This is a genomic window from Legionella nigrisilvae, assembly GCF_977063395.2.
On sequence record NZ_CDRUGZ020000041.1, the window covers coordinates 1 to 115343 of the forward strand.

The window sequence follows — 115343 nt, forward strand, 5'->3', positions numbered from 1 at the left end:
AGCGTTCAATCTGAGCCAGGATCAAACTCTTCAGTTCAATTCCTGTGCTAGTTTAAAACCAGCTTCTTTTACTTCATTTACTTCTAAGCACTCAAAGGTTCTTCAAAGTGCCCACACAGTTTGTCTTTCATTTTTTAATGATCGCGCCCTAAAGGCATATAATTTTAGCTTTCGCTGAATAAGATTTTGCTCAGGAATTAAATACAAGAAGATATTTTTTCAAAAAAAATCTACTATTTTTATAACATTGAGCTCTAACAAATCACCGTGAGGTGTTTGCTAATCGGGAAATGAGGAAAATTTCTTAACCACGTTTCTTAATATAATATTTAATTTATAATTTGTCAAATAAAAATCAAATAGAACAATTTTAATTCATATTCATTATAATTCATTTAACAAAGATGTGAAGCTTAAACTAAACTTAAATGAATAGCAAATAACTAATCACGGATGATGGAGGGCTAATTATGAAAGCACTATGTTGGCATGGTAAGCATGATGTTAAAATCGAAACTGTCCCCGAGCCCCATATAATCAATAAGCAAGATGCCATAATTAGAATTACAACTACGGCTATCTGTGGATCGGATTTACACCTTTATAACGATATGATGCCCACTATGGAATCGGGAGATATCCTAGGTCATGAATTTATGGGAGAAGTTGTTGATGTAACTCCAGGGAACAAAAAATTAAAAGCTGGAGACAAAGTAGTCGTTCCTTTCACTATTTCTTGTGGCAAATGTACTTTTTGTAAACGAAAGTTATTTGCTCTATGCGAATGCTCAAATCCAAACAGTGAGTTAGCAAAAAAACAACTAGGACAATCACCTGCAGGATTATTTGGTTATTCTCATTTATTAGGAGGATATGCAGGAGGACAAGCTGAATTTGTTCGAGTACCTTATTCTGATATAGGTCCTATTAAAGTACCTTCCGATATTGAAGATGAAAAGGTTTTATTTTTAAGTGATATTTTACCTACTGGATATATGGCTGCGGAAAACTGTCAAATCAATCCTGGTGATATCGTGGCAATATGGGGCTGTGGCCCTGTCGGTCAGTTCGCCATTCAAAGTGCATGGATGTTAGGCGCTGAACGCGTAATAGCCATTGACTGCATACCCGAACGCTTAAAACTCGCGGAAACGTATGGAAAAGCTGAAACGATTAACTTCGAAAAGGAAGACGTTTACGACGCATTAATGATCATGACCAAAGGAAAAGGTCCTCATTCATGTATTGATGCCGTAGGATGTGAAGCTCATGTCGGCCCCTCCTACGATTCGATAATTGATCGGGTAAAACAAGCTGCCTACATGACTTCTGGACGAGCTCATGTTTTGCGAGAAGCAATAAAATGCTGTGCGAAAGGAGGAACTTTGTCTATTCCAGGTGTTTATGTAGGAAATTTAGACAATATCCCAATAGGAATGGCCATGAATAAAGGCCTAACCTTAAAAATGGGTCAGACGCATGTACCTCGATATACCAAACTTTTGTTAGATAAAATTTTAGAAGGGACAATTGATCCCTCCAAAATTATCACCCATCGTATCAAATTAAAAAATGCTCCTGATGCTTATGAAACCTTTAATGCAAGGGAAAAAGGATGCATTAAAGTGGTAATGACCCCTTAAATAGGAGAATTAGCATGGATATTTACGAATATTTAAAAATGGATCATGAGCATGTAGCTCATTTATTTGATCAATTTAAAGAATCTGAACTTCCAGCACGTAGAAAGCAGATTATGTCTTTAATTGCCCAGGAACTGCTTATACATGCCCATTCTGAGCAAGAAACTTTCTATGAAGCTTTAAAACAATATGATTTAACTAAAGAGGATGCGACTCATGGAAAGAAAGAACATAAAGAAATTGAAAATCAAATTAAGCTGATTCTTCATTCAAAAGAATATGGTGCCCCATGGGTAAATCAAGTGAATAAATTAAAGAAAATTGTCGAACACCATGTAGATGAAGAAGAAGGAACTATTTTTGAAAATGCACGAAAAGTCTTATCCAAGGAAGAGGCTTATGAGATAAAAGAGCGGATGCATTATGTAAAACAACACTTATTGCTTTCTTTGCAAGAAAAAGAACGCCCTAAAAAACATACAACCATTAAAAAAACGGATAAAAATAAGAAAATGCATTATAAAAAAGTAGCGAAAAAAGATGAATCTCGAGCTAGAATACATTAATAAAGGTAATCAGGTATAAGGGAGTTTTTCATATGATTTTTATTGAAAAACCCTCTTTTATCCTGATTTTTTAGTTTTCACAGGTTTCTTTTTCATACTTTCTTTTAAAAGTGATACAAAATCTACTACTGAATCGTGGCTTTTTACAGCTTTAGTAACTTTTTTACCTGATTTTAAAAGGGCTTCTGTTTGTTTATCGAGCCATTTTTGTAACACTTCCCTGTATTCATTATGATATTTTTCAGGTTCCCACTTATTGGACATGTCCTTTATTAAATCCATTGCCATCTTAATTTCTTTTTCAGAAATTTTATATGTTGTGATTTCTTCTTTAGGAACATTTAACTCTTCTTCTGAGCGTATTTCATCTTGAAAATGAATTAAATACAGCAATATACTGTTTTTATGTGGAAGAATTAAACTTAAATATTCTTTTGTGCGTAATATAGTTTTAGCTACCCCTACTTTGTTGGTTTTTTTTAATGCTTCACGAAGAAGAACGTAGGCCTTCTTATTTTTACCTTCAGGGATTAAATAATAGGGTTTAGTAAAATAGAGACTATCAATTTCATCTAAATCTACAAATTCTTCGATGTCTATTGTTTTGTATAATTCGGGGCTTGCTTTTTCAAATGCTTCTTCATTTACGATAAGGTAATTACCCTTATCATATTCATATCCTTTAACAATATCCTCCCACGCGACTTCTTTTCCTGTATTCTCATCCACTCTTTGATATTTTATTCGCGACTTAGTTTTTGAGTTCAATAAATGAAAATGAATTTCATTATTTTCTTCAGTAGAAATCAAAGAAATAGGAATAGATACAAGCCCAAAAGAAATATCGCCTTTCCAAATTGATCGTGCCATTCTCTTACTCCTAATAACCAATCATTCAAAATAAGATGGACCACGAAAAGCCTACAATATTTAGTTTAGCTCTAACTCTATAAGCTACCTACCCCTTCTCATTTTTAAGTATGAACTATTTATTAGCCCTAAAACTTCGTGGATCATTTCCATGACTATCTTTTCTAAAATTCCATTTATTAAGTATGATTCTCAACCGTTTATTCAATGGTACTTGCCTTTGATGTGGCTCTCCTTCACTACGCCACTTTTGGTTTGGATCACTATGATGTCTCTATTTATATCATTATTCTCCAATCCATTATTTCATAAATTATAGTATAATTTTACAGTTGGAGATTAATTATCACTCTTAATAAAAAGGCACTGCTCTCCAGTGCCTTTTTATTTTTCTCAATTGTTATCTTAATGAATTATAGTAAGTATCTATTGTTTTTGGCCATGTTGCCATATCAGGCCAGTGATCCTTGTCAAATCCATATTCTTTTTTCAATTTTGATTGATTTATATTTAAAATAAAACATTCTTCATCAGCATTGTAACTGATACTTTTCCAGGGAAAGGCGAAATATTTTTCTCCTAAGCCTAAAAAGCCACCAAAGGATAAAACCACATATCTGGCTTCTCCAGTGAATTTATCCAATACAATTTCTTCAATTTCGCCCAAGGATTCTAATTCAGGTGATTTTACTTCTTTTCCCTTTACATCCTCTGTTCTTACAATATTAAAATTATCCATAATTTCTCTCCTTTTGTTTTTCATTAGACATTATAGGACATAAAAAAGAGAGCAGGATGAAAAATGTATAATTTTTGTCAATTAAAGAAAAAAGGGCCAAAAGGCCCTTTTGTTAACCCCCACGTGCTAGCAAAACTATAATTAAAATAAGAAGTATTAATCCAACGCCACCACTGGGGTAATAGCCCCATCCAGAACTATAGGGCCATGTGGGTAAAAGTCCTATAAGAATAACAATTAATATTATAAATAGAAGTAAATTCATATCAGTTCCTTTTAAAATGAATTTGATACATCCTTTATAATTTTAGATCAATTTTGAACCATCGCAATTAAGTTTATCCTTAATAATTAATCTTTTAACACAAATGAAATATGACCGGTTCTTTCTAAATATGCAGCACTAACATTTTTATAAGAGGAACGGTTTATCTGTTGCCGCATCTGTTCTGTTACATCTTTTTTAGTAATATTGAGTTGATTTAATGTTTTGTGCTGAAGAACACCATCTTTAATAAGCAGGTAGCGTTTTCCTTTAAAAAAATGCTCAAGTAATGCGTATTTTCGACAAAGAATAGCTAGAGTTTTATGGACCACTGCGATGCCAGCCACTCCTACTAATGTAGAAACTAAAGTAGCTGAGCCCGTTATTCCCCTACTGATTATCCCCCCTGAAATTACAATAGCTAATAGATCAAAGGAGTTATTTAATTTAAAGCGTCTATTTCCAAATCGTATAATAAGCGTACAAAAGACTAATAATAAAATGGCTCGAATAAAAATATAGATTAAATCATGATCTTGGTTTATCGAATAAATATAAGAAAGCATATAATTTCTCCATTGCATTAAAGGTAATTCTTCTTAATTTCCTCCCATTCTAGGATCCTTTAAAATTTAATATTTTCTATATTCTCTTCTAACCACTTAAGTAATAAACGATCTTTATTTTCTTTTATTCTAGAATGCTTTTTGATCCAAACTCCTAGATTATTTTTTTCCCATTGATGAATTATCTCGGGCAAAATATAACATTTTTTACAAATAGTGGGTGTATGACCTAATAAGTCTGCAACTTCTAATATAATATTTTTTAATTGTTCTGCATCAAAGTTAATTTTAGATAACCGATAAAGCACTTCCCTACAAGCCGCCCAAGTACGAAACTCCTTTGCTGTAAAGTTAAATTGGGTTAGGTTTTGCAAAAATAAGTTAACGTCTTGTGAGCTAATTTCTATAGGATTATTATTTTCATCTAGATATTTAAATAACCTATAACCGGGAATAGACTCACATTTTTTTAAAATTCTAAGGAGCTTTTTATCTTTTAAAACCACATGCCAGGGATGAGAATTTTTCCCTTTAAAATTTAAAATAGCCTGGGTAGATCTTAATTCGAGATGCTTTTTTCTTAAGGTGGTTATTCCATAAGAATTATTTAATTTTTCATGAATTTTATTCCCAATTCTTATAAAATAATTATCCAAAAGATATATTATTGCACATATAGTCTGGGTTTTATTCATAGATACTGGCTTATTTAATTCGCTTTCGACTTTCTTACGAATGATGGGTAACATTCTCCCAAAAGGAATTAGGGATTTGAATTTATTTTCATCCCTAATAACTCGCCACAGGGGATGATAACAATATTGTTTTTTTCCTTTTATATCTCGTCCGGTGGCCTGAATGTGACTATTTTCACAAGGAGAAATCCACACATTAGTATAGGCAGGTGGAATAGATAAAGAAGCTATTCTCTGTAATGTTTTTTTATTGGTTATTTTCGTACCGTCAGGATTAAAATAGAGAAAGGAATTCCCTTTTTTTAGACGAGATATCCCCGGAACTGAATCATCCCCATAAAAAATAGAACTAGAATCTAATTTATCATCCATAATAAACGTCATATTTGAATTTAAAGTAATAACAAATATACTTTGTTAATGATGCATTTAATGAGTCGAAAAGCCTTTTTCCATATTATAGTAAAAGGAAATTAAAATGATGCTTAAAGATTTTAAATGAAAATATCCACTCGCTTTAAAAAATTAGCAACTGGAAAAAAAAAAGGAAATTACCTTTAGAGAATTATTAAATAAATTTCATCAAAAAGATAATTTTTTTATAATCATATTATTAGCAATTCCTCCCGCTACTCCTTTATCTTTTATTCCAGGATTTTCCGCCCTTTTCGGATTTATGATTGCTGTGATTAGTCTGCAGTTATTAGCGAGTCGCAAAAAAATTTGGTTACCTTCCAAATTAAGCGAAAAAAAAGTCCCGCCCCAAATCAATGAGGGGATTTTAAAATTAATTCCATATATTGAATTTCTAGAAAAATACATTAAAAACAGAGCGAAATTTCTCACGTCACGATTCATTAGACCTCTTTTTGTGGTATTCATATTTATATTAAGCCTTTTACTCATGTTACCCATTCCTTACGTGGACTTTTTTTCTTCTTCGGCTATCATTATGATATCAATGGGGATTATTCAAAAAGATGGATTGCTTATCATAGTTGCTTTTATTTTAAGCTTAATATATCTCTTAATACTTTTTTACCTATTACGTGCAGCCCTTTTCTTAATCTATAAAGCCTATAATTATTTAAAATCTCTTTTTTAATTTTTAAAAATTGACGTCATGGAAGCGAAACTATGAAGCCGATTATAAAGAAAAACTTAAAAGAACGAATAATTTGGCGCTCTGTTAAATGGCCCCTCATTCTTTTATTTTTAAGTTTAATTTTTTTATTCACTAGCTACCTGAGCTTTTATCCCTCATTTCAGAGCTGGTCCCTGGTTTTAATTATTAGTGAGAAAGCAGCTAATTTACTTATCATTACCGCAATTCTTCTAGCATTATATAATTTACTCATGTTTACTTGTACGTATTACTCCCAAAAATTGAATGCTTCTGACTCTTCCTTAGCATTAATATTACAAAATATAAAAAGCAGTGCAAAAATTATTTTTATTTTAGTATGGCTCAATATTGTACTTTCCATGCTCCTTCCATTAAAACAACTGGTATATACCAATAAGATTTTTACAATCACTCTTATTTTGGCAATTAGTTGGATTGGAATACAGGTTTTAAACACCCTAGAGGATATCTATGCACAAAAGATGAGCACATTATCATTAGAAACTCGTATCCAGATAACCGAAATATATACAAAAATACATTTATTGAAAAATATAGGATTTATTGTTATTGGTCTTATTGCAGTTGCCGCTATTTTAATGAGTTTTAGTAATGTACGTAATATGGGAGTAAGTCTTTTAGCTTCTGCTGGATTTTTAACTGCCATTATCGGTTTCGCAGGTCAAAAAACATTAAGTGCTATCTTTTCAGGATTTTGGATTATTTTAAATGGTTCACTTAAAATCGGCGATACTTTATTTATTGATAAACATTGGGCCATTATCGAAGAAATTACTTTAACCAATGTTCTTTTACGTATGAAAGATAATCATCGTTTGATTATTCCGATCAGTTACTTTTTGGAAAATAAGGTAGAAAGTTTGGGACGTAAAGGAAATAGCTTAATAACCAGCGTTTATTTTTATATTGATTATTTGCTACCTATTTCAGTTTTACGGAAAGAATTGGATGAATTTTTAAATGAATCATTGTATTGGGATAAAAATATTAAACGAATACTCATTAATAAATTAGAGCAGAACTCAGTTCAAATTCGCGTTCAGGTGAGCACTACTGAGGGGGATAAAATCTCCGAGTTTCGAGCTGAAATTAGAGAAAAGTTTTTTAATATACTCCAAGAAAAATATTCGAAATATCTTCCTAAAACTAGACAAATTGGCATTGAGAATCAGGAAGAGAAAAAAGAATAAAACATCAGCATGACAGAAAAAAACATCATCAAAAACGTCATCCACCCTAGGGTGTTAGAGAGCCATCCATTCTTATACTTACCCATGATTTTTTTATTATTACAAATGAGAATAATAACAAAAATAAGCGGCAAGGCCACGATGCAATTTATTACCGCAGCAATTATTAACCCTTGGATTAAATTTACATGCAGGAAATTCATTATTAATCCTATTATAAAGGATAAAATAATGATCCCATAAAAACATTTTGCATTCTCGAAGTCATGAAAAAGCCCATTTTTCCAGTTCAATAAGCCTGAAATTGCATAAGAAGAGGAAGTAGCTAATATTGGAATACTTAGCATTCCTAGTCCAATTATTCCTAGAGAAAAAATTAACTTAGCAACATACCCAGCATGAGGAAAACTATGTACTACTGGCTCTAGTGCTTTGGCAGCATCAGCTGCTGTTTCAATATTTTCAATTCCATTAGCATGTAAGGTGATTCCAATAACCGCAATTATTGCCCAAGTACAAATTTGTGATAGAAACATACCAAAAAAATTATCTTTTCTTAATGAATCCATTCTCACAGCAGAAATTCGCACCAAACCATTGGATTTAGAAATTTTCCTCTTCTTATTTTCCTCAACCTCTTGTGACGATTCCCAAAAAAACATATATGGAGAAATACTAGTGCCAAATAAAGCAGTTAACATAAAAAAATAATCACTTGAGAATGTAAAATGGGGTATTAAGGTATTATTTAGAAGTTCGATCCAAGGAGTTTCTACTATAAACAGTGAAATAGGATAAACCAGTATAAAAAGACATAGCCACTTTAAAATTTTCACATACATTGTATATTTGAAATAAATAACTGCAAAAACAATAATCACGGTAAAAAAAACTAATGCAATGTAATTATTGATTGGAATAAGCAATCCAAGAGCCGCACTCATTGCTCCTAAATCAGCGGCTAAATTTATTGTATTGGCCATGAATAAACAGAAAACTAAAGGAATTAGTAATTTATTCCCATAATATTTTTGAATGGTAGAAGCTATCCCTTTATTTTTAGCCGCCCCGATGCGAGCACACATTTCTTGAATAGCGGTCATCAATGGCAGCATAAGGAGAACAGACCATAACTGTCCAAACCCGAATTTCGCTCCTGATTGAGCGCAAGTTGCAATTCCAGAAGGATCATTATCCGAAATGCCAGTGATTAGACCAGGACCTAATCGATTAAAAAATCGTTGCACTTTCTTAAGATATTCTTTCATGACATATCCTTTATATGTTTATTAAAATAAAAAGGTATTTTTCCTAAAGCATATAAGGAAGCTAATTTTTGCTTTTTCGGTTTTGATCCCGAAAATATGACAGTTTCTGAAAATATCCTCTTTTTATTCCCCTGATTTATTAACCAGGCAAAACAAATTGTTCCAGGGGTTATTCCATCAATGGGTTTAGAACCCGCAATACCAGTTGTTGATACAGCAATATTTCCACAAGACAACTGCAGAGCGCCCTCCACCATTTCTCGTGCAACCTCCTCACTGGTCAGATTGAACTTATCAATAGTTTGCTTTTTTACGCCTAGAATTTTTAATTTAGCTTCTTCCGAATACACAACAAAACCGGTATCCAAAACCTGACCGCTCTTTGGGATTTTACTTAATAAATGTATGATACAACCCGCTGTACAAGACTCAGCTGTACTTAATTTGAGATTATGTAATTTCAAAAAAGAAATAAGCTCCGTTAATTCTTCTCGAGTCATTTCAGTCCTTTGATTTTTTTATAAATCATACCTAAAGAGTAAAATATAGCAATTCATTGTTTTTAAGTATTTAATTAAATTCTATTATTTTTTAAAAAAAATAAAATTATGGGATATCCCTAGTCTAAAATATAAGAAAACGATCAAAAGGACATGAATATATTAGGGAGAAGCAAATGGGACTAGGACAATATCAGAAGAAAAGGGATTTTTCTAAAACTCCTGAACCGAAGGGTATAGTAAATCCTAAAGATTCTCATCTATTTATTATTCAAAAACATGCTGCCAGCCATTTACATTATGATTTTCGTCTAGAACTTCATGGGGTTTTAAAAAGTTGGGCTGTACCTAAAGGGCCCAGCCTAGATCCTAAAGTGAAACGATTGGCTATGCACGTGGAAGATCATCCTATCGAATATGGCAATTTCGAAGGTATTATTCCCAAAGGGCAATATGGAGGAGGTACTGTAATGCTGTGGGATAAAGGGAGTTGGGAGCCTTTAGATCCCGATCCTTACTCAGCTTATGAAAAAGGACATTTGCGATTTGAATTACATGCTGAAAAATTAAAAGGACGATGGGATTTAATACGCTTTAAGGATGAGAAACATTGGTTTTTAATCAAATATGACGACGAATTCGCTAAAGATCAATCGGACTATGAAATAACTGAAAAATTAAGTAAAAGTATTAAAACCAATCAAACGATGGAACAGATCGCTAAAAATTCAGAGGATGTTTGGGAGAGTGGCGGTTCAAAAAAAAGAAAAACCACACACACTAAACTTAAATCACAAACACCTGTCATTGTACTACCTGAGGGTCTTCATAAGGTAACTTTTCCTGACTTCATCCCTCCGCAACTCGCAACTTTAGTCGATACACCACCGAGTGGAGAAAACTGGCTTCACGAGGTTAAATTTGATGGTTATAGAATTTTAGCATTTAAAAATGGGGATGAAGTTGTATTAAAATCACGAAACAATAAAGATTGGACCCAGGACTTGCTTCCTATAGCCGAAGCAATCAAAGAACTACCCTATAAAAATATTATTTTGGATGGAGAGGTTGTTCTCTTAGATAAAGAAGGAAAATCAGATTTTCAATTACTACAAAACTCAATAAAAAATAAAAAATATAGCAATTTCGTATATTTCTTGTTTGATATTCTTTATTTTGATCAATATGACTTAAGAAATCTCCCTTTGATTGAACGAAAATCTATTCTAAAAAATATTTTAAATTTTAAATCCTCAACGTTGACCTTTAGTGATCATATTGTCAACGAAGGCCAATTAATGTTTGAACACTCCTGTGAATATGGTTTAGAAGGAATCATTTCAAAACGAATTGAGAGTACTTACACATCAAAGCGTTCTAAAGATTGGTTAAAAATCAAATGCTTAAAGCGTCAGGAATTTGTAATTGGAGGCTACACTCCTCCTAAAGGTGGACGCCAATTTTTCGGTTCTCTCTTTTTAGGAGTTTTTAATGATATAGGCGAACTCGAATATGCAGGTAACGTAGGAACTGGATTTACCGAATCTAGTTTGAAAACGATTCACAACCAACTCGTCGAACATAAAGCACAAAAAAATCCATTTACATCATATCCACCGGGGCATACCACCGCAACGTGGGTTAAGCCAACTTTAGTAGCTGAAATTGAGTTTACTGAATGGACTCAAGATGGGCATTTACGTCATCCCAGTTTTAAAGGAATGCGTGTTGATAAAAAAGCAAATAAAGTCACTAGAGAGCGGGAAATACCTGTAGAAGATATAAAAAAAGAAGAGAAAAAAGAAGTATCTTCAAAAGCGTCAAACAAAAGTATAGTTAAATTAACTCACCCTTCTAAAATTCTCTATCCCGAGGATAATATCACAAAACAAGATCTTTACGATTACTATGAAGCGGTAAGTGATTATATGCTTCCTTACCTCACTTTAAGGCCTTTAACCCTAGTGCGGTGTCCTGATGATTATGGAACCTGTTTTTATCAGCGTCATTATAATAAGGGAACTCCAAAATTTCTTCATCCGGTAGAGATGAAAAATGAAGATGAAATAGAAAAATATATTTATTTGAATGATACGCAAGGCCTTTTAAGTCTTATACAGATGGGAGTTTTAGAAATCCACCCGTGGGGAAGTACGATCTCCCATTTGGATCAACCGGACATAATTATTTTTGATTTAGATCCTGCTCCAGATGTTCCTTGGAGAAAAGTAGTAGAAGGAGCGCGGGAAGTCCGAAAATACTTAGAAGAATATAATCTTCAGTCTTTTGTAAAAAGTACTGGTGGAAAAGGTCTACATGTGGTGATTCCTATAAAACCAGAATATGATTGGGAAGAAATAAAGAACTTTACGAAGGTGTTTGTCCAATTCCTAGAACAAATAAAACCTCAAAATTATATTAGTAAAATGACAAAATCGAAACGCTCAGGAAAAATATTTGTTGATTATTTACGTAATCAAAAAACTGCAACAGCTATAGGACCTTATTCTACGCGAGCTCGTCTTCACGCCCCTATAGCTACTCCTCTTTCTTGGGATGAACTCAGTGATCGAATGGAGGATAATACGTTTAATATGAGAGCCCTCTTACTTCGTTTAAAAAATTTAAAAGAAGATCCCTGGAAAAATTTTTGGGATGTAAAACAATCATTGGGTCTAGATAAATTGTAATTCCTAAATCTAGCGATTCGAATGAGGTCTTAAAATAATTTAAGACCTCATTCGGAACTTATTTTTTCTTACCGCCCCCATCTTGTTTATTTACCGTACGCCAAGCTCGCTCTTCAGCTTCCTTTTTAGAAACTCCTTTTTTCTCGTAAGAGTTTTCGATATGCTCAGCTTGACGTTTTTGTTTGTCGGTATAACTTGATTTATCTCCTTTACTCATAGCAACCTCCTTTTCGTCAGTTAAGCTCACTATTAAAACAATACCTTTATTATAGTTCTAAATTTCGCCTCTTTCGGTATGTCTCAATATTAAAAGGGTTTTCCTTATATCGGTTGACAAAGAAATATAGCAGGCTAGTCTTTATATAGTGCAATGCAATATTTAAAATGATTGGAGAATAAACATGGATATGAACAAAAGGACTAGTGAAATGAAAAATAAAGTGAATGAATTCAGCGCTAACGCTCAAGAAAAGGCTGAATCAATAACTGAACAAGTGAAAGACTCAATGTCAGATATGTATGAAGAGAGTAAGAAACAATTTAATAACATGGAAGAATATGTAGAAGAGTATGCAGACGAATTACTGCAAAAAGTAAAAGAAAATCCCCTAACCTCTTTGCTTATTGCGGGTGGAATCGGATTTCTAATTTCTAGACTCTTAAAAAAATAATCCTTTATCTAAGATAGCCACTAAGCGGTGGCTATCTTATCAGAATACCTACTTATCTTTCGTTATAGACCTTCCTACAATTTGATACCCTCGCTAGGGGAAGAGATATGGGTATTGTATTGATTTTCTAGGTTATATAATTGTATCGCATTTTGCATAATTTCAACTGCCTCATAAAATTGACTTCGAGGAGTCTCAGGAAGTTGTTTTAGGTAGGCAACTGTATCGATGTTATTGGGTGCAAAAAGATCACTTGAAAGATAACTGGGATTTCGTAAAACTTCTTTCATCTCATTTTCAAGCGATAAATATTCCTCAACCATCTCTTTAACCGACCAGCCTGGAATATTATTTGAATTTTTTAATATGACAGGTAATAAATTGTTAACCATCAATAAATAAAATGTTAAAAGCATAGATAATGTACGACCAACACCATCAGGAAATGGGTGGTGTAAAACCATGTATTTTATAAATTTGAATATGGCGGTCAATTTTTCACGTTTTGAATTTGACTCCGAAATCTCTTTCTTATAAGTCATTAAGTGGGAATGGCAAACTTCATTAAGGTATCGCTCCACATCAACAATTTTTTCATCCATTTCAGAGCAACGGATATTGATTACCTGATCTTGCTTGAGCATATCCCAAATTAATACTGCTTTTTCTCTAGGATCAAAATCCTTATCCCTGGTACTAGCAATAACTTTTCCACTCTTATCAATAAAGGAGAGTCCTTTACACTCAGGTGTCTGCATGTAGAGTAAAATTTCAAAAATGCCATCAAAGGTATTTTGTTTCGAGTCCAATGCCCATCCAACTAACGAATTTTTCCTGAACTCACCTTCTCTTACAATTGTAAATAGATTCTTGACACCCGCTGTACATGAAGCATGAAGCGACTTTATAAATTCTATATCAAGAGCATCTGCCTGATGTAAATTTTTTAAAATAAAGGCAAAGCCATGTGCCATACCAAGCATGTAACCAGGCTCTGATTGCTCAAAACCAGTCCATGCTCTACGCATTTCGATATAATCTTTAAGTAATTGTTGGTCTTGTTCCTCAAACTTGAAAAAATGTATAATTAAATTCAGTAAACTTAAATTAAATATTGAGAATCCTCGAGTTGCCAGCTGATATAGTTCATTTAGTTTAACCGTTTCTAAATATTCCATAATTTCCTCTCTTTTGAGGATTCTGTAAGCTCCATGAAAATTAATTTTTATATCTTCCAGGGACTTAATAAGCAAATCGTATGAAAATTGTCTGTCATCATACCTCGAGCGCTCAACAAAAAAACGCCAAAGTTCGATACATGGGAAGTTTTGCAAGAAATAATGCGCTTTATTTTTTTCTTTGTTAGGTTCTGAGAAAAAAAATTTTTTCATTCTAAATACCTCTGTATTTTCTATTCTTTTGTTTAGATAAATTGACCCACACGTAAATGTTCATTCGAGAAAAGGTAGATATGTATCAACAAAACTATGGAGTAATTTTCGGGAGGATTTATAAATAAAAACAGTCTATTGACCTCATACGGAGCATGGATAATGTAAATTTTTATGCTTAAAAATACATAAAGCGATTAATGATATATGTGGACTGATTAACTTAAATATCTTCCTCAACAAAGACTACTGCTCATGCTTCATAGTTTATTGATTAGGAATAACTAAGTTTACCTGTCCCCCATCCATCCTTAACATTCGTCTGCTAATTGGATGAATCATTAATATTCAGGTGAAATTATATTTGGATTTTATTAAGAGATTATTAAGGATCTTAAAAAATGTAGCGTCGAATGCTTTCAAGTTAATAGTTACCAAACCGCGTCAAGGTTGAGTAATCATCAGAGGCTTAGTTTCGCCCCGCACTCGATTTCATGACTATCGGATCCCATGGCGGGAATTTCAATTCGGATGGATTCACATATAATTCTTCTTTAAAACATAAGTCGGTAGACTAAGATTTTTTAAAAATCATAGTCTACCTTTTTAGTTATTTTTGTTCACAGGTGATTTTAGTACAATCTCTACAGTTTTTTGCTGCAAAAGCAAAAGAATCTGCCGCAGAACCTTGTTTATTCGCCATTCGATCATCAGCAGCCTTATCTGCTGCTACATCGCTACTGCTAGCATTAGTAGTACAATTCCATTTTGAGTTCATATCGGTGGCAGAAAAACCTACATTGGATGATAAAATAAGAATAGCTAAAATTAATTTTTTCATGTTAATCCCTTATTTAAATTGATCTTGGAAATCTTTTACCGCTTTATTGACCTCATCTTTTGAGTAACCATAATGTTTTTGTAATTTTCCATAAATTTCCTGATGAGACCCTTCAATTTCTTTAAAGTCATCGTCAGTTAATTTACCCCAAGTTTTTTTCATTTTTCCTTTTATTTCTTCCCATTTTCCTTGAAATATATCTTTATTCACAATGTTCTCCTGATGAAAGGTCTAAAATACTCAATTAAAGAAGAGCGAATTTGTCGACTTAAAGAAGGGTCACCTCTCTTATTTTCCCACTGAATGTTTTGCAGCTTCGGAAGAATGATGCTGAGCATGTTCATGGTGACCGCGAGCTAAATGTGCATGGTGATGGCCTTGTTCATGATCTCCAGATTGATGGTATTTCGCAGCTTCATTGTGATGTTCAGAAGCTTTTTTATGGTGTTCTGCTGCAAGTGTATGGTGTTGTTTTAATTTATCTTTATCCATATGATTGTTCATTTTACGTTCCTTATTGTTTAATACAGCTTTTAGGATAGTTGCTGAATTCATAATCCCAGTCAATTTAAGGAAAATGCCTAGTATTAATTAAGGATTTTTATAAGATCTAATTTAAATTATCGACTATATTTAGATATATTATCTAAGGGAGATACACATGGACGAATACAACCAAAAAGGATCATTTACAGCTAAAGAACATTTAGAGAAAGCTTCTTGTCAAATGTTAGAAGAAGGTTTCAATAAAGTTTGCGAATTTGAACAAACTATAGAAAAACATATAAACGACCTTTCCTGGAAAATAAAGAATAAACCGATGACCTCCGTCTTAATTGCAGCAGGTATTGGATATATTTGGGCGAAATTGACCAAATAAATCTTAATCTTTATCAATAGAAATAATTCTTCTTATATTTGCTTAAGAAATGAATTCTAAATGACTTAATAAAGTTAAATATAAAGGGATTTTATTATGAACAAAAATAAGCTTCAAAGACCCCCTCAACATCAAAATAAGCAACCGGGAGTAGAAAAAAAAATGCATCCCGACCCCATTTATCTCATTCCAAACTATCAGGGAAGTAATAAACTAAAGGGAAAAAAAGTTTTAATTACAGGAGGAGATAGTGGCATTGGTAAGGCTGTAGCCTGCTTATTTGCACAAGAAGGAGCTGATATTTTTATTCATTATTTGGATGAACATGAGGATGCGAAGCAGACTAAAAAAAATATAGAAGAAATAGGACAAAAATGTTGGTTAAATCATGGCGATTTACAGGAATATTCCACTTGCGAAGAACTAGGTAAACTATGCATAAAAGAATGTGGAACGATTGATATTCTTATCAATAATATTGCGGTTCAATATCCTCAAGATAGTGTAGAAGAAATTAGCTGTGAACAAATGGAACGAACTTTTAAAACTAACTTTTTTTCTTGTTTTTATATGACAAAAGTTTTATTACCCCACTTAAAGAAGGGCTCTGGAATTATAAATACCACCTCGGTGACAGCTTATAAAGGAAACGATCACTTAATAGATTATGCTTCAACGAAAGGAGCATTAGTGGCATTTACACGGTCTCTTTCGCAAAATTTAGTTAAAAAAGGAATCCGAGTAAATGGGGTAGCACCAGGTCCTGTATGGACCCCGTTAATTCCTTCTAGTTTTGAAGCAGATGAAGTGAGTCATTTTGGAGAACAAGTGCCTATGAAACGCGCTGCTCATCCTTATGAAATTGCTCCTGCATATTTATACCTTGCCTCTGAAGATTCCTCTTATATGACAGGACAAATATTGCACCCCAATGGAGGGGTCATAGTAAATGGCTAGTAAAAATTTGTTTAATCACCATCTTTAAACTCTATATTTCTTTCGCTTAACTGGGGGAACCACTTCACTCTCGAAAATGGTTCCCAATTTGCAAAGTTTCATCTTTAATGGATATGTTTGAAACAACCTGGTAAGCAAATTGTTCTAGCTTACTCAATGGTAGATCATTTAGATGTATTAACTGTAGACCTCGCAATATTTTCTTGCTTACCCTAATTTTAAATTTAACACTCGTATGGTATTAAATTATATTATTTTAAACGGCTCACCTTATGTATAAAGGATTAAATCTTAAATTGGGCACTATGCTCCTTCTGTATTCGTTTTCTCTTTTCGCCGAGGATGATCCGTGTCGTGGTAAAAGCATGTTACTTAGCTTAATTAATAGACCTTCCTTTTCAGATAGCGCCTGTACCGTCCCTGCAAAAAAGTTACTGGTAGAAGGCGGTTTTCAAAACCAGCAAATAATGGGAGAAGGAACCCAAGTGAATTTCCCTGAATTAGGTGTTCGAATGGGTTTGTCCAAAGAATCTGAATGGGTTATCAATCCATCGAATTATATCCACCAGACAATTTATCCTTTCTCAGGAACTTCACCTACATGGTTTGGGATAAAATATCGGGTTTATTATAATAAAAATTGGGTAATTACAGGGGAAGGACTAATCTCCCCACCGAGTGGAAATGAAAATTTTGGTAGCCCGCACTTAGAAGGTACCTTTAATGGAATCCTTTATCATGAAATAAATGATCAATTATCCTGGCAAGTTCAGATGGGTATTAGTGAATTCAGTGATCCTGAAAGTTCAGGTGGACAACACTATGAAAGTTTTAATCCTGATTTTCTAATTAGTTATACGTTTAAAGAAAAAATTAATGCGTATTTAGAATTATTTGGGCAAACTAAAACAAGTTCAGAAGAATCCTTTGGGTTAATTGGAGGAGCAGGATTAATTTATCTTTTTAATTCTAAAACCACCTTCGATATAGAGTTTTATCAGCATATTAAAGGAGAGCTTTTAGGATTTGAACATTTTATAGGCGCTGGGATGACAAGGTTATTTTAATGTAGTATTAGATAAAAAAAGGGAAACTCCTAGAACTATCCTGATAATCCTTAAACTTTTAATTTTAGCTTTTATTAATACAATCAGTGGACTATGTTTAAATAATTTAAGACAGTTAAAACGAGCGTGAAATGGAATTTTTAAAACAGTTGAAAGAACTTATCAATGCAAAAATTTCTGTTTACAAAACAGCTTATTCTTTACTCTCCCTGGAGGCACAACTCGCCAGATTATCTATTGTTCCATTATTGTTAACCATATTTATGCTTTTTATTGTATTAATAACAGTATGGTTATCAATTACAGTATTAATAGGATATTCCTTTTTTTTATTTTTTAATCGCCCTATTCTTGCTTTTTTTCTTATTATATTTTTAAACATAGGATTACTACTGGGTTTAATTCGATATCTTTCCTTTAACATAAAAAACATGAGTTTTGAGAAAACACGAGCTTATTTTTTTCAAAATAAGAGCATGCAAGAGGAACTCGAGAAAATTAATAAAAACCTAGAAAATAAAAACTAATAAACCGTATTTTATTCAGCAATCTAACTCCTCCTTATTACTTGATTGAAGAATTTGAAATCCTATACTATATTAAAAGTACAAGTATTATACAGACCATCTTGCGATGGTCTTTGCTTTTTTGAGAAAAACTATGTTATACCGACTTTTATTAAATTATTTTAAAATTAGACTGTTTCAATTTCTCCTTTCTAAAATTCTAAAAAGCAAAGCCCCAGTTTCTTTAAATAAATTAAGCTTTGTTGATTATGGGATGAAGGTAATTTTATCCTTTATCGAAAGCAAAAAATTCGCAAATAAAAAATAATAGGGAAATGTTACTTTTACTACTGTTTCCCCTAGGTATATAGGGGTTACCCTCTCTTTGACTTTACTAAATAATAAACTATTATAAAATTGTGCGATGCAACAAGGAGCGTATCATGCAACAATTCAAACTGAATACATTTAATAAACTGAATCAGCCTTTACAACAAATCGCTGAATTAAATAATGAAACATTTCCAAAATTTTCTTATTTAAAACCTGAGGATTTTCAAATGAATAATCCACAAGTTTTGGTAGAAAAAAGTGTGCAAATTTTTATAGAAAATAGTCATCGAAGTCTTGATTATATGCACCAATTATTTAATATTTGGGAACATTCGTGGGAAAATATCTCTCAAGAAGCCCGTGAAAAAACCCAGGATATGATGAAACAGTCTCAATCTTATGCCTCTTCAATGGGTAAAGAACTATCTCGTTCTGCCCCATCTAGAGCATCTACTAAAAGCACTTCTAACTCAAAGAATAAGACCTCTTCGTCATATTCTAATTTAACCAAAAATGGTCAGTCCCGAAATACACCTCAACATACCGCCTCATCTGGGAAAAGGGAGGGTATGTCCCAGAAAAAAAAATAAAATTCAACTAAAATTGAATTAGGACATATTTAAACCATAAGGAGAAAACAATGGGTTATATTATTGGATGGTTATTAGGTATACCGGTGAGTATTCTTTTATTGATTTGGCTTATCTCTCATGTTTAAAAGGAAATTAACATGCACAACGAAACATTAATAAAAACGTCAGATTGCTGTAGAACTACAGTAACTCATATTAATTGGACCGGAATTATAGCAGGCGCATTTGTCGGAGTTGGCCTTGGTTTTTTACTTAATCTTTTTGGCATGGCCATTGGCTTAAGTGCTTACAGCTCTTCTCCAAATGGAGCTGCAGTAATCGCTATAGGTGGGGTTATTGGTTTGTTAATCGGGGTAATTGCTGCAATGGGAGCTGCAGGATTTGTAGCGGGATATGTAGGTCGATTTTATCATTGTTATTGTCATGGTGGAGTGCTTTATGGTTTTATCACTTGGAGCCTCGCTTTAATATTGAGTATCTTGCTGATCGGCCCTACAGCAAATTATATTTCCTCTTATGAAAATGCTCTAAGCCCCTCGTTCGCACCAGTAGAGGTTACTAATTCCGTAGTTGGGAATAAGGTTGTAGCTGGAGAAAAGAACAACAATAATCCGGGTGTATCCGTGCAAGCCAAACATCTGGCTTGGAGTGGTTGGGTTCTTTTCATTCTCTTTTTTGTCGGCGCGTTTTCTTGCTGCATTGGAGCTTGTTTGGGTATGCACTGTAAGAAAGAAGAGGTTGAGGTCAGTACGACTGTCCCTCCCCGCAACATCCCCAATGATAAAATATAATTTTATACTACCCATTTCCTTGTGAAATGGGTAGATTGCTGTCCCGCCTACCCTTCTACAAACTGCTTTATTGAGAAGGACTCTCAAGACTTAACTTAAGTTGCATCATTTTATCGGTCAAAACAAATAACAACCAAACAGGTATTTTTGACACAAAATGGGTAAAGACCAAGTCATTGTGAGTTTATGTAGAGCATGACAAATTGGATAGCTGATTTTATCCTTCAATATTTCTTGGATCGTGACCGTGGCTATCCTTGGCTTCTATCTTTCCATGTTTATCATGAATCACAAGCTCAGTGTGTTCTTTAATACTCAGCTCGCGAGCTCTATTCACAGCCTCTTCTTTAGTATTAAAGTGTAGCTTGTTTGAACTATGCGTTAAGCTGATATCCCAACCTCCCTGAGAATTAGGAACAACATGATGCTCTCTATGCATTTTCTTTCCCTCCTGGTATCTATGAATCACTTTATTGCGCTCAAATTCAACTAGAATTATTAAATTATAGCCGAATTCCCAATTAAGATTATTTGATATGTGAGCTTCACTTCATCGAATATTTCACCACAAAGAACATTAAAAAAATGAATAGTGCGATTGATTTAAGGTTTAGCGAAAGAAAAATTAATTTGTAAGAGCCATATTAAAGCACTTTAACTTTCCCGATTATTTACTAATATTAAAATATAATAGAACAGGGAGTATTAAATGAAAAAAAATGAACAGAAGGATCATCCCGAAGTTACACATATTAAAAATATCTGTGATGTTACAAAAGAAGCATCTGAAGATATTTGCAAAAAAGTTAATGATCATAAAAATGCTAAAAAAATAAGTCCCCAAAAGGCTAAGCCCAAGAGATAGAGACTTGGATTTTAACTTTGCAACGAAAAGATTTGCTAATGTTTACCTTAAATTACAAATATAAAACAGTATACTATTTCTTTATTAAATGACTTTAAGGATAAATTATCATGAACTCACTTAATGGACTTAAAGTTGCTATTTTGTTGACCGATGGTTTTGAACAAGTGGAAATGGTAGAACCTAGAAACGCATTACAAGCTCAAGGAGCACAAACCTTTCTCATTTCAAACAAATCAAGAGTTCAAGGCTGGAATCATTCGGATAAAGGGGATACTTTTGAAGTAGATATCCTCTTAGAAAATGCTAATCCCAATGATTTCGATGCATTAGTACTACCTGGAGGTGTGATGAATCCAGATACATTACGTACCTTGCCGGAGGCTGTAGAATTTACCAAAAAAATTAATCTTCAACAAAAAACCATTGCTGCTATTTGTCACGGACCCTGGCTTCTGATTAATGCTATGGCAGTAAAATACAAACGCCTTACCTCCTGGCCATCGGTGAAAATTGATTTAATTAATGCAGGTGGAATATGGGTCGATGAAGCGGTAGTTAAAGACGGTAATTTAATTACAAGTAGAAAGCCTGATGATATCCCCGAGTTTAATAAAGCTCTTATAGAGCACTTAAACAATAATAAAAAAATAAATTCTACCAAGAAGTCCCAATAAGAACTTTATAAGTTGAAAATCTTTTTTTAACTTATGTACGTTCGACATGAACTCGAAGATATTTATGTAAAATTTCTTCACATATTTTTTTATATTTTTTTCTAAAAATTTCAGTTGTTCATCACTCAATTTTTCTAAATCAAGGGTCTTATTGGGGGATGAGATTTAATTAATTCATCTAACTTTAAATTTATAATTTTATTATCACGATTTTGCGTATGCTGAATTAAAAAAACCATTAAAAAGGTAATAATAGTTGTCCCTATGTTGATCACGAGCTGCCATGTATCTGAAAATTTAAAAATAGGACCTGTAATTATCCAAATCATTATAAGCAGAAGTTACTTGGTGCACATTACTCGATGACTGATATCCCCATAAAGAGTGTAATTTGAAGATAAGCTCTTTACCCAATGCAAGCTCCTGAAAGAGCTAACATACAACACCTACCCATGGACTGCTCACAGCCGTCAAGACACACACTTGCGCAGTGCGTTAAAATTATAGTCTATAATAATCTTAATAATTGAGGATACATGGAAAAAGTCCAATTTATGATTAGTTTTTTTCAATATAATGCTACAAAAGATGCCGCTCGTTTAATTAAGCAAATCAAACCTGAGCAGATAAACTTGCTTTATAATCTGTCACCTTTTGCGATAATAGCAGAATTAATAGCAGCCGCTTTTTTATATTTTGGATTAAGTGAAGTGACTAATTCCACCTTATTAATCGCATGGCTTACATCCACTTATATTTTCTCTGATTTTTTAAAAATAGGATTATTTTATCTTTATAAAAAAAAAAATAATCTTCTTAGAAATCAAGACTTTCTAATTTTATTTAATGTAGGTGTTTTATTTTCAGGTTTGTCGTGGGGGTTTGCAAGTTCTATTTTGATACCAAGCAGTGATGCTTTGCATCAAATATTTGTCGTATTTTTAATTATTGGTGTTACGGCGGCTGCAAATTTGCTTTATTCGCCTGTATTAACCACATATCTTCTATTTCTTATTCCTGCTTTTGTCCCTTTTATTATATGGATGTTTTTGCAGGGGCAATTATATCTTATATTAGGATTTTGCGGCATTATTTACCTCGGAGTAATGGTAGTTGTTTCCTCTTTCTCCAATCAATTACTTAAATCCACTCTTATGTATCGATTTACAATTATTGACCTAAGCTCTATCAAAGCAGTATTAGAAAAGACAGTTGCTAAGCGAACTAATGAGCTTGAAAAACTATTAGCACTTACTAAGTCAACGCTCGAATCAACAGCAGATGGCATTTTAGTTGTCGATAGCTTGGGAGCTATCGAATATTATAATCAGAAATTCCTTGATATGTGGAATATATCAATACAATTCATTGCAACTCATAATGATGAGGAGGCGATTAACTATGTGTCAAATCAGCTTAACAATGCCACTGAATTTATAGAAAAAATAAAATATCTTTATGAAAAGCCTGAATTAGAAAGTTTTGATGTATTACATTTTAAGGACGGTAAAATTTATGAACGGTATTCCAAGCCTCATTGGCTAGAAGGCAAGATAATAGGTCGAGTTTGGAGCTTTAGAGATATAACCATACGAAACAAATTAGCCTATCAAGCTAATCACGATGCCTTGACAGGACTACCTAACCGCACTTCATTATATGCTCGGATTGAGCAAGCCATCACTTATGCTGCTCGGTTAAACCAGATTTTAGCTGTATTCTTCTTAGATGTTGATGACTTTAAACTAGTTAATGATAACTTAGGTCATGATTCGGGAGATAGCTTATTAAAAGTCGTTGCAAAACGTTTAAAGGAGTGTATTCGAGAGAGTGATACTGTGGCTCGCTTTGGTGGTGATGAGTTTGTGCTAGTTTTTATGGCACCTACTTTCAAAGATATTACCCTTATTGCTCAAAAAATATTAAATCAAGTTGTACAACCTATCAAATTGTCTGCGCACGAGGTGATAGTCACAACCAGTATAGGAATTAGTACTTACCCCAAAGATGGGGCTGACACAACTTCTCTGTTAAAAAATGCAGATATGGCTATGTATCTTGCTAAAAAAGAAGGCCGTAATAATTTTCAATTTTACAATAATTTTATTAACGAACAGTCTTTGAAACGTCTTGAAATTCAGACCCAAATACATAAGGCTATGGAGAATAATGAGTTTTTTATTCTTTATCAACCGATCTATAATTTAAATTCAGGCGCTCTTATGGGTGTTGAAGCGCTACTTCGTTGGCAGCATCCGGAGTTAGGCCTTATTCCCCCTCATGATTTTATCCCTATTGCAGAAGATAATGGATTAATCTGCCAGTTAGGTGAGTGGGTATTTAGAACTGCATGTAGACAAAATAAAGTGTGGCAAGATTTGGGCTTACCACCCATTTTTATAACGGTAAATGTCTCTTCTCGACAATTGAAAAAAGATAACTTTGTAAGGAGGATTGAGGCTATTTTAGAAGAAACGGGGCTTTCTCCTCAGTATTTAGAGATTGAATTTACCGAAAGTGCTTTGATAAAAAAGTCACCCGAATTGAATAATACATTACTTAGCCTCTCAAGGATGGGTATAAAGATGGCCATTGATGATTTTGGCACAGGCTATTCAAGCTTAAGCTATTTAAAAACATTTCCCGTTAGTAAACTTAAAATTGACCAATCTTTTGTTCAAGAGTGCACTCATAGTTCTAATGATGCTTCCATTGTTGAAGCAATTATTGCTATGGCTCACGGTTTAAAGCTACGTGTTATCGCTGAAGGAGTTGATACCAGTGATAAAGTTGCTTTTTTAAAAAAACTCAATTGTGATGAAGCACAAGGTTTTTTCTATAGTTTGCCTTTAGAAGTATATGAAGTTACTCAATTATTAAAAAACACTATAAACAATTTATGTGTTTTCAGACATAGGTAATCGTGACTTTGCAGCAAAAGCATTGATTCATTATTTCATCCCAACCTATTGATTTTATTAGGACTGCTAGCTAATCTTGCTGCCCTTAAGAAGAGCAGTGTTGCTAAATGACGTAAGCAAAAGAGTCATTGAAAAATCACAGGAAGAAGTTGAGCAGATCGTTGGATTGGTGCACTCATTAAACCTATCTGTGGGAACAAAAACTTTTATCATTGGGTGTATTTACCTGGCCTCTTGGATCCGCGCGCATTGGTCGAACATCAAATCACTCTATCCAATTTAAATCGGCTTATCTTTGGCAGCGGAGATAGGACCACTAAACAACAAGACAAATCTCCAAAAGCAGAACAGAATAACACTGCTGCAGAGGAATCCGAAACCAGCCCTTCAAATGATGAGAGCCATGAACCCAAAGAAGCCAAAGACATGGACGCCTTCCGCATACGGCCTACATCAATGCAACCGAACACTCTATTCCATTAGAGTCTCTGAGTGCTGGTCAATTATGCCCACATCACTGTGGTAGCAGGCTTTACTCCGTCAATCCCGGCATCCACCCAATGGCAACTTATGGAAGAACTATCCAATTGTGCGTATTGGTATTCCCAGCTTTAGAAGAGCTAGCGGCCAATGGTTCTTTAATTCACATTGTAGATACAATTCGCCACAACAGGAAAAACCCTGATAAAAACGCACCGCATGTACACTACAGATATTGGCGCGAAACAGCGCTCATAAAATAGCGCTCTTTTATAACAGCCAACGCCATTCTGGTTAAAACATGGAGCGTCTTCTTAATAAGCGCCATAAGAATAAAGAAATGGTCATCCAATTGTGTGATGCACTAGTACCTTCGGAGGGACTCGAAGATTATTTATGTAAAATTTCTTCACATATTTTTTTATATTTTTTTTCTAGAAATTTCAGCTGTTCATCACTCAATTTTTCTAAATCAAGGGTCTTATTATCGGCTGGGGGATGAGATTTAATTAACTCATCCAACTTTAAATTTATAATTTTATTATCACGATTTTGCGTATGCTGAATTAAAAAAACCATTAAAAAGGTAATAATAGTTGTCCCTGTGTTGATCACGAGCTGCCATGTATCTGAAAATTTAAAAATAGGACCCGTAGTTATCCAAATCATTATAAGCAGAATAGCAGTAATAAAAGCTCCGAAAGTTCCGGATATTTCGCTAATAAACGATGAAAATTTTTGAAACCATAATCTTAAGTTCTTCATGATTATTTCCTTGAATATGGAATAAAATTCCATTTCTTTATTTTGCAGAATTAAAAATAAATTGGGATCTAGGTTTAGTCAATACAATAAAAAAATCCTGAGTTTCGGAAAGCGTGTGTGGCTAAAGATATGTCTGTTGTTTAGCCTATAGCCTCTATGATTTTAGGAGGCAACTTAATGATAATTGGTACCCACAAACTAGAAACTGTCACTGCCTTTAGACACTGGCGAGCCTGGTCTATAATTAAATTATAACTATTTTATTTAATTTCTATCATGAGATTTAAAATTGCCAGGTTACAAACTCCAATCTTCGCATTAGTTAAGTACGCAGGCAAAATAGCATGGACTCATTGGGTAAATATACCTGGTACAGGCTATGAATATGTAGAATATGCCTCTGATATGTCAGTAAACAAAAAACCTGGGAGTGTGATAGACGCGAAAAAAAGGCAAATTGATAATCAAATGAATAAAAAAGATAATCATGGGATAAAAGTAACAGAAGCGCCCGCGAGTTATGCAGGTTTATCTGGAAAATCTCTAAGTGAAATTAATAGCTATGATTATGGAGTGGATTCTAAGCCAATTCCTTCGGGTAGCTACTTTGACAATGATGACTGGGAGGCAGCACCTGTTAATAAGGTGAGAGTTGATAGTGAAGGTAGGCTTATAGCTGTTGAAGAGGATGAAGGAAATATTGATGACTGGTATGAAGCATTGGTTAATCGGGCGAGATTTGATAGTGAAGATAGAGTTGTAGGTGATGTGGAGGATGAAGGAAATACTGATGACTGGGAGGCAGCACCTGTTAATCGGGTGAGAGCTGATAGTGAGGGTAGGCTTATAGCTGATGTGGATGATGAAGGAAATATTGATGACTGGTATGACGCATTGGTTAATCGGGCGAGGTTTAATAGTGAAGGTAGAGTTGTAGCTGATGTGGAGGATGAAGGAAATACTGATGACTGGGAGGCAGCACCTGTTAATCGGGTGAGAGCTGATAGTGAGGGTAGGCTTATAGCTGATGAGGGGGATGAAGGAAATACTGATGACTGGGAGGCAGCACCTGTTAATCGGGTGAGAGCTGATAGTGAGGGTAGGCTTATAGCTGATGTGGAGGATGAAGGAAATACTGATGACTGGGATGAAGCATTGGTTAATCGGGCGAGATTTGATAGTAAAGGTAGAGTTGTAGCTGTTGTGGAGGATGAAGGAAATACTGATGATGGGAATGCAGCGCCTGTTGTTCCAATTAAATCTGAATTAAAAATTATTAAAATTGAACTAAACAATAGACAATCTAACGTAGAAATTCTTACAAAATTACTGGATCACGAATTGTTAAAAAATCCTAGTCATAGCACAGGGAAATTAATTCAAAATCTATTAATAAGTATTAAAAATATTGATTTATCGGATCCAAAAGAAATTTATCTGGGTTTACAAGACCTTAAAGCTTATATAATCGATTGGGAAAAAAATAATTTTAATGAGGATGCAGAAAAAAATAGTCCTAACCTATTAAAACTAATGGAAGTCTTTAAAACTAATAACTCAACTTTTGAAGAGGTATTGGAATTTGCGTTAAAGCATAAGGAGCTCGCAGAGATCATCGAGGGTTTTAATATAGGACCACAAAACTCAGAATATTGAGAAATAGACCAAGTTTCACAGTAAATAAATCCAATATTAGCGTAGGTCAGGCCCTGACCCGACAATTCCTTAATTAATAAGCTATAGAAAAGTTTGAATGACAGACTTTGCATAAGTCTTGTAATTTGTTGGTATTATTTTTTCAACTCATCAATCAACATCTGATTAAGCTATATTCATAAATGGGTCATACACTGTTCCTTGTGTATTATAAAGTTGAGCTATAATTAAATTTAAGAAAAAAATTCTGATTCGGATCCACTTAATCAACTTTGATAGGAAGAATTTAAACTCTAATTCTCAATAGATGATATGGTTCATCAAATTAAACTGGCATGTTAAGAGTTTTGTTTCGGTGAAAAGGATAGCAATCATGAAACCTCAAGATCATTTAGCTATGTTGTCTCATCAATTTCCTAACGCTTGGAATCTTATAAACAAATACCGAACAATCAATTACTTTAAAGAAGAATGGCCTGCATGGTGTTTTCTGCCTTTGAATGCATGGAAAGGGATAGTAGCTCAAGAATATAATACCTCCACTCTTAATTTGGAACAAACCCGAGAGGCGATGAATTTGGCTGCCATTGGTACATGGCGTTATACTCAGGGTATTTATCGCTTTGATTCAAAATTATATAAGATACTGGCGCAAATGAATGTCAGCACAAAAGCCGATAAAACAAAATTTTATCAGCTTCCAGAATGGTCTATTTATATCGAAACTCCTGAGCTTAATTGGAATAATAATCCTTTACTAGGGTTTTGGTTTCATCTTCAGTGGGATAAAGAAAAAGACTATGATGAACTCTGTTTTTTATTAAACTCAGATAAATTTGTTTCTATTTCTTTGCCATTAAATAAATGGACAACCAATGAAATTCTTCAAAGTTCATATCCGAATTTATATATAAACAATAACAATGCCAATACCTTAAGAATTATGTCTTCTCTTGTGTATTATATCTGTACTTCCCCGAGCCCAATTTCTGATAAATTTGGGAAGAAACCAACTCTTCCCTCCAGCAAAATGTATAAAAATGAATTTAGGCTCTTTCCTCCGGGTAATGCCAATATTTGGAATGTAACTGGGGAAAGCTCAATTATTTCAGTTAATAATGAATCGTTCATCATTAACAAGGGAGATATAGGCCCCTGAGAAGTGTTTAAGAGGTAAGAACAAAAAAGATTACTTGTCTTGAAAAACAATAGCTCTAGAAATTTAAATCCCCTATTTCGGAGAGGATTTAACTTGCATATTTATAAACTGCCATGGGTCAGAATTATCTAAATCTTCGTAATATAATTTATTCCTGTTTTTTAAAGGATTCCATTGGGTGTAATATCCCTGCACTTTACCTAGATAAGGTAAGGCATTTTTTAAAATTTGATCATAGGGTAACTCCTCGGGCTCTAGTAATCCTTGGTTAGGATTCTGAATCGCCCAAATAATCCCGCTGATTAATCCAGCAACCACCTGTAAACTCGTAGCATTATTATGGGCAACGAGTTTGCGAGATTCTTCTATTGATAAGGTAGACCCATACCAATAGGCACCTTTACAATTCCCCATTAATAATACCCCAAGTTCGTCAATACCTTCTTCAATTTCCTCTACAATTAATCGATGATTTTTTTGGGGAATCCATTCATTTCCCTGAAGTTCTTGCAAAGAAAGCAATGCATCAGGACAGGGGCAATATGAATATAGAACCGTAGGTCTATATATAACTTTTTTGTCCTGTTCTAAGGTTAAATAATTCGCAATCGACGTATTTTCAGGATGGGTAATTAAATGCCCCTGGTATGCTCCAAAACTTGGAGTCCATGAACGTACTTTCATGCTACCGCTAGGACATTCTATATAGATACTAGACTTCGCTCCTTGATATTTTGCTCCCTGCGGAAGGTGTTGCTCATGAGTTCCCCACCCTATTTCAACTGGTTGTTTTATTTCTTCAATAAATCCTTTTATGGACCATGTATTTACAAACTCATCCCATTTTTTAAATGAAGATGCCACTTGAGAATCATGTTCCGCAATATGAATACTTTTGATATTGAGTGTTTTTGCAAGAGAAGCCCATTCTAATTTATTTTGTGGAGGAGAAATGTGAAGCGAATTATCTTTTGCCATATTCAATAAAGCTTGCTTGACAAAATGAGATACAAGGCCGGGGTTAGCACCATGAGTTAGTATCGTTGTTTTTTTTATTGTTTCTCTTAAATCAAGAATTTTTTCCCTCAACCAATAATTGGTCCATGTTTTAGGATTATTTAGCTCAAAAATACTTTCTCCCCATTCTTCAATAGAGGCATTTATATATAACGCATCAAGCTGATTACATAATTGAATAAGTGCGGATGACGAGATCCCTATCGAAACATCAATTACTAAATCTTCAAAATTGAGTAATGAGCCAACCAAATTCTTATAATTGGTTTTATTAATTGTGTGAACAATGACATTTACAGAGAATTTATTTGCAATGAGAATTGCAGAATCTTCATTAGTTATTATTGTGATTTGAGAAGAAGGAATATCCAATTTACCTATGAGTAAAGGTAATAATGCTTGGCCTATACAACCAAATCCTAATATTATAATTTTGTTTTCGAAAAGCGTTTTTTTCATACCCATTCCCTTGTGGTACGACGAGTTCTTTTACGTAACAAATATTTAATAAGAAATGTCACCCTATTATTTAAGCAATAGCAAAAACAACATCTTATTAAATCAAGGATTCCCTTAGTTTAGTTAAGATTTTTTAAAAAGGGAGACTCTGAGGGGATTAAACCATCTTTTTTTAAAACAATGCTGTAACTTTTTATATGTGGCATTGTTTCCCTTTTTATTTGCACTTTCTATTTCATTATTGGTATCTTTTTTATAGATCCATAATTTCTGAAAAGTAATTACAGGGTGTTTAAAGATACACCCTGTAATGTGTACAGTTATTTACGGCCCCCTTTTAAATGCGACCCTCCTTTTTTGCGATCCTCATTACTTAAATGATGACCTTTAGAGGGGGCATGTTTCTTTTCAGTACTGGGAGAACTTCCCTTCTTGGGTTCAAAATTTTTCATAATTATCTCCTTATAATGTTTAGAACAATAATTTGTTCCATCCAAATATTTAGTACAAATAATAGCCATTATCAAACAATTTATTACGAAGAGCACACTATTATTACATTTGTAAATTCCAAACAATTTAAAATATTTAGAAGCACAAATAAGGAAATACTTAAATAAAAAGGTACTTTCTTGTAGTTTCGTGTTTAAAAAATTTTTAAATTAGGACTATATTAAATCTTATTAAGACCCAAGGATTTCCTTAATAACGAAAAATTGTGGAAGAATCTAAAATAGGGGAATTGGGAATGTTCAATAGATCGATTTAATTTTGCTTGTCCGGTGCTGTTTGTAACATAACATTTAGGAAAATCTATGGACAGTATATCTTTATGGGAAAAAATTAGTAAAAGACAAGTTGATTATCCAGAATTAACCGAAGATATAGAGGTAGACGTAGCGATAATTGGAGGCGGGATTACAGGAGTAACTGCCGCAGAGCAATTAACCAAAGCAGGTAAAAAGGTAGCCCTTGTAGAAGCAGAAAAAATTGGCGGTATTACCACCAGCCTTTCTACTGGCAATTTATATATAGCCGTTCAGCCATTATACCAAACCATTGCTTCCAAGTTTGATTTTGATACAGCAAAATCTGTAGCTTTATCAAGAAAATTTGCCATAGAGTATATTGAAAAAAAAGTGAGCGACAAAAAAATTCATTGTAAATTTACTCGTCGTCCTTGGTATGCATATACGGTTAAAAATGAACAGGCTACCATTGAAAAAGAATTCGAATTGCTTAAAAAAATGGACCTTTCTGTGGAGTATACCAAAACTCTACCTTTTGATTTTAAATTTAGCAAAGCCATCGTTATGAAAGATCAGGCACGATTTAATCCCTTGCAATATGTTTTATCTATGGCTGCTGATTTATTAAAGAATGGCTGTTTAATATTTGAAAAAACACGTGTAACTAAGGTGACAGAACACAATCATTGTGTCCTCGAAACTGAAAAAGCCAAAATTAAAGCAAAGAATGTCTTTATGGCAACCCATACTCCCATTGGAATAAATCCTACCCAATTGTTTACTGCTCCTTACCGAAGCTATGTTATGGGGATTGAATTGGAAAACAAAGAATATCCGGAGGGACATGTTTGGGATTTAGACAGCCCTTTTCATTCCATATGCACCCATAGCGTTTCTCTTAAACGCCCACAGATCATGCTGGTGGCGGGAGAACATCACAAAACAGGCCAAAATCCTTCGAAAACTTCCTCTTATAAAAAATTAGAAAAATACATTAATTCGACATTCAAAGTTTCTAAAACGGTATACAAATGGTCAGCCCAACATTTTCAATCCGCCGACAGCATCCCTTATATCGGTTTAGCATCTGGAAGCTCAAAACATACATATATGGCTACGGGATATTGGGCTGATGGTCTAATTTATGGGACTTTAGCAGGAATAATAATTAGCGATTTAATATTAAAAAATTCCAATCCTTTAGAGCCTATTTACCAATCGACCCGTCACAACTTATTATCTTCTGCCGCCTTTTTATGGAAAGAAAATAGCAATGTATTGCGCCAATATTTAGAGGATTACCCTACATTGTTCTCTCAGAAGACTGAAAATATAAAAAGGGGCGAAGGTAAGGTAATTGAATACAATGATGAAAAACTTGCTGTTTCCCGCGATACTGAAAATAATTTACATGCTTTATCAGCGGTTTGCCCCCATATGAAATGTATTGTAGCTTGGAACAATGAAGAACAAACCTGGGATTGTCCATGCCATGGAAGTCGCTTTACTTGTGATGGAAAAGTTATAGAAGGTCCTGCTACCACCGATTTAGAAATAAAACAGTGGAAATAGAGTAGATTTGAACTTAAGGAAAAATCCATGTTTATCAGTACCATTTTGATTTTTTTAATAACGATATCACTTGGGGTATGGCTTTTAATGTATATCCTAAAAAATAAAAATACACCTAAAGGACTTGCTTTAACGCATGGATCTTTGGCGTTTATTGGAATTTTACTTCTAATTATTTATTCAATTTTTTATAACGCTCCCCTAGTGAGCCTACTCCTTTTTATCGCAGCGGCTATTGGCGGTTTTATTCTTATTTATAGGGATATAACTGGAAAAACGATTCCTAAATGGCTTGCCTTAGGACATGGGATCACTGCTCTTTTTGGACTAATTTGTTTATTTGCTTAAAGGGCGTAAAATAAAATCTGATTCCCTATAATGACAAAAACCACCCGAAGGTGGTTCTCGCAGTAGCCATGCTTATGGACTAATCTAAAAGCAGGTTACATTTTTAGTATAGACCCTGTTTCTATGAAAAGCAAAAAATACTGCTTCCTCTCATTAGGTTTTTGATGGTTCTCAGATGAAAACTTTCCTTTCATTTTTTTAACGAATAGCCATGATCAGGATTAAGATTTTCATCCTCTTCCCTCATCTCCTTAATAGTTTGTTTTATACTTTTAAAGTACGAAGTCGCTTTTTCTTGAGTTTTTTTATCCTTCCCTTCACTTAGAGCTAATGTCATTCGCATACTATCTTTTAAGTTATGTATTATTTCTTCATTTGATTTTGGAGGATTATCTGATTTAAGCAGATCATTTTCATACATGAGCTTGTCTATTCTTTTCTCAATATCTTCCCACTTTTTTTTCTCTTCTTTGGTTATAATCTTACCTTCTACTTTAACGGCATCCAATGATGCCATCAATTTTGCTATCTCTCGTTTATTTTGTTCAAATTTTGTTTGTCTCTCTTCTTTTTTATTACTCAAAGGACTATCCGACATGAGCAAAGCTTTTTGTTCTTCCTTTTCGGCAATGTTTTTATCCAGTTCTTCCAACACATCATCAAAGTGTTTTACTTTTTGGCTTGATGTTAAGGCGTCTTCTATCTCTTCAATGGCTTTTTCCAGTTTTCCTTTTTTTGCAAGGGAGGATAACACTTTTTTTGAGGATTCAAGTTCCTTAAGACGTAAGAGAGGAAATTTTGTGGATTGTTTCTCCTTTTTTGCTTCCTTAATATCTTTCTTACACTCTTTTATAGTTTTATCAATAGCTTTTAGATCACTCTCTAAGGAAGTTGTAGCCCGGGCCGTCGTGGTAGTAAGAGCTGTAAAATATTTACTTTCTACATGTCTTATACTTTCGAGTTCCTGAATATACTCAGAAATTGCTGCTTTTTTTTGTCTAAGTCGCCCTAGACTGCTTTGAGATGTCTTTTCGCTTGATAATTGGGTGATTTCTGCATCCATCTTGTTGTGCATAAAAAGGGTTTTATTGTAAATTTGAGTTTTATCGCTGTAATTAGCTACATTCTTAATACCATCGGATAATAAGAATTTCATTTCATCCCATTTAGTCCTGTTTAAATCCTTTTTAATATGATTTATAACATCCTGTATTATTCTATTTGCTTCACCTTGTCCTTTTTGCTCTAACTTGGCAACGATTTTCTGGTCCCCTTCATTGGTGCTCGTCTGCAGATTTTCTAACCTTTCAAAAAACTTTTCTGGGGATAAATATAAAATTCCATTATCTTCACTACCAAAAACGCTTGAAAGCAGTTTCATTTCGTCCAATGATAAAGGAAGTCTTGTTATCTTATCCGCTGCTTCCTCCGCTCGCAGCTTTTCGTTTTTAAGTTTTTCTGTGAGGCTTCCATACTCCATTGCCGTTTTTAATTTTTCCCTAAGATCCCCTGAAGGTTGATGTTTATGCTCCTCGATAATTTGAATAATCTGTTCTAATTTGGCTAATTCCCTTTGGGCTCTATCTAAATCAACGGTTAGTACTCCACCAATAACATTTCTAAGATCGCGATGTTTACTAATGAATCTAGCATAACGCTCATTTTCTCCCTTAGAAGGATTTTTTTGAGACGGGGACCACATAGAATATTCCAATTAATGTGTGTAGTTTAAATTATAGACTAATCACACAAGCGTCATTTGAGCTAAGCAGCATAATAATGAGAATGTCTCGGTATCAGGTGGTGAATAGTCTGACGTATCAACCTCCCAATATTAGAACATACGATAAGCATAGTAACATTTATATTTAGGCAAGAATCCATCCCAAAACAAAGTAAATAATTAATTTGGGATAAAGCCCGGCAATTTTAATTTTAGAAGTTATTGATTTTTATCGTCTTTAGAATGACAAAAACCACCCGAGGGTGGTTTTCGCAATAGGCATGTTAATGGACTTCTCCACAACACCTCCTATATTTTAAGTATAGACTCTACTTTCAAAAAATCAAAAAATAAATTATTTAATCTTCCATTTATTCTTTTTCTAAAGCAATCTCTCGTTGAGCAAAACAGATACATCATGTCTATAATTTACTAAAATACTTTATTTGAACCAATGCCTTATTAGAAAAGGATATTTACATGAATAATAAGAATGTGGTTGAACTGGAATATCAATTAACTGAAAGCCCACATAAATTATTACTTAGCACTTTGGGTGATTTTTTAGATCAATATGAATTAGACCTTCTGATGAAGCATAGTCAAATCGCTTCATTCGAATCAGGAGAAATCCTCCTGCATCAAGGAGAAATAATCAATAATATTTATGTTATTCTTAAAGGAACAATTCTGGTAAGCGCCCAAATAATGGGACGGGGAGTCACTAATCTTGAAACTCTTCACGGAGGCCAATTGTTAACTACCATTGGACTCAATGAGCCTTGTCCTTGTCCCACATCTTTTATAGCTACAAGCCCCGGACTATATTTAATTATTTCCAAAAGATACGTTGAATTACTTTCTCTTGATTACCCAGAAACAAAATATAAGCTGCTTCTTGTTATTGCCCAGCAAACATGCAATCGTTTAAAAATAATACATGATGTGGTGACTTCTTTTATTGCTAATTCAGATATGACAAGCTTGTCATTTTTTGAAAGAGTGATTTATTCATTAAATCAGCCCAAGAAAATTATTTTTGGTGAGAAAGGAATCGATCAAGCCCTTATTCAAAATATTCCCTCATTAAAATCATTAACCAAAGAAGAAACTCATTTGTTATGTACTCATTTTATTATTTTAGATGCTCCAAAAAATAGTACCTTAATTAGCGAAGGAGAAAAAAGCGCCTGTTGTTATTTAGTTTTATATGGCGCCATCCAGTCATGTATTATCAAGAACAGCAAGCTTGCCAAATTATCAGTAATTGGCCCAGGAACATTTCTAGCCAGCATAGGGTGTATTGAAACTAATACCTCGTTTAATTTTACATATATTACTTGCGAACATACAATTTTATGTAAGTTACCCGAAACCGCCCTGCAATTAATCAAAAATAATCATCCGCAGCTTTGGTATAAGCTATTTTATTTGATTTGTACTTCGTTTACATCATTAAAAAAATCGATTGATAAATTAGACATACGATTACACATTGAAAACTACAATAGGTAAATGTTATGTGCAGAATATTGACTTATCTTGGAAAACCGATAGTAATTGAAGAATTGCTTTATAAGCCCGATAATTCATTTATAGAGCAGAGCTATAATCCTAAATACATGTCTCATTTACTTAATTTAGCTGGATTTGGCATGGCTGCTTGGGATACTACATCACCCAATCCCAAATTTCCTTACTTATATAAAACGCCTCAATTACCCTTTTACGATAGTAATTTACGAAACCTTGCTTCTAAAATTTCTCCTTATTGCCTTTTGGCACATTTACGCGGGGTTTCTTATCATGAAGAGCAAATCGTCTCTAATCAAAATGTCCATCCTTTTATTTTTTCGAACACCAATGTCGTTCTTGCTCATAATGGATCATTAAGCAATTTTGAGGAAATGCGATATGATTTATTGGAATATATACGTCCTGAATATAAAGAAGATATCCATGGAACTACGGATAGTGAATGGATTTATTCCATATTTCTATCTCAATTACCTGAATCCAGTAATTATGAAACAGAGGAAATTATTACTGCGGTTATTGAAACATTAAAAATAGTACAGCATGTTCGTCAAAGACGAAAAATAAAAGCAAACTCCCCTGTAAATTTATTTATTACAAATGGTGAATTTATTGCTGCAACTCGATTTGTGTTTGATTATGGCTGGCCTTTACCTTCGGAATTGCCTTCTACTCATTCTTATTACCATTCATTGTGGTATACCTACGGAGAAAGCTACGGTTTTTTTGATGAGGGATATAAAATGAATGGAGGTGAGTCCAAAAAAAGCATTATTATTGCATCTGAACCTTTGACAGAGGACACGACTACCTGGCTTGAAGTTCCTGAGTATACTCTTGTGGTGGCAAAAAAATCCAATAATGATGAGATTGAAATAACTTCTCAAGACATTAACTTATAATCTAATTTATATTGATTATATTCATTTAATTTTTTTGAGCCCACATTTTACATTGCTCTGAAACCATCTTAGGCAAGGAGCCCACTTGATGAAATATTTCTAATAACAAAGAGGCGTCATTCACTTTATCTCTTACACCATCGAGTAATCGATCCACATACTCAGTATTTCCTAGTTGATCAACATATTTTTTAATTATCTCCGCAGTATTTATTATATCGTCAACAATTAAACTGCGCTCCATGGTGTACGGATTAATAAAAGTGCCCTCAAAACCATATCGGCAAGCTTCAAACCTATTTTGGTTATAAAGATTGTACACATCAGGGCAAACTTGAGTGGGTCTTTCTTCCAATAGATAAAGGGCTAAGGACTGAATATAGGCGGCAATCAATAGTGCTTTATTAATAGTTAGTGGGGCATCAAAAACTCTAATTTCAACGGTACCAAATTCAGGTTTAGGGCGGATATCCCAATAAAAATCTTTCATACTCGATATAATGTCTAAATTACGCATTTTATAATAATAATCTGAAAATTGTTTCCAATCCGTGAGATAAGGCATAACCCCACTTAATGGAAATGCATTAAAGGCTATCGAACGTGCGGAACAAAAGTGGGTATTAACGCCTTGATAAAATGGTGAAGAACCGGATATTGCAATAAGTTGAGGTACATACCGCGAAAGCGCGTGCGTAAGATAAAGGGCATCCTCTGAATTACCACAACCTATATGAATATGCTGGCCAAATTCAGTAGCCATTTTGGATAAAAACCGATATCTTCTTGAAATTTTTTTGTATCTTAATGTGGGAAATATTTTTTGCATCGCCCAGGTTTGAAATGGATGACAACCTCCACCACAAATCCCTATCTCCAAATTGGAAGCCTGTTTTAATAAATAGGCTTGCAATTCAAATAATTCCTGTAACATAGTTTGCGGGGACTGATGAATGGAAGTATTGATTTCAATCATGCTTTGGGTTATTTCAGGTTTTACTCTAATTTGATAGGATTCCGTTTTAATATTTCTAATCAGATCCTTAGCTCTAGAAATTAATGAAAAGGAGCAGGGGTCTATAAGCTGAAGTTCTAGTTCAACTCCAATTGAGGCCACTGAAGATTTTTTAAATGGCAGATTTCTTCTCATAAAATTCCTTAAAAATAAGCTCCTATGGATTAATTATAATCCAATTTGGTACCAATCTGGATAAATTGCAATGTAGAATTGCTTTGACTATTATGTAATTTATAGCTCATTGTGCCTATCAATCGGACAAACAAGGAGAGTAATGGATACTTTACAATGGCTAGAGCGGCTCATTAGTTTTAACTCCATTTCAAATAATTCGAATTTGGAAATTATTAAAACAATCGATGAGTGGTTCAAACTACATCATATTCCTTCGCAAGTTATTCCTGGCCCGGCTGAATCCAGAGTTAATTTATTTGCAACTATTCCTGCAACGAATGGGCAAACGGAAGGAGGGATTCTTTTGTCGGGTCATACTGATGTGGTACCTGTAGGTGGACAAATATGGAATACGGATCCTTTTGTAGCGACGAAATTAGATAATAAAATTTATGGGCGTGGTACATGCGATATGAAGGGTTTTCTTGCGGTGATTCTTGCTCTTACTCCTGAGTTTAAGAAATTAAAACGAGTGAAACCCATCCACTTTTCATTTACTTGTGACGAAGAAGTAGGTTGCCTGGGTATAGATTATGTAATTGATTTTTTAAAAACCAATAGGATTCAACCTGAAGGGTGTATTGTAGGTGAACCTTCTAATATGCGCCCAATAATAGGAGGAAAAGCTAGAAAACTTTATCATTGTCAAATACAGGGGAAAGCAGCCCACTCTTCTCTGGCTTTTGAGGGTTGTAATGCAATTGAATATGGGAGTCGTTTAATCAATTACATTAACTCTATTGCCCATTATATAAAAGAAAATGGGCCATTTGATAATGATTTTGATTGTCCATTCAGCACAATAACCATTAATATAGTCAGTGGTGGAATTGCAACAAATGTCATTCCTGGCACGTGTGAATTTATTCTTGAAGTTCGTTATATCAACCAATTTCCCATTGTAAATTTTCGTAGCCAAATTGAAAATTATATCAATGAAACGCTGTTACCTGAGATGAAAAAGACTTATTCAGAGGCTAGAGTTTATTTTGATGAAACTTCTGATGCACCCGGATTTCAAGCTTTGGAAAGCTCATCCATCCTTAAAGTCGTTCGTGCAGTAACCGGAATAAACGATCGATTAAAGGTTTCCTATGGAACTGAGGCGAGTGTCATTCAAAATGCCAATGTCCCCACCGTTATCTGTGGGCCTGGTGATATTAAACAAGCCCATAATCCGAATGAATTTGTAACTATAGAACAACTTAATCTGTGCGAAAAAATAATTAAAAATGTAGTTACCCTTTTTTGTACTCACCCACAAAGTAGTGACACAATTTAGAATTTTATTTATTACGAATCCGGTAAAAATAGCAATCCATCTCTAAATAACGTCCCTTTTTATAATATTTCATTCCACATTTTTGCATGACCCGGAATGAAGCAGTATTTTTTCTGTCAGCGTAGGCAATTATATAATCCGTATCAATATTATCCCTTGCCCATTTCAGAAGAGCTTTTAATATTTCGGTAGCGTACCCTTTATTCCAAAATTTTTGATGCAAAAGGTATCCTACTTTTATTTCTCCGCTGTCTAATTGGTTAAAATAAGCTTCACCAATAAATTTTTCACCAGATAGCCTAAAAATAATACAAGAAGGTAAATGCTTTTCTTTATAAAGAACTAAGGTTTCGTTAATATATTCCTTTATTTCTTTATCGCTTAAGAGGCCTTCTGGAAAAAATTCTTTGACTTTGGGATCCCTTTCTATATGTTTTAAATACTTAACATCATCTTTTCTAAGTAAGCGTAACCCCAGATGTTTGGTTTTTATCAAATAGTCGTCCATAACGTAATTTCCATATTAGGATATATATAATATACACCACTTTTTCTGCTAATTAGCCGAATCTAAAAAAAGTAATTGGATTATATTCGCTTTATAGGAGGATAGTTGTTTGAGAGGTATTTTACCCACTCCCCTTCAGAGTTCTTTTCATATTCTTTTTTGAACGAGTTCATTTAAGGCATTGAACCGAAAGTAGTTCTTTGTCTTGGAGCAACTTCAGCCAAATCGTTGATTGATCCTCATTTTCACTTACAAAAAGAACGGAGGAACTTTAATCACTAAACCTGATTATTTGGTCATGGCAACCTACCATCCTTCGGCTATTCTAAGAGCCAAAATATTTAAAAATGATAAAGCCATCTTTAATTATTTTAAACAAGACTTATTATTAGCTTATCAAAATGCGCTTTAGGGCATTACTTGTACGCCCCCTGAATTAAAAGATCAGTCTAAAGCAATAAAATCGGAAGGTCCCCTTTCAATAAACCGTTTGATTAATTGTTGCCAAAAAGGACGATACAATGCATTAAATAAAGGATGGGAATCATCAACAGGGAAACAAGGTCCATGATTCACTTCCAGTAACCAAACCTTATTACCTGCTGCCTCAACCATAAAATCAAAACCAAAGCAGGCAATTCGAGGCTGTCTGTCCTCCCAAACAGGAGCAAATCGCTTTTTCAATGCATTGACTAGCAGTTGGCAGATAAAAATTATCTCCATTTTGTAGGGTTGGACTATTGATATCTCATCACTTAAACGTTGCACTACGTTATATCGTTCGTCACTAAGATGTTCATTGGTAAGATGAGATTCCAGTTGGTTGAAATTATCTTCTTGATAAGGTTTTAAGGCGATATTCACATACCCACTCGGAAAAAGTGCTGCACCTTCGTGTGTAGATACCACCACCAATTCTCGAATAGAAAATTTATGCCCCCATTGGGGTCCCTGAATCAATTGCGGCTTAACAATATACCGTTGCAAAACTTGGGGGCCTCCCATGCGCTGATGAGAAAGAAAATGGGCTTCAATGGCGTTTAAATCATTAAATATATGGATATGTTGCCCATTATTTAACATAGATGGTTTTAATATCCAAGGAATGTTAGGAGGATGTGACTTACTGATATTAGCCAAAACAGTAGGCCAATTCTGATCATCGATATAATGGGTCTCTGGCATCAAATATTCGAGATGATTTGCCTGCAAAAAAGCCGCAAGCAGGTGCTTATACTCTAAAGTTTGACTAATCAGGGGAGAAAAATGGAGCCATTCTTCATTCACTGACGCCAGCGCAGAAAACTTACTTGACTTCCACCCCTCCGCTTTCAAAAAACGCGCTAAATTAGCATGGGTTGGTGTTTTGTTTTCTTCTAAATGAAATTTCCTCATAACATTGGTATCAATTTTTCAATTCGGTATTTATAAAACAAGTATAGCCATCATTAAATGGATCCGTGCTATAAAAATTGTAAAATTAACCGAATATGATTTTTATTTGTAGATGCACGTTTATTGCTAAAATAAACCTAAACCATTATAAGTCGAACAAAGGCAGTTGAATCATTTCCGTTGTCTTTTCTTGCTTCAATTTAATTCCTATACCCAATAATCTTATGGGCATATTTTTTCTGCAGAACCCCTCTTGGATAAGGCGCTGAAGGATAATTAAGTCAATTTTATCGTGTATGCATTCAACCGTGGTTTGCTGGAAATCATTAAATTTTAATTTAACAAACAAGCTATGAATGCCTGAAATTCCTCCTATACGCTGTATTCTTCCTTCCAGACGTCCCATTAACTCCGGTAACGCAGCAAAACATGCGTCCGCATCCGGTAAATCCTGCAAATAGGTTTCTTCGACACTAATGGATTTTCGAATACGCTCAGGATTAACTGGACGCTCGTCTATTCCACGCGCTAAATCATACAGTCTCTGCCCCATAATCCCAAACTCATTAAATAAATAATCCATTGAATGCTGTTGTACATCGCCACATGTTTTAATATTCAAAGAGTTTAATTTTTCCTCCATTTTAGGCCCTACCCCAAATAATTTGCGCACGGGTAAATCAATCATAAATGCAGCCACTTCTTCTGGCTTAATCACCTTTTGCCCATTAGGCTTATGCCAATCACTGGCAATTTTTGCCAAGCTCTTATTGGGCGCAATTCCTGCGCTCGCGGTAAGTTGCCGGGTCTGATAGATTCGCTCACGTAACTCTTGTGCCATCCAGGTAGCGCTCCCTTTACAGTTAGGAGAGTTCGTCACATCAAGATAGGCTTCATCCAAAGATAAAGGCTCAATTAGATCGGTGTATTCTTCAAATAAGGATCTGATATATTGACTTTCGTTCCGATAAACTTCCATACGTACTGGCCGTAAGATTAGGTTACGACATAACTTCATTGCTTTTCCTGTGGGCATGGCTGAGCGTACTCCATAGGCTCGTGCCGCATAATTGCACGTGGCGATAACCCCTCTTCGATCCGCCGCCCCTCCTACCGCGATGGGTTTATCGGCCAGCTCAGGAAAATCACGCATTTCGATAGCGGCATAAAAACAGTCCATATCAATATGAATGATTTTTCTTATTGGGTTCATTTCAATTTCTATTCTTTAGTTCATTCATGATAAAAACCCTTCAATCTAAACGAACTTGAGGCACCTCAGACCATCGGGTGGTATAAGCAGGTGATTTAAGCTCGGCCCGCATATCCCAAGGTTTGGAATACCCTTCAGCTGCCAGGCGAATCGTACTTCGTCCATACTTTTGATTGATTCGTTCAAATACGCTCATCAATTGTTCTGTGTGGTTTAGTTGCTCATCAGTTGGCTGATGGAACATATCCAATTGCATAGGATCTTTAGGAATCAAATCCTCAAGGCAAACCCCTGCTTTTTTATAGTAATATCCTGATTTAAAAATACGTTGCAAACATCGCTTAGCGATTTGGGTAACTAATCGCAAATCGTCGGTCGGAGTAATGAACTTAAATTCTATAGATTGAAAGTGTTGCCCCAGATCTTCTCGAAACCGATTGGTATGTACAAAAACAAACAGGCGCTGTGCTACCAATTGCTGAGTACGCATTTTCTCAACGGCTCTGGCACAATGACTACTTATAGCTTCGGCAATGGCCGAAAAGTGTGTTTGCATTTGTCCAAAACTTTTTGATGACATGATGTTTTGCTTCGGCTCGACTTCCTCCAATCCTCCACAGGCAATTCCTCGAAGCTCCATTGCGGTTCGCATTAAAACGACATTAAAACTCTTCTTCAGATGGTGAGCATTGGTCATTGCCAAATCATAGGCCGTATGTATTCCCCGTGCGATTAATTTATGTTCCCATTGTCGTCCTACCCCCCATATATCCCCTACTGAAATTTGCTGCAATAATTGCTCGCGATTCGACGTAATGTCGAAAACAGGTATCTTAAAAACCTTTTTACATAAATAATTCGCCGCTTTAGCTAATGTTTTAGTCGGTCCAATACCGATGGAAGTAGGAATTCCCGTGTGTTTTAAAATTTTCTTTTGTAATTGCTCGCAAAAAGAAGTAGGACAATCAATTGGTAAGCTACTTAAATCAAGAAATGCCTCGTCAATGGAGTAGATTTCCACATGAGGCCAGCTTTCCTCAATGGTACACATCACTCGATGGCTGATGTTTCCATAAAGCGTGTAATTCGAGGAAAAGGCTTTCACTCCATGCTTTTTGCACAAATCTTTAATTTTAAAATAAGGTTCACCCATGGTAATACCTAAGGCTTTTGCCTCATTCGAGCGCGCGATGCAACATCCATCATTATTAGAGAGAACCACAATCGGAGCATCCCTTAAGTCAGGACGAAATAGACGTTCGCAACTGGCGTAAAAATTATTACAGTCGATAAGAGCAAACATATTAGGCAAGCTCATGAAGAACTAAGGTAACCACCCCCCAAATCACCATTTCATTCTCCTCGGTAATTTCAATGGGTTTAAATTTGGGATTTGCCGGAAGCAATTGAACTATTCCCCCTTTTTTTGAAAGACGCTTCACTGTTAGCTCACCATTGACTGCAGCAATCACAATACGACCATCAGAGGGTTCTATGCTTCTATCAACTAAAAGCCAATCACCCGAAAAAATACCCGCCTCGACCATCGAATCTCCGGTGGCTTGCAAAACAAAGGTAGCTGAAGGATGTTTAATGAATTTAGTATTTAAATCGAGATATCCCTCTATATAATCATCAGCAGGTGAAGGAAATCCAGCTTGTATTTTACTGGCGAACACGGGTAATTGATAACTCTTACGATTCTTTACGTGCTCTAATTCAGCAAGCTGAGATACTGTTAAACGAACCGCTTTGGTAGGCTCACCCCTAGGACGCCCTGCTCCTATTCTTTTTCCGCCTCGTGGTGACATAATAACTCTTTTTTTGATTTACGTACAAATATCATAGACAAGGAAAAATCCGCTGTAAATCCTTTCTTAAAGGCTTAAGGCTAAAATTAATACTAAGTCATCGAGAATAATCAATTTTTTTCTTGTCAATTTTTTATTTGGACAAAGGCTGCAAAATGAGATTGACCTATTTTAACTCAATAACAATAAAACCCTTATGTGGAATATAAATGATCAACCGCTTACTGCTCTTGTATTTGGATGGAAGGCAGCTTGGTAAAAGATGAATCACCTGATTAATTACTAATTCCACAAGGAGTTTGACAGTCTATAAACAGACTTATCCACAGAAAATGTGCATAACTTAAATGAAGTTGCAGTGATTTAAAAATGATATAATTCAGACGCAGCAAGGTTTTTTTTATACATTGCTGTTTTATAATTCATATTTGGTAAAAAGATATCCACAGAAAAGGGATTAAAGAAAAAATTCAAACATAGGTATCTTATACAAATAAAAAATAAAAAAACAGTCTTGACTCCCACTATTTTTATTTTTAATTTTTGGCTCCCTACGTGATTAAACTCTTTGCTTAAAATAATAACAACAATAATCGAACCTCCATAATGTTAATAACTCAGATTGGCTTTTTTATGATAATGTTCCCAGGATATAGTGTTACTCCTGCAGTTTAATAGGGTCATTCTCGCGCAGGCGGAATCCATCCATCAAATAATTCCTAACTTTGTTTTGGAGAAAAAATTCCCGCCTACTCGGGAATGACATCAATTGTGGACGAGCATATCGGTTAGACAATTTGACCAAACAAACGATTTAAACCACAGAGTTAATTATTAATTAATAAAACCATAATGTTTTGTGGATTATAATGCCTCAAGCTGTATTTAAATTAATCAATCATGACTGTAGGCATCCTTAATAACTTAAAAGAAGTTTTTGATAATATCTGTAATCATTATCTAAAAAATCCTGTTGACGGATATATTTATGTACCATTTAGGGAGGATGAACTCTCAGAAAAAGTGAAAAAGGATATTCAAACATTCAAAAATAATAATGCAAGCAGGTTTAAAAATAAAAATTTTATCATTTTATTACACAACCAATGTGATTTATCTACTTTGCCTCCTAATACAAAAATTTATGTGCTAGGCCACGGAATTGATTGTCATCCCGATAGAAAATTATCCTCTGTCTTAGATAATCCAAATTTACCCTATGAGGAATTAAAACATCTCCCCTTTCATGATTGGCCATATTGCGTTTCGGGAGGGAAAAAAGCAGTTACAGTAGAGGATATTTCTAAACGTATGATAGCGGACGGAATAACTCAAACAGATAATATTACTATTAAATTGTGGTTTTGTGATCCAAATAATAAAGCTTACATAATGGCCAAACGATTTCTAGAAGGATTTGCTGATTATCCAACTTCTATAAGAGTTGATTATTATGAAAACAAAATTTTGTATTCCCCTTGTATACGAGAGGGTGAAATGCATAAATGGGCAAGAAATGAAACAACCACTTTAGTAGAAAGAGCAAGTTCAATAAGAGAGTCGCTATTTTTTAAACCGGATACTCTTGAAAATCAAACGGAGATTGCTGCCTGTAATGATTTAGTAGAGGAAACAAGATGTATTGTTTAGAAATAGATCTTGTTCCTTTCTTGTCTTTACCATTAATCTGATCGCTCTATCGATACAACTTAGAAGCTTTGATTGCATATGAATTCATAATCCTCCATACATTACAACCTGACTTTTATAGACATTTCTTTTGGTTAAGATTAAGGTTTGAAATTTTTGCTCTCTTCTATTGCATCATCTTTATAAGAGCTTAGTTTTTCTTTTAGCGCAACTTGTCCTTCATAACGGATATTTTCTCTAATCTCGTCTGCAGTATTCCAATCCTGTCCTTTAAACCATTGTATGAGTTTTGTAAAAAAATCACGTACTTTCGGAGGTTCTACTTCTAATGTCTTTTCGGTTAGCTGGCTAGTAAATTTTTTAATTGCACCCTGGACCATGCTTTTCGAACATTCGTTTGCTGCTGCAGCTATCTCATTTTGAAACGTTTCCCAAGCTTTCACTGCGGGGGACTGGGAGTTCGCCCCAATCGCCTTGAGCTCCATAGAAGCTAAATCAACTTTCATCTTAAATTTGTCAATTAATTGTTTATCTTTTTGCCGAACAATCAAATCGCGCAAGTCATCAATTCCTGTATTCTTTGCAGCACTGGTCTCCATAACCTTTATATCTGGAAGCTTATGTTTTTCTTTAAATTGTTGAATATCTTTCTGTGTAACCTGTTGTTTCTCACTCTCATCTGTTTTAGTAATTGCAATTATAATTTGAGAATCAGGTTTTTGTTTCCGGACTTCCATTATATAGAAGTCAGCCTCTTGTAAGGATTGTTTGTCACTTTGATCAATGCAAATCACATTGATTGGCTCTGCCCTCACCCATTGCTCCTTTTTTTGCCTATGCTTGACAGCCTCTCCATGAGTAGTTAGTGTAACGCGAACATCTCCGCTTTCGCTTTGGAATGAGTTATTTGAAATACCAATTGTAGTACCTTCGTCTGTCCTGTACCTCCTACTCGCCAAAACATTAACCAGTTGCGTTTTTCCTGAACCCCCACTCCCGAAAAAACCAACTCTCAGTTCTCTAATAGGATTTTTTGCTTGAGCCATAATACTACTCGCTTAGAAAATTCACCCTACCCTTAATTATAGCTGTATTTGACCTGTTTGCTTAAAAATGAACCACACTCCTCATTTAATGACCTAGTGCAGAAGTGTCTTTTAACCTTCAGTAATAAAGTTTTAGAAATCGAATCTGATATGCAATCAGTAGCTAAAACTAAAGTCTTTTATTTTTTGAATTATGACTATACTCAATTAAAAGAAGCGTTACCCAAAGACAAGTGCAGTTTATTTATCTCTTCAATTTTGCATGCAGCTAACAGCAAACACGGAAATTACGTAAACGGAATTTAACATGAGAATATTAAATATTAAGGTATTAAGAGGTCCCAATTATTGGAGCCAAGAGAGAAAAAAATTAATTGCTCTTAAAATAGACCTGGACGATTTAAATAATCCTGCATACATTACCGAAAACTTTTCAATGAATTTAAAAAAACTCTTACCTAGCCTCACTCATACTGCAAAAGATCATGGGAGTTTTTTTGACATATCGCAGTCGAACTACAAAACTTAGCAGTTATGCATACGAGTTTCGAAAAAGAAATCGCTACGCGTAAAAAGGGTATTTATTATATTGTTTTTTCTTATGAAATTGAAAAGGCAGCGCTTCATGCAGCAAATTAGCTGTTCCGATTAACGAATGTATCGCACTTTCCAGCAATTTGATTAGCTATGCACCGCAAATCGGGCAGGAAAATAAGAGGCAAATCACCCATTACTTGCTATTATAAGTTTCTGTTTTTCAATCTAAAGTAAATATGGCTGATATAATTTTCATTGGTGCAGGACCTATTGGTCTGTTAGGTGCAATACAATTAAAACTACAATTCCCGGAAAAAGAAATTCTCATGTTTGAAAAATATGAGGAGCCTATACGCAATCACGCGATGTATGTTGAACAAAGTTCTTTTGCGGGAATGGACAGAAGTAAGGGCTTCGGAGAAGTGCTTGATAGTATCCCTTCTAAAGTAATAATCAGTGATTTAGAAAAAAAACTAAGAGGTTTTGCCACCTCAATAGGCATTAAAATTCAATATCAGGAAATTAAGGATTTTAATGAATTAAAAAGGCAACACCCTGATACCGAGTATTTCGTAGGCAGTGGAGGTTTACGAGGTATTGTGCATCCTCAAGTTTTTAATGGAGAAGATCAGATCAATGAGCCTTTACGCTATGCGGTTGAAGTAAAATATAAAGCCTCGGGTGCAACACGACCGCTTAATAAAGTCACAGAACTGCCAGGAGTACTTGCATATACCAATCATTTAGTATCCGAGTATGTAGGCCATTTAAAAGATGATCTTACTCCTGTTTCACTCAGAATTTTTGTCGATGAACCTACTTTTAAAGCCATGAAGGACGCTACATTTAAAAATCCCTATACGCTTACTGATGAAGATAAAATTCCACAAAATCTATTTAACACCATAACTACTTATTTGAAAGCTAGGAAACACCTCGCATCTGAAAAGATCGAAGAAAACAGTTTAAAAATCTCTACCATTAGCTTATCCATTTATGCGAGCAAAGATTTTTGCAGAAAAGTGGATGGTAAAACCATCTTCCAAATTGGAGAAGAAGGATTTGCCTGTCCGTTTTATCGAAGCTTTAATGATAATGCGTTATGCATCCCTTTCTTCACTAAAGCAATGAAAGCGTTGTTCGAAAAAAAGCATGTAGAATCGAACAAATTTAACCCCAGTTCGCTTTTTAGTATTTCTTCCATTGAAGAAGATCCCCTGGAATACTATCAACATAATGTGCAAGGATTGGTAAATAGTGAAATTCGAACAATTCATTACTTAAATTTTGGCATTGAAATGCTTGAAACCTCGGTAGCTTCAACTCAATCCGCTCCCAAAATTACAGGCTCTAAATTGAACTTAAAAAGAGGAGGTAAAACCTTCTTGGATGAGATGAATAGAGCGCCTTCAAATAACATGACAGAACATACCTCATTGCCCAAATGTGTACTGATATAACTATATGAATAAGGGGTCAGACTCGCAGTTTGACCCTATTACATAAGCAAAATATTGTGGCGCGCAGATGAAATTGCTCGCCAATTTGGTAATAATATGGGGCTATGATATGTGTGATGGGCTCAGAAAATTTCTCGTGATACACGGAAAAATCATAAAGGATATCAATCATCAACAAGTGACCCCATTTAAAAACCGACCCATAGGATAATAATGTCCAATAAACTGGGACGGATATTAAGATTAAGTACCTTCATCAGATTTGCACCGTGGGTGCGAGAAGAGATTAAGTAATTCTAAAGATTAAGGGATAAGCACGAAAATGGAAATTTCTCAAAATTTTAAGGAAGATGCCAAAGCCATTTTAGAAGCAGCACCCGATTTGTACCTTATTCTATCACCACAACTAACCATTGTGGGGGCTAGTAATGCCTATCTTAAAGCGACTATGGTACAAAGAGAAGACATCTTAGGCCGACATCTTTTCGATGTGTTTCCAGATAATCCCAACGACCAATCCGCATCAGGTGTGTATAATTTACGCCACTCATTGAATCGTGTTTTAAAGGATAAGGTTTGTGACGCGATGGCCATCCAAAAATACGACATTCGCCGCCCCGCCTCTTTTGGAGGTGATTTTGAGGTACGTTATTGGAGTCCACTTAATTGTCCGGTGCTAGAAAATGGCCAAGTCAAATACATTATCCATCGAGTAGAAGATGTCACGGAATTTATTCATCTTCAGCAATCACATGATTCCCAGCTGAAAATCATCGAAACTTTGCAAAGCAGCAAAGGCAAAGCGGGGACCGAAATCTTGAAAAGAGCCAAAGATATCCAGGAGCTTAATAAAAAATTGCAAGACAGTGAACGATACAATGCCGCTTTTTTATCAGCGATTCCTGATGCGATGATATTAACCAACCAAGATGGTCTTATTGAATTTAGCAATAATCAAGTCGAAGAAATGTTCGGCTATTCCAAAGAAGAGCTATTAGGACAATCCGTTGAAATCTTAATGCCAGAACACTTCGCTAAAGCTCATCCACAACATCGTGATAGCTATTTTAAATCGCCTCGCGTGCGCCCCATGGGTCTTGGAATGGAGCTTAGTGGTAAGCGAAAAAATGGAGAAATATTTCCTCTTGAAATTAGTCTGAGCCCCTTAGATACCGCTAAAGGATTAGCTGCCATAGCCATTATTCGCGATGTCACTCGTCAAACGGAACAAAACAAATTATTACAGCAAAAAGAAAAATCACTTCGAGAAGCGTATGAGATTGTTGAAAAAGAAAAATTAGAATTGGAGTCGATTAATCAAAAAATGTTTTTGATTACTCAATTAAGTGAAACATTGCTGGCCTGTAAAAACATTGACGAAATACTTGAATCTTTTACTTCATTTGCCACTGAAATTCTTGATTTTTCTGATGGTGTCTTATATCTCATGCATAATTCACGCAATTACCTTGATAAGAAAATTACCTGGGGTAATAAGAGCAATGACTACGCCATAACTTTTTCTCCTGATGAATGCTGGGCATTAAGGAGAGGATGCATTCATCAAGTGAGTAATTCGCAACCCACTGTTATTTGTCAGCACATTAAAGAAATGCACCAGACAGAACACGCATCTTTATGTATTCCTTTAATGGCTCAATTTGAAATATTGGGCTTGTTGTTCATTGATACAAATTCAAGTTGTTCCTCTACTGAAAAACAAAGCGCTTTAATTCATGTGGTTAGCGAAACTGTTTCATTAGCTATTGCAAATATACGTCTAAAAGAATTGTTGCGTTCCCAAGCAATTCGCGATCCCCTCACAGGTTTATTGAATCGCCGTTTCCTGGATGAATATGTGGTGAAGCAAATAAGTCAGGCAAAACAAAACCAAACAAAGATTGCATTCATTATGGTTGATGTAGATAATTTCAAATGCGTTAATGACAACTTAGGCCATGATACAGGGGATCAAGCATTGGCTTTGTTAGGAAAGCTGCTTGCATCATTAACTCGTGAGGGTGATTTGGCTTGTCGTTATGGTGGAGAAGAGTTTTTATTGGTTTTACCTTACTGTACTCTAGATAATGCACAACAAATTGCAGAAACCATTCGCGACGAGGTCAGTAAAATGCCAATTACACTTAAAAGCAATGTCTTTAGTATCACCATTTCTCTGGGGGTTTCTAGTTATCCTCAGCATGGTTCTTCAATGCATGAATTAATCGAGGCGGCCGACAAAGCACTGTACGTTGCTAAAAAACAAGGTAAAAATAGAACCATCATTTTCTCTGATGAGTATTCACCCGGAAGAAAATCTTAAGCACTACACATTAAATCGATAAACTAAATTTTTCTCAGCGCATCAATCTTATGTAATGCATGAGTACAAAAATATAAAAGCTTTAGGCATCTGATACGCAAATATTGCGACAGGGAAAATATTATGATTCAAATTGAAAAAATAACGGGTGAACTCGCTAAAGCCTTGTGTCAAACCATAACAATGGAGTTGCCTGAATACTTTGGATTACCAGAAGCAAATGAGCATTACGCAATTGGGGTTACCCAACGTATAAATTTCGCCGCTAAAAGGGGTGATAACTACATTGCTCTCATTTCAATTGATTTTCCTTACCCTAATAATGCCAATATTTATTGGATGGCTGTAAGAAGGGATTTTCACCGTCAAGGTGTTGGAAAGCAATTAATAAATGGAGCTTGTCATTATGCTGTAACGCAAGGAGCTAAAACCATAACCGTTGAAACACTGAGTCCATCTAAATCAGAAGCGAATTATCTTAAAACGTATCGTTTCTATCAATCGGTGGGCTTTAAAGCTCTTTTTGATTTAAAACCCGCTGGATATGAATGGAATATGGTATATATGATGAAGCAGCTTGCGCCTTCAACAATAAACCAACAAGCTATTGTTATTAAACCCTTGGCATTGACTGATATCCCCTTGCTGGTCGATGCTTTTCAAAAAGTAAATTGGCCAAAACCTACATCATTATTTGAAACGTATTATCAAGAACAACAACAGGCTGAGCGAGTCGTATGGTTGGCTTATTTTCAAGACCAAATTGCAGGCTATGTTACGCTAAAATGGACATCGCTCTATGAACCATTCGCTCATAAACAAATCCCAGAAATTATGGACCTAAATGTATTGCCTTCTTTTCGCAGATTTGGAATAGGAAGTACTTTACTAACAGTCGCTGAAGAAAAAGCAGCAAGTCAGCATTCATACGTAGGTATTGGTGTAGGCTTATATAGCGGGCAAGATGGTGGATATGGCCAGGCGCAACGACTCTACATCAAACGGGGCTATATTCCTGATGGGCTGGGAGTCACCTATAACTATAAACCACTTGTTCCAGGAAAAATGGTTTCTTTAGATGATGATTTGATATTATGGTTTACTAAAAAAGTGAAATAACACAATGAAATTTCCCTATCAACTCATCGAATTAACCCATACTTTGGATGAAACCAGCCCTTCTTGGGAGGAAAACTGTGGTTTCTCGTCAACAATAGTATTGGATTACGCTGACTGTACCAGCGAAACTTCATTTCGCGTGCAACATCTTACTCTGCCGGCAGGGATAGGAACGCATATGGATGCGCCCTCGCATTGCTGTCCTGATGGATTGTCTATAGACCAAATTCCACTGGACCGATTAGTTGCTCCTTGTATTCTCATTGATGTCTCCCAAAAATCGCATGAACTATATAGTGTCACCCCACAAGATATCGCTGATTTTGAAAAAAAACATGGCCTAATTCAACCTGGTTCGTTTGTGATCATAAAAACCGGCTGGGCACGTTTCTGGGGTAACCCCATCCAATATCGTAACCAGTATAATTTTCCCAGTGTCTCGGCTGAAACTGCCCTCTTGCTGGTGTCACGAGACATTGTGGGTTTAGGTATAGACACCTTATCGCCTGACAGGCCCGATGATGGTTATCCAGTACATCGCATTTTGTTAAGTTCAGGACGATACATCGTGGAAAATATTGCCAATAGTGAACAATTACCCTCTAAAGGGAGTTTTGTTATGGCTTTCCCATTGAAAATAAGGCAAGCAACTGAGGCACCTACGCGTTTAATTGGACTATTGCCATGAACGATGATCTACATATCAAAATAAATTGATTTTGCATTGGACTTTGAGTTGATTAAATAGAATGAATAAAAGCATTTTTGATGACCTGGAACATTTAGAAAAAGAAGCCGCTCTTTTTGGCCTGCAATGGGAAACCAAAGCCCAAATTATGGCGCAAATTCGAAGCGAGTGCCTGGAGATTGAAGAACATCTGGAGGCAAAAGACAAAAGAGCTGCTTTGCAGGATGAAATAGGCGATTTACTGCACGCAGTATTTTCTTTATGCACTTATTGTAAGTTTGATACCGAGCTCACTCTGCGAAACAGCCTGAATAAATTTGAACAACGTTTAAATGCGATGAAGGATATTGCCAAAGAACGCGGCTTGGAAAATCTCCAAGGCAAATCGGTTATGGAGCTAATGCACTACTGGGATTTGGCAAAACAAAGAACCACGATTCCAGAAACTGCAGGTATTCGTGGCACTCCAAAAGCGCTCCACCTATGGGAAAAAGTAAAGCAGAAAGAGATAATATTAAATAATGTCTGGTGTAATCAATGCAGGAGCATAAGCAGAATTAAATCCCCGGTTGTCATGGAAGATGGTAGGACAATTAGGCTTGAAGGCGAATGTGGATCATGTGGTGCCCAAGTTGCACGCTATCTGGAAGAAGCATGAAAAATAATGATGCAGCTACCCAATGGGCTGTTAATTATCTGGAAGCTCATGATTACAAACTGGTTGCGATACAAAAAATAGTTGAACCAGCCCATTCCATCGTGAAAAAAATAAACACCTCAAAAGGCGTCTTCTATCTGAAGCAAACGCCGCCCGAACTTTATCTTGAACCCGACACTATCTCTTTGCTTCAAGCTCAAGAATGTCAGCATATCCCAACAGTCATTGCAAAAAATGATCGATACCATTGCTTTTTGACACCAGCTTGTGGTGATGTCACTTTACGCGCTCTGTTTTTAAAGGACAATGTTGATACTGACTTATTGGGACAAGGGATTAGTAATTATGTATCGATTCAAAGAAAACTAGAAAATGATATACCTCAGTTGGTTGCTTTGGGTATTCCCAATTGGCAGCTTGATCAATTTCCGTTGCTTTATAGCAAGCTTATAAAAGAAACGCAGCTGTTAATTGATGATGGCTTAACTCCCAAAGAAATCACTGCCCTTAATCAGGCTTATGGGTTCTTTGTAGAACAATGTGAACAACTGGCAGAGTATAAAATCCCTGAAACCATCAATCATTGCGATTTTCAGGATAATAATATGCTACGTTCACCAAACACAGGAGAGATAAGTATTATAGATTGGGGAGAAACAGTTATTGGTCATCCATTTTTCTCGCTTAATACTTGCTTATGGAATCTGACTTATTTTCACAATATGAAGCCGGGCGACACCCAATACCAAGTACTACAGCATATTTGCGTATCTTCCTGGTTAGGTAGTTATAAAGAAAGCGATTTAATAACAGCTTTCAATATCGCCAACAATCTCTTGGGTATTTTTGCTGCTTTAAGTTACAAACGAATATATAAGGCAACTGCAAACCAGTCAAAGACCGTCCAAGAAGAACATCCTGGCTCCATAGCGGGTTGTTTAAGAAGCTTTTTGAGCAGAAGACAATGACGCTAACCTTCGCCTCATACATTTTTAGTCACCTACCATCCAGAAGTGACGCAAAAATATTATAAAGCAAATACTGCACGGATATCCCTCTTGGCTCGTTGAAAGCAGAATGGGGTGGGATAAATATTTGTACCGTGCGTTCTATGGTACGATACCTAGTTGCTGTTGCTGTGGTTCTAACCTAATTAATATATCATTAAGTTTAGAAATAACAGTAGCAATTTCAGGACGCTTAGTCGGATCCTCTTTGGTCATTTCCTTTAAAATTTCTTTTATCTCATTACGTAGGTCAGTTTCTTCTGATGAAGGAATGATTTGAGAGTCTTGGATGTACTCAAATAAATCAAATCCCATCTTGTCCGGATCGTAACATCCATTCTTGTGTATTTCTTCAAGAGCGAAGTCAACAACCTCCTGACCACTCTGTGCATTTAGCTCATCCGTAAAGTAAGAGCTAGGATCTAAATTTGGATTTAAACACGCTATTAACAACACCCCAAGTTGAAAGATGTCTCTTGCTGGAGTTACTGGTATAGTATTTGTAGAGCTTATTTGAAATAGTTCGGGCGGTAAAAAGGCTGGGCTGCCATAAATAGTATCCTTTTCACCAACTTTTAAAGCACTATCTACATCTAAAAAATTAATCGTAGACTCCTTCCCGGATAAATAGGCACGTATGTTCTCTAGTTTAATATCCCTGTGAACAAAATTTTTATCGGAAATTTGTGTTTTATATGCTTCTAATATAGGAAGCAAGACACTTTTGACCATTGCTGCAGTATCAGGATCAGCATTACTAATAAAATCGACAATTTCTACATCTAGATCTCTACCCTTTAACTTATTCATGAGCGCATAACTTTTTGAGAATAAACCGAGTTGAGCGTGAGATTTTTTAACCTCAATAGGGGGTTGCATACCTATATGACTAAAGTTTTTAGTTTGCTCATAAGCTGAAACTGCTTCTGAGTGACTATATGGAGCTGCACCAGTATCGAGTATTTTCTTTTGGGCATACTGGGTGTTTTTTACTCTAATAGCCTTGTCCTCACTTGGCGTATAAGTAACCTTACCACTGGCTATATCAACATCAATATAACCCATAGCCCCTCTAGCTTTACTGAAAGCCCCTTTTCCAAGAAAGTCTTTACTAATAACATAGTACCTTTTAATGTTAGAATTGGTGTTTTCCTGATCAAGAATCAAGTTGTGAGTTATTTCTAGTTCGAGAGAAGGCCCTATCTTATGTTCTCCTTTCTTCTCAAGAAAAGCTAAATCATTCTTAATCAGATAATCACCTAATGCTTGTGCTTCTTGTGAGGAATTATTAATCAAAGTGGGATCAATTTTAAGTTTCATGGCGAGATACAAATTAATACAACATGTTTAAATTATAGGCCATATTTTAATTATCGGTGCTGAACCCCTTATATTGTTCCAGCAGTTATCGAAAAGCGTCTAAGACATAAAATGCCATCTGTAATGACTACGTATAATAAAAATGGATGCTGCTCCAAAGTAAGTGGGCTTTATATGCTTGGGCGATCACATCGGAAAGAATATATATATCTGACCAGGATCTTGAAAAATGTAATCAGCAAAACTATAAAAACTTTCTACTAATGTTATTTGATTCATGTTTACTTGAAGGTTATTTCCCCTTTTCAAAAATGATACAGTAATTAGATCAGGTATCCCGGATAGAACAAGAAGCTTTACATTTTCAATTCGACAAGATAAAAGGTCACTTAGAACCCATATAAAAGGCTAGTCAATGTATATTTCACAGACCATAAAATGGATCCAATCCATGGTGATCGGACTCAACTTCTGTCCTTTTGCAAAACATGAAATGGATAAAAATAGGGTAAGGATAGAAGTAAGTTCAGCTAAAAATTTTGAAGAAGGCCTTCAGGATTTATTCATGGAAATTGAACTTTTAAACGCAAATCCTGGTACGGGAACGACTTTACTCCTTTTTCCACATTTTTTAAGTGAATTTCTTGAGTATTTAGACTTTGTTGATCTTGCCAATGAAGCCATAATGCAATCTGGATACCAGGGAGTATACCAGTTAGCAACTTTTCACCCCGCATACCAGTTCTATGGAACTACCGAAGATGACGTAAGTAATTATACCAACCGCTCCCCCTACCCTATGCTGCATTTATTAAGAGAAACGATGCTTGATCAAGCAATTGCCTTTTATGGCTCCACTGAAGCAATACCAGAGAACAATATAGCGAATTTGCGAAGCCTAGGTTTAGCAAAAGTAAAACAACTTCTAACAGATTGTATGCAATAGCAAGCATGACCTTCCAGTAACCCCATACTTATCGTCATTGCACAACTTCATATGAACCACAGTTTAATGAGCAGTTCAATCTAAAGACGTTCATTTTCCAAACCAAAGAAGATGACCGCAAACAGCACAAAGCACATATAATGCACACAAAGACAATTATTGAATCACCATGAAAAATAATATAAAATTTAATTTTTTTCATCAAAGCATCAATAAGGTGATTTCATGTCTGGTAAACCGCTGCATGTTTGGAGAGCAAAATGGAACTATCTAACTCACAAAAATGATAATTTTGATGTGATAAAAAAATTATTATTTGAATATTCCGGTTCTTTTTCCCACACTCCATTAGGACAATGTTATGCCTGGGGCGGTATGTTTGGTAGATTTTTTGGAGGAAGATGGGGAACCAACCATGGAAACGAGGTCCAAAAAGCTTTAGGTGCCATTCATAATCAAACCTTGGGCGATACCTGGTGCCCTGTATCTGGTCCACAAACCGAGTCTTTTACAGAACAAAAAGATGATCTGAGTATCAAAGTGACCATACAAGATTGTTATGGGATTACCTACGAGGAGCAAAGAAAGGGTGAGGTAATTAGAACCTTTTTCTCTTCTAGAATTGAGTGTGATTTTTCTCCTTCTTTAGAGGTAAAAATAAAGGAGCTCCTGCAACAAATAAAGAAAAATTTAGGGAATAAACCCATAAAACCCGACGGAGATCTGAATCGTATATTTACTGTTATAGGCGAAAAAACGGGGATTCAATATAGCGATATCGAGTTGAAAAAAGATTATGCACGAGAAGAACGACTTGAGCGGCTACCGAAGTTGCTAGAAGCCCTTGAAAAGGAACAAAGTGCACCATCTAACCGGCCTCAAATGCGATTAACCAAATTACATCACTCTATAGACTTCTAAGGATATCCAAGCAAGAAAATTTCAATTAATTTGTAGCGACAGTTTACATCATTAAATTAATCTCGTTATAGTATGAGTAAGTATTTACAAATTAAGGATAATTAGTGAAAAAGAATATAATTTATATTATTTCGGGTCTTATTTTTGCAGGAAACTTATATTCAGGGACCATGGGAACAGATACACCAATTAGAAATTTATATATAAGAGGTGATTTAGGTTATAACTTCTTTAATGACCCCTCGGCAATGACTGCGAGTTATCTTTCAAATACTCCAATCAGTGCGCTCGATACGCATATAGAAGACAGACTGGGCTATAATGTTGGGATTGGTTATCGATTCATGCCGCAATTGAGAACCGACGTTACATTTACTTATCGCCCTTCCATTTCATTCCAAGCAACGGATGATGCACCTGAAATAGGTACTGCGAAACTCAGAAATTATACCGTTATGGCTAATGGTTATTATGACTTTGATTTAAACCTACCAGTTATGCCTTATTTAATGGCTGGTATCGGCCTGAGTTCTAATACAACCAATAGTATTTATTGGCCTTTCGTACAGCAAAATGAATTCGGTCATACCGTCAATCACTTCGCTTGGCAGGTAGGCGCCGGATTGGCTTATGCTCTCTGTGATCGTTTGTTACTTGATTTTAATTATCAATTTGTGGATCTGGGTAAATTTTCCAATACTGGACATTATGATACCGGAGGTCCTTTTAATATTGGTTTAATTGGAACACCAACAAGTTTTAATACATTATACAGTAATCAGATTCAATTGGGATTGCGATATTATATTTTATAAAAGGCCTAGTTATTTTCTTAATATTCGAGATAATTTTGCTTTGAATCAAGCTTTTCAGAAGTAAAAAAACAACAGTAACAATCTTAGCAAGATTGATGATACCAATTTATTGAAAAAATCTTCTATACTCTTTAGAGGACTTCTGAAATTAAATTGGAGAGGCAATGAATAAAACGGATCCCCCTTATAAAAAACTTTGGCGATCACGAGATAATAAAATTATTGCAGGGGTTTGTGGCGGTTTGGGAGAATATTTTAACTTCGATCCATTTTGGGTTCGTGTTTTATTTATTGTATTTTTCTTAGCCGGAGGTGCGGCTTTTCTTGCATATGTGATTATATGGCTTCTCGTCCCGTTGGAACCACTAAATAAAGAAAAGAAAATTATTAACCCGGATTTGTAAAAAAATTTTTTAAGCCTCATTTAAGGAAAAATTATCCTAGTCATACCGCAGAAAAACTGGATAAGTTTATCCTTGTGCCAGGTTTTGTTCAGGAGAATGCAGCTCATCCATTATTTCCTTTATGTTTGGATCTTGATATAAATTTTCACGTATAGCAGCAAAAGTGTTTGATGTAGGACTATTCAATATGGCTCTCAGTCCTTGAACATGGGTGTTCTCATCAGCATCAGGTTCCATTTTTGATATTTTCTTAATTTCAATTAGATTTTTTACAATATTTGATTCGTTATTATAATCAATTCGTTTAAGAATATTCTTTAATTCATTGATATAGCGAGGAGAGTTTTTCTCCTCATTGTAAAATAAGGAACTGGATAATATATTGTAAATAATATCAATATTTTCGCGTCGATCCAGAGGATCTATTTTCATTACGTCCAAATGGGTTCGTGATAAAGAAGGATTGGAGGACACTGGTCTTAAACTTTTAATGTATTTAATCCCGTCAAGAAAGGCCATATGAGTACCATCATATAGTTTCATTGATTTGTTTAATTTGTCGCAAAGCTCAAGAGAAGATAATTGAAGTTGTTCTCCTTTATTGGGATCAAAAAAGGAATAGGTATCGTCATGGTTCTTTTTGATTAACATGGAATGTCCTTCCATTTTACCAAAGGATTTAGAAAAAACCTTAAATTTTATATAGGTTCCCACCTTCAGTTCAGCTAATTTATTGGAGAGCAATGCAGCATCCACTTGTTTTTTATCTGAACTTACTTCTGAGAACGTGAATAGGGAGTAAGGGTATTTATTCAAAAAATATGCGGCAAATTTTTCAGCAGAACTACTGGTATCCAAAATATGGCTTCCAATCACCCAATCATTATTTAACTGATACAGCCCTGCCAACAAATGAATATCATTTAAATTTTGAGGAAGGAGTCCGTTTAAATCAAAAGAATCTAAGGATTCGTTCTGAGCAGAAAATCCCAAGAGATCTTCTTTAATAATATAATTACAAATTAATTCACAAAGACCTGTAAATCTAAGACGAGCCCGATTAAGTGACTCATAGTGGGCATCTCCTCTTTGTTTTTCAATAAAATCATCCTGATTATAATATTTTTTATATGGAGTAACGGAATTAGACCTATTTACTGTATCTACTTCATCATAATTGGAAACTATTTTTTCTGTTAGAATATCCATAACCTTTTTAAAAGAACTCACGGTCTCCTCATCGATGGATTCATCTCCGAACATACCTCCTTCAAGAACAGTTCGTAACTTCATAAACCGTCTACTTTCGTTTTCTGTGAGTTCTGTTGTATTTATGTAATTTGTTAAGGCAGATAACAGTCGAGGCTGAAGATCATTTAACAGTGGGATTGCTTTAACATAGATGTCTATAAAATATAATAAATTTTGCTCTTTATTTTGATTTTGGGCTAACTCTTCGCCTAATTTGAATTTAATAAATTCCAGCGAAGCGTTATAAATAGTTCCTAGCTGAGCAGGAGTCCAAACTTTATCCTCCTTGTTTTGGAATTCATGTTTCATTTCTTTTAAAACACGAATCATTCCATGGAAATCTTTTTTGGACTCTGCTTCTTTTAATACTAAGAGGTAAGTACTTTTTATCCGTTGATTTCTTTTTAAAAGAAGTTCTAGTTCCTCGATGCTGTTATCTAAAATTGCTTCTTTATCCACATCAATTGCAGTTATCGAAATATTATTCTGCAAAGAATCGCATAGGCTTCGAACCGAGTTAAAATTATTTTGGGCTAAATCAAGATGAACGAGCGTATTATTTTGTTGAAGTGCCTCACTTAGATGCTTTAATCCTTCATTACTGATTTGATTTTTAGATAAAATCAAAGTGGCCAGTGCGTTGTTAGATTGAAGAGCAGTCGCCAAATGTTGAACACCTTTGTCGTCCATCGTATTTTTCGATAAGTTCAAATGTGTGAGAGAAGAGTTATTTTTAACGAGTTCGGCTGCAACAGGATACTTTGTAGAGTCAAGGCCATTTGAGGACAAATTCAAATGGGTTAGAGCGGGGTGAACCATTAAAGCCTTAGTTAATGCTTCTAATTGTTCAGGATAAGATGCATCCAAACCACAACTTCCCAAATCCAATTTTATTAAATTTTTATTATTTTTTAATCCATTTGTTAAATAATCTGAGTAGTAATTGCCAAAAAAATTTGTTCCCAGGTTTAAATTTTTTAAAGAATCACTCTCCGTTAAAAGCTGGCTTAAACCATCATCAAATTGTAAACCACAATTATTTAAATTAAGTTCCTCAAGCGAGGGATGTTTGCTTAATATTTCCAATAAACTATTTGTCATTCCTGCAACACTACAACCCCCAAGTTTTAATATTTTAAGACTTGTATTATCCTGTAGCGCGTTTGCAATTTTAGTTATCCCTTTCACATCAAGACTGGTGTTACTTAAATCAATTTCTTTTAAAGTCGTGTTATGTTGTAACATTTCCGCAATAAAGGGGGCTTCTGTATCTCCAATGAAGTTATTTTTTAAAATCAGTGATTTTAATTGTGTATTTTTTTTTAAAGCCGTTGTTAATAATTTGATAAAATCACTGGTTACTCTATTGTCAGGTAACTTGTGGCACTCTAAATATTCTAATCTGGTATTATAATCCAAGGTCTGTATGATGTGTTTCCAGATCTCAAAATCCTTTTCCAGAGAGGATAAATCAAGTCGAGCTCTCGTTTTCTGTAACTTTTTTGCTAAGGAATTCTCATAAATATAGTGAGAATAAAAACTTTTTATGAGTGCTTCAAAAAAAAATATTCGAGCAGTTAGCATAGCCAATCTCAAAGAACAAATAATATATATTATAGAAGAATCCAGTAATTTTTTTATTAGGACACCTAGTGATTCCGCCTTTGAATAAAGTATTAATAAGTTTTTTACTTTGCAAAGATTGTGCAATTATCATTCATCATGATAACATTTGCTGCTTAATAAATCCGACAAGTCCTCAATGGTTTACTCATGACAACTACGTTACTAACCGACTCTATAAATCCATTTGATAACTTGCCGAATGAAATACTGCAATACATACTAAGCCTTAGCAATCATCACGGTATGTTGGTGTGCAAACGTTTTCTGGAAGCTGATCGAGAAGCAACTAAACATGAAGCTCAAGAATTTTTCAACCATTATCTCATAACAAAAAATCTGAATTTGGAATCAGTAAACCCGCTTAAGATAATGTACTTTATACATGTTTTTGCACTTAACTCCTTACCTGAAATAGAAGATAGACTCAATAAAATCGCAAGTATCGGTATTCTATTATTACAATTATATGAAGTTCTGAACTTCTATACCCAGCATAATCAGATTGATTTTACCCTGTCACGCGAACCCGATGTTCTCGCAAGTTCAGCACTGGCTGTCTCTCTTCTTATGACTTCCAATGATGAAAGCGATGCTCTAAGAACCTCTATCACTGAAAAAGACATTGAGAAAATCAAAGATACTGTAAGTGATATGCTGATTTTTCTTAATGGCACCAACAATGAAAAAGTCAAAACATGCTCTTTCAACGAAATTGTCATGGCGATGATGGAAGCGTTAAAAGCAGGTATGAAACACGCATCGAATAATTCATCTATTTTTAGCTTGCGCTTTTTTGGCTTTAGGCCGCCTGAAAGTAAAGCGGAAATGATTTTACGCTTGGTGGATCAATGTGTTGCAATCCTTGAACAACAGATGCTCCAATCTCAGCCCAGCTGCATCCTATTTTAGATCTTTAATAATTATTCGACTCGAGAAAGGAACTGTTTTAAGGATCGTTCGTCCAAAAATCCATACTCCAAGATTTGCCTCTGGAACTTTCTTCAACAAATGAAATTACTACGGACAAACTTTTTCTTTGTATAGCCCTTGATCAGAAGAGTACTCAGACAAGATAATTTAACTATTCTTTCTTATCGTCCGAAAATTTTTCGCTATTTTCCTGCTCCAACATATCTATCATAAGTTTTTTTAAATTGACCATTTTCTTCAAACTCAACAAGTGCATTATTAATCTGTTGTAATAGTTCCTTGTCACTCTTATTCACCGCAATACCAAAACCATACCCATAAGTAAAAGGCTTTCCAAATGTAGTAAAGATTGGAATTTGAGTAATCCAGTATTGTGCTGCCAGTGCATCTTGCAAGATAAAATCAACCTCTCCCTGACCCAAAGCCTTAATTAGCCGATTAGTCGAGCTATAGTTTATAATCTGCACATCAGATAAGCCTGACTCTTTAATTACTTGTTCATAGATAGTTCCAACTTGGACACCTATTTTTTTCTCATTAAGTACATCCTTTGAAAAGGGAATTGCTGCCCATTTTTTTAAAGCCAAATATTGAACATCGCTTGGAAGATAGGGATAGGAAAAGTTGACCCGTTCACTTCGTTCTAAGGTGATTGTAATGGACGAAACTCCGATATCAGCTTCATGCTTTTCTATACTTGAGAGTAGAGTATTTTCCATGAATTCAGAGCGATATATACATTTACGATGAATTATTTCACAAATATCCTCCATCATTTCTATGTCAAAACCAAATAATTGTTTGTTTGCTCCTTGCATAATAAAAGGAGGATTAAACATTTCTGTTGCCACTATAAGTGGGGGTAACGGATCAGCATAAGTTAAGGGTATAAGAGAAAAAAAGATAAATAAAAATTGAGTCCACTTTTCCCTTTTCCCAAAATATACTAAGCGACAGTATGTTATGGTTTTTAATAACACGACATTTCCTTATGTTGTGAACGCCTAGTTCTTAAAAAATGTATCGCATTTATTGAAATGGTACAATGCTGTCATTTCGTTTTGCGTTCAAAGGCTGTCCCGAAGAGAGTGATTTTTCAAGCAATATTTACTTTTTAATTCACTATTTTGTAATTTCAAGGCTTTTACAATATTAACAATAAAATATTACCTCTTGATTAATAAGGGATTAGAAAAATTCATTGAAAAATACCATCAACAGATAGTTATCCTACGATAACATACGTATCCATTCATAATTTTGAACATTATTTAGAAATGCATAGCAGTGATAAGAGATCTTATGAATTGCGTCGTTTCAGAGAATTAATATATGGAGAAAATATGGTGATTTTAGTTGGAAAACATTACGTAAATATGAAAACGAGAATCGCCCTCTTCTCTGCATTAATTACAAATTACCTCATTCGAGAATTTTTTAAATAATGGATTTTTATTTCAACTTGCTAGTCAAATCTGTGGTAACCCTTCCTGGAAATAGATCACCTTATCTACCCAACCTAAAATTGATTTTATGAACTGTGTAGTTCCAAACCAACCAGGAAACCCGCTAGATTAATTTGCTTCTCCTCTAAGAACTTCCAAACAACTGATTTTCCTTCTAAGTTTGGTTTTTACAAAATATGAATATTTTTTAATCCCAGCGATATACTTCTTAAATAATTGATTTATAATCCGTTACGATTGAAACTTGTAATAGAGAGTGATGTATGTCAGCAACTAAATCATTAACCAATTTTTATGGGTCATTTTTTTGGGAATGCGCAAAATTTTCTATCTGCCCCTATCGATTAACGATACAAGCCTTTCTGGACTCTGATAACCCCGATCCAAATGACCTTATTTTAGGAATTGGTGCTTGCCTCGTTTTATCAACTGTAGTTCCGATTTTGCCTGCCATTAGCTCAATAACCATCGCGATTGCTTCAATTGCATCAGTATTTGCACTGGCCTCTATGTTTGTCACTTATCCTTTTACAATATTATCTGATGCATGCAGATCCGATCATTCACATAGCCACGAATTCGCATTTTGATTAACGATGGCCGTTAATTCCCGGACAATTTGTTGCTATTTGAATTATGAAGCTTTGTTCGTAATCTTTTTATTAATATTATTGCTCGGTGGACGTTAATGGACAAACTTATGTTTTTTTCTTCTTATTGAGCCTCTTTAAGAGGCTCTTATCAAAATTGTTTCAGAATTTTCCAAACCACCAAGAACAAAAAAGATTATTTTTCGGACAAACTCTACTCTCATTATGCTTTCATTTAATTCAGAAAGGCTAAAAGACCTATATTCATAATGATTTTTAGCAACTAAAAATTGAGCCCATATTTTTTAAATAAACTCCATGAACGCACATGGGGCTCATCCGTTTTTTGCAAGTAATCAAGTGCTGATTTGACAGGAGGGTTTAAAGCAAATGCATGCAAGTAGAGAGGGTTATTTTGTTCGAACCCTACTTGACTGCTGCAACTCATACTGGACCTACACAATTAAAAAAATAAGACTTTATTTCCTTACTTACGCACCATATTGTTCTATATTTAAATAAATTGATTTATTTTTGAGGTGTTCTTATTATGTCACAGATTAAAATTGATGGTTACAATTTTAAACTGCCGGGTGATACCAAAAAACGAAATGGCCCTATCGGTCTTGCAAAAATCCAAGGAGCATTCGGAAAGCCCCCCCAAATGACTCACCTGAGGCATCAAGAAGATGATGCGTCTGGGGAGACGATGCCTGGATTTAATCTCTTATCTGAGCAAGAGCAGAGCTTTTCATTAAAAGAAACGGCCAGGATTATGCAACAAAATCATGGAAACAAACAAGAAGTGGGTTCAACCTTAACCTCACTGGTTGCATGGACTGATCCAGAGAAAAAACAACTGCATGGAGTGACCTGCAATGTTGGCGATAGTCTTACGTTTTTTGTCATTATTGGTGCTGATGGGAAGGTACGTTTTGAAAAGCAACTCAATCGATTACATGAAAATCCGGATCGAAATAAAATACAAATAGGAGTTAGCCGCTCCATAGGAGACAAAGAGGAAGAAAAAAATGGCCTAACGCATGAGCCCGATATCACACGTGAGGTAATTCAGTTAGAAGAAGGCGATAGGGTGTTTGCAATTGCAGCATCTGATGGGCTTTGCACAGATAATAAACATTTTCAAACTCCAGCGTTAACATCGACTGATATTGCAAACACTTTAAGCGAATTTATTGCAAAAAATCCTGATTGTGGTCCAGATGATATTGCAGAAGCGTTAATATCTAAAGGCTTTGCAGGTGGGAAAGGCTCAACGGATAATACTGTTGTGATTGTAGCTGAAGTTGGTGAAGAGCCTATTTCAATATTGGCTGCTGATGGACATGGTGGAGTAACTCCGCTTGGAGAAAAAGGGGCAGATGTTTCTAAGGCAATTGCAGAAAATTTTCATTCCCAATTACAAACTCAAATGAAATTAGTTAAGCCACAAGCATATATTGATGCCTTAAGAGAGGGGAATTACAAAGTCGCAGTAAATTTAGCTCGGTTGCTATATGATAAGTACGTACCATTAAATGATGGAAAAGACTTAACTGTTGAGGAGACCCTTCCTTTAATGACGAGTTTACTTGCAGAAACGGATATTGCTTTTGAGGACATAGCAAACATTTACCGTGGTGAATTATCTTTCGATTCTGATGAAGAGGCGGAGCAGCGGTTTTATATGAGTCAAATGGTGACTGCCGCTTTAACGTTATTAGCCAATGAAGCAACGTTAAGGGAGCAAGATGGAAATCAAGACCAAGAGGTTCGCCAAATAATAAGGGATGGAATTAATAAGGCTATTGAAGGGCCACATCAGGAAAAGAATGCAACCCTGGAAGTCAAAACAACTATAACTGGTGTGCAAAAGAATCAAAAAATGGAGGATTTAGTAAAAAAAGAAATGACTCCTCAGAGAGCATTTGCTTATGCTGTTGCTCATTTAATAAAAGAAAATGTTGATCAAATAAGAGTCGCAGGAGAGATACTAACTAAGTATCTCGATAATGAAGTCGATATAATAAACCTTAATGTATCAGAATTAAATAAAGAGGTAAGTAAATTAGAAAATGAGATAGGGGCGATAAGAAAAGAGCTGGAAGAGCTGGAAAAGCCACCTGACGAGTCTCCTCAAGAAGAGTTTTTGACTAAGAAAAAGGAATTAGATGAGAGGTTGAAATTAAAGATAAACCGCAGACTAGAGGTGTTTAAGTTAATAAGAGAGGCCAAGAGTCCTAAGGAAATGATAGAGGCTGAATTAGCTCTTTTATGTACTAAACCAGAAAAGTTTAAAGATAAACAGATTTTGGATAACCACCTTATGGATTTTTTTAAAAAAATGATGAGAGAGACTTCAGTAAATGAATTTTTAACAAATTTACCTCATGAAAACGATTTAAAGAATGTCCAGCAACAAATCCAAACTTATTTAGACATTTTAGATAAAAATCCCGTTGAAAAACCTGATGAAAATCCAAAATTATTGAAATCGTATAATGCTCGTAAAGATGCTGCAGAAAATATGCTTATCATTATTAAAACTTCTAGTTTAAGGTCAGGTCAAGAAACGTTAGCCCATTTAAAAGAAAATATTAAAGCAATTGAAGATAATCGTCCTGGCTTACTAGAGTTGGGTATTGTTGGTTGGGTGAAGGGTTGGATTGAAAAACTCCGCACCTTGAGAACTAAAACCAATGATCCTTTAAAGTCAGCTAAAACTGAGCTAAAAGATCTGAAACCTAGTTTTTCCGAAGCTAAACAAAAACTTGAGGGAATTAAGAAGGAACATGATAATGAACCAAAAGCGGATAATCAATCTAATATAACTGATATCTTTAAAAGCAATTAGTCGTGTAGCCCGGGTTAGCGACAGCATAACTTGGGATCTCCCGCGCATAAACCTAATTTCGCTGTCGCTAACCCGGGCTACATTTCTGGCTCTGTTAAGCCTATTCCGCAAGTAACGGTTACATCCAAAATTATGCAAGAAGTCCCAAAAGCAATTATGCAGAAATAATTATTTTAAACCCTCAATAAATAGACTTGGATGAATTATGAAGAAAATGGAAAAATATTTCTAATCTTAGCTATATTTGCTGCTTATTTAGCCCTAATATTGTCTGACTTTATTCCTACAACAAAAATACTTGAAAGTAGCAGTATGTTGTTGGGTATTACTGGTTTAGTTCAGGTAAAATTGACAGGATTTTTTAATATTTTTTTTAAAACTTTATCTGAAGCAGCAGAAGCCGGAATCTGTCCTAGTAATATTTACAGACAGATTATTTCCAACCCTGAAACAACCTGCCGCACCTTCATAAAAGAACTGATTTATTTTAATAGGAAGTTCGGGCTTGGCGATCGCCCTACTAATTTCTTTATGCAGAACGTATCTGGTACTATCTGGCCTGAAATTATCTCAAATTCCAGAGTTTTTTTGGAGCAGATCAATTTTAATGACGTATTACTACATGGCATGTTGGCTTTTCTTCTCTTTGCTGCAGCGCTTCATATTAATATTAACCAACTTGCCGAGCAGAAAATCATTATTGCTGTATTGGCTCTCATCAGTACACTAGTCTCTACCGTCATTGTAGTCTGCTAATATATTGGCTACTTATTGTAATCAATATTCAAATTTCTTTCTTTTATCTATTGCCTACTCTTTGGCGCACTTATTTCTCCCACAGATCCGATTGCTGTCATGAGCATTTTAAAACTCTAGAGACTCCTAAGAATTTAGAAATGAAAATCGCTGGAGAATCGCTCTTTAATGGTGGAATCGGTGTTACTATTTTGGGTATTGTTGAAGTTATCTCGAGCCCCCATGGATTAAGCATTCCACATTTAATGGCCATTGGATTAGCTGTAGCAGGTTTCTAAAAAAGTAAAATGTATCCGTGTTGTTTTAGGCAGTTATAAGCAATAAGTTGCAGAATCGTTACATCGCAAGTTACTTTATATTCATATGTTCTTCATCAATCTAGTTACGCACAGCTTAAACCCTAGCGGTTTACCAAAAAGGCTATAGCTTACCTCCATCTTTATCTTATTAATTTTGCTTTAATTTTATTAAAAATGAAAAAAGTAACTGTAACCAATCCACCAGCGATGATACCCAAACAAAAATCAATACCCAGAGAGACAATAGAAGTAGTAGATTCTTTGTAATGATGTATTACTGGGATGACGTGCGCGATAATTCCTCCCCCCACCAAGAACATAGCTATTGTTCCTGTAACACTTAAAAGCATCATCAATTTCGGAGCCATATTTATTAAAAAAATTCCTATTTGTCTCATCGGCTGTTTTCTATCACGCAAAATGAAACCCCAATCATCCAACTTTACGATACAGGCTACCAAACCATACACACCAATAGTCATAATGAGTGAAATAAGAATTAATACAACCACCTGATTAATAAGAGAAGTAGTAACGACAGTGGCTAGTGTGATTACTATTATTTCAGTTGATAATACAAAATCAGTGCGTATAGCTCCTTTAATTTTATCTTTTTCGAATAGATCCATGTCGATGCTTTCTTGCTTTATCTTTTTGGAATGATTATGAGGGAAAATTTTTTGGATGATTTTTTCAAATCCTTCAAAACACAAATATAATCCACCCAATAATAATAAGAAGTTCACGAGAGGAGGTGACAAATAACTGATTAAAAGCGCAGCGGGAATTAGTATTGATTTATTAAGTAAAGAGCCCTTAGTCACCTCCCAAACAACAGGCAATTCTCTATGAGCATGAATGCCTATTACTTGCTGGGCATTTAATGCCAAATCATCACCCAGCACACCGGCCGTTTTTTTAGTAGCTACTTTGGTCATAACTGCAATATCATCTAATGCAGTAGCAATATCATCAATTAATGCTAATAAACTTGTTCCTGGCATGTGATCGACCTTGAATTCTAACAATTTTATATTTTTAAAGTATGGATGTTGAAATAAGGAATTACGACAAAAATTTTATTTTTCCCTCAGGAAAAACTTCTATCATAATTCAAATCATATTAAACAATATCACTAAGAACTTTTGAAAAAATTTTTCTTCTTGTTGATGGCGTTATCTTTTTTTCATGTCTTTTGCGGTATTACCTACCACTTCTAAAGATCCAGAAATAGCTTTATCGTGCTTATCAAAAAGAAATTACCGAGAGGAAGTGACTAAACACAAGAAGATAAATACGGAAGTTAAACGGCGCAAGCTGCACACAAAAAATCTTAACCCGTAGAAAAAATTAGTAGAAGACAACAAAGCGAATTTGTAGGTACTAAAATGGTTCATTCAATTAGCCTAGAATTTTTCCAAATTTTTTTCTTCAATGATTCAATATCGTGCCATTGTATTTAAAGTTATACTTAAATTTCGTTTAATAGGGAAATGCATTGATGATGGAAGCAGAAGTTCGTCATATATATAAACCTTTGCAATTTTTTATCTTTGTTTTTATTTTAACTTGGGTATTCTGGTTCTCTTCTAATTATATACAAGTTCAAAATAGAAAAGAGTTGTTTTTTTTACTAGGGTTACTTTCTCCCTGCATCACGGCGCTACTATTCATCTTTTCATCTAAAAGCAACGCGCTTAGAAGACAATTTCTCAACAAATTATTTAATTTACGGTTGATTAAGGTAGAAACACTAATTTATCTAATCTTGATTCCACCTCTTTCATTGATTATTTCTATCTTGATATCACTTTTATTTTCCTTTTCAATAGACCAATTTAAACTTGCACAATCCTTTTCATTTCATATAGCAGGGATTCCTACTCTTCTCATTCTATTTTTGGCAGCCTGTTTTGAAGAATTAGGCTGGAGAGGGTATGGGATGGATAGTTTGTCAGCCCAATTCAATTATTTTAATAGTACTGCTATTTTTTCGGTACTGTGGGCAGTATGGCATCTGCCATTATTTTTTATTAATCATAGTTATCACTATAATATTTTGCACTTAAATCCATTGTTCGCTATTAACTTTATAATGGGTGTTATTCCATTTGCATTTATCATTAACTGGTTATGGAAAAAGAATAACTATAGCATTCCAGTAGCAATACTCTTTCATTTTAACGCTAACCTTTCACAAGAAGCATTTATGGTTGAGCCTGTGACCAAATGTATTCAGACTTTAGTGTTGATTGTATTTGCTAGTACCATTATTTACAAAGATAGAGAGATCTTTTTTGATATAAAATAACCATTAAAAAATTAATAGAATTCAATTGATACTGTTGATTAAATGTTAAAATATATCAAAGAAACGTTTAATGAAATGTTTTAAAATTAAGAATAGCTCGTTCAACAAAGAACTTACCTTAACTTATTGATTTTACTATTTCGCTTAGAAGAATCGAACTTCCGACCTTTTATTACGAATTAGAAAATGGTGGTTTTTAGCCACTTCGACACGCTATTAATTTCATTTTATTATTAAGAGCTTTTATACGACTTGGAAGTATCTGGATAAAGGTTTAACCCTGAATTATCGTTTAACAATTTAATTTCAATGCGTTCTTTCCCACCCCCAATATTTATTCTTTTAAGAGCAATAAGACCAACCTCTGAAGTACATTTAACATGGGTACCCCCACAAGCGACTTTTGAAAATCCTTCGATTTCCCAGAAACGTCTTTGATTTTTGAGGTCACTAAACCCTGTTTTAATCTTTAGATCTTGTTGTATGATCTTATTGTAATCACTCAGCATATTTTCAAATAAGAAAGAAATATTTTTATCACAGAAAAAATCTATTCTTGCTTTAGATTCCGCTATATGTGCCCCAATTTTTTCAAGCTTAAATTCCTGTGTCACAAGCTCAAGAATCAATTCAGCAGCAAAATGCAGGCGCATAAGCCTATATCGTCGAGGCCAATCAATTTTCATTGTCACTACATCACCAGGCTTAAGGTTATGCCCATCTTGGAGTACATAATAAATAAGATTGCCCTCTATTTTAGAGTCAATAACAAGGAGTCCATTAACATAAGCATGGTCACTTTCCTGTCCTCCCGAAAAAGAAAATGCAATTGTTTCTTCGAATAAAATATAATTATTATCAATTGAAACCACGCGAGTTTCTAAATCAGATTGATAAGGATTATCCCAAAATATTTTTCGCATGATGTCCTTATTTAATAGCAATGATTTTGCCATGAGTTAGCGATTCAAGGTCGCTGGAATTCAAGCTAAAAACAGCATTAGGCGTACCAGCAGCAGCCCACAGAACATTATGCTGCAGTAATTCCTCATCAATGAGAATATGGGTAATCGTTTGTTTATGCCCTACAGGAGGAACACCACCAATAGCAAAGCCTGTTATATCACGCGTAAATTGAGCATCTGCTTTAACTATTTTTTCTCCCACCCATTGCTCAATGATTTTCTCATTCACCCGATTGATACCACTTGCTAATACTAAAACAGGCTGATGTGTTTTTGCAGAATAAAATAGCAAGGATTTCATAATTTGTGCTACGTCACACCCTATAGTGTTTGCAGCGTCATTCGCAGTACGGGTACTAGCAGAAAGCTCAAGCACTTCAAAAGCGAAGCCTTTCTTAGCCAGAGCTTGCTGTACGCTTTGCGCGCTTTTGCTTAATATTTTATTTTCATCGGACATAATCTCTTCCTTATCGCCATAAAGAACATTTTTTGGTGAGCTCAGTAACTTTTGCCCAATTACCAAATAAAACGATGCCATAATAGATTAGATCGTCTTCTTTTGTTTGAGCAGTCCGTTCTATTTGCTCCTGATAAGTACCTACCGTCATTGTATCTGTGAAATCATTTAATAAAATATGTTCCGCTAGAGCTGCCTGACGTAATTTTTTTATTTTATTGGAATTTTCGGACAAGATAATAAAGGGTATTTCCGAAATAAAAGGGTGAGAACCACCTTCAGCATCTTTATAATTAGTTAGTCTCAAATCCTTTTGACCAATGGCTGAACCTAGCCCAATACACATATGAGCCAAAGCATTCATAACTTTACCAGCATCAATACTTTTATTAAGTACTGCAACTAACTTGTTTTGGAACTCGGTAGACATCTTTCACTCCTAAGTTTAAAATTTACAATATGTGCGTTATAACGCATAATATCCCTATATTATCATTGTGCGCCATAACGCACAATCGCTTAGGTGGATTATTGTGAAAAATATATACAAACATATCGCAACGACCTTAAAAGATTTACGTCAAAAGAAAGGTTGGAGCTTGGACAAAGCAGCCCATGCCACGGGGGTAAGCAAAGCTATGCTTGGGCAAATAGAGCGTGAAGAATCAAGCCCAACCATTGCTACTTTATGGAAAATAGCAACGGGTTTCGAAACTTCCTTCTCTTCGTTTATTGAGGAAATAGACTCAATTTCTAGTCAAGCAATGTATCGTACAGGGCAAGTACAAACGATTCATCATGACGATAAAAAAATCCGAGTTCTACCTCTTTTTCCTTTTGAACCTCAATTAAATTTTGAACTATTTGTTATTGAATTGTTACCAGGCTGTGAACATTTATCACCGTCTCATAGAGATGGTGTGGTTGAGCATGTAGTAGTGGTTCAAGGTAATATGGAAGTTTTAGTAGATGGGGCGTGGCAAAAACTCTCAAATGGTGAAGGTATTCGTTTTAATGCTAACCAGCTTCATGGCTACCGAAATCTTACGCCTGAAACAGCCACTTTCCATGATATTATCCACTATCCGAAAGCAAGTTAACCTTCAAATCGACTGACAGAGAAACTCAGAGAATTATGCGCCACCGGATGACCCTTCCCGTGTGACCCCGGCACCCCCTTCCACCCTCCGACAATTTTTGAAATTGAATTTCATTTTATACTTATCTAGACAAGCTCTTTAATAAAGCTTTTACCAAATCAGGAAAAAATTACTACCTTTAGAGAATGATAGCTTGCAATTTGTCGAGGTAAAAAGAAGGCCATTGATTGAACAGTCAGAGCCCTATCCGATATGGTTGAACTTCATCGCCCCTGTGGCAGTATACTACCAGGTAAAAAGAAAACTTGTGAGCCTGGTTTATTATTGGAACCGCTTAAAAAGATTTGGCTTGCTACGGATCAGCTGTGCGGCAAGCCCACAAAAGAGGCTTTATCTATATGGTTACCGCATTATCATAAGCATCATGAGTCTTCATTAGATGAGTTATCTGCTCAACTTCTGACAATGAGTGCAACAATTGAGTTTCGCTAAAGCCCATCAAATCTCGCTATGGAAAAGGTTTAAGTGGAACTAAACCCGAAAACCTTCTAAGAAAACAGATTCCGATAGCACAAACCAATGGGACACGAGCCAAGTTGGTTTTATGGATACTGTGACACAGTGGGACTTCAATCCCACCTAGCTATTAAAGAGTAATTTTACTGCACATAAGATGTGAAAGGAGCAGATATCCACGAAGCACATTGAGGAGCTGGGATAGTATAGGCAGAAACCACATGATCGACTATACTGTTCAGTACCGCTACTCGTTTAAAGTTCAAAGCAGCAGTACTTGTAACGGTACAGACAGCCTCTTTTTGAGATATGTATACCGTACATCCACCTTCAACAGCGGCATCGCGCGTATAATCCACATCTCTTGTCGTCATTCTATATACATGTGTTAGGTTTATAATTGACGAAGATATCTCTTTAACGCTAAATGGGGTAGCTACATGATGTTCACCGTAATTTCCAATACCATATGCAGCAACATTTGCCAAATCACTAACTCCAGTTACCTGAATTGGTGGCGAAATAGTAGTGTAGTCAGGAGGAAGTGGTAGATTGAAAATACTGAATTGGAAATCTGGGGCCAGCACTGGGGTAAATGCTGCTGTGAATACAGGGACCTGCTCAGCAGGTGGGGAATTACGCATGTCTGATTTAATAGTCTCAAAACTAAACCAGAGTTCATTATAGGCGTTTGTACATAATTGCACATCCGTATAAGATAAGTGATTTTGCGCTAAGTTATCTGCAAAACCAACGCAACTGGTAACTAACAATCCTAAAGCGGGTATTAATCTTTTCATTTACATTGACATCCTTTTATTATTGTCATCAATCCCAAAATATATTAATACTTTTATTATTTCAAGAAAAAATAGCTTATATCCGTTATTAACTCAGCTCTTCATCTGAGTAAAATTAGTACACCGTTGTCGCGGGGTATAGGAATTTTAAACCACCCATTTCCCGTTTTTCAAAAGTATCATATTCAAATTCTTAGCAAAAAAACACTCTATTTATTAGCAAATAGGTTGTTTCCATGCTCAAGTTCCTACACTGCCCCGAAATACTCCACTTTTATGTTTGATTTGTACACATTTATAAATCCAGTTCCGTAGTACCGTAGCCCGTATTAGCGAAAGCGTAATACGGATTTTTGGAGCCTCAACATAACCCAACGCTAATTTGGACTACGCTTGCTAGAAATGACGGCAAAGCCTCTCCAAAAAGAAGAATTAAATAGTTGGGATTCCTAAATTTCTGTTTTTATAAGAAAATCTGGTCAAATGACTTTATTGCTCCACACTATTTTTTGGTTGGATGTAAAAATCTATTGGGGGGTATCGGCTTTTATTGAAGATTATTTTCCCGTATTAAGACTTCGTCTAATACGAGCTACGCTTGCTAGGCCAGAACGTGGTAAAGCCTATGTCAATTTGGCCATAAAAATACTACGTGCCCTATTCAATTTTGCTGCGCGACAATACGAAGATAATAGTGGACTCTCTTTTCATAGAAAGTCTGGATATCCCTGCTTATGCTTTAAAGCGTTTAATGAACCATAAGATAAGTAATGATGTGACTGCTGGGTATATTATTGTTGATATTAAACGATTAAGAAAACCCATGCAGCTTATTACTGATTATGTTTTGAAGTCTTGGGGAGTAATTAAGTCTGCTGAAGTAATTGCGATACCAACTATAAATAAAGAACAAATATAATTTTACAATGTCTGGCAAATTATAAGCTCAGTAAGTTCAATTTTGGAACTCCCTGCGAGGCACTTAGATTGGACACTCACTACGTACCCAATTCAACAAACTCCATTTACAAGATTTAAAAAATAACGAGTCGCTTTAAGTTCGCCAGTTCTTTATTCGAGGTCATACCCCTTTTGATTTAAATGCCAGAATTGAATCCTTTTGCAACAGAGCCTACAGATATAGTACAGTAGTTATGTTTTAGAAATATGAGGCTAGTTATGCTTAATGACCTAATAAAGCAATTATATTCTGCGTGGCATACGTTTGATATAGGGAAAGTAGATTATGAGTCGAAATTATTTATACGGTATAAAGACAAGTTTTTAACGGAGGCAGTGGATTCGGTTTCAAAGACGAAGGTTTTAATAGAAATGGCGAGTGACAAACTAGCTCCTGATGCAGCGATGCTGACAGAATTAATTAAACATTTAGCTACGGATGCGAAGAAGACAAACGATATAGCCATTTACATTCGCATCGAGCAGATGTACAACCTGTTTTGCCTACTGTTTGTATCAAACGATGAGTTGCATAAAGTTAGCTTTACCGCTCTCAAAGAAGGTAATTTAAAAAATGGTACACGTCAAATTAGAACATTAAAAAATTACAGCGAAGAGATGAAACAATTTTTTGAATCTGAAAATACAAGGATTAATAAGAGTCATCAGCAAGCTAATAAATCCGAAAGAGGAGAGAAACCTCAGCATAAAAAAATGCCTACAAATATAAAGCCCCAGCATAAACAGTGTCCAAATCCTAAATTACAAACCATTATAAATCTATTTCCATCTCCTTTATTCAATAAAAAAATATATTCAAATTTTGAGGAGTCCGTAACCATTCATGTCGATGAATTCAAAATGTTATCTCTTGCGGACATGAAAACTAAATATTATAACTTTCTTTATCTTCCGACAGCGCTAAACTATCCTGCAGTCCATGATCAAGTAATAGTTAATTTGCTTGGTGAAAAGCATTTAGATTGGGATCTTATTTTTGCAATTTATAATAATGCCTATACTAATTTCACTTCCGCTTCAAAGGATGTCCTTTTTAGGATTTTTAAAAGATTATGTGAAGTAGGAAAACACGAAATTGCCTTGGAGGTCTTTAAAACCCATAAAGCGATTATTAATATTGATAACTACTTTCGTATGTTGCACTCTATGGAACCTAATAAAGAGGGTATAACAGTAATGTTAGAATTAGGTTTGACATTAAATATGTATCTTCCTAATGTCACATTGATGGAATATTATCTTCAAAAATATGGCCTCAATAGTAAGATAAGTAAGCACATTAAAGACTCTGTTTACTCTGAAAATGTAAAATCTTCTAGAACTACCATAGACTTACATGGTGCGCCTAAAAACGCGGTCGAAGGGATAATAGAAGATGTTGTTGAAAATTGGGAAGATGAGGAAACAAAAATTGTGGTCTCGCATGGGGGTGGGACTCATGTAGCTTTCGGTAAATTGACTCCGAGAGACATGAATGACGTCCAATTTTTCTCTCCGGTTAAAAACGCTGTTTATGAAGCGGTAAGGTGTTTACAATATAAGTGGCAAGATAAATATATCATCAGGGTTAGCCCTTATTGGAATCCAAAAGGATACATGGATGGATCAAATTCGGTCATTTCAAAAAGAACAATAAAAAATGAGCCAAAGAAAATAACTATTTTTGAATCGACCCAGCAGAATAAACAGAGACCTGGGGAAATTGGAAAAGTAAATGCACCAGTTAATGCGATTACTGCTATCCATTCAAGCTTACAGTCTTCCGATAATAATGTGATTTTTACAACAACTACTTCGGTTACACAAGAAGATTTAACCTCGAATGCTTCTCAACCTAAAACAACAGGCAAAATGAATCCCAAGGCTGTTGAATATAAACCTAAATCTGGTTTATACAATCCTCCGGTTGAGACAAGTTCTACCCATTTTAGAACCAAAGAGGAAAAATCACCGACTCAACCTACTATGGAGTCTCCGTATATGGCTGCATCAGTAACTCCATCTTTTTGGTACCCTAGCCAAGCTTTTTTCGCTTATTGTCCAACTTATCAACCTACCTACTATTATACGGAACATTTTGAGGATGAAATTAAATCAGAGACCGAGACTAAAAACCACATATAACGAGGTCTAATGGATGATCTGGACACACAGTTAAGAGATAATTGAGGGCTGACCTATTATTAAGTACTAGTTTGTTGGATAAAACCCCAGTTCGCATTTGGGTGAATAGACCGGCGGAACTTCCCCGCCCACCCCTCTCAGAACCGTACGTGAATCTCTCGACTCATACGGCTCCCATCAGGCAAAGCTTTTCCTTATACTAAAAACGCTCTAGACATAAATGCCTCCTCTTGTAGGATGGGTTGCAGCAATGCGGGGTGTGAAGGCATAAAAAGTTAGATGTTGTCATCTGCAGATTACTAAAAATTTTTTTAAAATATTCTATGGAGGTATTACACCAACTCTTACTTGTAATAGATAAGCATTTTCATTATCCTACCACAGAGTATCATGGTGTCCATAAGACTTACTAACACTTCATCTCACTCTTTAAGTTTAGGGCAGCTAAATTAAAACCACTAAATCCACTAAATATATTCATATTAGGCAATCGAGAAAATGCTGGTTTCTTTATCTGCAAAGCAAACGGATAATGGGAAGCTTTATAAACCTACCCGTTAAATTTTAAGAATTCCCTCTTCTGGTTTTCCGCCAATAGGGGTTCTTTGATATTTTTTATTTTAACCATGCCATTGAGTTGTAATCCAAAATCTCTCTGCAAGAAAGTGTCTTTTTATTTGATTAATAGTAAATAACATTACCGAACTTATTGATTATTAGCAGATAAAAGCGTATATATTAGCCAACCCGAATTATCAATAACCAGAAGCATACATTTTTTACTAAAAAATTTTTATACAGATGGCACTTTATTTCAGGATAAAAAATGGCAAAAAACACCCTTTTTAATTTTCTTTTTCATAATGAGGCAAATGTTGAATTACCTCATGGACATAAATTAGTATTAAGCATTAATAAAAGCAGCCAACACGCTTATTATCGTCTTGAGCTCCCACAAGGTCATTACCTTATAAAAGACGGGGAAAAAAACTTCCTGTTGGACAATCATCACATCAGTATTTATGAAAATGAATTTCGAGATAACCCCAAGTTAAGTCAATATCATTACACAGCTGAATTTCAATACCTTGGTGAAACCTATCGGCTCCATGTGTACTTTAATGCGTTTGATCAATTAAACCAAAACATTGCGTTCGAAAAATGGACTGAAGATGGCTATAAGGTAGTAGACAGCAAAAACATCAGGGAACAATTACTCATCTTAGCCCTAAATCATACAGAGCCTTTATTAAAAAAGGTGAGACAACAACATCACCAAAAAATTAAAGAGCTTGAAAAACGTTACCAGGATTGTGATGAAAAGCTCAGCACATACTTTGATACAGAAACTTCAACGGCCGAAATTTTAAAAATAACAGAAGAAGCCTGTGAGATATTAAGGGAACTCCTTCCGCTTATCCGCTCTACAAGCTATGCAGGAATTCTCAAATTTCATGAATCAACGGTGCGTGCCCTGAGAAAAATGGATACTACTCCATTTGAAAATAGCCACCCCCTGGCTTCTACTCCACATGCTGCCCCTGAGTCAGAGGAGATGGATGATATTCAAGATTCCGCCTCTTTACCAGATAGTCCTCTGTTGCAAAGCAAAATTGAACAAGAAGAAGTAAAGAGAACTCGGCAAACCCACCCCTCTGCCCCATCTCAAAATCGATCGCGTCATAAAGTAGAAGAAGAAATTCAGAAATTGAGTACTGATTTTCAGGAACTAAGCAAGGCTCCTATTGAAATTCAGGCTAAAAAAATTGAGCAATTACTGGCGAAAACTTACGAGATCAATTTGCTCTATGAACAAACGATCCAATTGAAATACTTGCCGCAGCTGGAGAAAATACGCCGCGAACTACAAAAATTAGAGGCCAGTTTATTACCTGAGTTACTTTTCAAAAATAAATTTGAATTGGCTGCTTTGCTAACTTCCGCCTTTTACCTACTACGTGCTGAAAAATATATGAGTGTTGCGCTGCAGACACGTAATGCAAATTTGCTCGATTTTATATTGACGCATGGTGATATCGATATCAATCAGCAAACCGTCTCTGCCCGCAAAATTCAATTTCCATCTGCAGTGCATGCGTGCTTGCAATTGGATAGCCCCTCTACCCCGATGAGCGAATGTCTTTCTCTTCTTATTAAACACGGCGCATCTCTTTTTGCCCCCGGTAATAAAGGCCTGCCTCTTGTTTATTCTATCCTGGCAGAGGAAGCTCACCCTCTATACAAAGCGCTTTTTATGACACGCGAGAAAACAATTGACTCCGCTGACTTTTTTAAAAAATTAATTCCTTTGCTCAAAGCCTATTTAGAAAAAGAAACCCTCACTGATATCGAAAAAAACCGTATAGAATCCCAAATACAAAGCTTTGAATACCAACTCGATATTTTGGAGAATGTTCAGGATCAGGATCCGAGTTCACGTTTTTTAATGAAGCGGATGAATCATTTAGAAGAAAAATATTTGGGAGATATAGTAAGAAAATTGCGACAAGATCCTAATCTAGTTGAGATAAACAAAAAACTCCAAATCGCAGCCAAGGTATTAAACTCCAAGATTAGTCGAGCACAACAAAGACAAGCAAATATTACCACTTCCCAAAATTTTGAGAATTTGGAAAAACTTTTATCCCGTGTAGATGTTAAAGAATTAGACTACGACCTTATTAAAGCCAGTGCCTTGGAAAGCCTAAATATCCAACTACAATTGATTGAGGCTAAAGCTGAACTCTTTGATCTTCAGAAAGAAATAAGAAGTACTCCAGTGATTAATAATGGAAGCAGGAAATACAAAGAACGCCTGAGGAGACAAGATGAATTACTAAGAGAAATACGCCCATTAGAGCAGAAGTATGCCGCTATGCAAAATTTTGACGAGGTAAATCGTGATTTGGAAGCCCTTGAGTCCTTAAATACGGTGATTGAATCTTTTAGTGAACAATTAGAGGGTTTGGGAGGAATGGCTCAGTTATTAAGTCAATTTTCCAGTATATTTTCATCCAAAGGTATCAAATTGTCGTTTACTGAAGAAAATGAAGAGACTCACACATCATCGTGCTCCGAAAAGGAAATAGACGCTCCGTCCCCTTCTTCTCATTAATCTCTTATTAAGGGTATAGGTATTTCAAAGTGGGTATAGGTATTCAAAGTACCTATTTCCCATTTTTCAAAAGTATCATGCTTAAAATCTAAGCAAGAAGGCCACTCCTTTTTATTACTCATGAACAAGTTTTCTCTCTGCGTGAAAATGCTCCATCTTTATGTTTAATTTGTGCTCATATATAAATCCAAGAGGACAGCAAGCCTCACGCTTAGTCCATGCTCTTTTGATTTAACTGATGTCACTAATAATTCATTGTCATTCGGCTTGATTGCTCAATTGGAGGTGCCCGAATACATGATTAAACTTGGACTGATGTTTGCGATTGTTGCTGTTGAGTCATATGCGCCAGAATACTCTGAAATTTATCTCGTGACATAATTCCTACTTGTAATGTTTTCATTTATTATCTCGTTCCCTTATCATAGTGAGGCTAGGCATTAGAATTACCAAATCAGCAAACTCTATTTAAACCTTATCGAGATTTAAAAAATAACGAGTCGCTTTAAGTTCCCCAGTTCGTTTGAAAATATCTTTTTTAACCAAATCATTTAGATCTCTGGTTGTTGTAGCGATGGGCGCGCCTGTTATGCTCATATAATTTTTAGCACTTAAACCGCCTACAAATCCTTCAGGCCCAGCATGAAATAATCTTAATAACACCTTTTCTTGCCTTGGATTAATTTTCCCTTCCGCCTCCCTTAAAATTACAGATTTCTTAATAATAAAATCAATATACAAATAAGTGTTTTGTTGCGCTTCCAAAGCAATGTTAGCAAACCAAATTAACCAAGAGGTTAAGTCTAAAGTTTTACTTGCTAAACCTAATTGCTGATAATATTCCTTTCTCTTTTTTAATAATACTTTTGCCAATACCGTCATTACTGGTTTTGAAAATCCTTGTGATAGAGCTTTTTCTGCTATAGCTCGTCCTATTCTTCCATTCCCATCCTCAAAAGGGTGGATGCTCTCAAACCATAAGTGGGCTATTCCTGCTCGAGTTAATGTCGGTAAAGGTGCTGCTCCGACTGGAGAGCTCCTTTCAAACCAATTAATAAATTGATCCATTTCGGCCAGAACACGTGTTGAGGGAGGGGCTTCAAAATGGATTTTTCGATCATAATCAGGTCCAGAAACAATTTGCATTGCTTCTTCATGCTTACGATATTGACCAATATGTTCCAAATGCTGGCTAGCCCCCATTAAAAATTGATGCCATTCAAATAAAATCTGATGTGTTAGTGGGCTAGAAATCGTTTGATATAAATTAACCATCATTTTAGCGATCCCACGCTCTGCCAAGCTAGCTCCTGGAACTTTTACAGACAAGCCTAACTCTTTTTGTATAGAAGATTGCACGCTATCTCTATTTAAATGCTCTCCCTCTATTTCAGAGCTATCTAAAGCGTCTGTACACATTAAATCAATAAATAAATTTTGTTTACCTTCCTGAGAAATGTGTTGCGAAGAACCAATAATAATACCTGCATTCTCAGTAAAAGATTGCTCAAACATAACTAATTTATCTGAGTCCCAAGTAAAATTTGGCCAATTTTCAAGCTGCCAATTCCATTTCATGATTAATAACCTCATATTTTATTAATCAAAATATAGCACAATAGTGATTAATAAAGTATGGGTTTATTAATCAGAGAACTAGGTTTTTAGTCTCTTTGGCAAGTAAGAGGGGGAAATTTTCACTTGTTTACTTTCATTTTAGGTCAGAGATAATTATTATTTTTACCAAGATCATTGTTCTACCCTCCTCCCATGTGAGTTCACAGATATTATACTTTTAAAAATGAATTGCGCTGCCGTCTAATACGGGCTACGCGCTACGCTAGCTATGCTGCGTGGTTTAGGTTTGCGAATTTGTAATGAAATTACTTCATTGAGTCGCTTATTTATTGAACATGCTGCGATATAATGTGTGATTTCCGTTATTGCTTTCTATAATATGTGATTTTATTCTAAAATAACTTTACAAGGCTTCATATCATGTACACTCCTACAGAAATTGATAATTCGTCCTTCAGAAATCTGCTTCATAGTACAATAGCCCAAATTGATTCGTTTTATGGGACTTTTAAGGATAAATATGAGACAAATGATAAGGGAAAATTGAATTTTCTAACATCATACACAAATGGTTCTTCGGCTTTTAGAAAGGATATTTTAGATGATTCAAAATATATTCTTGAGAGTTTAAAACGTAGTCCACCAAGAAATTTAGAGGAATTAAAAGGATTTTTTGAAGCTACAATAGGTAAGTTACAGAGTAAATGCCTTAAGAATGGCTTTCATGAATCTTCATTATTAAATCTGCTAAAAGAAATTTGTTCCAATTTAGAAAGCATTAATTCTAACGAATTAAAAGAAAATACAAGTATATCTTTTGGGAAATAGCGGGATCAGAGTTGGTAACAGCAAGCGTAGGTTGCTTCGTCTAATACGGGCTACGCTTGCTGGGGAGATAGCGAGTCATTTCGAATTAACTGGATGGAAACAAGGCACAGCATGCCAAGCAGCGGAAAAGTGTTTTAATGTTTGGCTAGAGGACTTTGGAGAAAATGGTAATCGAGAAGATCGAGCCATACTATCTCAAGTTCGGGCATTCTTTGAAAAGAAGGTGCAAGTCGGTTTGAAAGCGAAAATCATCCCAATAGCGAACGTCTTTATAACCGGGCTGCCTTTTATCACACGAATAATGAAGGGTTCCGTATTTTTATGGTTTTATCCGAAGTGTACAGAAAAGAAATTTGCCTAGGGTTTGAACCTAAAATGGTGAATAAAGTGCTTATTAACGCTGGCTGGATTATTCCGGGTAATGATGGCAAAGCCTCACAAAAACGAAGAATTAAAGGAGTTGGATTTCCTAGGTGTTATGTTTTTACTGATAAAGTATGGTCTGACGAGTTTTAATTGTCCCACCCGTTCCACCATCAATTTTGACAGTGGAACGTCTCTAGCCCAGTAAATAAGCGAGGGTTCCACTTGTCCCATTTGTTCCATGTATTTTTTAGTCAGGTGCAAAATGTATTAGGTTCTATCGACTTTAAAATCCTATGATTTTTACATATTTCGATTTCCTCAAAAAACAGGCTGTTGGAGTGGGGAGCTATACTTACTAATAGTATTAAACAGCGAGAGTAAGTATGAAAAGGAATCGTCCGGATCTTTCTGAGTTAGTATTCCATTGGTGTAAAAGCAAGAGCCAAAATTTTAATGAAGCTTTTCAATCACTCCTGGATATAATCAAAGATAAAAAAATTGCTGGTAATTCAACTAATGTAAAAGGAGGCTGGAGAGTAGTTTGTTTTACTGAAGCCCCTTTGAAAGCAGTTACAAGCCTGTCTCACGGACCTTATTTACCTTTTGGTATAGCAATAGACAAAAAATTATTGTTTTCTCAAGGAGGGAGGCCAGTAATTTATCAGCCAAAAGCTGACTATGAATTGCTTGCAGATGAGATTAAGTGGAAACATATGTCATATGATCCTAGAGAGGAAAATTTTTGTGATTTTACATGGGAAAGAGAATGGCGCATAAAGGCCGATTATTTTGAACTTAATGAAGATGATATAACTATAGTTGTCCCAAACCAAGAATGGGAGCATAAATTGGAACATCTTTACACTATTAATCAGGTTGAAGAGTATTACCTTTATGAGACCCTAATGGGGCCGGGATGTGGACCGATACCTGTAAAATATTTAATCTTTTCTATAGAGAACAAAAAATAAAATTATAAAATTTCTTCATTTGTCATCATTTTCAACTCATTGGCAATATACTTTTGAAATTATAGACCGAATTTTTTAAGAATAACTTTTTAAAGTAATTTATAGAAGTAGCCTTTAATATCATTTTCTTGCTTTCATTCTTCGACCCATATGCGACACGTGAAGCATTCATGAAATAGGGATCGTTTAACTTATTGATTTTAATATGCCGCTGAGAAGAATCGAACTCCCGACCTTTTGATTACGAATCAACTGCTCTACCGACTGAGCTACAGCGGCTTATGGAAAAGTATACCCAAGTTGTATGTTGATGCAACTTTTAGTAGACGTCTTAATTTTAAAATCGAAATACGCTCTTTTGTATATAAAAATAATGATTATTATTTTTTTTATCGTCTATTCTCTTAGATAAATCAACAAATAAGATATTTTGTAATAATTTTCACTAATTTAGTAAAAAAATATCCAAATAGGTAAAAAATGATTTATAATACCCTCTTTAAAATTTTTTGTATCAGTTAAAAAAGAAATTTAGTATAAATAAAAAATATTTCTGATTTTTTAATTAAGAATGGTTTTAAATTATTGCAGATGAATATAACATAGCGTCACCCAAAAATATGACAACCTGTGAGAAACAAACAGCCCGTGAAAAAGAGTAAGATTGAAACAGACAAACCCATTAAAGATAGTGGTTATAGCCGAAGATTGAAAGACCGTCATGTGCAGCTAATTGCCTTGGGGGGGATTATCGGCTCAGGCTATTTTTTAGGTACCGGTGAAGTGATTAACCTGGTCGGACCTGCCGTGTTTCTAGCTTATATACTAGGCGGCTTAATTATTTTTCTCACCATGCTTTGTATGGGTGAACTTGCTGTGGCAATTCCCATTTCAGGTTCCTTTGTTACTTATACCGCTGATTTTATATCTCCATCCGTTGCCTGTGGCGTAGGCTGGTCGTATTGGATAAGTTGGGTCGCCTATATCCCCGCAGAATGTGTTGCAGGGGGTATCATTATGGAAATGTTTACGGGTGTAAATGGTTATGTCTGGGCGGTTTGTTTTGGTTTACTAATTACCTATATTAATCTTGCGAAAGTAGATACTTTTGGTGAAATCGAATTTTGGCTGGCTTTAATTAAGATTTTAGCTTTATTTGGCTTTGTTATTTTAGCTATTTTAATATTCTTAGGCTTAATTCAGGGTCCAGGATCGGATGGATTTATTGGATCTAAATACATTTTCGGCGATGGAGGACTCCTTCCTAACGGTACGATGTCCCTATTAACCGCTATGGTTCTGCTGTTGGTTAACTATCAAGGCTCTGAAATTATTGGTCTTGCTGCAGGAGAATCAGAAAACCCTGCACGGATGATTCCCCATGCAATTCGCAATGTAACCTTAAGAATTCTTTTCATCTACATTATTCCGGTATTTTGCTTGGTATTAATTTTCCCTTGGCAAAAAGCTGGATTATCTAACTCCGTGTTTGCAGATGCCCTAAATTTTTACAATCTCAAGTGGGCCGGTGCGGTAACCAGTTTTGTGACACTGAGCGCTACCTTATCTTGTGCTAATTCAGGGTTTTATGGCACAGTTCGTGCCCTGAATGCTTTGGCTCGTGATGGTATGGCGCCACATACTTTTGCCAAATTTAATCATAATTCAGTACCACAAAATGCAATTATTGCTACCTTAATCACAATCTGGATTCTTTTAGGCGTTGGGTACTTTTTCGGACAAACCCAACTCTACATCGCCCTACTTCTTGTCTCTGGATTTACAGGAACTCTGGCTTGGATCTCCTTGTGCACTTCACAAATTCGGTTCAGGAATCGATTATACCAAGCTGGCTATACTACAGCGAACCTGCGCTATGTAACTCCATACTCTCCCTATACTGGGATCCTCGCAATCATCCTGATGTGTATTGCCTTATTCTTCCTTGTGTTGAATAAAGACCCTACTTATAAGCTTGCTTTTTACATAGGTATGGTTAGCTTTATTATTCCTATCATAATCTATAAGGTTTTTGATTTATCAAAGAAAAGGAAAAAAGCACTACACCTCAAGACTCGTGTTAAATTCCAGGATCTCTTTCCCCCCGTTTAACAGATACAAGCCCAAACTAAATTTGGGCTTGGCTTTTAAGTAAATCTCATACTACAAAAAATTTTAAATCGCTAGTGAGTGTTCTGTTTTGTTTTCTTTCTCAGGAGAAAATTGACTCTGAATCGTAGTAAATAATCCTTGAATGAAATTTTTATTTCTCTTGTGACAAAAAAAAGTACTTAATCCAGCTCGTGATCCCCTTTTCTCCTGCAATAAGCTAACACCCTCTTGACCTAAAGGATTTAAACAGATGTCTAACCGCTCTAATTGCTTTAACTTTTCGGGTTTCATTTTAGCTATTGCTTTAATAGTTAATTTATTATTGTTAAGAATTAATCCTCTAATGCTTTGATTTTCGTTAATTAAACTAATAGCACCGGCATCACCAATTATATTTGTGCCTAGATCGAGAAAATTTAGTTTTTTATGCGCTGCCAAATACTTTACGCCTCTAAGAGTAATTTGATTATTGCTTAATATAAGTCGCCGTACATTATTTCGCGCTAAACTTTTTGCGCATTCATCATCAAGCTCATTATCGCTTAAAGTGAGCTGTTCAAGAGTTGAATTTCTAATAAAAAATTTTAAACCCTGGGCGGTAATGTTTTTGTTATATACATTATTATTAGAACTCAGATCTAATTTTTTAAGAGAGGTCATGTCAGCTAGTAAGCTCATACCTTTATCCGAGATTTTATTAGTTCGTAAGGAAAGTACTTCAATAGAGCTTAGTCTTGATAAGATTTTAACTTTATCATCATCAATCATACAGCAATTCAATTTAATTCTTTTTAAATGGGTATTTGCGTTGATTGCATCAACAAGTTCGTACAAACATTCCTCGCTTATCTTTTGATCACTTAAGTCTAAACAAACTAAATCTGGTACATTATTTTGTAATAAGGCAATTGCTTCATTTAAGTGTATTTTTCTGTATCTAGGCATGAATGGCTCACATTTAATTCAAATTGGATTATAATTTAATTGCATAACCTTTTTTTGTACACAGATAAAGTATAGGTTTTAATCCATGGCTATATGGCAAGATGTTTACGCCCTTGATGATTGGCTTCTGATTTTAAAAAGTTGTAAACAACATGATGATCCAAATGCTGAAGAATTAATCAATAAACTATCTAATCTATTAGAAGAATATCATAATATTTCAAAAGTAAACTTAAAAAATATTAACACACGACAAAAAAAATTATCACAAATAGCACAGCTTGCTCAACAATATAAAGATTATTTAGGGGATCAATTTATAACCAAAGAACAAGAAAACGTAACTGAAGATAAATTTCCCTATGGATTTTTGGAATCCACTTCAAGAAAGCCCCGAAAAGATACACGGCTGAAAGGCTCTATAGATCCCTGGATTCATGGATTACTACAAAGAGCTAACAAAAAAATAAATTACTTAGATAAATTGAAAGAGTATTATAAGCATGCAAATTCAAAATATGTTGATAAGAAATCGCTACTTAAGACACTCAAGACTGAAGAAAAAGAACATTGTAAACAGAAATTTTTTCGCTTAAGCAGTGGAACCTTATTGGAAAAGCAAGATCCGGTTCATCGTCCTATTGAATTTATGCTCGATGATTTAAAAAATAAACGCAATACTGCAGAATATCCAATGAATATGGCTTTTTATCAGTGGGTTGAAAGCAATACTAAAATTCCTTTCTTCTTATGGTTGGAACAACATCCTATTAGCACTTCCACCCGAGATATCAGTAATAATTGGCGTGGTTATTATAAAAATAAAATGGGCCCTGTGCATTATGAGTCTTCAGAAAACGTATCGGTACGCATTGAACATGTGGATGGTGATTATAAATTAATGGCTCAAAAAATAAGCTCTGAGGATGTATTTGAATTAAATACCAATCAATTAGCTGATTTTGTTTTTAAGGTTGGTTGTCCGATCGGGGCAACTGCTTTTATTTGGGATACAAAAGATAAGAACCATTTCTATACACATATTCACGAATCTGGTACTTATCATCATTCCACGATGACTTCCGGTAAAAAGGTACGCGGTGCGGGGATGTGGCTAGTAGAACATGGGAAAATAAAGTCTATTGATAATAACAGTGGTCATTACAAACCCACTTCATTATCTTTTTATAAGTTAATTTATTTCTTACACAATAAGAATCTACTGGATCGAGAGATACAAATCGCTGACTTACGTAGGCCTAAAAGACATATAGAAAAAGGTAATATTTTTTCTGGCTTCGAAAATGATTATACCCCCTTAGACAGTTATCTAGAATGGGCAGAAAGTTTACCAGAAATTAAAAAATATTTACAAAAAAAAGGTATCCCACCTTTAAGTGAACGATGCAGACTTGATACTAAAGAAATAAGTTCCCAAAAGCTTTAGTTTCCCTCTGAGCACTAAAATTAATGTAACTTTTGTCCATTAGGTACTTTAGGTTCGGTGGTGATAAGGCATATCGCCCCATTCTCATCAGAAAATCCAACCAGCAAAAATTGGGAAGTGAAGCCTGCAATATTTTTTTCACCCAAGTTGACACATCCAACTACGGAGCGCCCCAATAAAGTTTCCGGGGTATAATGTGCAGTAACTTGTGCTGAGGTTTGTAAGACGCCTATATCTTTGCCGAAATCCACCCATACTTTATAGGCTGGCTTCTTTGCACGAGGAAATTCTTCCACTTTAACCACGGTACCTGAGCGTAATTCAACTTTAGCAAAATCATCGAACGATATAATCATTTTAAAATCTCTTCCTCATAAATCAGGAGCATAAAAAGACTCATAAACCAATTAAGTTGCTGAAACAACACTATTGGTATTTAACTCAGGAACCAAGCTCTTTAATAAAATAAACAATTCATCGGTTTGATTTTCCTGGCAAGCGGTATTTAGTAAACGCATTGTTTGAATTAACTCGTCCCAATTAAGTTCACGGAATTTTGCCTTAAACAATTTTTCGTGTTCTGTCGAAGCCAATTGTTCGGACTCATGGAACAACTCTTCAAATAATTTCTCTCCGGGGCGTAATCCGGTGTATTCAATCATAATGTCCTTTCCAGGCTCTTTTCCTGCTAAACGAATCATTTGTTCTGCCAAATAGCTGATTTTAACAGGCTCTCCCATATCCAGAACGAAAATTTCTCCCCCGCTTCCATTGACCATAGCCTGCAAAATCAACTGACATGCTTCAGGGATAGTCATAAAATATCGTTGCATATCAGGATGGGTTACTTTTATAGGACCACCACTTTGTAATTGCTTTTGAAATAGGGGAACAACACTTCCCGCTGAACCCAAAACATTTCCAAAACGGACTGTAATGAATTGAGTGTTAACCCTCCCATTCAGATTCTGACAATAAATCTCAGCAACGCGTTTGGTAGTTCCCATAATGTTGGTCGGATTTACTGCCTTATCCGTAGAAATCAAAATAAACTTTCCAACCCCAACAGTAATACTAGCCTTTGCAACAATCTGGGTTCCAAGTACGTTATTTATTACCGCAACACGTATTTGATCCTGTAAAAGTGGAACATGCTTGTATGCTGCAGCATGAAATACTATTTCCGGTAAAAAATCAGCAAAGAGATGATTAATTGCTACTTCATCTGTAACACTGATCAATTTAAGTTCTAAAGGAATATCTGGGAAAGTTTGTCGCAGTTCAAGTTCAATTTGATATAAATTAAATTCGCTGTTTTCGACTATGGCCAAACTCTTAGGTTTAAGGGCTAAAATTTGCCGGCACAGCTCTGAACCAATTGATCCTCCCCCTCCAGTAACCAATACTCGTTTTCCAGCAATACCCGCTGTTAATCGGTCCCATTGTAAGTTTACCTGATCTCTACCTAATAGATCTTCGATATTAACTGGCCTTAATGCATTCACTTCCACTCGTCCAGCCGCTAAAGCATTGAGACCTGGTAGGGTACTGAACGGAGTCTGGCTTTCCTCACAGCAGGTCACAATACGGCGCATCAATGAAGAACTTGCTGATGGAATAGCAATAAAAATCAAATCAATATCATACTCTTTTACTCGCTCGGCAATTTGGCTCGTTGTTCCCAAAACCGGTATGCCATGAACTTCTAAACCACGTTTTGCTAAATTATCATCAATAAAACCTACTGGCAGGTACTGATTGGAACGTTTTAAATCACGACCAAGTCCTTCACCAGCCATCCCCGCCCCGATAATAAGAACCCTTTTCATTTCAGTTGCTTTATTCCATTTGGCTCGTTTATCCCAATAGATTCTTCTCAATATTCTAAAACTACAAAGAATAGTAGTTAAAATCAGACAATATAAAGGAAATACAGAGCGAGGAACTTCATGAACTATCGAAGCTACATATAAAACAGGGATCGCCAACACAGTAGCAGAAAGAGTAGTCTTTAAAATTCGCATTACATCATTCAATGAAAAAAAGCGCCACAAACCGCGATATGTTTTAAAATAAAAGTAGCAAGAAACTTGAATCGTGGTTAAAAGAGTCAAGGCAATAAGGAAATGCGTCGAAGTAAATATTTTAGGAGAAGGGTGCATGTTATAACGCAACCAATATGCTGTAAACCATGCTACTGGAATAGCAAGAATATCACAAAGAAAAACTGGTAATTTTTTATGCAGTTTTTGCAGAAATATTGGCATTTTGTGTATCATACAAGAATCATCCTTCACTCATTTTATTTTCTTATTATCGTAAGATAGTACACTATGTTGATATGTAACTCATCAAAAATCACTTCGCACTAAGGTATTCATTAATTCCACATCTATTTCTTTTCAAGTGAAGACAAAGAGGAATTTTCATATATTTCATAGCGATAAATTGAATCACGATTATCGGTCATATAAGCTTTACTTAATTTATAGTCGTGATTGTTACTCAAAGCTTTTTTTAAACAAACATCGCTGGGGGTATATATTACTCTTCCTTGTTCAATAAGCGAAGTTAAAATGATAAATGCGGGTTTTTTATGCAGAACTTCCTTACAAAACTCCTCATACATGTGTTCCGCTGGAAAATGAGCCATTGTTACATTGTTTAAACAATATGAGTCAATAAAATTTAATGGGCTAGCATAAGGAATCAATCCGCTATCCGCTAAAACCACCCAATCGTTGGGAGATGCATAATTATTTAACCACTCTACTACCTTGCCACGTAATTGTTCTCCTTTAACTGGATTTTGGCTAAAATACTGGTAATCTGCCAAACTCATGGCTGGCACAAATAAAAACAAAACCACAAAAAAACTTAAATAAAAAAGCAATGCAAAAATGAAATCTTCTTTTTGTCTCAATGCAAAAACTATACTACGGATACCTTGTACGACCAGAGGAAGCATTAGGGCAAATGCAGGTAAAAAGAGTCGATTATCAAATGCCACTACAGGATCGGCTTTTGCTAACATAATTAAATAAACAAGACTGGGTAACCACAAAAAATAATGCCGTTTATCCTGAGACTTGATGCAAGCAGGTAAAGACAACAGAGCTAAAGGCCAAATTAATTTGAGATAATGAATATCCAAGGAAAAAGGGAAAGACTGCGATAATCCTTTACAATAGACTGAGTTGGGAAAAAAATATCCAAAATAAATAAGACGCCAAAGAAAATAAGGCCCATAAAACAATATGAGAGTGAGGCAAAATAGTAAAACGCCATACCCGTATTGTCCTATTTTTTCTTTAGGCCTATCCCAACACATCAGCAGGAAAAACAAAAACATAAATGCAGGTGCTTCAGGTCTTGTCATTCCCGCCAGAGCAAGCAAAATTCCAGCGTTTACAAAATAGACTATTCTTATGGCTGCACGTGCATTAGGAAAAGGGTTATATCCCAATCCCCTCAGACAACAATACACGGCTCCGCATATAAATGACTCATATACCGCAGTTTCCAAGCCACTCGTTGCCCATATAATCTGTCCTTTATAAAATAATAAACCCATACAGGGCAGAAGTGATTCTCGTGTGGAAAGCCAAAGTCTGCTTATTAGATAAATGAAGAAACAGGTAAACAATAGCCCTAACAGTCCAGCCATTTTTAAAACAACTACGGGGTTACCCTTTAATAGGAGTGTTAAAGCCCCTAAAGCGACCAAGCTAAAGTTAGAATACCCTTCTACTGGAGAAGTATTCACATTCCATAATATGCCCTCTCCTGCAGCCCAATGCTTGGCATAGCGCAAAGAAATATACATATCATCGATAGTAAATGACCAAATTGCTTGGATCTGTAGAATAAATAAATATATGAATAAAACAATTAGAATGCTGTCATACCAACGCACCCCAGATTTCATTGAGCCAAAGCCATAAACGTTAAAACTACAAAACACCAAAGATTGATTCGAGATAACCGATCGCTTAAAAAAACTATAACAGGGTCATCATTTTCAATGTTCTGCGTAGCAAGCCAGGCAAAACGCCACAATGCAATTGCTGCAAAAGGAACAGTTAACATAAAATAAAAAGACTCATCTCGAGCATAAATAATATAGAAAACGTAAGTAATGAAACTGGCGAAACCAATTACAAGAATTAGCCAGTGAAGCACTATAGGATTATATTTCTTCAATACCTTACGTGTAGCATGCTTAAGACCCAATTGCATTTCCATTTGTCGTTTGTTCAAAGCAATAAAGAGGCTAAGCAATGTTGCAGTAACAATTAACCAAATAGAAATGGGTAAGCCGATACCCACCGTCCCTGCCAATACGCGTAGCATAAAACCTGCAGCAATACAGAGCACATCAACAATGGGAATCAATTTAAAAAGATGGTTATAGGCCACATTAATTACTAAATAAATGCAAAGTATAATTGCCAGTTTTTTAGAGATTAACCAACCTAAAGTAAGTCCTGTGAGAAGTAATAAAAACAACATAAAAATTGCTTCGGAAATAGAAACGCTTCCACTTGCTATTGGTCTATGTCGTTTGTGGGGATGCAAACTGTCTTCGGTTTTATCTTCGATGTCGTTATAAATGTATATGGCACTTGAAATCAAGCAAAAAGCTAAAGAAGCGAGTAAAGCAGGTATAAAATATCCAGGAGTGGGTGTATAACAAAAGCCCAGCATCACAAAGACAGCTTTGGCCCAGTGGGACACACGAAGAAGCAGAAATAAATGTTTCAGCCTTTCCATGACACTCCCTTTTTTTATATCATTTATCAATTCAATCACCTTATCTGTTCCTGTAAAAGATACAGCCCAGGCAACAAGGCAGCGCATAACTTAGGCATAAGTTAAACGACCTCCATACCCAGCACATCCATCAAACGATAGTCATTTAGTTAAAAGTATCACAATCCTGAAAAAATGCATCATTTCAAAAGCTTAATCACTAAATAAAATATAAACTTTCAATATATTGAAGCAATTTAGTAAAAAATAATCAAATAACATTGCATTTATACAATTACGAAGTAAGATAAAATATACAAAAGGAATTATACACGTATATCAAATACCAAGAATGCCAATGGACGGGGGATATCATGCACTTTATTCTTACACCGGGACGTATTGAAAAATTTAACCGCCTTCGGAAAACCTATGAAGAAGAGAAACATGTTGATTTGAATGAAAAACCTTCCATGATAGGAACACCTATTTTTTTCGGTGGGACAGATGTTCTCAGTAGAAATAAACAGGTTTCATTCTTAGAAAAAGTAAACGCTGTTCTTAAAATACATTTGCTTCGCGAGCAGGACATCAAAACCCCAGCACAACGTCAAGTATATATCATTGCTGCCCGATTTATGATTGCTGCCAGTCTTTATGTACAATCACAAATCGGAAGTTCAAAACGAAACTCTGCCTTATACCGCATTATTGAGAATAATTTAGGAGTTACAGACGAAAACTTCTTGGATGAGGAAGATAAAGAAACATGCTATTTAACTGCAGAGCGACTTATAAAAACGCCCCATGCTCTAGAACATGCTAATGTGTTCCTTGAAAAAGAAGGACTTAAACCATTTAGTGAAAAGGAGTGGAAACAGTTTGCAGATTATTTAGGCGAAATGTGCCATAAAAAAGAAGTTCCAGAGCAAATCACAAAATTTCCCGTCATTTCAATCACGCAACCATTATTTGGCGCTGCTTTTGCTTATGTAGGAGCTACTGTAGGTGTCGTGCTAGCAGAGGGAGCGACTAACTCGACCACGGCCATATCTCCTCGGGTTAAATTAACCGCACTGGTTGGAAGCACCTTATTGATTTTCAGTCCTGCAGGAGCTACCGGTGTCGCCCTCTTTGCCCCCGTGATTGCCACCAAACTTTTTACATCTTTTTGTACAATCAGTTTAGCGCATCTTATGGGAACCGCAGCTGGATATCTAGGACAAGGTGTAGGGATAGGAGTAGGTTTTCCATTTGATGCAGCATATAATTTACTTTGGTCTATTTGCTCCCTCATAAGTCGTCACTACAGTAAAACCCCTGAGCTTGCCCCCATTGATGGGATTCGCATTGTGGATGGGGCTACAATCATGGCGGGCATTCCTATTCAATGGGTTGCTGAAAATGCTCTACCTGAAGGGTGTACTAAAAAAATTGTGGAAATAACAGAAGAAGGCGAGATACGTATTGAAGGAGAAGAGATAAAAGACAGTCAAACTCCCATGCAAATTCCTCCTGAAGTAATTGAAGAACTAAAGAAACAACTTGCAAGCCGCTCTACACAAGCATCCGAACCCACCAATGTCGAGCAAGAAAAAGATACAAAAGAAATTCAAAAAATAGAGGAAGCAGAAGAGATAGGAGGATCCTTCTCCCTCGTATAAGTTGTTGCATTTAATTTATTGAGATTCTAGAAAATTAAGAGAAAACTCAGAAATGCATTCTATTGCGATGCAATACCTTGCATTTCCAAGTTCCTGGGTTATGCTCCGTTTACCCAGGTTTCTTATTAAGGACGATTATCCACTTCTTTGCGCTGACTGGGCATAAAATCTTTTCGATCAAGGCCCATTGCTACTGCTAAAGCACCTGCTACATAGATAGAAGAGTACGTACCGATTACAATACCAATGATCAATGCCAGGGAGAATCCATGAATAGCTTCTCCTCCATAAATAAACAGAGCAACCACCACAAAAAGCGTCAGCATGGATGTCATGATGGTACGTGATAAAGTTTGGTTAATCGAAATATTCATAATTTCGATTGAACTGGAACGACGAATTTTGACAAAATTTTCACGCACCCTATCAAAAACTACAATAGTATCATTTAACGAGTAACCGATGACTGCCAACAAGCCCGCTAACGCTTTCAGATCAAATTCAATACCAAAAAAAGCAAAGATACCCAATATCAGCACAGGGTCATGAACTAAGGCGACAGCAGAACTCACTGCCAACCGGTATTCAAACCGCATGGCAATGTAAATCATCGTTGCTAACAAAGAAACAACAACAGCTAGGGCTCCTTTAGTCGCGAGTTCCTGTCCTACTTGTGGCCCAACAAAATCGACTCTTTGTTTTGAAGCACCCGGCAGAGCACTCATGACCTGCTCAACCAAGCGTGCTTGTTCTTTATCTTCTCGAGGAGCAATACTAATTAATACATCTTTAGAAGTACCGTAACTCACAACCTGAGCTTCCTTAAATCCTGCCTTACTCAAGCTTTCCCTAATTGAAGGTAGATCTGCAGCTGAGGAATAAGAAACCTCTATTTGAGTCCCACCTGTAAAATCAAGCCCCCACTTCAAACCATGTATCGCTAAAGCACCTATAGAAAGCACAAAGATCAATATGGAGAATATCGCCGTCCAACGACGAGCACCCATAAAGTCCACATTTGAATTTGGATTAAAAAATTCCATCTGAGCCTCGCCTTAAATACCAATAGATAATTTCTTAACAGCCCTACCACCATAGTACCAATTTACAATCCCTCGGGTGTAAGTGATACCCGTTAACATGGAGGTCAACAATCCTAAAGAAAGCGTTACAGCAAATCCACGTACAGGTCCTGTGCCCACAGCAAACAAAATGATTGCTACGATTAAGGTGGTGACGTTCGCATCAAGAATCGTAGAAAATGCACGCTCATATCCCGCATTAATTGCAGCCTGGGGTGATAATCCATGCCGTAATTCTTCACGAATACGCTCATAAATGAGTACGTTCGCATCTACTGCCATACCCACCGTTAATACTATTCCGGCTATACCTGGAAGTGTTAACGTAGCGTCAATCACCGAGAGTAAAGCACACAGTAGAACTAGGTTAAGCAGGAGCGCAATATCAGCGATGAGACCGAAAAAACGGTAATAAACCAGCATCAAGACTAAGATTAAGCCCATACCAACTTGTAGTGAAATTATACCTCTTCGGATATTTTCTTTACCTAAAGTTGGTCCGACGGTGCGTTCCTCTATGGGATAGATCGCAGCAGGCAACGCCCCTGCTCGAAGCAATAAAGCTAAATTACTTGCTTCTTTACTATCCGTAAGACCAGTAATCTGGAAATTATTACCTAAAGCATTTTGAATAACTGGCGCACTAATAACACGCTCTTCTCTATGTGTAACTCTTTTTTCCACTCCATTTACAGTTTGAATGGAATTTTTTGTTTCAACATAGACAATAGCCATACGTTTACCTATATTTTCGCGAGTTACTTTGGTAAACAAACTTTCTCCGCCCCCACCGAGTTGTATTTGTACTGCAGGAGTAGCTGTCTGCTGATCATAACTGGAAACTGCTGAGGTAATTGAATCGCCACTTAATACCACTTGTCTTTTTAACAGAATAGGATGCCCATCCATTACCAGTAACTTATCATTGACGGGTATGGCTCCAGTTTGTTTTGCAATTTGCGGATCATTATCCTGATCCACCATATAAAATTGCAAGGTTGCAGTTCCACCAAGAATTTGCTTAGCACGGGCTGCATCTTGAATTCCAGGTAAGTCAACAGCAACACGAGTTGCCCCTTGTTGTTGTACTACCGCTTCACCAACTCCTAGTTCATTGACTCGATTTCGTAAAATACTCATTGTTTGTTCAATGGTGTTTTGACGCGTATTGTTCAACTCAACGGGTGAAATCGATACTAAAATTTCATTGCCTGTTTTACTTTTAACAAAAACGAGATCAGGCATTTTTTCCTTTAAACCCAAATAGGCATTATTCGTTGATTCACTATCACGGAAATGTAAATTTATCCCCTTGTCTGCTACATAACGAATACCGGTATATCGAATTCCAAGCTCTCGCAATTCTTGACTAATGTTTTTCATTACTCCTTCATAACGGCGGCTTATCACACTTTCCACATCAACCTCTAACAGGAAGTGTACTCCTCCTCGTAAGTCAAGACCTTGTTTCATTGGGGCCGCACGAATAGAGTCTAACCATCTTGGTGTGGATGGAGCCAAATTCAAGGCTACAGTGTATTGAGATCCCAAAGCATTCTTAATTGAATCGCGAGCTAACAACTGTGAATCTGTTGATGAGAACACAACTTCAACTGACTCAGCTTGAGTAATGAGTGATTTATACGGTAGATTACCTTTTTTTAAGATATCTTCTACCTGATTTTTTAATTCATCATAATCCACAGGTGTTTCAGACGAAATTTGTACTACAGGATTTTCTGTATACAAATTAGGTATAGCGTAAATAAACCCAACAACTGCAATAATAATCAGCAGCAGGTTTTTCCATAAAGGATATTTATTTTGCATTTCCGTGTCCTGACCTTCTTAAAGCGATTTTAAAGTGCCTTTGGGCAATACCGTGCTCACTGCACCTCTTTGTATATTAATCTCTACACCTTCAGCAAGGCTGATTTTCATGTATTGCTCGTCTAGACTAACTACTTTAGCTAATATACCGCCTGAAGTAATAATCTCATCGCCTTTCTTTAAGCGGCTTATTAAATCACGGTGTTCTTTTGCTCTTTTGTTTTGGGGTCTTATAAGCATAAAGTAGAACAACACAAAAATAGCGGCGATCATAATGAGCGAAAAGCTTCCATCTGCTTGAGGCGCTGCTGTAGTCCCCGCTGCAGCTAGAGCATCACTAATAAAAAAACTCATATTGTCTCCTTTAATCTACTATTGATAATCGCGTGACATCATATAGGGAATTGGTCTTAAGGTAAATGAATCAACGCGGAAATTAAAACAGTTTTTCACAATAGCGGTTTTTATTTTGAACTATAATTCTCTCGAACTATTAAAAAGAAATTCAAATGAGCAAATCTAAGGACTATTCATAAAAAAAATTTTTTCTTCCATTCCAATGTTATCAAAGTGTAGCCTTAGGCAGCATAGAGTTACGTGAGTAGAATCTTTAGTTAGCCCAGTTTTACGTCCGTCATAGAACCTAGTCCATTAGCTAAATGGTAAATGGTGCGAAAGCCAGCCTGTCTTAATAGCATCCAAGCTCGCTTACTTCTTTGACCTGATTGGCAATAAACGAGAGTGGGTTGTAGAGGATTTAATTCATCAAGGCGGTCTGGCAACTCAGCCAAGGGAATGAATCGTCCTCCTAAATTATAATTTCTGTGTTCTGTCTCTGTTCTTACATCCAGCAATAATGCGTCAGTATTTTGTTGTAAAAAGCCGGGTAATGCATGTGAGGAAACTGCAAAAGACTCCATCTCATAGGAGGATACGCATTGAGAAAAAACACTTTTTTCCATTGTTTGGTCGTAAACACAGAACTGACATTGTTTATTTTTTACCAAATGAATCTTTTTTATCTCCATCGATAGAAAATCTATCCACAGCAAACGATTCAATAGAGAAACACCACTTTGGGTGATCCATTTAATAATTTCTGTCGCTTGCATGATCCCGAGCAAACCAGGAAGAGTCCCTAAAACCCCACCAGTTTGACAATTTCCAATTGAATCGGGGATTACTGGAAATAAACAGTGTAAACATGGGTTCTTTTTACCATAAAACAAGGAACAATGACCTTGAAATTGGTAAGCGCTGGCATAAACGTAAGGTTTTTGCAATCGATAGCAAATATCGTGAGTCAGGTAACGAGTATAAAAATTATCCGAGCAGTCAGCTACAAGATCATATTGTGAAATGATACCTTTTGCGTTCTCATCACTTAAACGAACCTCATAAGATTGGATGTTAATATTTGAATTCAAAGCCTCTAATTTCAGTTTTGCAGTGGCTGCTTTTAGTTGGTGGATGTCTTTTTCTTGGTAAAGTATTTGCCGATGTAAATTACTTTCCTCAATAACATCATCATCAATTATGCCTAAAGTCCCTACCCCAGCACCAGCAAGGTACGGGAGTAACGTCGCTCCAATTCCTCCCGCGCCAACACATAATACACGTGCTCTTTGGAGTTTTTCTTGTCCTTGAAGACCTATCTCTTCTAATTTTATTTGCTGTATATAGCGTTGTACCTCGGATGAAACAGACATACTCAGCCCTCATTGTTCCATTAAACTTAAAAGCTTTAGGGTGGATTGTTGTGGATCTTCTGCTTCTGTAATTGCAGAAATAAGAGCAACACCTTGGATACCGGTAGCCACTACAGCAGGCATACGCTCAATATTAATTCCTCCTATTGCGACTAAAGGATAATGTAAGGTACGGATCCAACGTTGTAAGCCTTCAATGCCTTGGGCGGTAAAAGACATTACTTTGCTTGTTGTTGGAAAAATAGGGCCAATTGCAATATATGAAGGACGCAGTGCATGCGCTCGTGCGACTTCGTAGTAACAATGAGTACTCACTCCCAGCAAAATCCCCTGCTTTCTAAGTGCCTCAAGATCTGCAGTATCCAAATCGGATTGTCCTAAATGCACTGCTTCAGCATTTAACTCTAAAGCCATTTCCCAGTAATCATTTATAAATAGAGTTGCCTGATGCTTTTTAGCCAGGGCGATACTTCGTCGCATTTCTTCTTCTAGGCTTTTAGTTTGTTCTTTAACTCGTAATTGGATGGTTTTGACTCCAAGATTCAAAAGCCGTTCTACCCAAGAAAACCGATCAACCACTGGATAAAGACCTAAACGATGACATGGCTTAAATGGTTGCGGTGGATCGTATAATGGTTCGGAAGCAAGATAAGGTAAATCTGCTTCATCTTCTGGAAAAGCTCCATAATAAACATTATTTTGTCCTCGACGTACTGCCTGATGAACATACATTTTTGCAATGATTAATGCATCTTCAAGTAAATGGCCAAGAGCCAGTGCACCAGTAATTGCCGCGGAGAGAATCGAACGAAGTTCTGGATATTTTGAATCAGAAACACGATTTTGAGTGAGCCAAAAAGAAGTGGTTCCATTGGTCCAATAATCATGCTGACGTGAGGATTTCTGCATAGTCGATCCTAAGAGAAATACACTTTTAGCGCCAAAAGCTAGCAGTTTATGTGCCGCCTCTTGCATGGCTTGGTGCGTTTCTACTTGGCCATTTAAAATGACTTCAGCTTCACGTGTATTCAGCACCAAAACATCGGCAAAAGAAAATCTTACAGTACCCCTTTTCTCCTCACCATCCTTCCATAATGATAAGTTAAAATCCCAAACTACTGGGCCGGTATAATGATTGAGAATTTGCAGGTCCTCGGTAGAGAATCTCTCTTCAATTTTGATTGCAGCAGGCCGATTCTCGATTTGAAATCGCTGTGTTGGCAACAGACCCAAGCCGCGAAAAGTTTTTTTATCTGCTTCATTATCCGTGTTGCACCACACAACGCTCATAATGCGGTCTCCTGATGCCAAAATGGCGTATCGATTAAAGGGGTACACGATTGTGCCGTAATTCGTTCAGGCATAAGGCCTGCTTCAAAAGCAGAACGTCCTGCGATGACTGCATGTGAAAAAGCTTCAGCCATGGTTACTGGATGAATCGATGAGGCCACCGCGCTATTTAATAAGACCGCATCAAAACCTAATTCCAGAATCCGTGTGGCATGAGAAGGTTTCCCGATTCCTGCATCGACAATCAGAGTAATATCAGATAATCGTTGGCGTAAGGTCTCCAATGCAAAGGGGTTTAGCAAGCCTTTTCCAGAACCTATAGGAGCGGCCCAAGGCATCAAAATCCTACATCCGCAATCAACTAATCGCTGACATAAAACTAAATCCTCCGTACAATAAGGGAATACTTCAAATCCTCGTTTCACTAATTCAGTAGCCGCATGCAGCAATTCAAAAGGCTCGGGTTGTAAACTGTAATCATCTCCTATTACTTCCAATTTAATCCAGGAAGTTTGAAATAATTCACGTGCCATTTCGGCTGTAGTAATAGCAGTTTGTGCGTCACGACAGCCCGCAGTATTAGGCAGTATATGGCAACCCAAAGAACGTACAGTCTGCCAAAATAAATCTCCCCCCATATTACAAGGCATTTGCCGTTTTAAAGACACCGTAATTACGTTCGTTTTAGAGGCTCGAACAGCCTCGGTCATTACCTCAAGTGATGGATAGCCTGCTGTACCTAGAAGTAATCGACTTGTTAACGGTTTATCTGCTAAATACCACATACCCTATCCTCCCTGCATCGGAACAATTAAATCAATACGGTCTCCTTCACACAATATAGTGTTGGAAAACATAGGCTTAGGAACGAACTGATTATTTATTGCTATTGCTACATGCGCAGCAATACCTTCGATTTGCTCAAGTAGTTCCTGTAAGGTACAAGATGAATCAAGAGTGAAGGATTTATCATTTATAAAAATGATCATGAATAAGCCTCCCAAAGCTCAGGGTAACAAAGGTCTTTTTGATTGCTCTTTAGTCCACGTAAAATCTCTTCTACTAATGCCGGAGCAATTAAATATCCATGCCGATAGAGTCCATTAACAGCAATAAATTGTTGGGCATATCTTATACGTGGCTGATGGTGGACTAAAGTCGGACGGCAATGTGTTACTGTCTTAATTATCCGTGCTTCAGCAAAACCTCTATGCACGTAGTAGGCAGCAGTTAATAATTCAAGTGTTGTACGCACCGAAATAGGACTGGAGTCTTCTGTTTCTAATTCGCTGGCGCCGATAAGGTAATAAGAGTTAGGACGAGGTGCAATATAAATATTATATCGTGGATGCAAAAGACGTATCGGCCTGTTTAATTGAACATCCGGTGCATACAGCCAAAGAAGTTCACCACGAAGCCCACGTAAATTTGGAAAAGTACTTTTGGCTCCAAGCCCTCTGCAATCAAAAACAAAATCAAATGGATAAAGCGCTCCTCCTGTTTCTATCTTGCCTGGATGCACCCAAGAAACAAAACTATAATCTCGCCAGATAACACCGCACTGACAAAGATGTTTTTTAAGTTCCTGCAACAAGGTCTGATTATCAAGTTGTGCTTCTTTGGGAAAATAATAAGCCATTTTTAAATGATTCAGTTCTGGTTCCAGTTGACTTAGTTCATTTTGAGGGAGCAACTGATAACAGGAATCGCTTAATTTATTTACAATTCTGGAACTAAATTGCTGCCATTCTGCTTTATCTTGGGGATGATGCACTACAAGAGATCCTTTTTGGCAAAAATATACGGGCACCTCTAACTGATTTAGAATGGACTCCCATAAAACGTCAACTGACTCCATACCCAAATTAAAAATCATTTGGTCCGCCTTATCGAGTTCAGACATGGGTGACAAAAGTCCTGCTGCTGCATTACTGCAATTATTAAAAAATCCTTCTGCCTCGAATAATGTCACTTGCCAGCCTTCGTTTTTTAAACGTAAAGCTAATAAACATCCCATAACTCCAGCACCAACAACAGCAACGTTTTTCATTTAATGAATCACTTTTCAATATTACAGCCTGAGTGCAGCCGCACATAGGCTGCATCCTTAATTTCATTCACTAACACAACATGCAATGGGTTCTAGGTCAGAATGAGGAGTTTTAGGAAGGAACTCATTTGTATAACAAGAATTAACCGCAAAAGACTCATTGATAATTCCCAAATGCTTGCCGAACCGCTCTACCTTATTCCAATCACGCTCCACATTTAAAAGCGTGCGCGAGAAAAAAGGTAAACTACGGATGAAAATTGTATGGTACATAGGAGTTCTTAATTGAGGCTTTGCCCTACATAAAAGTTCATAGGCTTCGTCGGGATTTTCGGTGGTAAAGGCCGCACCACGTTGGGTGGCATTGAGAAATCCTTTAAGAAGTTCTGGTTTTTTTAACATGCGTTCTGGCACAATAAATTGAATGGAGCAAAAACAACAACAGCCTAATCCGGCAAGCTGATCGATACGCAGAAATACCGTTTCACCTCGTAAATGTTCTAACTCAACTTTCTGAAAATTAATAAAACCAATTCCTGTATCTATGAGGTCACGACAAATAGCATCAGTAACATTCATGCCGATGCGAACTGTTTCATAACTTGAAGGATCAATCCCAGCTAAAGTTGCCAAATTATCAATAATGATTTTGCCAAACTCACCAATATAACCAACTCGTTTACCAACAATATCCTGAAAAGATTGAATGCCACTGGATTTAAGGGCAATGAGTCCAGTAGGAGGTTCATCCAATAATGTACCAATTGAGGTAACAGCATAGCCTTTTGCACGAGCAGCTAAGGTATGAATCATAGCTTTGACCCCAAAATCAACATGCCCCATTCCCACAATTTCGGTTACATCGCTAGGATCGCTTGGCTCTAAAATCGCCAGCTTAATACCCTCCTGTTGATAATAACCTAACGCATGGGCAACAAAGATGGGGGTATGATAAGGGTTTGCATACCAATTAAGTAGTAAGGTAGTTCTCGTAGATAACGCGCTCATGCCATAGCTCCTTGTATTAATAAATAAAATAGGATGGCTAGAGGTATCGCGCTAAGACTTAATAGAAGAAAGAATCTGTATTCCGCGAGTCGTAAAACTTAACAGAGCCCCCATCATTTGGATACAAAGTACTCTGAAATTAACTGGCTTAAATAATACAGATTTAAGGCGTTCTTACGCTGGTATGAACCAGATCAAGTTCAACGGGTATTTCTCAGTCGTTAATAACGACACCCCGCGCCATCAAATTGTCCGTAATGCTATCGGGTATGGAAAAAACTGTCAAACATTATTAGATACCCCACTCATCCGCTTACGGACACTTTCTCTCCAAAAGGAAGCAGGGAACATAGCTCCCCACTCCCCTTCTCATGAAAATACATCTTTATGGCAGTGAGGGTTAAAGTGACGGGTTAAAGATCAACAACTAGAATCATAAATTTTGCACATAAAACACATTATGTTGAATCAAAAATCGCTGACATAATAAAGGAGTATGATGCAACAGATGGTGTAAATAAGCCCGGGTAAATTGTTGCGAGCATGTAGGACAAACACAGTTCGCATCGATCATTTCAAAGTCCATTGCTGCTTTTGAATCCATTAGGTCCACAGTGCCAGTGTGGCTGTACACTCTTCCTTGTGTAGCTGCTTGTGCTGGCTCATCCGTCTCAATAAATTCTATCCCCTGTTGAAGCAAGCCCTGGATTAACTCAGAATCAAAACAGCCCGCTACATAACGAGGGATATTGGCCCATTGGTCTAATTTTGCACCATTCGGTTCATTCAAAATTTTAAAATAAACCCCATGGGGTAGAATAACCGTATGCTTTTCTAAGTCATCACTATGAAGAAAGGGGATGATATCCTCATTCCAATTATCCCAAATTTGTGGAAAATCACGCATGATATTTTGGGGCAAGAGTATTGCGTTAGGCTTAAGATGCTTGATTAGTTCGATAAGTTCCTCAGCGGTCAATTTGATTCGAGAACCATCATAAGGAGACTTGAGAACATAAACTTTTTCTTTATTGGCAACAAGTGAGGCGGCATTGATTATCATCACCCCTGGACATGCCAGATAATGCGCTAAATTAGATATTTTTTTAAGTACATTTTGACCAGGCTTATACAACAAACTTTCTAAGGAATAAGATGCTGCGGTAACCTTTGCCTCTTGCCAATTGGCCGTTGTGAGGCACAAACCGGCCTCTGAAGTTAAAACAGGGATAAAATTTTGTATTGCAGCCAACATTCCTGATCTCCTGATTTACAGCAATAAACTGGTGTCGCCATAACTAAAAAACCTGTATCTTTTTTCAATTGCTTCCTGGTAAAGCATCATTGCTTGTTTATGGCCAATAAATGCTGAAACGAGCATTAATAAAGTAGACTCGGGCAAGTGAAAATTAGTCATTAATCCATCGCAAATCTTAAACTCATATCCTGGGTAAATAAAGATATCTGTGTCTTTATTACAGGGCGTCAGTGTTCCATTTTGTGCAGCACTCTCAAGACTACGCAAAGCGGTTGTACCTACTGCAATTACACGATTTCCAGCAGCCTTCGTGAGGTGTACTGCCTCACACAATTCAGCACTTATTGTAAAGTGCTCACTATGCATTTTATGATCTTTGATATTATCACATCGAACCGGTCTAAATGTTCCTGCTCCTACATGTAACGTAAGATAGGCTACACTAACTCCTCTTGAACGTATGCTTGATAATACGTGTTCATCAAAATGTAAACCTGCTGTGGGAGCTGCCACAGATCCTTCATATTTTGCATAAACGGTTTGATAACGATTCTGATCCAAAATTTCATCATTTCGGGTAATATAGGGGGGTAATGGAATATGTCCTATTCCATTTAATAAATTCAAGACATCCATATCAGTTTGACAAAGAAATAAATCATCATCTCGATCGATCACTTTAATTTCTTTATTCTGCTCTAACTTGATAATTGAGCCCGCCTTCAACGCTTTACTGGCTTTAATATGAGCGAGAAAAGTAGACTCGCTAGTAATCCGTTCAACCAATAACTCTACTTTTCCACCTGTAGTTTTATGGCCATAAAGTCTGGCTGGTATGACCTTGGAATCATTCATTACCAATAAATCGCCAGGATTTAAAAAATCTGCTATTTCACGAAACTGATAATGACCATATTCACCATTCTGTCGGTTATAGATTAAAAGACGTGAGTCACTGCGATTAGCCAATGGATACTGCGCAATGAGTTCTGGGGGTAAGTCAAAGTAAAAATCCTGTTTATTCATAGAGCAACCTGAAAATAAATTGCCGCTATTATACACGGATTACAAGCATTCATCATCCCCGATGAATAAAAGAATATTTACATTGTATTAGAGGTTCCCAGGATAATATAATTACTCTTTTTTTGCGCAATTGTAACCCTTCAATTTCAGCATCAAACAGTTTGTTGTGTTGAGTTTTTGTAATTGAGCTCGTTTTGTTCTAAAACCAAACGATTCTGTTTCATCTAGCTGCCCTATTAGAATAGTTTGCTCTGGAATTCTCCTCATACGGGAAAATGGCTCTATAGAGCATTCCTTTAGAGGGGGAAAGAATTTTATTCTGATCGGAGTAGGGATTTTATTTTAGTTTTTGGGTTCAACCACGAACCCAAAAACTGCAATCTAGTTTTAATTAGGGAAATTCACGCAAGTAATATCACTTGGTCGCTATTTTTTTATATTATAGCTAGTAAAAGAGGTCTGTGAATCTAAGAGATGAAGATCGGGCAATTCAGTAGAATCAGCTAACACATTTTTATAATGAATCGGATTTCTTTCGTTCCTTGAGGTCGCAGTATTTCCAGGTGTAAACACATTACCCATATCCGAATAAGAACCTGTTATACCCATACTTTCGCCCTGTTTTTCAGAACTTGGAGAGATTGATGAACGAGTTCTCATTGCTGCTTTAACTCCCATTCCAGCCAACCCACCGATGAGCAAAAATGGTGACCAGAGAACTGCACCTACAGATTTTATAATTCCTTTAAAAGTTAATCCATCATCATTAACCACTCGCGATTTAATCATCTCGAACACATTTTTATTGCTGTCGTAACATTCTTTAGCACTAGAGTATATAGAGACCAAACCTAAAGCCCCATATAAAACAAGTCCACCAAGCCCAAAAGTTGCCAGATTCAAACCAAGTGCACCTGCAGCACCCGCTCCTGCAATTCCTGCGGTAGTTGAGGCTGCAGTAAATCCCATAGTAAGCTTGAATATTAGTGCAATGATAAAAATAGGAAGAAGCACCAAACTACCTACGAGTACTACTCCAGGACCACCAGAATAGTAATGCTGACGATAAGGGGAAGGAGAAACTACTGCAATTTGAGGACGCCGGGATGTCACCTGAACAGTAGGGCTATAAGGGGTAGTGACCACTGGCGGGTACAATGGGGTACGCGAAGCGTGATTGTGATGATGGGAGCCCCCTGAATGAACACCAGTAACTTGATTATGGTGATGATGGTTTTTATATGACACTTTATTCTCCTTTTTCTTTTTATTAAATTCCAAAATTTGAAGCAAGAAGTATAAAAAAGAAAACTTAAGGTTTTATTAATAAGACCCATGAACCTTTACAAAAAAATTACATTTCTTTACAAAGATCATATGATGACTAATAGAAAAACAGCTAGTATCCAAATTAAACCGCTCGCAACATAAGGATGTTCATATCCTTTAAAATTTTTTCTTCGGTAGAACACATCAAAAATAAGTACCGGGACAACGGAAAGAAAAGTTAGCATAAATACCAAAACTAATGAGACCGCCCCCTTCTGAAAAGGCATTATACGCACTATTAAATTTAATACATCTTGTAATAGTTCATGAGCGTAAAATATTCCCCATAAAACCCAAAAATTATAAGTATAGAGGAGCCAGGAGGCAGCAAACATGGGTATAATTAATTTGGCACCTTTTATAGCAAAGAGTTTGTTAAAGGCTTTGATAAATTCTTCTGAAAAGAACACTATAATTGAACTTAACAGAACAACCAAAGCTAATGTTACTAACATTTATCTGTTCCCTTTCTCAACATCTTCTAATACCTCCCAACGTTCATAAAGTTGGGTTAATAACATTTCATCTTCAGCCAATCCTTGATTAATTTTTGCAATCATCTGAGCATCTTGTTGGTAAAATTTAGGATCAGCCATTTTTAAATGTAACTCTGCTATTTTTGCTTCCAATAACTCTATTTTCTGGGGTAATTGCGCAAGCTCTCGTTGCTCATTGAAACTTAATTTATTTGTTGGCGTAGTTCGTTTGACACTCGGTGCTTTTGTTGCCTGATCACGCTGTTGTTGTTTCTTATGCATTTTATATTCATCATAACCCCCAACAAACTCTTTAAATTGCCCTGCTTCCTCATAAACCAGAACACTGGTAACCACCTGATTAATAAAAGCCCTATCGTGGCTAATTAATATTAATGTTCCAGGGTACTCCCCTAACATGTCTTCTAGAAGTTCTAATGTTTCAATATCTAAATCATTAGTGGGTTCATCCATCACGAGCAGATTAACTGGTTTTGCAAAGAGTTTTGCGAGTAATAACCTATTTCTTTCTCCACCAGAAAGGACCGAAACTGGTTGATTAAACCGCTCGGATGAAAATAAAAATTCACGCAAGTAACTGGCCACATGCTTTTGTTTGCCGTTAATTGTTACATAATCGGCCCCATCACCCACATTAAACATGACGGTTTGATCTTCATGTAATTGCCGACGTAGTTGATCAAAATAAGCAACGCTCAGGGACGTACCAAGTTTTATCTCGCCAGAGTCTGGCTGCAGCTCTCCAAGCAATAGTCGTACTAAAGTCGTTTTACCACACCCGTTAGGGCCAATTATTCCCAGTTTATCGCCTCGAGTCAGCAATAAGGAAAAATCACGTAAAATCGTTTTATCTCCTAGGGTGTAATTAACATGGTTTGCTTCAATCACGACCGAACCTGAACGAGTTACATCAAGGGTGAATGCTTTAACCTTCCCCACTTGATTTCGACGTGCTTTATATTCTTCACGCAATGCTTTCAAGGCACGAACTCGCCCTTCATTTCGAGTACGCCGTGCTTTGATTCCTGTACGAATCCATACCTCCTCCTCGGCTAGCTTTTTATCAAATAAATTATTTTGCTTTTGTTCGCTTAGACGAATGGACTCTCTTCTGTCCAGGTATGTTTCATAATCACAGTCATGCTGGTACAACTTCCCTCTATCTATTTCTACAATCCGATTAGTGACTTGACTTAAAAACTCCCGATCGTGAGTGACTAACAACACCGATCCTTTGAAACTTTTCAAATAAGATTCTAACCATTCAATTGCTTCAATATCTAAATGGTTGGTCGGTTCATCCAATAATAATAAATCTGGGGTGGCGATTAGCGCAGCTCCTAAAAGCACGCGTCGTTTCATGCCACCTGAGAGGTTATTCATACGCTCTCGAGTGTCTATGCCTAAACGACTGGCCATGGTCTCAATGTGCGGCAATTTGTCCCAAGCATGTAAAGTATCCATTTGTTGTTGGCATGCGGCTAATTTATCCATATCTCCCGATTGGGATAATTCATTAAAACGGCATAAAACCTCTCCTACTTCACCAAGGCTTTTTACGAGGAAATGGTAGACGGACTCTTCTTCTGCAATTGGAACTTCCTGCGTTAATCCAGCAACACGCAATCCAGAAAGTTGCTGGATTTGACCGCTATCAGGAATCAAATCCCCTTGCAGCAGTTTAAGAAGTGTAGATTTACCTGCTCCATTTCGTCCAACTAAGGCAATACGATCCTGTGGTTGAATCTGCCAATCTGCATTATCCAATAACTGATTACCCGCAATATTGAGGGACACGCCATGAAGGGAAATTATACTCATACACTAACTCTGACTTTTAAAATATGTAGCCGGGAAGCGAAGCGGTGTTCGGTTTTCTTATTATTGATTCCCGGATTGCCGTTTGGTCTTCACCAGGCTACTTGTAAATGAATTACTTCGAAGATAAAACCATTATACCATCCATCTCAACTTGAGCGCCACGTGGTAATGCAGAAACTCCTATCGCAGCACGTGCTGGATAAGGTGCCGCAAAATAACGACTCATTGCTTCATTAATTAATGGAAAATGACGCAAATCTGTAAGATACACATTCAATTTCGCAATTTGCGCCAAACTACCACCAGCGGCTTCACAAACTGCTGCTAAATTTTCTAAAACCTGTGTGATTTGTAGTTTAATATCTTCACTACATAGTTGCATAGTAACTGGATCAAGTGGTATTTGACCTGAAAGATAAACTGTATCGCCACACTGGATTGCTTGTGAATAGGTTCCAATAGCCTCAGGAGCCAATTTTGTATTTACAGGTTGCATTAATTATCCCCTTGTTTTTTTCTATAAAGACGCATGACTACTTTATTTGCTCTCAATCGACGCATGACGCGTGCCAAATGGGTTCTATCCACAACACTAATTGAGAAAGTTACCGCATTATGCCGGCCATCACGCGGATCTACATTTATATTACCAATGTTTGATCCAGCCTCAGCGATAGCAGTTGCGAGTGCGGCCAACACACCGCGTTCATTCACTACATCCACTGTTATATCAACCCAGTACTCGCCTTCAACCTTCTCATCCCACCGTAAAGCAACAAATTGCTCTGGATTGGTTCGTGAGTTTTTGAGTGTAGTACAATCACTGCTATGTACTATAATTCCTCGACCTTGCTGGAATTTTCCTACAATATTATCACCAGGAATAGGCTGACAGCACTCACTAAAATGCACCACCATTCCTTCGGTACCTTTGATTGCCAAGGGGTGGGTTTTAATTCCTTTATCCAATTCATTAGAATCTTGTGAAACTACCAATCTTTTCGCAATTACCATCGCCATTTGATTGCCTATGCCAATCGCATAAAGTAAATCATCTATCGCTTTATAATGTAAATCGCTTAATAATGCTTGTAAGGATTCAGGTGGTATTTTTGCATAATCACTAGACAACTCATTTAAAGATTGCTCAAGGAGGCGCTTTCCTAAACTAATTGATTCGGTATTCTGTTGGCTTTTCAAAAAATGACGAATATTTGAACGGGCTTTTCCAGTAACTACAAAGTTTAGCCATGCCGGATTTGGATGGGCTCCCTGCGCGGTGATAATTTCTACTGTTTGGCCATTTGATAAGGGTATACTGAGTGGAACCAGTTTTCGATTTACTTTTGCAGCGACACAACTATTACCTACTCCAGAATGAACTGAATAAGCAAAATCAACCGGAGTCGCTCCCTTGGGTAACTCCATAATGTGACCTTTAGGGGTAAATACGTATACTTCATCGGGGAATAAATCAATTTTAACATTTTCGATAAATTCCAATGAACTTCCTGTACTGCGTTGCATTTCTAACAGACTTTGTACCCACTCTCTTGCGCGCAATTGGGCTTCATTGACCTCGAGACCTGAAGATTTATAGATCCAATGTGCAGCTACTCCATTATCCGCTACTTTATCCATATCACGAGTACGAATTTGCACTTCCAAAGGGACTCCGAAAGGTCCAAACAAGGTCGTATGGAGCGATTGATATCCATTTGCCTTAGGTATGCCAATATAATCTTTAAAGCGTTGCGGTACCGGTTTATAAGTACAATGCAAAGCACCCAAAATCCGGTAACAGGAATCAATATCTTCAGTAATCACACGAAAAGCAAAAACATCAGTAATTTCGGTAAATGAGGCTTTTTTCTGACGCATCTTCTTATAAATGCTATATAAGTGCTTCTGTCTGCCGAATACTTGTTCATAAGGGATATTCAATTGTGCTAATGCCAGTTGCAAATCACGTTCAATAGTTTGGGTCAATTCACGTCGATTGCCCCGAGATTTTTCAACTGCTGATTTAATTGCCCTATACCGCATCGGATACAATGCCTGGAATCCTAAATCCTCTAAGCCTACATAAATTGAATGCATCCCTAAACGGTTAGCGATTGGTGCATAAATTTCTAAAGTTTCGATGGCGATACGTCTGCGTTTTGCATAAGGCATTGCACCAAGAGTTTTCATGTTGTGTAGTCGGTCAGCCAACTTAACGATAATTACACGAATGTCTTTGACCATGGCCAAGACCATTTTACGAAAATTTTCCGCCTGCGCTTCTGCTTTTGATTCAAATTTGATTTTAGTTAGTTTGGTAACACCATCTACAAGAGAGGTAATTTCTTCGCCAAATTGACGGGTTAAATCTTCTTTACTCACGGAAGTATCTTCAACCACATCGTGGAGTAAAGTAGCCATGATCGTTTGATAATCAAGACGCATTCGAGCGAGAATCAAGGCTGCTGCAACAGGGTGAGTAATATAGGGCTCGCCAGAACGACGCATTTGTCCATGATGCGCTTTCTCCGCGACCAAATAGGCTTGGTAACATTTTTCTATTTGCGACTGCTCAAGGTAGCATTTCAGCTCTTCATCGAGCTCCTTAAAGTAGCTCACGCAGTACTCCCTAGTATCTAACATGACCATACCCCTATACCCCTAAATTCACCCTATTAAGGCACCTTCGAATAATCACAGTCCTCTCTTTGATTTGTAGCTAGGGTGAACAAGCGGAATCCTGGAATGAGTAACCAAAACCTAGGTCCGCTTCGCCCAGGCTATATAAACAGTGCCATCTACTCTTTATCCAAAATTTCTGGGGTAATTAAACCTTCTGCTATTTCACGTAGAGCCACCACGGTCGGTTTATCATTTTCCCATTCTACCATGGGTTGATCTCCTCGAACCGCAATTTGACGTGCCCGTTTCGTGGCTACCATAACCAGCTCAAATCGATTCGCAACATTTTTTAAACAATCTTCAACTGTAACTCGTGCCATAAATCATTCTCCGGTAGCAAAACCTTGTATTTTACTGCGATGACAACAGGAAAGAAAGCAATTTTGATTGTTTATTTATCTGTCGCTTAATACACAAGCGATTTGCAATCACAATCGCTCCCAACTCCATCGCTGCTTTTTCAAAATTATCATTAACGATTAAATAATCAAATTCAGGATAATGACTCAGCTCATCTTGAGCCTTTTTCATTCGATCACTAACCACATCATCTTTATCTTGTCGTCTATTTAATAGTCGTTGTCTCAAGACTTCCAAGGATGGGGGCACAATAAAAATACTCACCGCCTCAGGAAAAGAACGTCTAATCTGAGTCGCTCCTTGCCAGTCGATGTCCAGAACCACATCGATACCATTTTGCAAACGTCTTGCAATTTGCTCCATGGAGGTTCCATATAAATGATTAAAGACTCGGGCATGCTCCAAAAAAGCACAATCATCAATCATACGCATAAATTCTTTTTCATCAGTAAAAAAGTAATCCACTCCATTACGCTCTCCAGGCCGCATGGTTCGAGTTGTATGCGAAATGGATACCTCAATATTATCCATAGTTTCGATCAACCTTTTTACTAAACTTGTTTTGCCTCCCCCAGAAGGTGCTGCAACAATAAATAAATTACCCGAATAATCACCCACAATAGTACTCACTCAATATTTTGAATTTGCTCACGCATTTGCTCAATTAAAACTTTCATTTCTACTGCACTCTTAGTCAATTCTCCAGAGTCCGATTTTGAGCTTAGCGTATTCGCCTCCCTATTTAATTCTTGCATCAAAAAATCTAGACGTCTTCCTGCGATTTTATCGCAATTTAACGTCCGACTCACCTCATCAAGATGAGTCTGTAGTCTATCTAATTCCTCACTGACATCAAGACGAGCCAAAATTAAAGCAATTTCTTGCTCCACACGTGACTCTTGCACTTCAAGTTTCACTGAGTGTAATCGGGTCAATAGCTTATCTTTTACTTGTTCTGTTTGCGTTAATACTATAGAACGTGCGCGCTTAACTTCTTGACCTAATTCACTTAGTCTCCCTTCAATATGTGCTTTCAGTGCGCTCCCTTCGGTTACACGCATTTGTTTTAGTTGCTCAATCGCACTCTTAAATAAAGAAAGTGCGTGCTCTCCTAAAATATCTGCATCGGGCACACTGGCTTGCACCACACCAGGCCAAGATAAGACACGACTAATACTTAAATCATTCGGCAAATGATGTGATGCAGAAAGTTTCTCACTTAAATTTACTAATGCATTAACCATGCCTGTATTTATAAGCATAGACTGATTATTAGAACTTGTGTCTTGATATTTAAGCT

The 115343-nt window shown here is 36.0% G+C and carries 110 protein-coding genes, 1 tRNA gene, 1 pseudogene and 1 riboswitch (1 of these 113 running past the window's edge); of the genes and pseudogenes, 53 read left to right on the top strand and 59 right to left on the bottom strand.

Annotated features, from left to right (window positions below):
* The first annotated feature begins 470 nt into the window (after positions 1-470).
* Positions 471-1643, top strand: coding sequence for a zinc-dependent alcohol dehydrogenase (locus ACWTE2_RS26000; protein ID WP_454785031.1), 1173 nt, complete (start codon positions 471-473; stop codon positions 1641-1643).
* A 14-nt stretch (positions 1644-1657) separates the two neighbouring features.
* Positions 1658-2209 carry a hemerythrin domain-containing protein gene (locus ACWTE2_RS26005; protein ID WP_454785032.1) on the top strand — a complete coding sequence of 184 codons (552 nt, stop codon included), beginning with the start codon at positions 1658-1660 and terminating at the stop codon, positions 2207-2209.
* 57 nt (positions 2210-2266) lie between these two features.
* Here the strand turns inward: ACWTE2_RS26005 and ku are convergent, their stop codons facing one another.
* The 5 genes from ku to ACWTE2_RS26030 form a co-directional block, all read right to left on the bottom strand.
* Complete coding sequence (gene ku / locus ACWTE2_RS26010) at positions 2267-3079, bottom strand: non-homologous end joining protein Ku (protein WP_454785033.1); 813 nt, start codon at positions 3077-3079, stop codon at positions 2267-2269.
* Positions 3080-3479: 400 nt separating this feature from the next.
* Complete coding sequence (locus ACWTE2_RS26015) at positions 3480-3818, bottom strand: PRC-barrel domain-containing protein (protein WP_182393133.1); 339 nt, start codon at positions 3816-3818, stop codon at positions 3480-3482.
* Between the two features lie 112 nt (positions 3819-3930).
* Positions 3931-4083, bottom strand: a complete 153-nt coding sequence (locus tag ACWTE2_RS26020) for a DUF3309 family protein (protein ID WP_182393132.1) — start codon at positions 4081-4083, stop codon at positions 3931-3933.
* An 86-nt stretch (positions 4084-4169) separates the two neighbouring features.
* Entirely contained in the window at positions 4170-4649 is a 480-nt protein-coding gene (locus ACWTE2_RS26025) for a DUF421 domain-containing protein (RefSeq protein WP_454785034.1), read from the bottom strand.
* A 59-nt stretch (positions 4650-4708) separates the two neighbouring features.
* Positions 4709-5716 carry a DNA topoisomerase IB gene (locus tag ACWTE2_RS26030; RefSeq protein WP_454785035.1) on the bottom strand — a complete coding sequence of 336 codons (1008 nt, stop codon included), beginning with the start codon at positions 5714-5716 and terminating at the stop codon, positions 4709-4711.
* A 178-nt stretch (positions 5717-5894) separates the two neighbouring features.
* Between ACWTE2_RS26030 and ACWTE2_RS26035 the strand changes: the two genes are divergently transcribed.
* Both ACWTE2_RS26035 and ACWTE2_RS26040 read left to right on the top strand, forming a co-directional pair.
* Entirely contained in the window at positions 5895-6449 is a 555-nt protein-coding gene (locus ACWTE2_RS26035; protein WP_454785393.1) for an exopolysaccharide biosynthesis protein, read from the top strand.
* Positions 6450-6481: 32 nt separating this feature from the next.
* A complete protein-coding gene (locus tag ACWTE2_RS26040) occupies positions 6482-7681 on the top strand; it encodes a mechanosensitive ion channel family protein (RefSeq protein WP_454785036.1) in 1200 nt (399 codons plus the stop codon).
* Here the strand turns inward: ACWTE2_RS26040 and ACWTE2_RS26045 are convergent.
* Positions 7660-8949 carry an NRAMP family divalent metal transporter gene (locus ACWTE2_RS26045; protein ID WP_454785037.1) on the bottom strand — a complete coding sequence of 430 codons (1290 nt, stop codon included), beginning with the start codon at positions 8947-8949 and terminating at the stop codon, positions 7660-7662. The two genes, ACWTE2_RS26040 and ACWTE2_RS26045, sit on opposite strands and share 22 nt — an antisense overlap.
* Entirely contained in the window at positions 8946-9449 is a 504-nt protein-coding gene (locus tag ACWTE2_RS26050; protein ID WP_454785038.1) for a CinA family protein, read from the bottom strand. The genes ACWTE2_RS26045 and ACWTE2_RS26050 overlap by 4 nt, the downstream gene beginning before the upstream one ends.
* Positions 9450-9625: 176 nt before the next feature.
* Here ACWTE2_RS26050 and ligD point away from each other — a divergent pair, with 176 nt between their 5' ends.
* Positions 9626-12139 (top strand): DNA ligase D, encoded by a 2514-nt coding sequence (ligD, locus tag ACWTE2_RS26055; protein WP_454785039.1) that lies wholly within the window; start codon positions 9626-9628, stop codon positions 12137-12139.
* Positions 12140-12197: 58 nt separating this feature from the next.
* On the opposite strand, the gene ACWTE2_RS26060 is transcribed toward ligD, so the two are convergent.
* Positions 12198-12356 (bottom strand): hypothetical protein, encoded by a 159-nt coding sequence (locus tag ACWTE2_RS26060; protein WP_454785040.1) that lies wholly within the window; start codon positions 12354-12356, stop codon positions 12198-12200.
* A 211-nt stretch (positions 12357-12567) separates the two neighbouring features.
* Between ACWTE2_RS26060 and ACWTE2_RS26065 the strand changes: the two genes are divergently transcribed.
* The gene (locus tag ACWTE2_RS26065; protein WP_454785041.1) at positions 12568-12810 is read left to right on the top strand and encodes an ElaB/YgaM/YqjD family protein; all 243 of its coding nucleotides are present in this window, start codon (positions 12568-12570) and stop codon (positions 12808-12810) included.
* Between the two features lie 74 nt (positions 12811-12884).
* On the opposite strand, the gene ACWTE2_RS26070 is transcribed toward ACWTE2_RS26065, so the two are convergent.
* From ACWTE2_RS26070 to ACWTE2_RS26085, 4 genes are all read right to left on the bottom strand, one after another.
* A complete protein-coding gene (locus ACWTE2_RS26070) occupies positions 12885-14201 on the bottom strand; it encodes a hypothetical protein (protein WP_454785042.1) in 1317 nt (438 codons plus the stop codon).
* A 610-nt stretch (positions 14202-14811) separates the two neighbouring features.
* Positions 14812-15042, bottom strand: coding sequence for a hypothetical protein (locus ACWTE2_RS26075; protein ID WP_454785043.1), 231 nt, complete (start codon positions 15040-15042; stop codon positions 14812-14814).
* Between the two features lie 9 nt (positions 15043-15051).
* Complete coding sequence (locus tag ACWTE2_RS26080) at positions 15052-15252, bottom strand: CsbD family protein (protein WP_454785044.1); 201 nt, start codon at positions 15250-15252, stop codon at positions 15052-15054.
* A 78-nt stretch (positions 15253-15330) separates the two neighbouring features.
* Positions 15331-15546 carry a hypothetical protein gene (locus ACWTE2_RS26085; protein WP_454785045.1) on the bottom strand — a complete coding sequence of 72 codons (216 nt, stop codon included), beginning with the start codon at positions 15544-15546 and terminating at the stop codon, positions 15331-15333.
* A gap of 157 nt (positions 15547-15703) precedes the next feature.
* On the opposite strand from ACWTE2_RS26085, the gene ACWTE2_RS26090 reads away from it, so the two are divergent.
* From ACWTE2_RS26090 to ACWTE2_RS26115, 6 genes are all read left to right on the top strand, one after another.
* Positions 15704-15922, top strand: a complete 219-nt coding sequence (locus ACWTE2_RS26090; protein ID WP_454785046.1) for a hypothetical protein — start codon at positions 15704-15706, stop codon at positions 15920-15922.
* A gap of 96 nt (positions 15923-16018) precedes the next feature.
* Positions 16019-16879: an SDR family oxidoreductase gene (locus tag ACWTE2_RS26095; protein ID WP_182393117.1), complete on the top strand. Its 861-nt coding sequence runs from the start codon at positions 16019-16021 to the stop codon at positions 16877-16879.
* A gap of 272 nt (positions 16880-17151) precedes the next feature.
* On the top strand, positions 17152-17946 hold the full coding sequence (locus tag ACWTE2_RS26100) for a transporter (RefSeq protein ID WP_454785047.1): 795 nt from the start codon (positions 17152-17154) through the stop codon (positions 17944-17946).
* 131 nt (positions 17947-18077) lie between these two features.
* Positions 18078-18473, top strand: coding sequence for a hypothetical protein (locus ACWTE2_RS26105; RefSeq protein ID WP_454785048.1), 396 nt, complete (start codon positions 18078-18080; stop codon positions 18471-18473).
* 422 nt (positions 18474-18895) lie between these two features.
* The gene (locus ACWTE2_RS26110) at positions 18896-19375 is read left to right on the top strand and encodes a hypothetical protein (protein WP_454785049.1); all 480 of its coding nucleotides are present in this window, start codon (positions 18896-18898) and stop codon (positions 19373-19375) included.
* A gap of 140 nt (positions 19376-19515) precedes the next feature.
* Positions 19516-20169, top strand: a complete 654-nt coding sequence (locus ACWTE2_RS26115) for a hypothetical protein (RefSeq protein ID WP_454785050.1) — start codon at positions 19516-19518, stop codon at positions 20167-20169.
* 217 nt (positions 20170-20386) lie between these two features.
* On the opposite strand, the gene ACWTE2_RS26120 is transcribed toward ACWTE2_RS26115, so the two are convergent.
* Positions 20387-20608, bottom strand: a complete 222-nt coding sequence (locus ACWTE2_RS26120) for a DUF2188 domain-containing protein (RefSeq protein ID WP_454785051.1) — start codon at positions 20606-20608, stop codon at positions 20387-20389.
* Positions 20609-20878: 270 nt separating this feature from the next.
* Here ACWTE2_RS26120 and ACWTE2_RS26125 point away from each other — a divergent pair, with 270 nt between their 5' ends.
* Both ACWTE2_RS26125 and ACWTE2_RS26130 read left to right on the top strand, forming a co-directional pair.
* A complete protein-coding gene (locus ACWTE2_RS26125; protein WP_454785052.1) occupies positions 20879-21034 on the top strand; it encodes a hypothetical protein in 156 nt (51 codons plus the stop codon).
* 110 nt (positions 21035-21144) lie between these two features.
* Positions 21145-21711: a type 1 glutamine amidotransferase domain-containing protein gene (locus ACWTE2_RS26130; protein ID WP_454785053.1), complete on the top strand. Its 567-nt coding sequence runs from the start codon at positions 21145-21147 to the stop codon at positions 21709-21711.
* Positions 21712-21845: 134 nt separating this feature from the next.
* Here the strand turns inward: ACWTE2_RS26130 and ACWTE2_RS26135 are convergent, their stop codons facing one another.
* Positions 21846-22040, bottom strand: a complete 195-nt coding sequence (locus ACWTE2_RS26135; RefSeq protein ID WP_454785054.1) for a low affinity iron permease family protein — start codon at positions 22038-22040, stop codon at positions 21846-21848.
* Between the two features lie 207 nt (positions 22041-22247).
* Between ACWTE2_RS26135 and ACWTE2_RS26140 the strand changes: the two genes are divergently transcribed.
* Both ACWTE2_RS26140 and ACWTE2_RS26145 read left to right on the top strand, forming a co-directional pair.
* Positions 22248-24632 carry a putative bifunctional diguanylate cyclase/phosphodiesterase gene (locus ACWTE2_RS26140; RefSeq protein WP_454785055.1) on the top strand — a complete coding sequence of 795 codons (2385 nt, stop codon included), beginning with the start codon at positions 22248-22250 and terminating at the stop codon, positions 24630-24632.
* 249 nt (positions 24633-24881) lie between these two features.
* Positions 24882-25115 carry a hypothetical protein gene (locus ACWTE2_RS26145; RefSeq protein WP_454785056.1) on the top strand — a complete coding sequence of 78 codons (234 nt, stop codon included), beginning with the start codon at positions 24882-24884 and terminating at the stop codon, positions 25113-25115.
* A 387-nt stretch (positions 25116-25502) separates the two neighbouring features.
* On the opposite strand, the gene ACWTE2_RS26150 is transcribed toward ACWTE2_RS26145, so the two are convergent.
* Entirely contained in the window at positions 25503-25877 is a 375-nt protein-coding gene (locus ACWTE2_RS26150; protein ID WP_182393105.1) for a low affinity iron permease family protein, read from the bottom strand.
* Between the two features lie 276 nt (positions 25878-26153).
* Here ACWTE2_RS26150 and ACWTE2_RS26155 point away from each other — a divergent pair, with 276 nt between their 5' ends.
* The gene (locus tag ACWTE2_RS26155; RefSeq protein ID WP_454785057.1) at positions 26154-27533 is read left to right on the top strand and encodes a hypothetical protein; all 1380 of its coding nucleotides are present in this window, start codon (positions 26154-26156) and stop codon (positions 27531-27533) included.
* A 373-nt stretch (positions 27534-27906) separates the two neighbouring features.
* A complete protein-coding gene (locus tag ACWTE2_RS26160; protein ID WP_454785058.1) occupies positions 27907-28692 on the top strand; it encodes an AcrVA2 family anti-CRISPR protein in 786 nt (261 codons plus the stop codon).
* 72 nt (positions 28693-28764) lie between these two features.
* Here ACWTE2_RS26160 and ACWTE2_RS26165 read toward each other — a convergent pair whose 3' ends face one another.
* Both ACWTE2_RS26165 and ACWTE2_RS26170 read right to left on the bottom strand, forming a co-directional pair.
* Positions 28765-30168, bottom strand: a complete 1404-nt coding sequence (locus ACWTE2_RS26165; protein ID WP_454785059.1) for a saccharopine dehydrogenase C-terminal domain-containing protein — start codon at positions 30166-30168, stop codon at positions 28765-28767.
* Positions 30169-30488: 320 nt separating this feature from the next.
* Positions 30489-30620, bottom strand: coding sequence for a hypothetical protein (locus ACWTE2_RS26170; protein WP_255464367.1), 132 nt, complete (start codon positions 30618-30620; stop codon positions 30489-30491).
* A 363-nt stretch (positions 30621-30983) separates the two neighbouring features.
* On the opposite strand from ACWTE2_RS26170, the gene ACWTE2_RS26175 reads away from it, so the two are divergent.
* Both ACWTE2_RS26175 and ACWTE2_RS26180 read left to right on the top strand, forming a co-directional pair.
* Positions 30984-32489 carry an FAD-dependent oxidoreductase gene (locus tag ACWTE2_RS26175; protein WP_454785060.1) on the top strand — a complete coding sequence of 502 codons (1506 nt, stop codon included), beginning with the start codon at positions 30984-30986 and terminating at the stop codon, positions 32487-32489.
* A 27-nt stretch (positions 32490-32516) separates the two neighbouring features.
* Positions 32517-32837: a hypothetical protein gene (locus ACWTE2_RS26180; RefSeq protein ID WP_454785061.1), complete on the top strand. Its 321-nt coding sequence runs from the start codon at positions 32517-32519 to the stop codon at positions 32835-32837.
* Positions 32838-33027: 190 nt separating this feature from the next.
* On the opposite strand, the gene ACWTE2_RS26185 is transcribed toward ACWTE2_RS26180, so the two are convergent.
* Positions 33028-34539: a hypothetical protein gene (locus ACWTE2_RS26185; protein WP_454785062.1), complete on the bottom strand. Its 1512-nt coding sequence runs from the start codon at positions 34537-34539 to the stop codon at positions 33028-33030.
* 501 nt (positions 34540-35040) lie between these two features.
* Here ACWTE2_RS26185 and ACWTE2_RS26190 point away from each other — a divergent pair.
* Positions 35041-36075, top strand: coding sequence for a cyclic nucleotide-binding domain-containing protein (locus ACWTE2_RS26190; RefSeq protein ID WP_454785063.1), 1035 nt, complete (start codon positions 35041-35043; stop codon positions 36073-36075).
* Between the two features lie 5 nt (positions 36076-36080).
* The gene (locus ACWTE2_RS26195; protein ID WP_454785064.1) at positions 36081-36998 is read left to right on the top strand and encodes a class II glutamine amidotransferase; all 918 of its coding nucleotides are present in this window, start codon (positions 36081-36083) and stop codon (positions 36996-36998) included.
* Between the two features lie 25 nt (positions 36999-37023).
* On the opposite strand, the gene ACWTE2_RS26200 is transcribed toward ACWTE2_RS26195, so the two are convergent.
* Positions 37024-38148, bottom strand: coding sequence for a YbdK family carboxylate-amine ligase (locus ACWTE2_RS26200; protein ID WP_454785065.1), 1125 nt, complete (start codon positions 38146-38148; stop codon positions 37024-37026).
* 142 nt (positions 38149-38290) lie between these two features.
* On the opposite strand from ACWTE2_RS26200, the gene argE reads away from it, so the two are divergent.
* Positions 38291-39472, top strand: coding sequence for an acetylornithine deacetylase (gene argE, locus ACWTE2_RS26205; protein ID WP_454785066.1), 1182 nt, complete (start codon positions 38291-38293; stop codon positions 39470-39472).
* A gap of 4 nt (positions 39473-39476) precedes the next feature.
* Here argE and ACWTE2_RS26210 read toward each other — a convergent pair whose 3' ends face one another.
* The 5 genes from ACWTE2_RS26210 to ACWTE2_RS26230 form a co-directional block, all read right to left on the bottom strand.
* Positions 39477-39968 (bottom strand): GNAT family N-acetyltransferase, encoded by a 492-nt coding sequence (locus ACWTE2_RS26210; RefSeq protein ID WP_454785067.1) that lies wholly within the window; start codon positions 39966-39968, stop codon positions 39477-39479.
* 456 nt (positions 39969-40424) lie between these two features.
* Complete coding sequence (locus ACWTE2_RS26215) at positions 40425-41375, bottom strand: ATP-grasp domain-containing protein (RefSeq protein ID WP_182393091.1); 951 nt, start codon at positions 41373-41375, stop codon at positions 40425-40427.
* A gap of 145 nt (positions 41376-41520) precedes the next feature.
* On the bottom strand, positions 41521-42588 hold the full coding sequence (gene dinB / locus ACWTE2_RS26220) for a DNA polymerase IV (RefSeq protein WP_454785068.1): 1068 nt from the start codon (positions 42586-42588) through the stop codon (positions 41521-41523).
* A gap of 40 nt (positions 42589-42628) precedes the next feature.
* Positions 42629-43906: a Y-family DNA polymerase gene (locus ACWTE2_RS26225; RefSeq protein WP_454785069.1), complete on the bottom strand. Its 1278-nt coding sequence runs from the start codon at positions 43904-43906 to the stop codon at positions 42629-42631.
* Entirely contained in the window at positions 43893-44399 is a 507-nt protein-coding gene (locus ACWTE2_RS26230) for a LexA family protein (protein ID WP_454785070.1), read from the bottom strand. The genes ACWTE2_RS26225 and ACWTE2_RS26230 overlap by 14 nt, the downstream gene beginning before the upstream one ends.
* Positions 44400-45299: 900 nt before the next feature.
* Between ACWTE2_RS26230 and ACWTE2_RS26235 the strand changes: the two genes are divergently transcribed.
* Complete coding sequence (locus tag ACWTE2_RS26235) at positions 45300-46049, top strand: hypothetical protein (RefSeq protein WP_454785071.1); 750 nt, start codon at positions 45300-45302, stop codon at positions 46047-46049.
* Positions 46050-46189: 140 nt separating this feature from the next.
* On the opposite strand, the gene ACWTE2_RS26240 is transcribed toward ACWTE2_RS26235, so the two are convergent.
* Positions 46190-47095 carry a GTPase domain-containing protein gene (locus ACWTE2_RS26240; RefSeq protein ID WP_454785072.1) on the bottom strand — a complete coding sequence of 302 codons (906 nt, stop codon included), beginning with the start codon at positions 47093-47095 and terminating at the stop codon, positions 46190-46192.
* A 504-nt stretch (positions 47096-47599) separates the two neighbouring features.
* Between ACWTE2_RS26240 and ACWTE2_RS26245 the strand changes: the two genes are divergently transcribed.
* The 7 genes from ACWTE2_RS26245 (at position 47600) to ACWTE2_RS26275 (ending at position 54848) form a co-directional block, all read left to right on the top strand.
* Positions 47600-47734 (top strand): cyanophycin synthetase family protein, encoded by a 135-nt coding sequence (locus tag ACWTE2_RS26245; protein WP_454785394.1) that lies wholly within the window; start codon positions 47600-47602, stop codon positions 47732-47734.
* Positions 47735-47868: 134 nt separating this feature from the next.
* Positions 47869-49092, top strand: coding sequence for a hypothetical protein (locus ACWTE2_RS26250; protein ID WP_454785073.1), 1224 nt, complete (start codon positions 47869-47871; stop codon positions 49090-49092).
* Between the two features lie 322 nt (positions 49093-49414).
* Complete coding sequence (locus tag ACWTE2_RS26255) at positions 49415-51415, top strand: sensor domain-containing diguanylate cyclase (RefSeq protein ID WP_454785074.1); 2001 nt, start codon at positions 49415-49417, stop codon at positions 51413-51415.
* Positions 51416-51538: 123 nt separating this feature from the next.
* Positions 51539-52534 (top strand): GNAT family N-acetyltransferase, encoded by a 996-nt coding sequence (locus ACWTE2_RS26260; protein WP_454785075.1) that lies wholly within the window; start codon positions 51539-51541, stop codon positions 52532-52534.
* Between the two features lie 4 nt (positions 52535-52538).
* On the top strand, positions 52539-53222 hold the full coding sequence (locus ACWTE2_RS26265) for a cyclase family protein (RefSeq protein WP_454785076.1): 684 nt from the start codon (positions 52539-52541) through the stop codon (positions 53220-53222).
* A 61-nt stretch (positions 53223-53283) separates the two neighbouring features.
* Entirely contained in the window at positions 53284-53880 is a 597-nt protein-coding gene (locus ACWTE2_RS26270) for a MazG nucleotide pyrophosphohydrolase domain-containing protein (RefSeq protein WP_454785077.1), read from the top strand.
* Positions 53877-54848 carry a phosphotransferase gene (locus ACWTE2_RS26275; RefSeq protein WP_454785078.1) on the top strand — a complete coding sequence of 324 codons (972 nt, stop codon included), beginning with the start codon at positions 53877-53879 and terminating at the stop codon, positions 54846-54848. The genes ACWTE2_RS26270 and ACWTE2_RS26275 overlap by 4 nt, the downstream gene beginning before the upstream one ends.
* A 141-nt stretch (positions 54849-54989) precedes the next feature.
* On the opposite strand, the gene ACWTE2_RS26280 is transcribed toward ACWTE2_RS26275, so the two are convergent.
* Positions 54990-56207 (bottom strand): protein kinase domain-containing protein, encoded by a 1218-nt coding sequence (locus ACWTE2_RS26280; RefSeq protein ID WP_454785079.1) that lies wholly within the window; start codon positions 56205-56207, stop codon positions 54990-54992.
* Between the two features lie 415 nt (positions 56208-56622).
* Between ACWTE2_RS26280 and ACWTE2_RS26285 the strand changes: the two genes are divergently transcribed.
* The 4 genes from ACWTE2_RS26285 to ACWTE2_RS26300 all read left to right on the top strand — a co-directional run bounded on the left by ACWTE2_RS26285 (position 56623) and on the right by ACWTE2_RS26300 (position 59293).
* Complete coding sequence (locus tag ACWTE2_RS26285; RefSeq protein ID WP_454785080.1) at positions 56623-57153, top strand: DUF1415 domain-containing protein; 531 nt, start codon at positions 56623-56625, stop codon at positions 57151-57153.
* A gap of 225 nt (positions 57154-57378) precedes the next feature.
* Positions 57379-58074, top strand: a complete 696-nt coding sequence (locus ACWTE2_RS26290) for a hypothetical protein (RefSeq protein ID WP_454785081.1) — start codon at positions 57379-57381, stop codon at positions 58072-58074.
* A gap of 104 nt (positions 58075-58178) precedes the next feature.
* A complete protein-coding gene (locus tag ACWTE2_RS26295; protein ID WP_454785082.1) occupies positions 58179-58889 on the top strand; it encodes an outer membrane protein in 711 nt (236 codons plus the stop codon).
* 164 nt (positions 58890-59053) lie between these two features.
* Positions 59054-59293 carry a PspC domain-containing protein gene (locus ACWTE2_RS26300; protein WP_182393074.1) on the top strand — a complete coding sequence of 80 codons (240 nt, stop codon included), beginning with the start codon at positions 59054-59056 and terminating at the stop codon, positions 59291-59293.
* A 66-nt stretch (positions 59294-59359) separates the two neighbouring features.
* Here ACWTE2_RS26300 and ACWTE2_RS26305 read toward each other — a convergent pair whose 3' ends face one another.
* Positions 59360-62128, bottom strand: a complete 2769-nt coding sequence (locus ACWTE2_RS26305) for a leucine-rich repeat domain-containing protein (RefSeq protein ID WP_454785083.1) — start codon at positions 62126-62128, stop codon at positions 59360-59362.
* A gap of 189 nt (positions 62129-62317) precedes the next feature.
* On the opposite strand from ACWTE2_RS26305, the gene ACWTE2_RS26310 reads away from it, so the two are divergent.
* Positions 62318-63079 (top strand): F-box protein, encoded by a 762-nt coding sequence (locus tag ACWTE2_RS26310; protein ID WP_454785084.1) that lies wholly within the window; start codon positions 62318-62320, stop codon positions 63077-63079.
* A gap of 203 nt (positions 63080-63282) precedes the next feature.
* Here the strand turns inward: ACWTE2_RS26310 and ACWTE2_RS26315 are convergent, their stop codons facing one another.
* A complete protein-coding gene (locus tag ACWTE2_RS26315) occupies positions 63283-64080 on the bottom strand; it encodes a transporter substrate-binding domain-containing protein (RefSeq protein WP_454785085.1) in 798 nt (265 codons plus the stop codon).
* Between the two features lie 749 nt (positions 64081-64829).
* On the opposite strand from ACWTE2_RS26315, the gene ACWTE2_RS26320 reads away from it, so the two are divergent.
* From ACWTE2_RS26320 to ACWTE2_RS26335, 4 genes are all read left to right on the top strand, one after another.
* A complete protein-coding gene (locus tag ACWTE2_RS26320) occupies positions 64830-65156 on the top strand; it encodes a hypothetical protein (RefSeq protein ID WP_454785086.1) in 327 nt (108 codons plus the stop codon).
* Between the two features lie 550 nt (positions 65157-65706).
* Positions 65707-68010 (top strand): hypothetical protein, encoded by a 2304-nt coding sequence (locus tag ACWTE2_RS26325; protein ID WP_454785087.1) that lies wholly within the window; start codon positions 65707-65709, stop codon positions 68008-68010.
* 198 nt (positions 68011-68208) lie between these two features.
* On the top strand, positions 68209-68766 hold the full coding sequence (locus ACWTE2_RS26330; RefSeq protein WP_454785088.1) for a hypothetical protein: 558 nt from the start codon (positions 68209-68211) through the stop codon (positions 68764-68766).
* A 140-nt stretch (positions 68767-68906) separates the two neighbouring features.
* Positions 68907-69044 (top strand): hypothetical protein, encoded by a 138-nt coding sequence (locus ACWTE2_RS26335; protein WP_454785089.1) that lies wholly within the window; start codon positions 68907-68909, stop codon positions 69042-69044.
* 161 nt (positions 69045-69205) lie between these two features.
* On the opposite strand, the gene ACWTE2_RS26340 is transcribed toward ACWTE2_RS26335, so the two are convergent.
* A complete protein-coding gene (locus tag ACWTE2_RS26340) occupies positions 69206-70069 on the bottom strand; it encodes a DUF808 domain-containing protein (protein WP_454785090.1) in 864 nt (287 codons plus the stop codon).
* Between the two features lie 498 nt (positions 70070-70567).
* Here ACWTE2_RS26340 and ACWTE2_RS26345 point away from each other — a divergent pair, with 498 nt between their 5' ends.
* Positions 70568-71377, top strand: coding sequence for a CPBP family glutamic-type intramembrane protease (locus tag ACWTE2_RS26345; RefSeq protein ID WP_483099546.1), 810 nt, complete (start codon positions 70568-70570; stop codon positions 71375-71377).
* Positions 71378-71610: 233 nt separating this feature from the next.
* Here the strand turns inward: ACWTE2_RS26345 and ACWTE2_RS26350 are convergent, their stop codons facing one another.
* Genes ACWTE2_RS26350 through ACWTE2_RS26360 form a run of 3 tightly spaced genes read right to left on the bottom strand, consistent with a single transcriptional unit; the run spans position 71611 to position 73229 of the window.
* The gene (locus tag ACWTE2_RS26350; protein WP_454785092.1) at positions 71611-72300 is read right to left on the bottom strand and encodes an alanyl-tRNA editing protein; all 690 of its coding nucleotides are present in this window, start codon (positions 72298-72300) and stop codon (positions 71611-71613) included.
* Between the two features lie 7 nt (positions 72301-72307).
* Entirely contained in the window at positions 72308-72799 is a 492-nt protein-coding gene (locus tag ACWTE2_RS26355) for a YbaK/EbsC family protein (protein ID WP_454785093.1), read from the bottom strand.
* Positions 72800-72809: 10 nt separating this feature from the next.
* Complete coding sequence (locus ACWTE2_RS26360) at positions 72810-73229, bottom strand: DUF2000 domain-containing protein (protein WP_454785094.1); 420 nt, start codon at positions 73227-73229, stop codon at positions 72810-72812.
* Between the two features lie 103 nt (positions 73230-73332).
* On the opposite strand from ACWTE2_RS26360, the gene ACWTE2_RS26365 reads away from it, so the two are divergent.
* Both ACWTE2_RS26365 and ACWTE2_RS26370 read left to right on the top strand, forming a co-directional pair.
* Entirely contained in the window at positions 73333-73899 is a 567-nt protein-coding gene (locus ACWTE2_RS26365) for a helix-turn-helix domain-containing protein (RefSeq protein WP_454785095.1), read from the top strand.
* A gap of 252 nt (positions 73900-74151) precedes the next feature.
* Positions 74152-74391 (top strand): hypothetical protein, encoded by a 240-nt coding sequence (locus ACWTE2_RS26370; protein ID WP_454785096.1) that lies wholly within the window; start codon positions 74152-74154, stop codon positions 74389-74391.
* A 167-nt stretch (positions 74392-74558) separates the two neighbouring features.
* On the opposite strand, the gene ACWTE2_RS26375 is transcribed toward ACWTE2_RS26370, so the two are convergent.
* Positions 74559-75215, bottom strand: a complete 657-nt coding sequence (locus tag ACWTE2_RS26375; protein WP_454785097.1) for a hypothetical protein — start codon at positions 75213-75215, stop codon at positions 74559-74561.
* Between the two features lie 483 nt (positions 75216-75698).
* On the opposite strand from ACWTE2_RS26375, the gene ACWTE2_RS26380 reads away from it, so the two are divergent.
* The 4 genes and pseudogenes from ACWTE2_RS26380 (at position 75699) to ACWTE2_RS26395 (ending at position 81435) form a co-directional block, all read left to right on the top strand.
* A complete protein-coding gene (locus ACWTE2_RS26380) occupies positions 75699-75977 on the top strand; it encodes a hypothetical protein (protein WP_454785399.1) in 279 nt (92 codons plus the stop codon).
* Positions 75928-76134, top strand: a pseudogene (locus tag ACWTE2_RS26385) (integrase); the annotation flags it as partial. The gene ACWTE2_RS26380 and the pseudogene ACWTE2_RS26385, both read left to right, overlap by 50 nt.
* Positions 76135-76394: 260 nt before the next feature.
* Positions 76395-78320: a hypothetical protein gene (locus ACWTE2_RS26390; protein WP_454785098.1), complete on the top strand. Its 1926-nt coding sequence runs from the start codon at positions 76395-76397 to the stop codon at positions 78318-78320.
* A gap of 826 nt (positions 78321-79146) precedes the next feature.
* Positions 79147-81435: a hypothetical protein gene (locus ACWTE2_RS26395; protein ID WP_454785099.1), complete on the top strand. Its 2289-nt coding sequence runs from the start codon at positions 79147-79149 to the stop codon at positions 81433-81435.
* 468 nt (positions 81436-81903) lie between these two features.
* Here the strand turns inward: ACWTE2_RS26395 and ACWTE2_RS26400 are convergent, their stop codons facing one another.
* Positions 81904-83013: a Fic family protein gene (locus ACWTE2_RS26400; protein ID WP_454785100.1), complete on the bottom strand. Its 1110-nt coding sequence runs from the start codon at positions 83011-83013 to the stop codon at positions 81904-81906.
* 420 nt (positions 83014-83433) lie between these two features.
* Between ACWTE2_RS26400 and ACWTE2_RS26405 the strand changes: the two genes are divergently transcribed.
* The 3 genes from ACWTE2_RS26405 (at position 83434) to ACWTE2_RS26415 (ending at position 85178) form a co-directional block, all read left to right on the top strand.
* Complete coding sequence (locus tag ACWTE2_RS26405; RefSeq protein WP_454785101.1) at positions 83434-83841, top strand: hypothetical protein; 408 nt, start codon at positions 83434-83436, stop codon at positions 83839-83841.
* 31 nt (positions 83842-83872) lie between these two features.
* Positions 83873-84202 (top strand): hypothetical protein, encoded by a 330-nt coding sequence (locus ACWTE2_RS26410; protein ID WP_454785102.1) that lies wholly within the window; start codon positions 83873-83875, stop codon positions 84200-84202.
* 388 nt (positions 84203-84590) lie between these two features.
* The gene (locus tag ACWTE2_RS26415; RefSeq protein ID WP_454785103.1) at positions 84591-85178 is read left to right on the top strand and encodes a hypothetical protein; all 588 of its coding nucleotides are present in this window, start codon (positions 84591-84593) and stop codon (positions 85176-85178) included.
* Between the two features lie 206 nt (positions 85179-85384).
* Here the strand turns inward: ACWTE2_RS26415 and ACWTE2_RS26420 are convergent.
* Positions 85385-85457: transfer RNA gene (locus ACWTE2_RS26420), tRNA-Thr, on the bottom strand.
* Between the two features lie 369 nt (positions 85458-85826).
* On the opposite strand from ACWTE2_RS26420, the gene ACWTE2_RS26425 reads away from it, so the two are divergent.
* Positions 85827-87290: an amino acid permease gene (locus ACWTE2_RS26425; RefSeq protein ID WP_454785104.1), complete on the top strand. Its 1464-nt coding sequence runs from the start codon at positions 85827-85829 to the stop codon at positions 87288-87290.
* A 63-nt stretch (positions 87291-87353) separates the two neighbouring features.
* On the opposite strand, the gene ACWTE2_RS26430 is transcribed toward ACWTE2_RS26425, so the two are convergent.
* On the bottom strand, positions 87354-88235 hold the full coding sequence (locus ACWTE2_RS26430; protein WP_454785105.1) for a leucine-rich repeat domain-containing protein: 882 nt from the start codon (positions 88233-88235) through the stop codon (positions 87354-87356).
* A gap of 85 nt (positions 88236-88320) precedes the next feature.
* Between ACWTE2_RS26430 and ACWTE2_RS26435 the strand changes: the two genes are divergently transcribed.
* On the top strand, positions 88321-89682 hold the full coding sequence (locus tag ACWTE2_RS26435; RefSeq protein ID WP_454785106.1) for a hypothetical protein: 1362 nt from the start codon (positions 88321-88323) through the stop codon (positions 89680-89682).
* A 20-nt stretch (positions 89683-89702) separates the two neighbouring features.
* On the opposite strand, the gene ACWTE2_RS26440 is transcribed toward ACWTE2_RS26435, so the two are convergent.
* The 4 genes from ACWTE2_RS26440 to ACWTE2_RS26455 form a co-directional block, all read right to left on the bottom strand.
* The gene (locus ACWTE2_RS26440; protein WP_182393030.1) at positions 89703-90038 is read right to left on the bottom strand and encodes a tRNA-binding protein; all 336 of its coding nucleotides are present in this window, start codon (positions 90036-90038) and stop codon (positions 89703-89705) included.
* Positions 90039-90089: 51 nt separating this feature from the next.
* Entirely contained in the window at positions 90090-91961 is a 1872-nt protein-coding gene (locus tag ACWTE2_RS26445; protein ID WP_454785107.1) for a polysaccharide biosynthesis protein, read from the bottom strand.
* 113 nt (positions 91962-92074) lie between these two features.
* The gene (locus ACWTE2_RS26450) at positions 92075-93610 is read right to left on the bottom strand and encodes a protein LphB (protein WP_454785108.1); all 1536 of its coding nucleotides are present in this window, start codon (positions 93608-93610) and stop codon (positions 92075-92077) included.
* A complete protein-coding gene (locus ACWTE2_RS26455) occupies positions 93607-94494 on the bottom strand; it encodes a decaprenyl-phosphate phosphoribosyltransferase (protein WP_454785109.1) in 888 nt (295 codons plus the stop codon). The genes ACWTE2_RS26450 and ACWTE2_RS26455 overlap by 4 nt, the downstream gene beginning before the upstream one ends.
* A gap of 314 nt (positions 94495-94808) precedes the next feature.
* Between ACWTE2_RS26455 and ACWTE2_RS26460 the strand changes: the two genes are divergently transcribed.
* Positions 94809-96098, top strand: coding sequence for a hypothetical protein (locus ACWTE2_RS26460; protein ID WP_454785110.1), 1290 nt, complete (start codon positions 94809-94811; stop codon positions 96096-96098).
* A 125-nt stretch (positions 96099-96223) separates the two neighbouring features.
* Here the strand turns inward: ACWTE2_RS26460 and secF are convergent, their stop codons facing one another.
* The 19 genes from secF to ACWTE2_RS26555 all read right to left on the bottom strand — a co-directional run.
* Positions 96224-97141, bottom strand: coding sequence for a protein translocase subunit SecF (gene secF / locus ACWTE2_RS26465; protein WP_182393026.1), 918 nt, complete (start codon positions 97139-97141; stop codon positions 96224-96226).
* A 12-nt stretch (positions 97142-97153) separates the two neighbouring features.
* On the bottom strand, positions 97154-99010 hold the full coding sequence (gene secD, locus ACWTE2_RS26470) for a protein translocase subunit SecD (RefSeq protein ID WP_454785111.1): 1857 nt from the start codon (positions 99008-99010) through the stop codon (positions 97154-97156).
* Between the two features lie 18 nt (positions 99011-99028).
* A complete protein-coding gene (gene yajC, locus ACWTE2_RS26475; protein ID WP_182393024.1) occupies positions 99029-99364 on the bottom strand; it encodes a preprotein translocase subunit YajC in 336 nt (111 codons plus the stop codon).
* Positions 99365-99624: 260 nt separating this feature from the next.
* Positions 99625-100719, bottom strand: coding sequence for a ThiF family adenylyltransferase (locus ACWTE2_RS26480; protein ID WP_454785112.1), 1095 nt, complete (start codon positions 100717-100719; stop codon positions 99625-99627).
* A 9-nt stretch (positions 100720-100728) separates the two neighbouring features.
* On the bottom strand, positions 100729-102009 hold the full coding sequence (gene thiE, locus ACWTE2_RS26485) for a thiamine phosphate synthase (RefSeq protein WP_454785113.1): 1281 nt from the start codon (positions 102007-102009) through the stop codon (positions 100729-100731).
* Positions 102006-102794, bottom strand: a complete 789-nt coding sequence (locus tag ACWTE2_RS26490; protein ID WP_182393021.1) for a thiazole synthase — start codon at positions 102792-102794, stop codon at positions 102006-102008. Before ACWTE2_RS26490 ends, thiE begins: the two co-directional genes overlap by 4 nt.
* Positions 102795-102797: 3 nt before the next feature.
* A complete protein-coding gene (thiS, locus tag ACWTE2_RS26495) occupies positions 102798-102998 on the bottom strand; it encodes a sulfur carrier protein ThiS (RefSeq protein WP_182393020.1) in 201 nt (66 codons plus the stop codon).
* On the bottom strand, positions 102995-104059 hold the full coding sequence (locus tag ACWTE2_RS26500) for an FAD-dependent oxidoreductase (protein ID WP_454785114.1): 1065 nt from the start codon (positions 104057-104059) through the stop codon (positions 102995-102997). The genes thiS and ACWTE2_RS26500 overlap by 4 nt, the downstream gene beginning before the upstream one ends.
* A gap of 63 nt (positions 104060-104122) precedes the next feature.
* Positions 104123-105067, bottom strand: a complete 945-nt coding sequence (locus tag ACWTE2_RS26505; RefSeq protein WP_182393018.1) for an ABC transporter substrate-binding protein — start codon at positions 105065-105067, stop codon at positions 104123-104125.
* A gap of 154 nt (positions 105068-105221) precedes the next feature.
* A riboswitch (TPP riboswitch) is annotated at positions 105222-105315 on the bottom strand.
* Between the two features lie 185 nt (positions 105316-105500).
* The gene (locus tag ACWTE2_RS26510; protein ID WP_454785115.1) at positions 105501-106322 is read right to left on the bottom strand and encodes a tRNA-guanine transglycosylase; all 822 of its coding nucleotides are present in this window, start codon (positions 106320-106322) and stop codon (positions 105501-105503) included.
* A gap of 15 nt (positions 106323-106337) precedes the next feature.
* Entirely contained in the window at positions 106338-107351 is a 1014-nt protein-coding gene (gene queA / locus ACWTE2_RS26515; RefSeq protein WP_454785116.1) for a tRNA preQ1(34) S-adenosylmethionine ribosyltransferase-isomerase QueA, read from the bottom strand.
* Between the two features lie 426 nt (positions 107352-107777).
* Positions 107778-108599: a hypothetical protein gene (locus tag ACWTE2_RS26520; RefSeq protein ID WP_454785117.1), complete on the bottom strand. Its 822-nt coding sequence runs from the start codon at positions 108597-108599 to the stop codon at positions 107778-107780.
* Between the two features lie 125 nt (positions 108600-108724).
* Complete coding sequence (locus tag ACWTE2_RS26525) at positions 108725-109135, bottom strand: hypothetical protein (RefSeq protein WP_454785118.1); 411 nt, start codon at positions 109133-109135, stop codon at positions 108725-108727.
* Positions 109136-110998 (bottom strand): ATP-binding cassette domain-containing protein, encoded by a 1863-nt coding sequence (locus ACWTE2_RS26530; protein WP_454785119.1) that lies wholly within the window; start codon positions 110996-110998, stop codon positions 109136-109138.
* A gap of 112 nt (positions 110999-111110) precedes the next feature.
* Positions 111111-111494 carry a Rid family detoxifying hydrolase gene (locus ACWTE2_RS26535; RefSeq protein WP_454785120.1) on the bottom strand — a complete coding sequence of 128 codons (384 nt, stop codon included), beginning with the start codon at positions 111492-111494 and terminating at the stop codon, positions 111111-111113.
* A complete protein-coding gene (gene spoT, locus ACWTE2_RS26540) occupies positions 111494-113620 on the bottom strand; it encodes a bifunctional GTP diphosphokinase/guanosine-3',5'-bis pyrophosphate 3'-pyrophosphohydrolase (protein WP_454785121.1) in 2127 nt (708 codons plus the stop codon). The genes ACWTE2_RS26535 and spoT overlap by 1 nt, the downstream gene beginning before the upstream one ends.
* A 179-nt stretch (positions 113621-113799) precedes the next feature.
* Complete coding sequence (gene rpoZ, locus ACWTE2_RS26545; RefSeq protein WP_010653170.1) at positions 113800-114003, bottom strand: DNA-directed RNA polymerase subunit omega; 204 nt, start codon at positions 114001-114003, stop codon at positions 113800-113802.
* A 31-nt stretch (positions 114004-114034) separates the two neighbouring features.
* On the bottom strand, positions 114035-114664 hold the full coding sequence (gmk, locus tag ACWTE2_RS26550; protein ID WP_182393615.1) for a guanylate kinase: 630 nt from the start codon (positions 114662-114664) through the stop codon (positions 114035-114037).
* Between the two features lie 5 nt (positions 114665-114669).
* Positions 114670-115343: the 3' portion of a YicC/YloC family endoribonuclease gene (locus ACWTE2_RS26555; protein ID WP_182393010.1), read on the bottom strand. The gene runs 193 nt beyond the window's last position; 674 of the gene's 867 nt are visible here — the last part of the coding sequence; the start codon falls outside the window, past its right edge — the gene reads right to left on this strand; its stop codon occupies positions 114670-114672.

Bases quoted from the DNA above. Each gene is read 5' to 3' on its own strand.
- ACWTE2_RS26000 (WP_454785031.1), top strand. From the start codon at position 471: ATGAAAGCACTATGTTGGCATGGTAAGCATGATGTTAAAATCGAAACT.
- ACWTE2_RS26005 (WP_454785032.1), top strand. From the start codon at position 1,658: ATGGATATTTACGAATATTTAAAAATGGATCATGAGCATGTAGCTCAT.
- ku (WP_454785033.1), bottom strand. From the start codon at position 3,079: ATGGCACGATCAATTTGGAAAGGCGATATTTCTTTTGGGCTTGTATCT.
- ACWTE2_RS26015 (WP_182393133.1), bottom strand. From the start codon at position 3,818: ATGGATAATTTTAATATTGTAAGAACAGAGGATGTAAAGGGAAAAGAA.
- ACWTE2_RS26020 (WP_182393132.1), bottom strand. From the start codon at position 4,083: ATGAATTTACTTCTATTTATAATATTAATTGTTATTCTTATAGGACTT.
- ACWTE2_RS26025 (WP_454785034.1), bottom strand. From the start codon at position 4,649: ATGCTTTCTTATATTTATTCGATAAACCAAGATCATGATTTAATCTAT.
- ACWTE2_RS26030 (WP_454785035.1), bottom strand. From the start codon at position 5,716: ATGGATGATAAATTAGATTCTAGTTCTATTTTTTATGGGGATGATTCA.
- ACWTE2_RS26040 (WP_454785036.1), top strand. From the start codon at position 6,482: ATGAAGCCGATTATAAAGAAAAACTTAAAAGAACGAATAATTTGGCGC.
- ACWTE2_RS26045 (WP_454785037.1), bottom strand. From the start codon at position 8,949: ATGAAAGAATATCTTAAGAAAGTGCAACGATTTTTTAATCGATTAGGT.
- ACWTE2_RS26050 (WP_454785038.1), bottom strand. From the start codon at position 9,449: ATGACTCGAGAAGAATTAACGGAGCTTATTTCTTTTTTGAAATTACAT.
- ligD (WP_454785039.1), top strand. From the start codon at position 9,626: ATGGGACTAGGACAATATCAGAAGAAAAGGGATTTTTCTAAAACTCCT.
- ACWTE2_RS26060 (WP_454785040.1), bottom strand. From the start codon at position 12,356: ATGAGTAAAGGAGATAAATCAAGTTATACCGACAAACAAAAACGTCAA.
- ACWTE2_RS26065 (WP_454785041.1), top strand. From the start codon at position 12,568: ATGAAAAATAAAGTGAATGAATTCAGCGCTAACGCTCAAGAAAAGGCT.
- ACWTE2_RS26070 (WP_454785042.1), bottom strand. From the start codon at position 14,201: ATGAAAAAATTTTTTTTCTCAGAACCTAACAAAGAAAAAAATAAAGCG.
- ACWTE2_RS26075 (WP_454785043.1), bottom strand. From the start codon at position 15,042: ATGAAAAAATTAATTTTAGCTATTCTTATTTTATCATCCAATGTAGGT.
- ACWTE2_RS26085 (WP_454785045.1), bottom strand. From the start codon at position 15,546: ATGAACAATCATATGGATAAAGATAAATTAAAACAACACCATACACTT.
- ACWTE2_RS26090 (WP_454785046.1), top strand. From the start codon at position 15,704: ATGGACGAATACAACCAAAAAGGATCATTTACAGCTAAAGAACATTTA.
- ACWTE2_RS26095 (WP_182393117.1), top strand. From the start codon at position 16,019: ATGAACAAAAATAAGCTTCAAAGACCCCCTCAACATCAAAATAAGCAA.
- ACWTE2_RS26100 (WP_454785047.1), top strand. From the start codon at position 17,152: ATGTATAAAGGATTAAATCTTAAATTGGGCACTATGCTCCTTCTGTAT.
- ACWTE2_RS26105 (WP_454785048.1), top strand. From the start codon at position 18,078: ATGGAATTTTTAAAACAGTTGAAAGAACTTATCAATGCAAAAATTTCT.
- ACWTE2_RS26110 (WP_454785049.1), top strand. From the start codon at position 18,896: ATGCAACAATTCAAACTGAATACATTTAATAAACTGAATCAGCCTTTA.
- ACWTE2_RS26115 (WP_454785050.1), top strand. From the start codon at position 19,516: ATGCACAACGAAACATTAATAAAAACGTCAGATTGCTGTAGAACTACA.
- ACWTE2_RS26120 (WP_454785051.1), bottom strand. From the start codon at position 20,608: ATGCATAGAGAGCATCATGTTGTTCCTAATTCTCAGGGAGGTTGGGAT.
- ACWTE2_RS26125 (WP_454785052.1), top strand. From the start codon at position 20,879: ATGAAAAAAAATGAACAGAAGGATCATCCCGAAGTTACACATATTAAA.
- ACWTE2_RS26130 (WP_454785053.1), top strand. From the start codon at position 21,145: ATGAACTCACTTAATGGACTTAAAGTTGCTATTTTGTTGACCGATGGT.
- ACWTE2_RS26135 (WP_454785054.1), bottom strand. From the start codon at position 22,040: ATGATTTGGATAATTACAGGTCCTATTTTTAAATTTTCAGATACATGG.
- ACWTE2_RS26140 (WP_454785055.1), top strand. From the start codon at position 22,248: ATGGAAAAAGTCCAATTTATGATTAGTTTTTTTCAATATAATGCTACA.
- ACWTE2_RS26150 (WP_182393105.1), bottom strand. From the start codon at position 25,877: ATGAAGAACTTAAGATTATGGTTTCAAAAATTTTCATCGTTTATTAGC.
- ACWTE2_RS26155 (WP_454785057.1), top strand. From the start codon at position 26,154: ATGAGATTTAAAATTGCCAGGTTACAAACTCCAATCTTCGCATTAGTT.
- ACWTE2_RS26160 (WP_454785058.1), top strand. From the start codon at position 27,907: ATGAAACCTCAAGATCATTTAGCTATGTTGTCTCATCAATTTCCTAAC.
- ACWTE2_RS26165 (WP_454785059.1), bottom strand. From the start codon at position 30,168: ATGAAAAAAACGCTTTTCGAAAACAAAATTATAATATTAGGATTTGGT.
- ACWTE2_RS26170 (WP_255464367.1), bottom strand. From the start codon at position 30,620: ATGAAAAATTTTGAACCCAAGAAGGGAAGTTCTCCCAGTACTGAAAAG.
- ACWTE2_RS26175 (WP_454785060.1), top strand. From the start codon at position 30,984: ATGGACAGTATATCTTTATGGGAAAAAATTAGTAAAAGACAAGTTGAT.
- ACWTE2_RS26180 (WP_454785061.1), top strand. From the start codon at position 32,517: ATGTTTATCAGTACCATTTTGATTTTTTTAATAACGATATCACTTGGG.
- ACWTE2_RS26185 (WP_454785062.1), bottom strand. From the start codon at position 34,539: ATGTGGTCCCCGTCTCAAAAAAATCCTTCTAAGGGAGAAAATGAGCGT.
- ACWTE2_RS26190 (WP_454785063.1), top strand. From the start codon at position 35,041: ATGAATAATAAGAATGTGGTTGAACTGGAATATCAATTAACTGAAAGC.
- ACWTE2_RS26195 (WP_454785064.1), top strand. From the start codon at position 36,081: ATGTGCAGAATATTGACTTATCTTGGAAAACCGATAGTAATTGAAGAA.
- ACWTE2_RS26200 (WP_454785065.1), bottom strand. From the start codon at position 38,148: ATGAGAAGAAATCTGCCATTTAAAAAATCTTCAGTGGCCTCAATTGGA.
- argE (WP_454785066.1), top strand. From the start codon at position 38,291: ATGGATACTTTACAATGGCTAGAGCGGCTCATTAGTTTTAACTCCATT.
- ACWTE2_RS26215 (WP_182393091.1), bottom strand. From the start codon at position 41,375: ATGAGGAAATTTCATTTAGAAGAAAACAAAACACCAACCCATGCTAAT.
- dinB (WP_454785068.1), bottom strand. From the start codon at position 42,588: ATGAACCCAATAAGAAAAATCATTCATATTGATATGGACTGTTTTTAT.
- ACWTE2_RS26225 (WP_454785069.1), bottom strand. From the start codon at position 43,906: ATGAGCTTGCCTAATATGTTTGCTCTTATCGACTGTAATAATTTTTAC.
- ACWTE2_RS26230 (WP_454785070.1), bottom strand. From the start codon at position 44,399: ATGTCACCACGAGGCGGAAAAAGAATAGGAGCAGGGCGTCCTAGGGGT.
- ACWTE2_RS26235 (WP_454785071.1), top strand. From the start codon at position 45,300: ATGACTGTAGGCATCCTTAATAACTTAAAAGAAGTTTTTGATAATATC.
- ACWTE2_RS26240 (WP_454785072.1), bottom strand. From the start codon at position 47,095: ATGGCTCAAGCAAAAAATCCTATTAGAGAACTGAGAGTTGGTTTTTTC.
- ACWTE2_RS26250 (WP_454785073.1), top strand. From the start codon at position 47,869: ATGGCTGATATAATTTTCATTGGTGCAGGACCTATTGGTCTGTTAGGT.
- ACWTE2_RS26255 (WP_454785074.1), top strand. From the start codon at position 49,415: ATGGAAATTTCTCAAAATTTTAAGGAAGATGCCAAAGCCATTTTAGAA.
- ACWTE2_RS26260 (WP_454785075.1), top strand. From the start codon at position 51,539: ATGATTCAAATTGAAAAAATAACGGGTGAACTCGCTAAAGCCTTGTGT.
- ACWTE2_RS26265 (WP_454785076.1), top strand. From the start codon at position 52,539: ATGAAATTTCCCTATCAACTCATCGAATTAACCCATACTTTGGATGAA.
- ACWTE2_RS26270 (WP_454785077.1), top strand. From the start codon at position 53,284: ATGAATAAAAGCATTTTTGATGACCTGGAACATTTAGAAAAAGAAGCC.
- ACWTE2_RS26275 (WP_454785078.1), top strand. From the start codon at position 53,877: ATGAAAAATAATGATGCAGCTACCCAATGGGCTGTTAATTATCTGGAA.
- ACWTE2_RS26280 (WP_454785079.1), bottom strand. From the start codon at position 56,207: ATGAAACTTAAAATTGATCCCACTTTGATTAATAATTCCTCACAAGAA.
- ACWTE2_RS26285 (WP_454785080.1), top strand. From the start codon at position 56,623: ATGTATATTTCACAGACCATAAAATGGATCCAATCCATGGTGATCGGA.
- ACWTE2_RS26290 (WP_454785081.1), top strand. From the start codon at position 57,379: ATGTCTGGTAAACCGCTGCATGTTTGGAGAGCAAAATGGAACTATCTA.
- ACWTE2_RS26300 (WP_182393074.1), top strand. From the start codon at position 59,054: ATGAATAAAACGGATCCCCCTTATAAAAAACTTTGGCGATCACGAGAT.
- ACWTE2_RS26305 (WP_454785083.1), bottom strand. From the start codon at position 62,128: ATGCTAACTGCTCGAATATTTTTTTTTGAAGCACTCATAAAAAGTTTT.
- ACWTE2_RS26310 (WP_454785084.1), top strand. From the start codon at position 62,318: ATGACAACTACGTTACTAACCGACTCTATAAATCCATTTGATAACTTG.
- ACWTE2_RS26320 (WP_454785086.1), top strand. From the start codon at position 64,830: ATGTCAGCAACTAAATCATTAACCAATTTTTATGGGTCATTTTTTTGG.
- ACWTE2_RS26325 (WP_454785087.1), top strand. From the start codon at position 65,707: ATGTCACAGATTAAAATTGATGGTTACAATTTTAAACTGCCGGGTGAT.
- ACWTE2_RS26330 (WP_454785088.1), top strand. From the start codon at position 68,209: ATGAATTATGAAGAAAATGGAAAAATATTTCTAATCTTAGCTATATTT.
- ACWTE2_RS26335 (WP_454785089.1), top strand. From the start codon at position 68,907: ATGAAAATCGCTGGAGAATCGCTCTTTAATGGTGGAATCGGTGTTACT.
- ACWTE2_RS26340 (WP_454785090.1), bottom strand. From the start codon at position 70,069: ATGCCAGGAACAAGTTTATTAGCATTAATTGATGATATTGCTACTGCA.
- ACWTE2_RS26345 (WP_483099546.1), top strand. From the start codon at position 70,568: ATGATGGAAGCAGAAGTTCGTCATATATATAAACCTTTGCAATTTTTT.
- ACWTE2_RS26350 (WP_454785092.1), bottom strand. From the start codon at position 72,300: ATGCGAAAAATATTTTGGGATAATCCTTATCAATCTGATTTAGAAACT.
- ACWTE2_RS26355 (WP_454785093.1), bottom strand. From the start codon at position 72,799: ATGTCCGATGAAAATAAAATATTAAGCAAAAGCGCGCAAAGCGTACAG.
- ACWTE2_RS26360 (WP_454785094.1), bottom strand. From the start codon at position 73,229: ATGTCTACCGAGTTCCAAAACAAGTTAGTTGCAGTACTTAATAAAAGT.
- ACWTE2_RS26370 (WP_454785096.1), top strand. From the start codon at position 74,152: ATGGTTGAACTTCATCGCCCCTGTGGCAGTATACTACCAGGTAAAAAG.
- ACWTE2_RS26375 (WP_454785097.1), bottom strand. From the start codon at position 75,215: ATGAAAAGATTAATACCCGCTTTAGGATTGTTAGTTACCAGTTGCGTT.
- ACWTE2_RS26380 (WP_454785399.1), top strand. From the start codon at position 75,699: ATGACTTTATTGCTCCACACTATTTTTTGGTTGGATGTAAAAATCTAT.
- ACWTE2_RS26390 (WP_454785098.1), top strand. From the start codon at position 76,395: ATGCTTAATGACCTAATAAAGCAATTATATTCTGCGTGGCATACGTTT.
- ACWTE2_RS26395 (WP_454785099.1), top strand. From the start codon at position 79,147: ATGGCAAAAAACACCCTTTTTAATTTTCTTTTTCATAATGAGGCAAAT.
- ACWTE2_RS26400 (WP_454785100.1), bottom strand. From the start codon at position 83,013: ATGAAATGGAATTGGCAGCTTGAAAATTGGCCAAATTTTACTTGGGAC.
- ACWTE2_RS26405 (WP_454785101.1), top strand. From the start codon at position 83,434: ATGTACACTCCTACAGAAATTGATAATTCGTCCTTCAGAAATCTGCTT.
- ACWTE2_RS26415 (WP_454785103.1), top strand. From the start codon at position 84,591: ATGAAAAGGAATCGTCCGGATCTTTCTGAGTTAGTATTCCATTGGTGT.
- ACWTE2_RS26430 (WP_454785105.1), bottom strand. From the start codon at position 88,235: ATGCCTAGATACAGAAAAATACACTTAAATGAAGCAATTGCCTTATTA.
- ACWTE2_RS26435 (WP_454785106.1), top strand. From the start codon at position 88,321: ATGGCTATATGGCAAGATGTTTACGCCCTTGATGATTGGCTTCTGATT.
- ACWTE2_RS26440 (WP_182393030.1), bottom strand. From the start codon at position 90,038: ATGATTATATCGTTCGATGATTTTGCTAAAGTTGAATTACGCTCAGGT.
- ACWTE2_RS26445 (WP_454785107.1), bottom strand. From the start codon at position 91,961: ATGATACACAAAATGCCAATATTTCTGCAAAAACTGCATAAAAAATTA.
- ACWTE2_RS26450 (WP_454785108.1), bottom strand. From the start codon at position 93,610: ATGAAATCTGGGGTGCGTTGGTATGACAGCATTCTAATTGTTTTATTC.
- ACWTE2_RS26460 (WP_454785110.1), top strand. From the start codon at position 94,809: ATGCACTTTATTCTTACACCGGGACGTATTGAAAAATTTAACCGCCTT.
- secF (WP_182393026.1), bottom strand. From the start codon at position 97,141: ATGGAATTTTTTAATCCAAATTCAAATGTGGACTTTATGGGTGCTCGT.
- secD (WP_454785111.1), bottom strand. From the start codon at position 99,010: ATGCAAAATAAATATCCTTTATGGAAAAACCTGCTGCTGATTATTATT.
- yajC (WP_182393024.1), bottom strand. From the start codon at position 99,364: ATGAGTTTTTTTATTAGTGATGCTCTAGCTGCAGCGGGGACTACAGCA.
- ACWTE2_RS26480 (WP_454785112.1), bottom strand. From the start codon at position 100,719: ATGTCTGTTTCATCCGAGGTACAACGCTATATACAGCAAATAAAATTA.
- thiE (WP_454785113.1), bottom strand. From the start codon at position 102,009: ATGAGCGTTGTGTGGTGCAACACGGATAATGAAGCAGATAAAAAAACT.
- ACWTE2_RS26490 (WP_182393021.1), bottom strand. From the start codon at position 102,794: ATGTGGTATTTAGCAGATAAACCGTTAACAAGTCGATTACTTCTAGGT.
- thiS (WP_182393020.1), bottom strand. From the start codon at position 102,998: ATGATCATTTTTATAAATGATAAATCCTTCACTCTTGATTCATCTTGT.
- ACWTE2_RS26500 (WP_454785114.1), bottom strand. From the start codon at position 104,059: ATGAAAAACGTTGCTGTTGTTGGTGCTGGAGTTATGGGATGTTTATTA.
- ACWTE2_RS26505 (WP_182393018.1), bottom strand. From the start codon at position 105,067: ATGAGCGCGTTATCTACGAGAACTACCTTACTACTTAATTGGTATGCA.
- ACWTE2_RS26510 (WP_454785115.1), bottom strand. From the start codon at position 106,322: ATGTTGGCTGCAATACAAAATTTTATCCCTGTTTTAACTTCAGAGGCC.
- queA (WP_454785116.1), bottom strand. From the start codon at position 107,351: ATGAATAAACAGGATTTTTACTTTGACTTACCCCCAGAACTCATTGCG.
- ACWTE2_RS26525 (WP_454785118.1), bottom strand. From the start codon at position 109,135: ATGTTAGTAACATTAGCTTTGGTTGTTCTGTTAAGTTCAATTATAGTG.
- ACWTE2_RS26530 (WP_454785119.1), bottom strand. From the start codon at position 110,998: ATGAGTATAATTTCCCTTCATGGCGTGTCCCTCAATATTGCGGGTAAT.
- ACWTE2_RS26535 (WP_454785120.1), bottom strand. From the start codon at position 111,494: ATGCAACCTGTAAATACAAAATTGGCTCCTGAGGCTATTGGAACCTAT.
- rpoZ (WP_010653170.1), bottom strand. From the start codon at position 114,003: ATGGCACGAGTTACAGTTGAAGATTGTTTAAAAAATGTTGCGAATCGA.